Origin of the sequence: Bosea sp. (in: a-proteobacteria) (genome assembly GCA_023910605.1) — a bacterium.
GTDB lineage: Bacteria > Pseudomonadota > Alphaproteobacteria > Rhizobiales > Beijerinckiaceae > Allobosea.
Genome location: JAAVVV010000001.1, coordinates 397,501 through 508,309, shown reverse-complemented (window position 1 = coordinate 508,309; position 110,809 = coordinate 397,501). Strand labels below are relative to the sequence as shown.

The following is a 110,809-nucleotide window of genomic DNA, read 5'->3' as shown; positions in this document are numbered from 1 at the left end:
AGGTCACGGCGCTTGGGGCTGGGGAGCTGCTCGTCACCTCAATGGACCGGGACGGCACCAAGGCAGGCTATGACGTGGAGCTGACGCGCGCCATCGCGGATGCGGTGAGCGTGCCGGTGATCGCATCCGGCGGCGTCGGCGCCCTCGATCACCTGGTGGCGGGCGTGACCGGGGGCCATGCCAGCGCCGTGCTGGCCGCCTCGATCTTCCATTTCGGAACCTACACGATCGGGCAGGCCAAGTCGTACATGCGCGCGGCCGGACTCAGGATGCGGATGGACTGAGCATGGGCTTCACCCTCGCCGATCTCGCCGCCATCGTGGCGGCCCGCGCCAGTTCCGCGCCGGAGGAAAGCTGGACAGCCAAGCTGCTGGCCTCGGGGCCGGAACGCGTCGCCAGGAAGTTCGGCGAGGAAGCGGTGGAGGCGGTGATCGCGGCCGTGCAGGGCGACCGTGCGGCGCTGACGGCCGAGGCCGCCGACGTTTTGTTCCACCTCCTCGTGCTGCTCCAGTCGCGCGCGGTGCCCCTCGACGATGTGATGAGCGAACTCGAGCGCCGCACGGGTCTCTCCGGACTTGCGGAAAAGGCCGCAAGGTCTTCTAATTGACCCGATCGGCGGGCCTTGAGGCGCGTCCGGCAGCGCGTACCGGACCGCGGCGTCCTGAGAGAAAGACATGGACCAGCGCGTGACACCGGCAGCGCCCGCCTTGCCCGATCTCTCCCCCTATCGGGTCTTCACGCGGGATGAGTGGGCCCATCTGCGCGCGGACACGCCGCTGACGCTGACCGTGCAGGACATCGAGAAGCTGCAATCCATCAATGACCCCATCTCGCTCGACGAGGTGGTGTCGATCTACCTGCCGCTGTCGCGCCTGCTGTCGGTCTATGTCGCGGCCGCGCAAGGGCTGTTCCGGGCCACGCAGCGCTTCCTGCAGGCCGAGGATGAGGTGAAGGTGCCCTATGTCATCGGACTGGCCGGCTCGGTCGCGGCCGGCAAGTCCACCACGGCGCGCGTGCTCACGGCGCTGCTGTCGCGCTGGCCCAACACGCCCAAGGTCAAGCTCATCACCACGGATGGTTTCCTGCTGCCCAATGCCGAGCTTGCGGCGCGCGGCCTGATGGAGCGCAAGGGCTTTCCCGAAAGCTATGACAGCGCACGGCTGCTGCAGTTCCTCAGCCAGGTGAAGGCGGGCCATCCGGTGGTGAAGGCGCCGGTCTATTCGCATCTCGTCTATGACGTGGTGCCGGGCGAGGAGATCGCCGTCGAACGACCCGACATCCTCATCGTCGAGGGGCTGAACGTGCTGCAGCCGGCGCGCCTGCCCAAGGATGGCTCCGCGATCCCGTTCGTGTCGGATTTCTTCGACGTGTCGATCTATCTCGACGCGGACGAGGACGATCTGCGCCGCTGGTACATCAACCGCTTCCTCCTGCTGCGGCAGACCGCCTTCCGCGATCCGCGCTCGTTCTTCCGCAAATATGCCGACCTGTCCGAAGCCGAGGCGCTGGAAATCGCCGAGGGGCTGTGGGACCGCATCAACCTGCCCAATCTGCGCGAGAACATCCTCCCGACACGCCAGCGCGCCAGCCTCATCCTGACCAAAGGGGCGAGCCATCGCATCCAGGATGTCGCGCTGAGGCGGCTGTGACGCCGAACGTCGCCTGTCGTGCTTGAAAACCTCGTTTCGCTGGCCACCATGGCCGCATCGGCCTTCCTCGCGGCCACCATCCTGCCCTTTCCGTCGGAGGCCACCTTCGCAGGGCTGCTGCACCGCGGACAGGTCAACGCGCCGGCGCTGTTCGTGGTCGCGACCGTTTTCAACACGCTCGGCTCGATGGTCAACTGGTGGGTGGGCAGGGCGGTGGCCGGGGGCGGCATGGAGCGGCTGCCCGCGCGGCTGAGGCCAGAGCCGGCGACGCTTGCCAGAGGCGAGCGGCTTTTCGCGCGCTTCGGCTGGGTGGCGCTCCTGTTGTCCTGGGTGCCGGGCATCGGCGATCTCGGCACGGTGGCGGCGGGCGCGCTGCGCTATCCGCTGGGACGTTTCGCGCTGATCGTGGGCCTCGGCAAGGGCCTGCGCTATGGCGCGATCTGGGCCGGCTGGATGGCCGTGGCCGGCTGAGGGGTTTGCCCCGTGCCGCAGCTTGCGATAGGACAAAGCCGGAACTTCACTTCAATCAAGGATACCCTTCATGAGCATCGAGCGTTTCGGCGTCGGCCCCCGCATGAGCATGGCTGTCGCCCATGGCTCCACCGTCTATCTCGCCGGGCATGTTGCCAGCGAGCCCAGGGGCAAGTCGGTGGCCGAGCAGACCGCCGACATCCTGGCCCAGATCGAGGCCAGGCTGGTCGAGGCCGGCAGCGACAAGAGCAAGATCCTCAGCGCCAACATCTGGCTGACCGACATGGCCACTTTCGGCGAGATGAACGCGGTCTGGGACAAGTGGGTCGTGCAGGGCCACACGCCGGCGCGCGCCACGGTGAAGGCCGATCTGGCGACGCCGGACTACAAGGTCGAGATCATGGTGACTGCCGCCCGCTGAGGCAGCCAAGGCTCGGCCCAGGGCGAGGCTCAGCCCAACAGAAAGCCTATCCCAGGTGGAACACCCGCCTGGGATGCAGCTCGCCCCGCGCAACCTCACCGATGGCGACAAGCGCGCCGCTCGAGAACACCGCGACCGCCGCCTCATCGATCGGCGCTCCGGCCCCGCGCAGCAGGCAGGACTGGCCGCGCATCAGCCGATTGGCATCGTTGCGGTTGACATGGACCGCCGGGATCTCGCTGAGCGCCCGGTCGACCGGCGTGATGAAGCCCATGACGTCGCCGCCCTCGCGCCGGGCCTGATCCAGCGCGGCCAGCGGCGTTGCGTCCGCCTCGGTGAAGGGGCCGACACGCGTGCGGCGCAGCGCGGTGACATGGCCGAAGCAGCCCAGAAGACGCCCGAAATCGCGGGCCAGCGCCCGCACATAGGTGCCCTTGCCGCATTCCGCCTCGAAGGTGGAGCGGCCATCCTCGTGCCCCACCAGACGCAGCGCGTCGATCTCGACCGGGCGCGGCTGGAGCGTCACCTCCTCGCCCTCGCGCGCCAGATCATAGGCGCGCTCGCCCGCGATCTTGATGGCGGAGTATTTCGGCGGCACCTGCAGGATCGTGCCGGTGAATCGCGGCAGGATCGCCAGGATCGCCGCTTCGTCCGGCCTGTCGGCGCTGCTGTGCGTGACCTCACCCTCGGCATCGTCCGTCGCGGTCTCGGCGCCCCAGGTCACGGTGAAGCGGTAGGCCTTGCGCCCGTCCATGACGAAGGGCACGGTCTTTGTGGCTTCACCCATCGCAACGGGCAGCAGGCCGGAGGCGAGCGGATCGAGCGTGCCGGCATGGCCGGCCTTCTTGGCCTGGAAGGCGCGCTTCACCACCGCAACGGCATGGGTCGATGTCTCGCCCACCGGCTTGTCGAGGATGAGCCAGCCGTGGATGTCACGCTTCTTGGGTCGGGGGGCCGACGGGGCATCGGCCGCGGCGGCGGGCTCCTGGATCAGGCTTGCCATGTCAGGCCTCGTCCGCATCGTCAGCGGTCGTTTCGGAAGGCTTGCGCAGGTCGCGCTGCACCTTGTCGGAATGGAGCAGGCGGTCGATGCGCAGCGCCTCGTCGAAGGCCTCATCGCGGCGGAAGCGCAGATCGGGCGCAAATTTGAGATTCACGCGGTGCGCGATCTCGCCGCGCAGGAAGCGCTTGTGCTGGTCGAGCGCGGCGATGACCGGCTTCTCGTCCTGTCCGCCAAGGGGCATGATGTAGCAGGTGGCGAGCTTGAGATCGGGCGACAGGCGCACCTGCGTCACCGAGATCACGTATTTCGCCAGAACCGGATCATGGATCCCGCCGCGCGAGAGGATGGCCGCCAGCTCGTGGCGGATCAGTTCGCCCACGCGCAACTGCCGCTGCGTGGGGCCCTTGGGCGTCTTGGAGCTGGGTTTGGCCATGGTTCGCTTTCCGGGCTCGGACCGGCAGGACCGTCAGCCCGGAATGCATGATCCCGGGCCCGTCTGGTTAGGGTAACGGCCCGGCCCCCTCAAGGGGCCGGGTTCTGCAGAGGCTGGGCCAGGCGCAGCGATCAGAGCGTGCGCTTGATCTCCTCGATGCGGTAGCATTCCACCACGTCGCCGGCGCGGATGTCCTGATAGTTCTCGAAGGACATGCCGCATTCCTGGCCGACCTGAACCTCCTTGACGTCATCCTTGAAGCGCTTGAGCGTGGAGAGCTTGCCTTCGTGGATGACGGTGTTGTCGCGGATCAGGCGGACATGCTGGCCGCGCTCGATGGTGCCTTCAGTGACACGGCAGCCGGCGATCTTGCCGACCTTCGTGATGTTGAAGATCTCGAGCATGGTGGCCGTGCCGAGCATGGTTTCGCGCAGGGTGGGCGCAAGCAGGCCCGACATCGCCGCCTTAACGTCATCCACGAGATCGTAGATGATGTTGTAGTAGCGGATCTCGACGCCGGCCCTCTCGGCCGCCTCGCGTGCTTCCTTGTTGGCGCGGACGTTGAAGCCGATCAGCACCGCGCCCGAAGCCTGGGCGAGCGTGACATCGGATTCATTGATGCCGCCGACGCCCGAGAGCAGCACGCGGGCGCGCACCTCATCGGTGCCAAGCTTGTCGAGCGCGCCGACGATGGCCTCGACCGAGCCCTGCACGTCGCCCTTGACCAGAAGCGGGAACTCCTTGCGGCCCGCGCTGGCCTTCAGGTCGCGCATCATGTCGACGAGGCTGCGGCCAGCGCCCGACGTGCCGCGCGCGGCGGCGATGTCGCGCTTCTGGCGCATGCGGTAGTCGGTGATCTCGCGGGCGCGGGCCTCGGACTCGACGACGGCGACGCGGTCGCCTGCCTCCGGGGTGCCGTTGAAGCCGAGGACCTCGACCGGCATGGAGGGCGGAGCCTCCTTCATGGTCGCGCCGGTATCGCCGATCAGGGCGCGCACGCGGCCCCATTCGGAGCCCGCGACGATGATGTCGCCGGTGCGCAACGTGCCGCGCTGGACGAGAACCGTGGCCACGGGGCCGCGGCCGCGATCGAGCTTGGCCTCGATCACCGTGCCTTCGGCAGGGCGGTCCGGGTTCGCCGTCAGGCTCAGCAACTCGGCCTGCAGCGCAATGGCCTCAAGCAGCTTGTCGAGATTGAGGCGCGTCTTGGCCGACAGCTCGATCTCGAGCACGTCTCCGCCCAGGCTCTCCACCTGGACGCCGTGCTGGATCAGGTCGGTCTTGACCCGCTCCGGCCTTGCGTCGGGCAGATCGACCTTGTTGATCGCCACGATCAGCGGCACCCTGGCGGCCTTGGCGTGGTTGATGGCCTCGACGGTCTGGGGCATCACCGAGTCATTCGCCGCCACGACCAGCACGACGATGTCCGTGACCTTGGCCCCGCGCGCGCGCATCTGTGTGAAGGCGGCGTGGCCGGGCGTGTCGATGAAGGTGACGCGGGCGCCCGAAGGCGTCGACACCTGATAGGCGCCGATATGCTGGGTGATCCCGCCCGCCTCGCCCGAAACCACATTGGTCTTGCGGATTGCGTCGAGCAGCGAGGTCTTGCCGTGGTCGACATGGCCCATGATGGTCACGACGGCCGGGCGCGGAGCCAGCATGTCGTCCTCGTCGACGAGGTTGAACAGGCCTTCTTCCACGTCGGCTTCCGAGACGCGCTTGACCGTGTGGCCCATGTCCTCGGCGATGAGCTGGGCGGAGTCCGCATCCAGCACGTCCGTGATCTTGAGCATCTGGCCCTGCTTCATCAGGAAGCGGATGACATCGACCGCGCGTTCCGACATGCGGTTCGCGAGTTCCTGGATGGTGATCGTCTCGGGGATGATCACCTCGCGCGAGAGCTTCTCCTTGGGCTCGCTGGCAGCGCCGCGCCCGCTCATCCGCTGCACGCGGCGGCGGAAGGCCGCCACCGAGCGCATGCGCTCGGCGTCGGCATCAAGCGCGTTGGTCAGCGTCAGGCGGCCGCGGCTCTTGTCCCCGACCTTGGGGACGCGGACTTCGGTGCTGCCCGGCTTGGGCGCGCCGCCGGGACCCCGGCGCACGCCGGCGCGGTCATCATCATCGGAGCGCGGGCGACCGGCGCCAGGAGGCGCGCGGCGCGGCAAGGACAGATCGACAGGCGGCGCCTCGCCCGTGCTGGTGCGCAGCATGCGGGCGCCCGCGCCGGAGCCAAAGCCGAAGCCGCCGGACGGACGGGGACCGCGGGGTCCATCGCCTTCGGTGCGGGGGCGGAAGCCGCCTTCAGGCCGCGGACCTGCGCCTTCAGGCCGCGGGCCACGATAACCGCCCTCGGGGCGGGGACCGGAACCCTCGGTACGGGGGCGGAAGCCGCCTTCGGGACGGGGAGCGCCACCCTCGCGCGGGCGGAAGCCGCCCTCGGGGCGAGGGCCGCCAAAACCGCCTTCGGGACGGGGAGCGCGGGGTCCATCGCCCTCGCGCGCACGCAAGCCGCCCTCGGGGCGGGGACGATCGCTGCGCATGGCGGGACGTTCGCCCTCGGGGCGGGCAGGCCTGTCATCGCGCGGCGGGCGGGGAATGTCGATGCGCGGGGGACGGCCATCCATGCGGAAGGGGCGGCCATCGGTGCGTGCAGAGCCGGGGCCGGCCGCAGGCTGCGAAGAGCGCACCGGGGCAGCGTCCTCGCCCAGACGGCGCGAAGCCTCATCGCGGCCACGACGGCGGAAATCTTCCTCTGCGCGGCGACGTTCCTCGTCCTCGCGCACACGGGCGGCAGCGGCCTCGCGCTCGGCGCGTTCGCGCTCCTCGCGGGCGGCGCGGGCGCGGGCCTCTTCCTCGGCGCGGCGGCGCTCCTCGCTCTCGCGGCCACGGGAATCGGCCAAGGCGCGGGTGCGGGCATCGTGCTCATCGGCGGACAGCGTGCGCAGCACCATGCCGGCTGCCAGCTTCTGCGCGGCAGGTGGCGGAGCAGCCGCCTTCGGCGCGGCGGGGGGCGGAACAGCCGGCTGGGGAGCCGGGGCCGGTGCGGGCGGGCGGGGAGCCGGCGCAGCCTGGTGGGCACCCTCATGCGGGCCCGCGATGCGGCGCTTGACCTCGACCACGACGGATTTCGACCGTCCGTGGGAGAAGCTCTGCTTGACCGTGTTCTGTTCGACCGGACGCTTCAGCGTCAGGGTCTTGGGCGGCGACACGGTCAAGGTCTTGTCGCCGGGGTTCTTTGGATCGGTCATTCCGATGTCGGTCCTGCGGTTACATCTTTTTGAAACTCATCTGCGCCTGCGGGCATGGCTGCTTGGGGCAAGGGCCGTGTCCGGAAATGCACGAGCCGACGCCAGCGATCGAGGAATGCCCCCGACGCCGCGCCGTCTTTGAGCGCAGCGTGTATCACAAGCTCACGCCCCAAGGCTAACCCCAAATCGTGGCTGTCGAAACAATCGGCGATCGGAACTGCGGACGAATGGTCGCCATGACGCCGGCGCATGGCCTGCATCAGCTTGCGGCGACCATCCTCGGCGCCATCGGCCGCCTCAATCCAGATGGCGGGCGCGCGGGCGCCGGAGAGCGCCGCCTCGACCTTGCCGAAGCCGGTGACGAGCAGCCCGGCCTTGTTGGCGAATGACAGCGACTGGAGCGCGTCCCTGACCAGCAGCGCGTCCACCTCGTCGGCAAGGCCATCGGGCACCTCCACCGCGCTCTTGAGCGAACGCGGGAAGGCCCGTGTGCGGACCGCACGCTCCACCGCCTCGCGCGAGAGGGCCGTCCAGACGCCGCGGCCCGGCAGCTTGCGCCGGATGTCCGGCGTCAGCCGGCCATCGGGGCCCGCCACGAAGCGCAGCAGCTCCTCCACCGGGAGCGCCAGCCGCGTGGCCACGCAGCGGCGCTCGCTGTCCGGCTCGTCACGGCGCGCGCCCATCGGGGGCCCCGGCCCGGTCCGCTCAGGCTTCCGCGTTCTCGGACACGCCGTCGTCATGCGCCGGCGCCTCGATCCAGCCGGCCTTGACACGGGCCGCCATGATGACGGCCTCGGCCTCGTCGCGCGACAGGCCGAAGCTGTCGAGGAAGCCCGGGTAACGCATGGTCTCGCCCTGCTTGCGCTCGGTGTAGCCCACAAGGTCATCGGTGGCGCAGCCGGCCAGGTCCTCGACCGACCTCACCTCGTTCTCGCCCAGCGCCACCATCATGGCGGTGGTGACGCCATCGATCTCGCGCAGTTCGTCAAGCACGCCAAGCTCGCGGCGGCGGGCGTCGAACTCGGCCTCGCGCTCGGCGAGGTAGCTCAGCGCGCGGTTCTGGATCTCGGAGGCGGTGTCCTCGTCGAAGCCCTGGATGCCGGCAAGCTCGGACAGGTCGACATAGGCGACTTCCTCCACCGTGCGGAAGCCTTCCGAAGCGAGGAGCTGGCCGACCACCTCGTCCACGTTCATGGCCGACATGAACAGCTCGGTGCGCGTGACGAACTCCTTCTGGCGGCGCTCCGATTCCTCGGCTTCCGTCAGGATGTCGATGTTCCAGCCCGTGAGCTGCGAGGCGAGGCGCACATTCTGGCCGCGGCGGCCGATGGCGAGCGAGAGCTGCTCGTCGGGAACCACAACCTCGATCTTGTCGGCTTCCTCGTCGAGCACGACCTTGGCGACCTCGGCCGGCTGCAGGGCGTTGACGATGAAGGTTGCGATGTCCTGGCTCCAGGGAATGATGTCGACCTTCTCGCCCTGAAGCTCGCCGACCACCGCCTGGACGCGGCTGCCGCGCATGCCGACGCAGGCGCCGACCGGATCGATGGACGAATCCCGGCTGATGACGGCGATCTTGGCGCGGGAGCCCGGATCACGCGCGACGGCCTTGATCTCCACGATGCCGTCGTAGATTTCCGGCACTTCCTGGCCGAACAGCTTGGCCATGAACTGCGGATGGGTGCGTGACAGGAAGATCTGCGGTCCGCGCTGCTCGCGGCGCACGTCATAGACATAGGCGCGGATGCGGTCGCCGACCTTGAAGGTCTCGCGCGGGATCAGCTCGTCGCGGCGGACGATGCCTTCGCCGCGGCCCAGATCGACGAAGACGTTGCCATATTCGACGCGCTTGACCACGCCGTTGATGATGTCGCCGATGCGGTCCTTGTATTCGTCATACTGATGGTCGCGCTCGGCCTCGCGCACCTTCTGGACGATGACCTGCTTGGCGGATTGCGCGGCGATGCGGCCGAAATCGAAGGGCGGCAGCGGATCGGAGATCACGTCGCCCGGCTCGGCGGCGGGGTTCTTGCGGCGCGCCTCGGTCAGCGAGATCTGCGTGGCGTCGTTCTCCACCTGCTCGACCACCTGAAGGTGGCGCGACAGGCGCAGCTCGCCCGTCTTGGGGTGGATCTCGGCATGGACGTCGGTTTCAGCGCCGTAGCGCGAGCGGGCGGCCTTGGCGATGGCATCCTCCATCGCGCCGACCACGATCTGGCGGTCGATGGACTTCTCGCGGGCGACCGCGTCGGCGATCTGCAACAGCTCAAGGCGATTGGCGCTGACGACCATGGCTCAGTTCTCCTCGGAAGATGATGTGTCTTGAGTGGCGGACGCCGCCTGGCGACGCGCCTTCGTATCGGGTTTGCCGCCCTTGAGGCGGTTGGCCTTGAGCCGGACATCGGCCTTGCGGCGCTCCACGGCTTCGGGCTCGGGCATCGCGGGCTCGAGCCCGCTTTTGCCGCGCTTGAGCGATTCGGCGATCAGCGCGTCGCTCAGGATCAGCCGCGCCTCCGCCATGTCGGCGATGGGCAGCGACACACTGGGATCGACCCCGACCGGCGCGTCGGGCAATTCCAGCAGGGCCTGGACCCCGTTCACGCCGCGCAGGATGCCGCGATAGCGCTTGCGGCCATGGGCCGGGACCTCCATCTCGACCTTGGTGTCGAAGCCGGCCCAACGCGCGAAATCCGACGGGCGGACCAGCGGCCTGTCGATGCCCGGCGACGAAAGCTCGAGATGGTACGCAGCGGTGATCGGCTCCTCGACATCGAGGGCTGGCGACACGGCGCGGCTCACGGCCTCGCAATCGTCAACGCCCATGGAGCCGTCGGGACGCTCGGCCATGATCTGGACCGTGCAGCCGTTCTGGCCAGTGACGCGCACGCGCACCAGCCTGTAGCCGAGCTGCTCGATGACGGGCTCGACGACACCGGCGACGCGCGCGGCGACGCCGCTTTCCACAATGAGGCGCTTGTCCTGTTCGTCCATGGCCGGCAACAGTGTTTCCTGCGATTGCGTCCAGGTAAGCCCCGCACGCCGAGGCCGAAGCCTCGGGCCCGCGGCCTGCTCGCGGCAACAAAAAAGAGCGGGTCGTTTCGGACCCGCTCTTGATCGTGGCCATGAGCCTGAACCAGAGCTTTGAGGCTCTATAGGCCAAGTCGCGCAGCTTTTCAAGCAAGCTCGCTGCGCTCCTGCCGGCCAGGCCGGCGCTGGCGCGGAATTCCGGCCAAGGCTTCATAACAGGGGCTCGCCGCTAACCGATCGGTGACGGATGGCCGTTAGAATGACGACAACTCCAGAAGGGTTCGCCGTCTCCCCATGACCACCGTCAGCGCCATACTGGCTCATCTCGACAGCGCTCTTGCGTCACGCTCGGAAGAACAGAAGAATCTGACCATCGCTCGCGTGACGGATATGCTGGCCACGCGGCTGGAGGAGTATTCCGACGATCAGATCAGCGTCTTCGACGTGGTGATCGGCCGTCTGGCCGCCGGAACGTCCCTGCAGAGCCGCGTGGCGCTGGCGGACAGGCTGGCGGACCTCGCGAGGGCGCCGCACGGCGTGGTGCGACAGCTGGCGCTCGACGAGATCGTGGTGGCGCGCCCGGTGCTGACGCGCTCGCCGATTCTGACCGAGCATGATCTGGTTGCCGTGGCATCCACCAAGGGCCGGGACCACATGCTCGCGATCACAGAACGGCCGCACCTCACCGAGAACGTGACGGACTATCTCGTGGTCAAGGGCGACCGCGTGATCTCCCATGCGCTTGTCAACAACGAGACGGCGCGCTTCTCGGGCCGCGGCATGGGCCTGCTGGTGACGCGGGCCTATTCGGACGATGCGCTGCAGGTGGCGCTTGGCGCGCGCTACGACATTCCGACGGACCTGATGGTCAACCTCTCCAACGCCGCCCGCGAAAGCGCGCGCCGCAAGCTGATGAACAAGACGGCGCCGGCCGCGCTGATGAGCCGCAAGCCGCCTGCGCCCGAGACGGCGCCCGGGCTGACGCATGATCCGGCCGCCCGGGCTGCAGCGATGGAGACAATTCGGGCGCTGTCGGACAGCAAGCGCCTCGACGAGGCCGCTCTGGTGGCCTTCGCCGGCAAGGGCCAGTCCGAGGAAGCGCTGTGCGCCATCGCGACGCTGGCCGGCATTTCGGTGACGGCGGCAGAGCAGGCCCTTTGCGGCTCAGATCGCGACGCCTGCCTGGTGATCGGCAAAGCGATGGGCTGGTCCTGGCCCACCGTGCAGGCGCTCATCGGGCTTCGCCCCGCTTCCGAGCAGATGCCGCATCTGATTGGCCGCGCGCACAGCAATTTCGAGAATCTGGCCATCTCCACCGCCCAGCGCGTGTTGCAGTTCCTGCGCGTCAAGGATCAGAACGCGGCCAGGATCGCGGCGCAGGGCTGAGATGGCCGGGGGCTGGAACGCCCCCTCGGCCTCCGGCCCGGACGAAATGCAGGTAGGACGGCTGGCGGCCGGCCGCCAGCGCCTTCGCCTCATAGCGCGTGCGCACCCATCCCTCGAAGGGCGTGAGCCAGTCGCTGGCGGCACGGGCCGTCCAGCGCAGCTGCGGCTCACGCGAGAGATGAGCCAGCGTCCAGCCGGCGTAATCGTCGATGTCGGTGGCGAAGCGGAACTGGCCGCCGGGGCGCAAGGCGCGCGCCAGATGAGCCAGCGTGGTCGCTGACACGAAGCGACGCTTGCGTTGCCTGCGTTTGGGCCAGGGATCGGGATAGAACAGATCGATGCAGGCGAGCGAGGCCGCCGGCAGCCGCTCCAGAAGCGGCGCGGCATCGTCTGGCCAGAGCCTGACATTGCCGATGCCCTCGCGCGCGATCGCGGCCAGGATCTTGGCCATGCCGTTGATGAACGGCTCGCAGCCGATGAAGCCGACCTCCGGCTGGGCCCGCGCCGCAGCGAGAAGATGCTCGCCGCCGCCGAAGCCGATCTCGAGGCGCACCTCGCGCACCGGCTGCGCAAACAAAGCCTCAAGCCTTTCGGGCAGAGGCGTCGGCAAGGTCAGCTGCGGCAGCAAGGTGGCGAACAGGTCAGCCTGTCCGCCGCGCAGCTTCTTGGCCTTGCGCCGTCCGAAAAAGGCGCCCGACGCCGCATCGGCGCCGTCGGGACCATCCCGGCGCCGGGCGCGCGGGCTTTCGGGGCCGGGCTCGCGCTTCGCCGTCATCCGGCGATGGCGGCCTTCAGGGTCCTGGCGAGATCGGTGCGCTCCCACGAGAAGCCCCCGTCGCGCGTCGCCTTGCGGCCGAAATGGCCATAGGCGGCGGTGCGCGCATAGATCGGCTTGTTGAGGCCGAGATGATTGCGGATGCCGCGGGGCGACAGATCCATGATCTCGGGCAGCACCTTCTCGAGCATGGCCTCGGTGACCTTGCCCCTGGCGGTGCCGTGCAGGTCCACATAGACAGAGAGCGGCCTGGACACGCCGATCGCGTAGGAGACCTGGATGGTGCAGCGGTCGGCGAGGCCGGCGGCCACGACGTTCTTGGCGAGATAGCGCGCGGCATAGGCGGCGGAGCGGTCCACCTTCGTGGGATCCTTGCCCGAGAAGGCGCCGCCGCCATGGGGGGCCGCGCCGCCATAGGTGTCGACGATGATCTTGCGGCCCGTGAGGCCGGCGTCGCCATCCGGTCCGCCGATCACGAAGGCGCCGGTGGGATTGACGTGCCAGATGGTGTCCTTGGTGATCCAGCCCTCGGGCAGGGTCTCGCGGATGATCGGCTCGACGATCTTCTGCACATCCTTCGAGCTGAGCCTGGCGTCGAGATGCTGGGTCGACAGCACGATCTGCGTCACGCCCACGGCCTTGCCGTCCTCGTAGCGCACGGTCACCTGGCTCTTGGCATCGGGGCCGAGCTTTTCACAGCCGCGCTCGCCCTTGTGTCGGAGGGCCGACAGAACCTCGAGAATCTTGTGGGCGTAAAAGATCGGGGCGGGCATGAGCTCCGGCGTCTCGCGACAGGCATAGCCGAACATGATGCCCTGGTCGCCGGCGCCCTCATCCTTGTTGCCCGAGGCATCGACGCCCTGCGCGATGTGCGCGGACTGCGGATGCAGCAACACGTCGATCTTCGCCTTCTTCCAGTGGAAGCCATCCTGCTCGTAGCCAATGGCGCGGATCGCCTTGCGGGCGGCGCTCTTGACCTTCGACTTCATCGCCTTCTCGTCGAGCGAGGTGCGGACTTCGCCGGCGATCACGACGCGGTTGGTGGTGGCGAGCGTCTCGCAGGCCACGCGCACCTGGCTGGCATCCATGCCGGCCTTGGCAGCCTCGCGGAAGAACAGGTCCACGACCTCGTCGGAGATCCGGTCGCACACCTTGTCCGGGTGGCCTTCGGAGACCGACTCACTGGTGAAAAGATAGCTCGAGCGGGCCACGGCGCGTCCTCTGGGCTGATGGTGGGAAAGGGTGATGGGCGGGGGTCAACTTGTTGCGCACAGGGCACAACGGCGCGCGCTTCTGCCAGCAAGAGGGCGTTTCGTCAAGCGCGTCGGCTGAAAAAACGGACGTTCGTTCGTCATGGCGAACATGGCCTTGGCCATCGGGTCCTGCTGGACAACTGGCCAGGACCGCGATCAAGGTCTGGCCGGCTGGCTGGAGGCCAGGGTTTCGACCAGATCGATCAGACGCCTTCGCACCTGGGGATCGGCGATCTTGACGAAGGCGCGGGTCAGCTGGACGCCTTCGGATGTGGCCATGAAATCGGAGACGAAGCTCGGCTGCGGCATGTCGCCGAATCCGGCCGCCGCGCCGATCTCGCCTGAGGGGGAGCCGTCGAAGAAGAACTCGACCGGAACGCCAAGGATCTTGGCGATCTGCTGCAGGCGGCTGGCGCCGATGCGGTTGGCGCCCTTCTCGTATTTCTGGATCTGCTGGAAGGTGATGCCGAGCGCCTCGCCAAGCCGTTCCTGGCTCATGGACACCAGAAGACGCCGCATCCTGACGCGGGCGCCGACATGCTTGTCGATCGGGTTCGGTATTTTCTTCGGCGGCACGGACATGATCAGCGCAAAACCTCTTCCCCGGCCGCGGGCTCCTTCGCCCCAGCGACCTTCCTCATTCAATGCTCATGAGCCCGGCGTCGCACCCTGGCAGCCGCCGCGACTGCCAGGCAAAATCCGATCATCAGGCCGGCAATCAGGTTGCCAACTCGCGAAAAGGTTGTAGGGCCGATTGCCACCGGAAGTCCAGTGTCCAGAACCCCGTCAATACCAAGGGGGAGGCTGCCGATTACGCGGCCGTAGGCATCGACAACGCTGGATATTCCATTGTTGGCGGCGCGGATCATCGGCAGACCTTCCTCGATGGTCCGCAGCCTCGCCTGCTGGGCGTGCTGGTAGGGACCCGGAGTCACGCCGAACCAGGCATCGTTGGTGACATTGAGCATGAGCCGGGGTGCGGCCAGAGCGTCACCACCGGCCTCGGGCATCACCGCGCCGGGAAAGATGGCCTCGTAGCAGATGCTGGCCACAACGGGGGGCAGGCCCGGTATCTCAAGCGTCGCGCGCGCCGGGGCAGCGGTGAAGCCGCCGGGAATCGCCACGAAGGCGGTGAGCCCCAGCCCATGCAGCAGGCTCTGGAACGGGGCGGGGAGATACTCGCCGAACGGCACCAGATGGCGCTTGTCATAAGCGGCCACGATGCCGCCCGTGCGGGTGATCACCTGGATGGAATTGTAGATCGGCGGCTGGGCTTCGCCCGGCAGGACCGCACCAGCCCGCGCCGCGCCGGTGACGAGCGTGACGTTCGGTGGCAGCGCGGCGGTGATCATCGCCAGCGCCTGGGGAGACTGCCCCAACAGGAAGGGAAAGGCCGATTCGGGCCAGATCAGATGGGTGACATCCTGAAGCCCGAGCGTGCGCGGCGTGGTCGCACGATCGGAGAGCGCCAGATAGCCCTCGAGGATCTCGCGCCCCTTCTCGGGCCGGAACTTGTCATCCTGCGGCAGGTTCGGCTGCATGATCCGCAGCTTGACCCCGGTCACGAGCGGGCTCTGCGCGGCCGGGATGCGCTGCCAGCCGAAAAGCCCCATGCCCGCGAGCAGCGCGACGGCACAGGCGCCGGCCAGCCAGCGGCGCGCGCCCGGCCCTGCCGTCACGAGCACCGCCGGGGTCGCCGCCAGCGCCACCGCGAGCACGGTCAGCCCGTGCAGGCCGATCATCGAGGCGGTCTGCGCCAGATAGAGGTTCTCGGCCAGCGCCTGGCCATAGGCATTCCAGGGAAAGCCGGTGAACAGCGCCCCCCGCGCGAATTCGCTGAGCCCGAGCGCGCCCGCCAGCGCGCCGATGCGGCCAAGGCCAGGGCGCCACAGCAGCTGCGCCAGCACAAAGCCGAAAGCCGGGAACATGGCGAGGACCATGGGCAGACCCAGCACGCCCATCGGCATCGCCCACAAAAAGCGGTCGGCCTCGACGAGGAAGGCCGAGCCGAGCCACCACAGCCCGGAGAGGAAATAGCCCAGGCCCCAGAACCAGCCATCAAGCATGGCATGGCCGAGCCTTCGCAGCCGCGAGGGCGAAGCGACGCCATCGAGCAGCCAGACCGCCGCAGAGAAGGGGATGACCAGAAGCGGCCACAGGCCGAACGGCGCGAGCGTGAGCGCGCCGGCTGCGCCGCAGGCCAGGGCGATCAGCCTGCGCCGCCAGCCCCAGCTCAGCATCACCGCTTCGGCAAGGCGAAAGAGCATCACCCGCTCCGGTCGGGCGCATCTGGCGAGGCGCCATTGCCCGAGATGGCCACGGCGCTTGGCCGATGGATCCTGACGCGCTTGATGCGGCGCGGATCGGCATCCAGGATCTCGAATTCGAGGCCGTCAGGACCCTTGATCAGTTCGCCCCGGGCGGGAACCCGCCCTGCGATGCTGACGATCAGGCCTCCGAGCGTGTCGACATCCTCGGCCTGCCGGGCCGAAACCAGATCGACGCCCAGCGCCTCGGACATGTCCTCCAGCGGCGCACGGGCGTCGGCAGCGATACGTCCGTCGGCGAGGCGGGTGAATCCCGCGCTTTCCGCCTCGTCGTGCTCGTCCTCTATGTCGCCGACAACGATCTCGACGAGATCCTCGATCGAGACAAGACCGTCGGTGCCGCCATACTCATCGATGACCAGCGCCATGTGGGTCCGGGTCGCCTGCATGCGCACCAGAAGGTCAACGGCCGGCATCGAGGCGGGCACGTAGAGCACGGGCCTGAGGATGCGCGCGCTGGCCAGCGTGGCGGACAAATCGACAGCGCCCAGATCGAGGCTGGCGCCTTCGCCGGCTCCTGCCTTGCGGCGGCGCTTGCGGCTGGCCTCGGCCCGGGCGGCGATGAAGTCGATGAAATCGCGGATATGGACCATGCCGCGCGGATCATCGAGCGACTCGCCATAAACCGGCAGGCGCGAATGGCCTGCGGTGCGGAACTGGCCCAGAAGATCGCCCAGCGAGATGTCCGCCGGCGCGGCCACGATGTCGGCGCGGGGGATCATCACGTCCTCGACACGCTTGGTGCGCAGGCTCAGCACATTGGAGAGCATCGCGCGTTCCTGGGGCGACAGCTCCGAGTCGCGCCCGTTCTGCGCGAGGGCTCCCTCGATCTCGTCGCGAAGGGTGGGGCCGCCCCTGAGCTTGAGGGCTCCAAGGAGGCGGGCGATCACGCCGGCCTGTGAGGGCGATGGGCGGTCGCTGGTTCGACTGTCGTCGGTCATGGCGGGGTGTGGAATGGCCCGATCTGGCCCGCCTCGTCAAGATTTATCGGCATAAGGATCAGGAATCGCAAGCAAGGCGAGGATGCGCCGCTCCAGATCCTCCATCGCCTCGGCGTCGGCGTCGGTGTCATGGTCGTGGCCGAGCAGGTGCAGGAAACCGTGCACCACCAGGTGGGTGAGGTGATGCGGCAGCGGCTTGTCTTCTTCGGCGGCCTCGGCGTTCACGGTCTCGAAGGCGATCACGATGTCGCCCAGCATGGGGGCGGAGGCAATCCTGTCCCGAGCCGCCGCAGGAAAGGACAGGACGTTGGTCGGCTTGTCCTTCTTGCGCCACAGGCGGTTGAGTTCGCGCACCTGGGCATCGTCTGTGAGCAGCACGCTGACCTCCGCGCCCGTGCGCAGCGCGATCCCCGCCTGGGCGGCGCTGGCCTCGATGGCAGCGAGGACCAGCGCCTCCGCATCCGGAACAGCCGCCCAGCCAGCGCTCTCGATGGCGATGTCTGCCGCAGGGCCCTCGCTCAACGCGGCGCTCCCCTGTCGGGAGACGGCGCCACCACGGCCTCGCGCGCGGCGTCCTCATAGGCCTTGACGATCTTGCGCACGAGATCGTGGCGCACCACGTCGCCCTCGCGGAAGGTGACATGGCCGATGCCCTCGACGCCGGAGAGCAGGCGCACGGCCTCGACCAGGCCGGATTTCTGCTGGGGCGGCAGGTCAATCTGCGTCGGGTCGCCCGTGACGATCATGCGCGAGCCTTCGCCGAGGCGGGTGAGGAACATCTTCATCTGCATGGTCGTGGTGTTCTGCGCCTCGTCGAGCAGCACCACGGCGTTGGTGAGCGTGCGCCCGCGCATGAATGCCAGCGGCGCTATCTCGATCATGCCGGTCTGCAGGGCCCGCTCGACATTGCGCGCCTCCATGAAATCATAGAGCGCGTCGTAGATCGGCCGCAGATAGGGGTCGACCTTCTCGCGCATGTCGCCGGGCAGGAAGCCGATGCGCTCGCCGGCCTCGACTGCGGGGCGCGACAGGATCATGCGCTCCACCACGCCCTGCTCGATCAGGGACACGGCATGGCCCACGGCAAGCCAGGTCTTGCCCGTGCCGGCAGGACCTTCGGCGAAGACCAGTTCGTTGCGCTTCATGGCGCGCAGATAAGCGTCCTGCGCCACGGAGCGTGCCCGGACCGGGCCGCGCTTGCGCGTGACGACCGCATCGAAGGACAGGCCATTGGCCGTGTTCGGCGCCGGAAAGAGCGAGCGCTGCTGGGCGCTCTCCTCGATCGCGCCATCGACATCGCCGGGGCTGATCGCCGCGCCATGCCGGGCGCGCGCATAGAGCGCCTGGAGCACGCGGCGCCCCTGTTCGGCGGTGTCGGGAGGTCCCTTCAGCAGGACATGGTTGCCATTGGCGTGGGCGACGAGCTGGAGGCGCCGTTCGAGATGGGCCAGGTTCTGGTCGTATTGACCGAAGACGACGCCGGCGAGGCGATTATCCTCGAAGGTCAGCGAAACCTCGGCAGTTTCCCGCACCGGAGCGGGAGAGGGGGAAACCGAGGGGCGGATCAAGCCCTTGTTGGGCGACAGATCAGACCGTGCCAAGCGTGCTGTTCTCCTGAGCCAAGCATCGAAAGCGTTGCAACCGTTCCTGGATAGCTTTGTTCCTCAGCCGCGCGCGGGGCGAATCACGCCGGCACTGCGTCAGCTTCGCACGGCTGTCCGGCGGGCGAAACGGGCTGGCCGAACAGCGAATTTGTGGACCTGGCCACAATCTCCACCGCCACCATGTCGCCCGGATGACAGCCTTCGCCGTCAATCTGCACGGTCTGGAGCCAGGGGGTCTTTCCTGTGAGCTGACCCGGCTGGCGGCCCTTGCGCTCGAGCAGGATCTCGGTCTGGCGGCCGATCATCGCGGCGTTGAATTCCTGCCTGTGCTCCTCGACGCGCGCCTGCAGGCGGGCGAGCCGCTCGGTCTTGACCGCCTCGGGCACCTGGTCGCCGGATTCGGCCGCCGGCGTGCCGGGCCTGACCGAGTACTTGAAGGAAAAGCTCGAGGCGAAGCGCACATCGTCGATCAACCGCATCGTGTCCTCGAAGTCGGCGTCCGTCTCGCCGGGGAAGCCCACGATGAAATCGGATGACAGCGCGATGTCGCCGCGTGCCTGCTTCACCTTGTCGATCACGCGGCGGTAGGCGTCGGCGGTGTGCTTGCGGTTCATCGCCGCGAGCACGCGGTCGGAGCCCGACTGCACGGGAAGATGCAGATACGGCATCAAGGCCGGCAGGTCGCGATGCGCCGCGACCAGGCCCTCGTCCATGTCGTTGGGATGGCTTGTGGTGTAACGCAGCCTGGCGACGCCCGGGATCCCGGCCAGCCGCTCGAGGAGCCGCCAGAGCGGCCACACGCGCCCGTCGGGGCCTTCGCCATGATAGGCATTGACGTTCTGCCCGATGACGGTGAGTTCACGCACGCCGGCCGCCGCGAGGGCAGACGCCTCGTCAAGAATGCGCGCGACCGGCCGCGAGACCTCCGCGCCGCGCGTATAGGGCACGACGCAGAAGGCGCAGAACTTGTCGCAGCCTTCCTGCACCGTGAGGAAGGCGGTGACCCCTCGCGAGCGGGTGCGGGCCAAGTCCGGCGCCGGCAGCACGGAGAACTTGTCCTCGACCGGAAACTCGGTGTCGACCACGCGCCGGGATGCGGCTTCGGCGAGCAGGGCCGGCAGGCGATGATAGCTCTGCGGGCCCACCACGAGATCCACCGCCGTCTGGCGCCGCTGGATCTCCGCGCCTTCCGCCTGCGCCACGCAGCCGGCGACGACGATGCGCGTGCCAAGGCCAAGCTCGGCGCGAGCGTCCTTGACCTCGCGCACGCGGCCAAGCTCGGAATAGACCTTGTCGACGGCCTTCTCGCGGATGTGGCAGGTGTTGAGGATGACGAGATCCGCATCCTCCTGCCGGGCGGTCTCGACGAAGCCTTCGGGCGCCAGCACATCGGCCATGCGCTGCCCGTCATAGACGTTCATCTGGCAGCCATAGGATTTGATGAACAGCTTCCGGGACATCGCCTTGGGGCATCCTTTCTGAGCGGGCTCAAGGCCCCGTGATAGGCGCGAAGACGCCGCGGTTCAATCGGCGGACCTTGAATCGCGGCTGCGTCCGGTGAAATGGGTTACGGCGGCCCGCTTGATCGCCTGCTCGGCGAGGCGCGCGACCTCCTTGCGGGAATGCCCGCGGCCCATGCGGATGGGCTCGCCCCAGATCAGGCGCACATCGATCGGGCCTCCCGACAGAACGTCGCGCACATGCGGGCCCAGCGCCATGTCGCCATACCAGGCGAGGCGCGCGCGGCCGGCGCGGCCGCCGGGGATGCCATGCTGGCCCATGTAGAGCACGGCGAGCGGCTGCACCGTGATCTCGCCCTCGCCATCGGGGCCAAGGGCTTCCTTGACCGCGCCAAGCAATGACGAGCGGAAGGGCTTGATGCGCGAGCCATCGCTCGTGGTGCCCTCGGCAAAGAGCACCATGCTGTCGCCGTTCATCAGGCGCGCGCCCATCTGGGAGGCCGTGGCGGCCGTGGCGGCGCGGCGGGAGCGGTCGACGAAGATGGTGTCCTGCAGGCGGGCCAGCATGCCCACCCCCGGCCAGCCCGCGATCTCGGACTTGGCGATGAAGGACAGGGGCTGCTGCGAGCCGATCACGGAAATGTCGAGCCATGAGATGTGGTTCGCGACGACCAATGTACGCGAGAGCCTGGCCGGCGGCATGCCATCGACCACAAAGCGCACACCCATGATGCGGCAGACCATGCGGTGGAAAAGGCGCGGGATGACATGGCTGCGGCGCGGCATGGCCTTCGCCACCAGCATCTGCGCCGGGACCAGCGGCATGGCCGCAAGGCCGATGAGGCCGAGGCGCGCCACGGCCTTGGCGGTCCAGCGGCTGCCCGGCAGCACGGCCGGAGCGGGTCGCGCCTCGGCGGACAGATCGGAATGCGTCATGACCTCAACCCAGATCGCGGCGCATGATCAGCGCCAGCGCCCGTGACCCATCCGGGCGCGCATAATAGCCAGGCCTTTCACCCACCTGCACAAAGCCGAAGCGGCGGTAAAGCGCGAGGGCCGGCTTGTTGCCGGATTCGACTTCCAGGAACAGCCGCGCAATGCCGCGACGCTCGAGATTATGCAAGTGGCGGTCGAGAAGCATGCGCCCAAGGCCACGGCCGCGCTCGCTTGCATCGACGCAGATGGTGAGGACCTCGGCCTCGTCCGCCGCCAGGCGGGACAACACGAAGGCGCTGGGCTGGCGCGCATCGCCGGAGAACAAGCCGTCCCCCAGCGTCGCAGGATCGGTGAGCATGCGCGACAGTTCCGGCATGTCCCAACCATGCGCGAAGCTCTCGCCATGCAGGCGCGCCATGCCGGGCGCGTGCGCCGGTCCCAGCGCCTCGATGTTCAGCCGGGCTCGTCCGAACAGGCGTTCCAGCAGCTTCATCGGGTCACTGCCGCGCCAACCTGCCATTGTCCTGGGGCTGGGCGTCGGCGGCCCGCAGGTAAAGCGGGCGCGGCGCGGCCGTCGCTGGATCGGCCACCAGGCCCAGCCGGGCGACCCAGAGAATGCCCGGCCCTGGCGAGTTGTCCACCACAACGGCATCGAGCCCGATCGACCAGGCCGCCTGCGCCACCTGCGTGGCGCCCGAGCCGGCCAGGCTGACCGGGCCTGCGCCGATCAGCCGGACGGCGTCCCTGCAGCTGCACTGGCAGGCCGGGCCGAGCGCCACGCCGCCGGGCGCGATGGCCTGAAAATAGACAGTGCCGTGACGGGCGTCGATGGCGGCCGCAGCAATGCGCCCGGCCTCGCGCCCCATCATGGCCGCGCAATAGGCTGCCAGCGTGCTGACCCCCACCACCGGCAATGCGGCGGACAGGCCGATGGCCCGCGCCGCTGACAGGCCCACGCGCAATCCCGTGAAGCTGCCGGGACCGACCGTGACCGCCACGCGCGAGAGCGAGGAAAAGCCGCCATCGACGCGTTCCATCACCCGCGCCAGCATCGGCATCAGCGCTTCGGCATGGCCGCGCTCGAGAAGAAGCTGCTCGGCGGCGAGCGGCTCCGACGCGCCCGATTCCAGGACGCAGGCGGCGCAGGAGCCAAGCGCGGTGTCGATCGCCAGGATGCGCATCGGCCCGGGCCGCGGCTCAGATCTGCTGCACTTCGCGCACGTCCGGCAGGAAATGCTTCAGAAGGTTCTGGATGCCGTGCTTGAGCGTCGCCGTCGAGGAGGGACAACCCGCGCACGAGCCCTTCATCGCCAGAAAGACGATGCCATCCCTGAAGCCGCGGAAGGTGATGTCGCCGCCATCGCCCGCCACGGCAGGGCGGATGCGCGTCTCCAGCAGGTCCTTGATGGTTTCGACCGTCCTGGCGTCCTTCTCCTCGAAGAATTCGCCATCCTCCTCGGAGGTTTCCGGTGCGGCCCCGACCACGATGGGCTGGCCGGACATGAAATGCTCCATGATGGCGCCCAGAATGGCCGGCTTGAGATGCTGCCATTCGCCGGCCGCCTTGGTCACGGTCACGAAATCGGAGCCGAAGAAGACGCCGCTGACGCCGGGCACGCCGAAAAGGCGGATGGCCAGAGGGGAGCGCGCCGCGCTGCCCTCGTCGCGCATGTCGAGCGTGCCTTCGGCCATCACGGTGCGGCCTGGAATGAATTTGAGGGTCGCCGGATTCGGCGTGGCTTCCGTCTGGATGAACATGGTCTGATCTCCGTAGCGTCCAGCCGGTTCAAGGCCGGCGAAGCCCTCTGCGCCTGATATAAGCGCGCGCGCGCAGGCTTTCCAGCCAAAAGCGAACCGGGCCGGCCCGCATCGGCGATCGTCAGCGCTTCAGCGCGGCCAGCCGTTCGAGCGCGGCATCCAGTGTCTCGTCGCGCTTGGCAAAGCAGAAGCGCACGACGTTCGTGACGGCGCGCTCGGCGTAGAAGGCGCTGACCGGAATGGCGGCGACGCCATGGCGGGCCACAAGCCGCTCGCAGAAGGCCGTGTCGTCGCTCTCGCCCAGCGCATTGATGTCGATGTTGAGGAAATAGGTTCCCGCGCTGGGCAGCACATCGAAGCCAAGGCCCGCGAGACCAGCGGCGAAGCGGTCGCGCGAGCGCTGGAGGCCGGCGCGCATGTCTTCGAAATAGGTGTCGCCCTTGGCAAGCCCATAAGCCACCGCAGCCTGCAGGTTGGGCGGCGTCGTGAACGTGAGGAACTGGTGCGCCTTGGACAAAACGCGCATCAGCTCGGGCGCGGCCATGACAAAGCCGACCTTCCAGCCGGTGAGCGAAAAGATCTTGCCCGCCGAGGAGATCTTGATCGTGCGCTCGCGCATGCCCGGCCGCGCCATAACGGAGCGGTGGCGCGCGCCGTCAAAGACGACATGTTCCCAGACCTCGTCGCAGACGGCGATGGCGTCGCAGCGCTGGCACCAGGCGGCCAGAAGGTCGAGGTCCTCGTCGGGAAAGATCGTCGCTGTCGGATTGAGCGGGTTGTTGAACAGGCACAGGCGCGTTCGTGGGGAGAAGGCGGCAGCCAGGGCCTCCTCCGTCAGTCGAAAATGCGGCGGCTTGAGCGTGACGAAGCGCGGGATTCCTCCCGCGCGGCGCACCAGCGGCACGTAGGCGTCGTACATGGGCTCGAACAGCACCACCTCGTCGCCCGGCTCGATGAGCGCCATCAGCGCGCCTGCCAGAGCCTCGGTGGCGCCCGATGTCACCATCACCTCGCGCTCCGGGTCGAGATCGAGGCCCTGCCAGCGACGATAATGCGCGGCGATGGCCGCGCGCAGTTCGGGCAGGCCCATCATCGGTGGATACTGGTTCCAGCCCGACATCACGGCCTCGGCCGCCTTCGCTCGGACATCCTCGGGGCCCGGATCGTCGGGAAAGCCCTGGCCGAGGTTGACCGCGGCGTGCTCGCGGGCGAGGCGCGACATCACCTCGAAGACGGTGGTCGGCAGGTTCGCGAAGATCTGGTTCATCGGCCTCGTCCTCCTCTTGCCGGTCCAGCCGTCAGATCAGGCCGTTCTGGGCCGCGAGCTGGCGCAGGTTCTGCTCCGGCCGCGCCCCGATATGGGAGATGATCTCGGAAGCCGCGAGCGCGCCGAGGCGCAGGCAATCGCGCAGGTCGCGCCCGCCGGCATGGCCGAACAGGAAGCCGGCGGCGAACAGATCGCCGGCGCCGGTGGTGTCCACCAGCCGCTCCACCGGATAGGCCGGCACGGCGATGGTCTCGCCGCGCGTCACCGCCATGGCCCCGTCGGCGGAGCGGGTGACCACGCCAAGGATGTTCTCCGCGCGCAGCGCCGTGATCGCCGTGTCCATGTCGGCCGTCTGGTAAAGGCTGTGAAGCTCGTGCTCGTTCGCGAAGACGATGTCGACAACGCCGGTGCGGATCAGGCCGAGGAATTCGTCGCGCCAGCGATCGACGCAGAAGGCGTCGGACAGGGTGAGCGCCACCTTGCTTCCGGCCGAATGGGCGATCTGGGAGGCCTTGCGGAAAGCCTCCTTCGCGGCCGGCGGGTCCCACAGGTAGCCCTCGAGATAGACGATGGCGGAAGCGCGCACGAGATCGGCTTCGACATCCAATGTGCCGAGGCCCTGGCACGCGCCCAGATAGGTGCTCATCGAACGCTGCCCATCGGGCGTCACGGCGATGAGGCAGCGCGCCGTGGTCGGGCCCCCGGTTGCGTCCGGCGTATGGAAGGCGACGCCCGCAGCGGTGAGGTCATGGCGATAGAGCCGGCCAAGCTCGTCATTGCGCACCTTGCCGATGAAGGCGGCCGAACCGCCCAGCGAGGCGACGCCGGCGCTGGTGTTGGCGGCCGAGCCGCCCGAGACCACGCGGCCAGGTCCCATTGCGGCATAGAGCGCCTCGGCGCGGTCCTGGTCGATGAGCGTCATGCCGCCCTTGTGGATGGAATGGGCGACCAGGAAATCATCCTCGGCGGTGGCGATCACGTCGACAATGGCGTTGCCGAGCGCAAGGACGTCGTAGCGGTGGGAGTTCATGAGCGGCTCGCGGCAAGGGTGGCAGCTGGGATCGGCGCAAGGATGGGCGTTTGCCTGACCCGCCCTGTCGCATTCGCAGGCTTTGCGGTCAACAAGCGTGAATCAACCGCCCCGGTCGAGGGCGCGGAGCAGGCGGTCGATGGCGGCGGCGTCCAGGTCGCGGATTTCGCGCGCCAGCCGGTTGGCAAGCAAGGTGGCGGCAGGGTCAAGCCCGGCCGTGTCGATGACGATGCGCGGGTCAGACAGATCGGCCAGCCTGACGAGCTCATCCGCCTCGTCCCAGATCACGCCGAGCGCGTGGATCACGCCCTGGACCAGCGCAAAGCCGGGGCGTCCGCGCTTGCCATGCTCCAGTGCCGAGATGTAGGCGCTGGAGACGCCGAGGCGCGCGGCGAAATCCTGAAGGGAAAGGCCCTGCCGCTCGCGGATCTGGCGCACGCGCGCACCAAAAGGCGTCACGGGGCGTCATCCCTAAGCCGGCGCAGGCGCACATAGAGCGCACCCGATCCGCCATGGCCCAAAGCCGCATCCTCGAAGCCGAGCACCATGGGGCGCATGTCGGCCATCCGCAGCCAGTGAGGCACCATGCGCTTGAGCACACCCCGTTCCTCTCCGCCCGGCGTCGAGCCTGCCGCGCCCTTGCCGGTGATGACGAGCACCAGCCGAACGCCGCGGCGCTGCTCGCGCAGGAGAAAGCCGCGCAGGCGGTCATGTGCCTCGGCCTGCCGCAGGCCATGGAGATCCAGCACCGCCTCGAGCGGCTGGCGTCCGCGCCGCAGCGCGGTCAGCGTGCGCCGTTCGAGCGGGACCAGCGGGGCCAGAGCCGGTCTGGCGGGCGCCGGAGCCGCAGCGAGCCCGGGCGCTGGGGCAGCAGGCTGGGCAGCCTCGGGCGCAACTGACCTGGCGGGCGCCTCGGGCTGGGGCAGCGTGCGCCCGGACAGGGGCCTCACCGAGCGGGCCACATGGCTCCACAGGGCGATTTCCTCACCGGAGAGCGAACGATCCCGCCGCCTGCGCATCATGGCGCGTCCGTGCGTGGCCACAGCACATGGGCGGTCACGGCATGGCGCGTGAGCCCTGCGATGAAGCCGGCTTCATCGCCTGACCCATAGAACAGGTCGAAGCGGGCGGGGCCGAGAATGGCCGAGCCGGTGTCCTGGATGATGACGAGGCGGCGCAACGCCTCGCTTTCGCCGCGGCGCGGCGTGGGCGCCTCCCCATCCAGCCATGCCGGCAGCCCGTAAGGCCAAAGGCTGCGGTCGGCCGCGATGCTGCGATGGGGCGTCAGGGGAACGCCTGCCCCGCCGATGGGGCCCTCGGCCGGGTCAAGCTCATCGGCAAGGCGGAAGAAGACGAAGGACGGGTTGTTCCAGATCAGCGCGCGGCCCCAGCCGGCATCGGCCTTGAGGCGGGCAACGAGCCGGTCCATCGTCATCTGAGCCGGCGGAATGGCCTCGCGCTGCGACAGAAGGCGGCCGAGCGAGACGTAAGGGTGGCCGTTGCGGCCGGCATAGGCGATGCGCGCCACCTGCCCGTCAGGCAGGCTCAGCCGGGCAGAGCCCTGCACCTGCATGACGAAGCGGTCCACCGGATCGCGCAGCCAGGCGATGACGGGCCAGGCGGCGGAGACGGTGGTCTCGTCGATGTCCTGCCGGGTGGGCGCGGGCGAAAGCGTGCCGTCGCGCAGTCTCATAGCCGCCTGGAGCCCTTCGAGGGCGGGCGGGCGCGGCGCTCCCGGCTCGAGCGTCACCAGATCGGGCGGACGACCGTAGAGAGGGACGGGATAGCCAGGGGCGGGTTGCAGCGAGCCGGGAAACACGGGCTCGAAATAACCTGTGAGGAAGCCTTCCCCCTGGTTTGGGCGGATGAGCCAGGGCCTGAACCAGCGCTCGAAGAAGGCGCGCGCCTCGGCTGGCCCCGGGCGGGCCAGGGCGAGCGCGGCGTCGCAGATTCTTGACAGGGAGGGGGGCGGCGCAAGCGCGGTCCGCAAGGATGGCCGGGCGGCGCAACCCTTGCGGAAAGCGTCGAAGGCCAGATCATGGCGATCATCGGCCCAGCCGGGGAGGGCTTCGAAGGAGGCCTGAGCCAGGAGTGCGCCGGCAATCGCGGGCGGGGCTGCGTCAGCACTGGCAGCGCCGATCATGGCTGTCACGACCGCGCCTGCCAGCCACCGTCCGGTCACGCGCCGGATTCGGTCGCGACCAGCAGCCAGTTCGGATCGCGAGAGCCCAGCTGGCGCGAGAAGGTCCAGGTTTCGGTGACGTCGACCACGTTGTCCGAGCCCTCGACGATCTGGCCCGAGGCATCCTTCACCGAGCTGATCAGCTTGGGCGAGAAACGCATGGTGACGAAGGCCATCCTGCCCTTCAGCTCGGCTCCGATCATCTCGGCCTCGTCCATGGAGACGAAGGTGGTGTGCGCCACCTCGTTGCGCTTCTCGCGCTCGGCGATCGCCTGATCGAAGTCCTCGAAGACTTCCCTGGAAAGCAGGCCCTTCAGCGTCGTGCGGTCGCCCTTGGCGAAGCTCATGACGATCATCTCGTAGGCGGCCTTGGAGCCTTCGAGGAAGCCCTTCGCGTCGAAGCCGCGCTCCTCGCGCGTGAAGGCGTCGAGCCCGGCGGCCACGGCCGATCCGGGCGCCGCGACGCCGGCCCAGCGAAAAGCCGCCTCGGCGGCGGCGTCATTGGCGGCGGCGCCGGGCAGGCGGATGACATTGCCTTCGCTGGTGACTGGAGGCGTCTTCTTCTGGAAGACATCGGCCGGGGGCTGCTCATGGCCCGTCTTCTGGCCAAGCACGGACCGCAGCTTCCACGCGACGAAGACCGCCAGAGCCAGGAAGATCAGGGTGAAGACGTCGATGGAGCCTTGCATGTCGTTTTGATCCCGCCATCAGGTCGAACCGACATCGCCATCGGTCCCGGGCTTGTTGAAAGCCTCATATGGTGCGCCTGCCTCGTAACATCCACCGCCGATGGTCACAAGCCGAAGGGTGCGCGCGAGGGCTGCGTCACCTTGCATCCTGCTCGGGATTTCTTGTGGCGCTGGCCGTATCGTGCTAGCCGCGCTCGGCGACGGGTTGCGACGGGCGAGTCCCCACCGATCCGGATGCGATCAACCCCTTTCGTGACGGCGACACCCATGGCCAATGATGCAACCAACGGCGCGGCCCAGCAGGCTGGACCCACGCTTTCCGCGCTCGTGCAGTATGTAAAGGATCTGTCGTTCGAGAACCCCAACGCGCCGCGCGTGTTCGGCCAGCAGCAGCAGAGTCCGCAGATCCAGCTTCAGGTGAATGTGGGCGCCTCCCAGCTCAGCGACACCGACATCGAGTCGGTTCTGACGCTCGAAGGCAAGGCGGAGATCGCCGGCGAGACGCTGTTCATGTTCGAGCTGTCCTATGCCGGCGTGTTCCGCATCCTCGGCATACCGCCCGAGCACATGGGCGCGGTGGTCATGATCGAATGCCCGCGCCTTCTGTTCCCCTTCGCGCGCCAGATCGTGGCGGACGCCGTGCGCAATGGCGGCTTCCCGCCCCTCTACATCGATCCGGTCGATTTCGCGGCGCTCTATCAGCAGCGCATGGCCGAGATGCCGGCTCCGGGCGCTTCCGCCCATACGTCCTGAGGCCGAAACCTATCGGGCCTCCGCCTGGGGCGCGGGCTCCGCATAGTCGTTCCACAGCGCGGCCGGGCCGAGCGTCGCCACGAAGGCGGCATGGGCCGCGGCTTCCTGTTCGGTCAGGCGCGGCGCAAGCGGCGCAGCCCGCACGGGGCGCGCCTCCTGGGCGATCGCACCTTGCTCGTCGCCCTGTCGGCGCTGCGGCGCCGCAGCCAGCCCGAATGTGGCCTGCCGGCCGCCCATGAGCTCGATGTAGACATCGGACAGGATCTCGGCGTCGAGCAAGGCGCCGTGCTTGACGCGCCGGCTCGTGTCGATGCCATAGCGCGCGCACAGCGCATCGAGGCTGTTCGACGCGCCGGGATGGCGCCGACGCGCCATCACCAGCGTGTCGATGATGCGCTGCCCGTCGAGGCGCGGCAACCCGACACGGCCGAACTCCATGTCCAGGAAGCCCACATCGAAGGGCGCGTTGTGAATGACGAGCCGCGAATCCCCCAGAAAGGCCACGAGTTCGTGCGCCATGTCGGCGAAGACCGGCTTGTCGGCCAGGAAGGCATCCGACAGCCCATGCACGGCGAAGGCGCCCTCCGACATGGGCCGCTGCGGGTTGAGGTAGCAGTGGAAGCTGCGCCCCGTGATGCAGTGATTGACCAGCTCGACGCAGCCGATCTCGACGATGCGGTCGCCGTTGCGGGCATCGACCCCGGTCGTTTCCGTATCCAGCACCACTTCGCGGCTCATGGCCCGTCTCCCCGGCGCCGCGCGCCCTTCAGCTGATCGACGATAGCCTGAACCTGCCCGCGCGCGACATCCGGGCCCCTGCCCGCGTCCACAACGAAGTCCGCCCGGGCGCGCTTCTCGGCGTCGGGGATCTGCCGGGCCAGGATGCCGTCGAGCTTCGCCTCGGTCATGCCGGGCCGCGCCAGCACGCGGGCACGCTGCACCGTTTCAGGGGCGCTGACCACGACGACGCCGTCGCAGCGGCACTGGCCACCGGTCTCGTAAAGCAGCGGGATGTCGAGGATCACCAGCGGCTCGCCACGGGCGCGGGCTGCGGCAAGAAAAGCCTCCTCGCGCTTGCGCACCAGCGGATGGATGATGGCCTCCAGCGCCGCCAGCCGCGCCGGTTGGCCGATGACCTGACCTGCCAGGACGGCGCGGTCGATGCGTCCGTCCACCACAGCGTCGGGGTGCAGGGCCGCCACAGGCCCCACCGCCTCGCCTTCGTAAAGGTCATGGACTACGGCGTCGGCATCATGGACCGGGCAGCCCAGCTCCCGGAACATCGCGGCCGTCGTGGATTTGCCCATGCCGATAGAGCCGGTGAGGCCGAGCACATAGGTCTGCGGCGTCGTCACGGGCGCGCCGCCGCCTTCGGGGCGAGATCCGCCTCGATCAGCGCACGCAGGGCCGGGCTGACGGCCGGCACCGCGCCAAACCAGCGGCCAAAGGCCAGCGCCGCCTGATGCAACAGCATGCCAAGGCCATCGACGCCGAGGGCGCCGCGGGCGCGGGCTCCCGCCAGCAGCTCCGTCTCGAGGGGGGCGTAGACGATGTCGTTGACCACGACGCCATCGAGCCGCGCGGGCCAGTCCAGCGTCAGCGGCGGCTGGCCCTTCATGCCCAGAGAGGTGGTGTTGATGACGAGGCCGCAACGGGCGACGAGGGCGGCATCGGGCAGGCCGGCGATGGCGTCGGCAGGCGGCAGGCCCGGCCCGGCCAGCGACCGGATCAGCGCCTGCGCGCGCTCGAGCGAACGGTTGGCGATGATGATGCGCGAAACCTTGCGGCGCAGCAGGCCATAGACGATGGCGCGGGCCGCGCCGCCAGCGCCCAGCACCAGAACCTCCGGCGCCGCGCGATCCCAGCCGGGTGCGCTTTCATCGAGATGGGCGAAGAAGCCGGGCACATCGGTGTTGGCGCCGCAGAGCCGGCCGTCCTCCATCCAGATGGTGTTCACCGCGCCCATGGCGCCAGCCTCGGGCGTGATCTGGTCGAGCAGCGGCACCGCAGCCTGCTTGAGCGGTATGGTCAGGTTGCCGCCCACAAACTCGCCTTCACGGACGCGCTGGAGCAGCGCGGGCAATTGCTCAGGTTTCACCTCGATCGCCGAATAGCGGGCATCGAGGCCCTGTTCGGCGATCCAGAAGCCATGGATGGCCGGCGAGCGGGAGTGCGAAATGGGGAAACCGGCGACGAAGCACTGGCGGGTCATGTCTCAGCTCGTGTCATTGTTCAGCTCTCCAGCGCGCCGAGCGCCCGCAGCGCATCGAGCACCGCGAGCAGAGGCAGGCCCAGAATGGTGAAGTGGTCTCCTTCGACGCTTCTGAAGAGATGGGCGCCCAGCCGCTCGAGCTGATAGCCGCCGACGCTGGCGAGCGGCGCATCGCCCGCAGCGGCAAGACAAGCGTCGAGATAGGCGTCGAGAAAACCCGGCTTCAGGGGCCGCATCGTCAAATGGGCGATGGCGTGTCCGCTGGCGAGGAGATGGCCGTCGCGCACGAGCGCGTAGGCGGAGGCGAGGCTGTGCCGGCGTCCGGCCAGGGCTTCGAGCTGCGCGCGCGCTTCGGCGCCATTGGCGGGCTTGTGGAAGCGGCGACCTTCGCAGGACAGCGTCTGGTCAGCGCCGAGCACGATCCGGCCGGGCATCATCGCGGCGACGGCGCGCGCCTTGCCGGCGGCGAGCGCGGCAGCGACAGCTTCGGGCGCCGCGTCATGCCCGAGCGCGGCCTCAAGGGCGCGCTCATCTAAATCAGCCGGGCGCACATCGAGCGGCAAGCCGGCACTGTGCAGCATGTCGCGGCGGGTCGCGCTCCCGGAGGCGAGGACCATCGCGGCAGGCTCGCGCCAGAGGCCGGGGGATCGATTCGGAAGCGTCATGATCGGCAGACCCGTCACATCGCGATGAATTTGAGGCGGTGATCACGCAGCAGATCGAGGATCGCCGCCGCGGTCTCCTCGATCGACCGGCGGGTCACGTCGATGACAGGCCAGCCACGCCGGGCGAAGAGCTTGCGGGAGGTGGCGATTTCGGCGGCCACCGCGTCGTGATCGACATAGGAGCTGTCATCGCTGGCGTTGAGCGAGAGCAGCCGGTTCTGCCGGATCTGCACGATGCGCTCCGGCGCGGCGACGAGGCCGACGACCAGCGGCTTGCGCAAGGCCTCGAGCTGAGGCGGGGGCGGCACGCCCGGCACCAGGGGGATATTGGCGGTGCGCACGCCGCGATTGGCGAGATAGATGCTGGTTGGGGTCTTCGACGTGCGGCTGACCCCCAGCAGGACGATGTCGGCGCTCTCGAGATCATCGGTCATCTGCCCGTCATCGTGCAGCATGGTGAAGTTCATGGCGTCGATTCGTTTGAAGTATTCGGCGTTCAGCATGTGCTGTGCGCCGGGTCGGGCTGATGACGCCGCGCCAAGATAGGACTGGAACAGGTTCAGGATCGGGTTCAGGATCGACATGGACGGTGAGCCGACCTGCGCGCAGAAGATCTCGAGCCGCTCGGACAGGGCGGAATCAACCAGCGTGTAAAGCACGATGCCAGGCGCGGTCTCTATCTCGCTCAACACGCGCTCGAGCTGCGTGGTGGAGCGCACCAGCGGGTAGACATGTTCGATGGCGGATACGCCCTCATACTGGGCAGCAGCCGCGCGGCTGATGGCGATGAGGGTTTCGCCTGTCGCGTCAGAAACGAGGTGGAGGTGGAAATAGCTTCTCATGCCCGGCTCCCGCTGCCCCTCTGCCACCTGCGCATAAAGGGGCTCGGCTTTGTGGACAAGTGTGCAGTTCGGACCGGGGGGCGTCATGGCCTGTGCGTGAAGGTCCGGTTTCAGGCACAGGCGCGCTGTTGGGGATGAATCCATGGGCATTGCTGGGGTCAATCGCCAGATCGCCGGGGCGGCGAACCGACCCCGAGGGATTCACGCGGGGATTCACGCGGGTTAAGCGGCGATCGCCGTATCCGAAGAGTGGGTCCGGAACTGCCCTCGCTTGCCAGACAGGCTGTGGATGTGATGTGGACAGAGGCGGAGGAGCGATTGGAGCCCCTCCAGAAGAAACAACAGAAGAGTCCTAAAGAAGATTCCTTTTTAGGAAGGGCTCCGGGGATGACCGAATGACGACGACATTGATGCGCCTGTTCGCGGGCGAAACGCTCGCCACCCCGCCGATCTGGCTGATGCGCCAGGCTGGCCGGTATCTGCCCGAATATCGCGAGGTGCGCCGTCAGGCGGGGTCCTTCCTCGATCTGTGCTACAATACGGATCTGGCGACCGAGGTGACCCTGCAGCCGATCCGCCGCTTTGGCTTCGATGCATCGATCCTGTTCTCGGACATCCTGGTGGTGCCGCACGCCATGGGCCAGAAGGTCTGGTTCGAGGAGGGTGAAGGGCCGAGGCTCGAGCAGATCACCAGCGCGGCGGAGCTGGCGGCGCGACCGCTGCAGTTCGACCTCAACCGGCTTGCTCCGGTGATCCGCACTGTTGAACGATTGCGCCGGGAGTTGCCGGCGCAGACCACGCTGATCGGGTTTTGCGGGGCGCCATGGACCGTTGCGAGCTACATGATAGCCGGCAAGGGCACACCCGATCAGGCGCCGGCGCGGCTCGTCGCCTATCAGGATCCGTCTTTCCTTCAGGCGGTGATCGATCAGCTCGTCGAGGCCTCGATAACCTATCTCAGGGCGCAGCTCGCAGCCGGCGCGGAAGTCGTTCAGATCTTCGAGAGCTTTGCGAGCGCCTTGCCGCCGGCAGGGCTCGAGCGCTGGTCCATGGAGCCTGTCGGCCGGATCATCAGGGGCGTGAAGCAGGCTCATCCACACTGCAAGGTCATCGTCTTCGCACGTGGGGCGGCGCCGTTGCTGGGGCGTTACGCCGAGACGACAGGCGCCGACGGTTTCGGCATCGACTGGGGCAGCGATCTGGAGGACGCTGCGGCCCGTGTGCCCCAGGGGTTGGTCACCCAGGGCAACCTTGATCCGTTGGCGCTGGTCGCGGGCGGAGAAGCTCTGGATGAGGGGGTGGAGCGGATGATGAAGGTGGCGCGTCGCGGACGGCACATCGTCAATCTCGGCCACGGCATCGTGCAGCAGACACCTGTCGCGCATGTCGAGCGGTTGATGCAGTTGGTGCGCGGCAGGGGGTGATCGGATGTATGAGTGGCTGAAGGCGTTGCATGTGGTCGCGATCATCTCGTGGATGGCGGCGCTGCTCTATCTGCCGCGGCTGTTCATCTATCACTGCGCTGCCGAGGCGGGCTCGGTCCAGTCCGAGACGTTCAAGGTGATGGAGCGGAGGCTTCTCAAGGCCATCATGACGCCAGCCATGTTCGTGAGCTGGGCTACGGGGCTGTATCTGGCATGGAGCGGGGGCTGGCTCGTCGCCGGCTGGTTCCATGTCAAGCTGGCTGCCGTGGCGGCGATGTCGGCGGCGCACGGTTTTCTGGCTGTCGAGGTCCGCAATTTCGCCGCAGACTCAAATCATCGTTCCGCTCGTTTCTTCCGTGTCGTCAACGAGGTCCCGACCCTTCTGATGCTGGTCATCGTGACGATGGTCATCGTGAAGCCGTTCTGAGAGGGTCCGCAAGCTGGCGCGGCTGCGGGGGTTGAGACTCAGCGGCAAACCGGATAGACGGTTTTTGCCTCACTGTTGCTGAACGATGCTGTCCGATGGTCGCACCGCGACGTCGATATCGCTCGGCCCCATCACGTTTCGTTAACCATATCAATTCCCATCTCCCTCCGATGGCCGCGTCCTCTTCCTGGATGTCGTCCGCCATGGACAACCGCCCGAACATCATCATGCGCGAAATCAAGCTCCAGGACCTCAAGTCCAAGTCGCCGACGGAACTCATGTCCTTCGCCGAGGAGGTCGAGGTGGAGAACGCGGGAACCCTGCGCAAGCAGGAGCTGATGTTCGCCATCCTCAAGCAGCTTGCGGCACGCGAGGTCGAGATCATCGGCGAGGGCGTTGTCGAGGTGCTGCTCGACGGCTTCGGTTTCCTGCGCTCTCCCGATTCGAATTATCTCGCCGGACCTGACGACATCTACATCTCGCCCTCGCAGATCCGCCGCTTTGGCCTCAGGACAGGCGACACGGTCGAAGGGCCGATCCGGAGCCCCAAGGACAGCGAGCGCTATTTCGCGCTGCTCAAGGTCAATCTGATCAACTTCGAGGATCCGGAGAAGACCAAGCACAAGGTCAATTTCGACAATCTGACGCCGCTCTATCCCGATGCGCGGCTCAAGATGGAGATCGGCGACCCGACACGGAAAGATTTCTCGGCGCGGGTGATCGACATCGTGTCACCCATCGGCAAGGGCCAGCGCGCGCTCATCGTGGCGCCTCCGCGGACAGGCAAGACGGTGCTGCTGCAGAACATCGCCCAGTCGATCGCGACCAACCACCCTGAATGCTACCTGATTGTGCTGCTGATCGACGAGCGGCCGGAGGAAGTCACCGACATGCAGCGCTCTGTGCGGGGCGAGGTTATCTCCTCGACCTTCGACGAGCCTGCCTCGCGCCATGTGCAGGTCGCCGAAATGGTGATCGAGAAAGCCAAGCGACTGGTGGAGCATAACCGTGACGTGGTGATCCTGCTCGACTCGATCACGCGCCTGGGCCGCGCCTACAACACCGTGGTGCCCTCGTCGGGAAAGGTGTTGACCGGCGGCGTGGACGCCAATGCGCTCCAGCGACCAAAGCGCTTCTTCGGCGCCGCGCGCAATATCGAGGAAGGCGGCTCGCTGACGATCATCGCCACGGCCCTGATCGACACCGGCAGCCGCATGGACGAAGTGATCTTCGAGGAGTTCAAGGGCACCGGCAACTCGGAAATCGTGCTGGACCGGAAGGTCGCGGACAAGCGCGTGTTCCCGGCCATCGACATCCTCAAATCCGGCACGCGCAAGGAAGAACTCATCACGCCGCGCGACCAGTTGCAGAAGACTTATGTGCTGCGCCGCATTCTCAACCCGATGGGCCCACAGGACGCCATCGAATTCCTGATCGACAAGCTGCGCCAGACAAAGCAGAACAGCGAGTTCTTTGAATCCATGAATACCTGATGGCTGCTGCGGCCGTCCAGGCCGCATAGCCGCACTCGATTCGGCAGCGTAGCAATGATCCACGCGCCTCCCGGCCCTTCTGAAACCATCGTGGCGCTATCGACAGGGCAGGGCCGCGCCGCGCTTGCCATCGTCAGGCTTTCGGGTCCGCATGTTCGATTCGTGATCGAAACGATGCTGGACCGCGCGCCAAAGCCTCGCATGGCGACGCTTGTCGCGCTGCGTGATCCTCCGACTGGTGATCTGATCGACCGCTGCGTGGCGCTGCTCTTCGAGGAGCCTGCGAGCGCCACTGGCGAGGATGTCCTGGAATTTCACCTCCATGGCTCACGGGCGGTGGTCGAGACTGCGCTGAGGGCCATCATGGCCGTAGATGATGGCATTCGTCTCGCCGAGCCAGGGGAGTTCACGCGCCGGGCTCTCGAGCACGGCAAAATTGGGCTCCTTGAGGTGGAGGCTCTCGGAGAATTGCTGGAAGCCGAGACGCCTTTGCAGCTCGCGCAGGCCCAGCGACAGCTGCACGGAGCATTGCAGCAGAAAGTCACGGCGTGGAATGACGCGATTACCGAGTTGAGAGCCCTGATCGAGGCTGAACTGGATTTTTCCGACGAGGGCGATGTCGGCGGTGATCTCGTGGCGAAGGTGCGTAGCGGCGCCCTGCTGTTGTCCGGCTCGGTTGCTGCGGTCCTCGGACAAGCCAGGCGCGGCGCCCGCGTCAAGGACGGCGCCACTGTCGTGATCACCGGCGGGCCCAATGCGGGGAAATCGGTCCTGATCAACGCGTTGAGTGGCCGGGAGGTCGCCATCGTTTCCGACCGCGCAGGCACCACGCGGGATGTTCTGGAGTGTGCCGGAGTGATCGACGGCTGGCCGGTGATCTTCATCGATACCGCAGGTCTCCGCGAGAGCAGCGATCCGGTCGAGCAGGAGGGCATCCGTCGAGCACGGGCCCGCATACAGGATGCTGACATCATTCTCTCCGTCTTCAGCCACGATGTCGAGCCTGTTGCAGTCGAGCACGAAGCCGCCGTCGTCATCCCGGTCATGACCAAATCCGATCGGCATAGCTGCACTCCGGCCGGAACATGCGTGGTCTCCGGCCTGACAGGCGCGGGCCTCGGCTCATTGAAAGAGGCTATCGCGGATACGCTCCGACGGAGCTTGGGTGGCGAACCTGCGCTCGTGTCTCGTGAGCGGCAGAGGGTGGCACTGGCGGCTTGCGTGGCAGCCCTTGACAGGGCAGGCTCCGTGCGTGATCCCGAACTCATGGCCGAGGATTTGCGCATCGCCCAAACAGCGCTGGCCCGGTTGGTTGGCCGTGTCGATGTCGAAACGGTGCTGGACCGCTTGTTCGCAGGCTTTTGCATCGGTAAGTGAGCCCATGTTTCACGTGAAACATTCTGGCAGGTGGCTTCATGACGAACTTTGACGTGTTGGTTGTGGGCGGTGGTCATGCTGGCGTGGAAGCCGCCACGGCGGCGGCCCGGGCGGGGGCGCGGGTCGCGCTGGTGACGCATGATCAAAGCCAGATCGGGGTCATGTCATGCAACCCGGCCATTGGGGGTTTGGGGAAAGGCCATCTTGTCCGTGAGATCGACGCTCTGGACGGGGTGATGCCGCGCGCAGCTGATCTTGGTGGCATCCAGTTCCGCCTCCTCAATCGGCGCAAGGGGCCTGCCGTCCGCGGTCCAAGAGCCCAGGCTGATCGCAGGGCTTACCGCGAAGCCGTTCAGTCGACCATTCGCAATACCAAGATCATGGTGATCGAGGGCGACGTGTATCGGCTCGATCTCCATGATGGCCGCGTAACGGGCGCGGCGCTCGCGGACGGACGTCGATTCGGATGCGGAACACTTGTGCTGACGACCGGAACTTTTCTGCGTGGGATGATTCACATCGGCGATCAGCGGATGCCGGCAGGGCGGCTGGGGCAAGCCCCCAGCCTTGGTCTGTCCGACCAGTTCACTGCGCTCAACCTGCCGCTGGGCCGCCTCAAGACTGGCACGCCAGCACGCCTGAGCAGTAAATCCATCCGGTGGCATGAGCTGGAGCTCCAGCATGGTGACGAATCGCCCGAGCCGTTCTCCCTGATGACGGATGCGCTTCCGCTGCGACAGCTGGCGTGTGGAATCACGCGGACGACCAACAGAACCCACCAGATCATCCGAGACAACATTGCGCTTTCTGCCGTCTATGGCGGCGCCATCGAAGGGCGAGGCCCGCGGTATTGTCCTTCGATCGAAGACAAGGTGGTCCGGTTTGGCGATCGCGATGGTCACCAGATCTTCCTCGAACCTGAAGGGCTTGATGACGATACGGTCTATCCGAACGGCATCTCGACAAGCCTGCCCGAGGAGGTGCAGCGCGCATTCATCCACACGATCCCCGGGCTGGAAGAGGCTGTCCTGCTGAAGCCGGGCTATGCGATCGAATATGACTATATCGATCCGCGTGCGCTGGCGCAGACGTTGGAACTGCGGGCCGTCAAAGGACTTTTTCTGGCCGGACAGATCAATGGCACCACAGGTTATGAAGAGGCGGCCGCCCAGGGCGTGGTCGCGGGGTTGAATGCGGCGTTGGTCAGCGGAGGAGGTGACGGCGTGATCTTCGACCGCACCGAGTCTTACATCGGCGTCATGATCGACGATCTCACGAGCCGCGGCGTCACAGAGCCATACCGGATGTTCACGTCGCGGTCGGAATTCAGGCTGTCCTTGCGGATTGACAATGCAGACGATCGCCTCGGAAGTCTCGCGGACCGCACCGGTTTGATAGGCGCGGCGCGGAGCCTCAGGCGCAATGAGCGGCAGGCAGCCATTGCGGCGTACCGGAAGCAGCTGGAGGCCTGCTCCCTGACGCCTGACCAGGCATTGAAACATGGCCTTCTCCTGAAACGCGATGGCGTGCGCCGCACCGCTTTCGATCTTCTCTCCCATCCGGATATCACGATGGCAGACATCCAGCGCATATGGCCCGAGTTTTGCGATGTCTCCCCGCAGATCGCCGAGAGGGTCAACAGTGATGCTGTCTATGCTGTCTATCTCGAACGACAGCTCAGCGACATTGAAGCCTATCGCCGGGATCAGTCCATCATGCTGCCGACCGATCTGGATCTTGACGCCATCGCAGGTTTGTCGAACGAGCTCAAAGCCCGGCTGGGTCAGGCCCGGCCAGAGACACTGGCACAGGCGGCGCGGATGGAAGGCATGACGCCAGCGGCTCTGACGCTTCTGGCAGTGCAGGTCAAGCGGCATCGGCGAGCTCATGCATAGTCAAAGTGGTTGCCGGCGATGAGGGCGTTCGACCGCGAAGCGACGTTACGCGCGTTCGATGTTTCACGTGAAGCATCCGAAAAGCTCGATGTTCTTGTAGCCGAGCTCAAGCGTTGGCAACCTGCGCAAAATCTGGTCAGTGCTGCGACCTTACCGGCTGTGTGGCATCGGCACATCGCTGATTCGGCACAGCTCCTGGATTTGGCCCCTCAGACCGGACATTGGCTCGATATCGGCTCTGGCGGCGGTTTTCCTGGTCTCGTCATTGCGATCCTGAGAAGTGAAGCCGGGCTCGGCGTCACCAGTCTGATGGAGAGCAATGGCCGAAAGTGTGCTTTCCTGCGCCATGTCATCCGATTGACCGGGACCTCTGGCGAGGTCCATCAAGACCGCATCGAGCGTGTTGCTCGACAGCTGCCGTTCAATGTCTCCGTTGTCAGCGCCCGCGCCGTGGCCTCGCTGGAGACGCTGCTTGCCTGGACAAACCCCTTGTTGAGAAAAGGGGCCGTGGGTATCTTTCCGAAAGGACAAGATGTAGAGATGGAACTGGATGCAGCCGCAAGATCTTGGATCTTCACCGCTGACATCCATAAAAGTCTGACAGATCGCGACGGTCGAATCCTCGCGATCCGCATGCCACGCGAGGAGAGCGCTTCTCATGACTTCCGGCGCGATTGATCCAACCCGGCCGATGATCGCCGCCCATGAGCCGCGCGTTCTGGCGCTTGCCAATCAGAAGGGCGGTGTGGGCAAGACCACGACGGCCATCAATCTGGGCACCGCACTGGCGGCGATCGGCGAGCGGGTGCTCATCCTCGACCTCGATCCTCAGGGCAACGCCTCCACAGGCCTGGGCATCGATCGCAAGAGCCGGCGTGCCTCCACCTATGACGTGATGGCCGGAGACAAGGCGCTTGTGGATGTGATCCAGCCAACGGCTGTGCCCAATCTGTGGGTGGCTCCGTCAACGCTCGACCTGCTCGGGGTGGAGCTTGAGATCGCAAGTGCCACGGATCGTGTGACGCGGCTGCGTGATGCCATCAATATCCTTTCGGCTGGGGAAGATCGATTCGGCTACGTGCTGATCGATTGCCCCCCATCGCTCAACCTGCTGACCATCAATGCGCTGACTGCGTCCAACGCCGTGCTGGTGCCGCTTCAGTGTGAATTCTTCGCTCTTGAGGGCCTCAGCCAGCTTCTGGCCACAGTCGATCAGGTCCGGCAGTCGCTCAACCCGAAGCTGACCATTCAGGGTGTGGTCATGACGATGTACGACCCGCGCAACAATCTGTCGGGCCAGGTCATGGCTGATGTCCGCCGTTTCATGGGCAAGAAGGTCTACGACACCGTGATTCCGCGTAATGTTCGCGTGTCTGAAGCGCCATCCTACGGCAAGCCGGTGTTGCTCTATGATCTCAAGTGCACCGGCTCGCAGGCGTATCTCAAGCTCGCGTCCGAGGTGATCCAGCGCGAGCAGCGCCTCAGGGCGCATTGATCGATCATCGCGGCGCATGCGCAAGCAGGAGAAAGCATGATGGCAGACGAAGCGGGGCGTTCGCGTCTGGGCCGGGGTCTAGCGGCCTTGATTGGCGATGTCGGGGACGAGGTTGGCGCCATCGACCGGGCGCGTGGCCAGCGTTTGGTGCCGGTAGAGTTTCTGCGCCCCAATAGCCGCAATCCACGCAAGAGTTTCGATGAGGCCGAACTCGAGGAGCTTGCCCAATCGATCCGCGAGCGGGGCATCATTCAGCCCATTCTCGTGCGCACGCTGCCGGGCCTCGTGGATGTGTACGAAATCATCGCCGGCGAGCGGCGCTGGCGCGCCGCGCAGCGGGCGGGACTGCATGAAGTGCCGGTCATCCTCGTCGAGGCCACCGACAAGGACGCGCTGGAAATCGCGATCGTCGAGAACGTTCAGCGCGCCGACCTGAACGCCATAGAGGAAGCGGGCGGTTACGAGCAGCTCATGACCGAGTTCGGCTACACGCAGCTCGATCTGTCGAAGATCATCGGCAAGAGCCGCAGCCATGTGGCAAACACCCTGCGGCTGATGAAGTTGCCCGAATCGGTGCGGCGGAGCCTTTCGGATGGGTCCCTTTCAGCCGGCCATGGCCGCGCGCTCCTGGCGTTTGAAGATCCCGAGGCGGTGGCGCGCAAGGTCGTCTCCGCAGGCCTGACAGTTCGCGATGTGGAACGCATGGCCCAGCAGGCGAATGCTGACGGCGCGGCGCCCGAGTCGAAGATGCAGCCGCAGAAAGACCCCGATACCCGCGCACTCGAACAGGCGCTCGAGGATGTTCTGGGCCTCAAGGTGGATATCCGCCACAAGAGCCATGGCGGCGGGCAGCTCCTGATCAGCTATGCCACGCTTGAACAGCTTGACGGGCTGTGCCGCCGGCTCAAGAGCTGATGCCTGCCGAGAGCGCATGCATCGGTTGAAACGCAGGCCCCTCGTCTCCTGCAAGACGGGCAAGTGCAAGATGGGCAAGCTCAAGACAGCAAAGTGTGCGGCGCCTCAGGCTCGTCCCGGGGACAAAGCCAGGTTCCAGAGCACCCGGGCGGCCAGCTCAGGCGCCAGCGGCGCATTGCGACGGGCCTGCACCATCGCCTGGTGCAGCGTCAGGATGCAGTGGTTCAGCGCCGGGCCGCTCCAGCGTGACAATGCGGCCTCAATCAGGCGGCGGCGAGGATAAGGGACGCCGCGCATTGCCTTGACCGCGTCGGCAATCGATTCGCTCCCGTAATCAACGGCATTGCGCGCCTGAAGCAGCGCCTGGGCATGACGCGACACGAAGCCGAGGAGAACAACAGGGTCCTCGCCGCTGGATACGAGGCGCGTGAAGGCGAGATCGACCTTGCCCAGTGTGCCGCTGAAGACGCCGTCCACGATGTCGTCAATCTCACGGGCCGCCGCGTCGCCGACAATGGCGTCGACATGGTCCATCTCGATGCGCTGGCCCTGCCCCGCATAGAGTGCGAGCTTCTCGACCTCGCGGCGAGACATGGCGCGGTCTGCGCCGAGGCGGGTGGCCAGCACTGCGCGCGCGTCACGATCGATCTGGTTCCCGAAATCACGCAACACGGCGTCGATCACCGCATCGAGGCTGCGCGCCTCGTCGGCATAGCATGGCACAGCCAGCCCATGACGGGCGCGCTCCACGGCGAGGCGCACAGGGTTGGTGCGCTGCATGTCGCCGCCTTCGATGATCACGATGGAATCGATCGGCGGCGTCGCCAGGAGCGGCTCTATGGCCGCCAGCGGCAGTCGCGCCGCGCCGGTCACGCGGATGGCGCGCTGGCCGCCGAACATGCCGATGGTGTTGGCCTCGTCCGTCAGGCGTGCCGGGTCGGAGGTGAGGTCGGCGCCATCGATGCGGACCATCTGAAACGGATCGGTGGCGTCGGTGACGCCTGCCGCAGCCAGCTGTGCGCCGCGCTCGGTGATCAGCCCTTGATCCGGGCCATACAGCAGCACGAGCCGAATGGCGCGATCGAGCGAGGCGAGCGCGCGATCGGCCTCGTGGGCCTTGACCGCGACCATGACGGATTACCCGCCCGCAGCGGTGAGCTTGGACGCAAGCTGGAGATGGATCTGCTCGGCGAGAGTCCGGGCCACGCGCTGCTGGGCATCGCGCGCCGCCCTCAGATTGGCGAAGCGCTGCGGCGTGCGCTCATAGGTGGCAAAGCCTGTGATCGAGCCAGCAGCGACCTCGCGCGAGTCGTCGATCTTGATCAGACGGTAATTGGCGCTGGCCTGTACGCTTGCGCTATCGGCGCGCTGGAACTGGCTGTTGACGATGGTGGTCTGCACCGTTTCGTTGGTCGAGACCAGCAAGCGGTAGCGCTTGGGCGTGCCGCTGTCGCGCGCGTCCAGCAAGAACACGAGCTCGTTGCGCAGCGTATGGCCGAGGCGGTCGGGAATCTCGGGAACATCGATCGCCGCAAGCGTGTTCCGAACGCTGTCGCCCTGCGACGAGAAGGTGGTGGGCGCGTAAAGCGGTCTGATGCAGCCGCCGAGACCCAGCGCCACAGTCATCGCCACGACGGCCACCCCGGTGCGCCGCCGCGCCGTGCCAGTGTTGGTTTCAACCGACGACATTCACGATCCTCCGGGGCACGATGATCACCTTCCTGATCGCACGCCCGTCCATGGCACGATCGACAAAATCGAGCGAGCGCACAGTGGCCTCGATCTGCGCGGCATCGGCGTCGGTGGGCACGCTCACGTCGCCGCGCTTCCTGCCGTTGACCTGGACAGGCAGGGTCAGTGTATCTTCCACCAGCAGTTCAGGATCGGCAACTGGCCAGGGGGCTGCCGCCACCATGCCGTGGCAGTGCAACGCCATCCAGCATTCCTCGCCCAGATGCGGCATCATCGGCGCCAGAAGCTGGACCATGACCTGCGCCGCCTCACGCAAGGCGAAGCGCATGTCTGCTGGAGGCTGGTCGGTGGGAAGGGCATCGATCGACTTCGAGATCTGGTTGGCGAGGGTGTAGATGTGCGCCACGCAGCGGTTGAAGGCCAGGCGCTCGAGGTCCTGGCCGACCGCATGCAAGGTGCGATGCGCCACACGGCGCAAGGCAAGCGCATCGTCCGACACGGATGCCGGCTTGTCCACGGGCGGGCCGGCCAGGGCCGCGATCTCGTTCACCAGGCGCCAGGCTCGCTGGACGAAGCGTGACGCCCCCTGCACCCCGTCCTCGGTCCAGATCACGTCGCGATCGGGGGGCGAATCGGACAGCACGAACCAGCGGGCGGTGTCGGCACCATAGGACGCGATGATCTCGTCTGGATCGACCACGTTCTTCTTCGACTTCGACATCTTCTCGATCGAGCCGATCGCGATGGGCGCGCCAGTCTCGACATGAACCGCGCGGCGCTCGCCGCCCTCGCTCTCGATCCGCACATCCGACGGCAGGACAAAGGCGCCGGACGCGTCCTGGTAGGTCTCGTGGACCACCATGCCTTGCGTGAACAACCCCTCGAAGGGCTCCTCGACCGTCGAGAGATGCCCCGTCGCCTTCATCGCGCGCGCGAAGAAGCGCGAATAGAGCAGGTGCAGGATCGCGTGCTCCACACCACCGATATACTGCTGCACAGGAAGCCAGCCGGCGGGGCCATCGACAGAGCCGGGCGTCGTCGGGCTTCCGGTGTTCGCCGGATCCGTGAAGCGGGCGAAATACCAGGACGAGTCCACGAAGGTGTCCATGGTGTCGGTCTCGCGACGGGCAGGCTTGCCGCAGGCGGGACAGGCGCAATGCTTCCAGCCGGGGTGATGATCAAGCGGGTTGCCGGGCCGCTCGAAGGAGACATCATCGGGCAGGCGCACGGGAAGCGAGGCCCTGGGCACGGGCACCGCGCCGCAATCATCGCAATGGATGACGGGAATCGGGCAGCCCCAGTAGCGCTGGCGCGAGATCAGCCAGTCGCGCAGGCGGAAATTGACCTTGCGCCTGGCGACAGGATGCCCGGCGAGGGTCAAACCGGCGAGATGGCCGGCCACCGCCTCGAAGGCCGCCGTGGTGGACAGCCCGTCGAGAAAGCGCGAATTGATCATCACGCCATCCTCGAGATAGGGGCCTTTCCCGAGCGAAAAGCCGGCTGCGTCACCCTCCGGAGGCTGCACCACCGGCGTGATCGGCAGGCCATACTTGCTGGCGAAGTCAAAGTCGCGCTGGTCATGGGCCGGGCATCCGAAGATGGCGCCCGTGCCGTAATCCATCAGGATGAAGTTCGCAACGTAGACCGGCACGCTCAGGTTCGGATCGAGCGGGTGGATGGCGCGGATGCCGGTGTCGAAGCCCAGCTTCTCGGCCGTCTCGATCTCCGCCGCCGAAGTGCCCATGCGCCGGCATGTCTCGCAGAAGGCGGCCAGATCGGTGTTGGTCTCGGCTGCGGCGCGGGCGAGCGGGTGATCGGGCGCCAGCGCCATGAAGGAGGCGCCGAAGAGCGTGTCTGGCCTCGTGGTGTAGATTTCCAGCTCGGACATGCCGGCTGGCATGGCGTCTTCGTCGAGCGCCCAGCGCACCAACAGGCCCTCGGAGCGGCCGATCCAGTTGCGCTGCATCAGCTTGACCTTGTCAGGCCAGCGCTCCAGCCGGTCGAGGCCGTCCAGCAACTCCTGTGAGTAACGCGTGATCTTGAAGAACCACTGTGTCAGGTCGCGCTGCTCGACAGGCGCGCCCGAGCGCCAGCCCTTGCCGTCGATGACCTGCTCATTGGCCAGCACGGTCATGTCGACCGGGTCCCAGTTGACCTTCGCCGAGCGGCGCTCGACCAGGCCAGCCTTCCAGAAATCGAGGAACATGGCCTGCTGATGACGATAATAATCGGCGTCGCAGGTGGCGATCTCGCGCGACCAGTCGAGCGAAAGGCCCATGCTCCTGAGCTGGCCCCGCATGGTCGCGATGTTGGCATAGGTCCACTCTCGCGGGTTCACCCTGTTGTCGCGCGCGGCATTCTCCGCAGGAAGGCCGAATGCGTCCCAGCCCATCGGATGCAGCACATTGAAGCCGCGGGCGCGCTTGTAGCGGGCCACCACGTCGCCCATCGTGTAGTTGCGGACATGGCCGATATGGATGCGCCCGGACGGATACGGAAACATTTCAAGGACATAGTACTTCGGGCGCGGATCATCGTTCCGGGTACGGTACAGATCCTGCTCGTCCCATGCCTTGCGCCAGCGCGGTTCGACATCCTTGGGGTTATAGCGTTCGATGGTCATTCGCCTGATCAGTGCCCAAACCTGGCCGCCAGAGGCAGCCAAACAAAACATGCCTCGCAAACGCCAGTTGCGTGCACGGTGAAGATCCGACTAGGACACGATCAGGCGCGCGCGGTCAACGTGGTTGGCCGTCCGCCATGCGCGGTTTTGCGGTGAGGAAGGCCAGAGGCATGGACGTGACGACCCGTTTCAGGGAGGTCGAGGCGCTTGTCGCAAGGGCGGCGCGCGATGCCGGGCGAAAGCCGCAGGATGTCGCGCTGGTGGCCGTCTCCAAGCTCTTCGACGCCGCCGCCATCACGCCGGTTCTCGAGGCCGGCCATCGCCGTTTCGGCGAGAACTACGTCCAGGAGGCGAGAGCCAAGTGGCCGGCGCTGCGCGAGGCCTTCGCCGGCGTGACCTTGCACCTGATCGGACCGCTGCAGTCCAACAAGGCGCGCGACGCGGTGGCGCTGTTCGACGTGATCGAGACGCTGGACCGCGAGAGCCTCGCGAAGGAACTCGCGCGCGAGATCGCGCGGCAGGGGCGCAGCCCGCGCCTTCTGGTGCAGGTCAACACCGGCGACGAGCCGCAGAAGGGCGGGGTAGGCCCCGCCGATGTCGATGATTTCATCGCACGCTGCAGGACCGGACACGGCCTCGCCATTGACGGGCTGATGTGCATTCCCCCGGCCGACCAGCCGCCTTCGCCGCATTTCGCGCTGCTCGCGGCCATCGCTGGCCGCCACCACCTGACGACGCTCTCCATGGGCATGAGCGCGGACTATGCCGCCGCGATCCAGCTAGGCGCGACGCATGTGCGGCTTGGCAGCGCGATCTTTGGCGCGCGCGCCTGATGGGGCCGGGCGCGCGCCCGCGACGATGAGCCTCGTGCCGCGGCCGAGGCGTGGCAACACCTTGAGGAAGACGGCGCGCGGCGTCGCCATGCATCCGGCGGTCGCGGTCAGGCCAGGACGCGGCAGGTGCCAGAAGATCGCGCTGCCATGGCCGCGGCGGATGGGGGCGTCGTTCCAGCCCAGTTCCACGATGAGGTCGTAAAGATGATCCTCGCGCCACAGGCGTTCCTCGGCCGGGCCGGGGGGACGTTGGATGAGGCGATTGTAGCGCCGGTCGCGGATGTCGTCGCACCAGGCGTCCTGCCGCGTCAGCCAACGGGCGGGCAAGGCGGAGGGCAGGCGCGGGCCCTTGTCCGGGCGCAGGAACAGGCGCCTGAGCGGCAGGATGGCGCGCGGGGTGCCGCCGTCACCCTCCCGCTTGCGGACGATGATGCCGCCCCGGCCGATCGCGCAGTCGAAGACCGAGGCGCCGGCGATGAGAAAGCCGCGTGTGCGGTTGCGCACAGACGGCACTAGCCGCAGCGACGCAATCGGATAACCGTTCATGTCCGCGCGGCGTTTCCGCCGCCCTCCTGCCGCTGCTCATGTGCTCGCCACAACGCTGCGCCAGCATGGACAGCCCAAGGCGGCGCCGCAACGCGGGCTTCGCCTTTCGGGCGAAAGGCGCTATCCTCACGATGCTTCGCTGTCCTTGTATAATGGTTTTCCGAACATGTCCCAGACCTACCGGCTCCTGCTTGTCGACGACGAAGACGTGCTGCGCGAGACGCTTGCCGAGCAACTGGGGCAGTATGCGGAGTTCGAGACGGTGCAGGCGGCCAATGCGCAGGGCGCGATCCAGACCGCCAAGAGCGAACGCATCGACCTTGCGGTGATGGATGTCGGCCTGCCCGACATGGACGGCCGCGACGCGGTGAAGCAGATGCGGCGCGGCGGCTTCAAGGCGCCGATCATCATGCTGACCGCCCAGGGCTCTGATGCCGATACGGTGCTGGGGCTGGAGGCGGGGGCGAATGATTATGTGGTCAAGCCGTTTCGCTTCGCGGTGCTGCTCGCGCGTATCCGCGCGCATCTCAGGCAGCATGAGGCGAGCGAGGATGCTGTCTTTCAGATCGGACCCTACACCTTCCATCCCGGCTCCAAGCTGCTTGTCTCGGGCAAGGGCTCGAAGCTCAAGCTCACCGAGAAGGAAACCGCAATCCTGCGCTTTCTCTACCGGGCGGGGCGCAAGCCCGTGCCGCGCGACGTGCTGCTGCAGGAGGTCTGGGGCTACAACGCCACCGTCACGACCCATACGCTCGAAACCCACATCTACCGCCTGCGCCAGAAGATCGAGCCCGATGTCGGCCGCGCCACGATCCTGATGACCGATCCTGGCGGATACCGGCTCGAACCCTGAGACCGAGGCGAGGGTAGAGCCATGGCACTGGACAAGGACATCGCCATCATGCAGTCGCAGCCATTGCTGGCCGTGCTGCCGCGGGAGGCCCTGCGCCTTCTCGCCTTCTCGGCGGAGACGCGCGTGATGCGGGTCGGAGACATCCTGTTCCGCAAGGGCGACCGCGCCGATGGCGGCTATATCGTCGTGACGGGGCTGCTGGCGCTGGATTCTCGGGCTGACGGATCGCCGGCAGTCGAGCTGGCGCGGCCTGGCTATCTCCTGGGCGAGACAGCGCTGTTCACAGAGGTCACCCGCCCTGCGACCGCGATCGCGCGAGAGCTGTCCACGGTGATGAAGCTGCCGCACAAGGTGATGATGCGCGTGCTCCTCGAGTTTCCCGAGGCGGCCGCCACGATTCGCGATCTCATGGCAGAGCGCGTGCGCGGGCTGACGGCCGAACTCTCAAACGTCAGGCGTGACCTGAGCGCGAGCGACCGCTGATCCTGCCTCGAGGTCCAGCCGGATCGTGACCGGCACATGGTCCGAGGGCCTGTCCCAGCCGCGCGCATCCTTCTCGATGGTCGCAGAGGCGAGGCGCGGGGCGAGGTCCGGCGACACCCAGACATGGTCGAGCCGGCGTCCACGGTCGGCGGCGCGCCAGTCCTGCGCGCGGTAGCTCCACCAGGTGTAGACCTTCTCCGGCTCCGGCCAGTGCTGGCGGATCGCATCCACCCAGCCATGTTCGCGCCGGAAGCGCTCGAGCGTCTCGGTCTCGATCGGGGTGTGGCTGACCACGTCGAGCAGCTGCCGGTGGCTCCAGACATCCGATTCGTAAGGCGCGATGTTGAGGTCGCCGACAAGGATGGCGGAGCGCCCGGTGGGCTTCGCGGCCCCGGCCCAGCGATTCATCTCGTCAAGGAAGGCAAGCTTGTGGGCAAACTTCTCGTTGATGGCGGGATCGGGCTCGTCGCCGCCGGCCGGCACATAGAAGTTGTGGATATCGACGTCGGCGACGAGGCCAGCCTCGGCGCCCAGCGTCACCGAGACATGCCGGGCATCGTTGCGACCGCACATCGCCATGGTGGCGCGGGCGGCGAAGGGCAGTCGGGACAGCACGGCCACGCCATTGTAGCCCTTGTTGCCGATGAAGGCCTGGTGGACGTAGCCGAGCGCTGCGAAATCAGCCGCGGGGAAACGATCATCCGGCGTCTTCGTCTCCTGAAGGCACAGAACGTCAGGCCGCGTCGTCTCCAGAAGCCCCTTCACGATCGGAAAGCGCAGGCGAACGGAATTGATGTTCCAGGTGGTGACGGAGAGCTTCATGGACGGGGCGTCGGAGACAAGGATGAGGGAGCGAAGGCTGTGCCGCTCATGCCCCCGTTGACACGGTTGTGCAAGCGCAAGGACGCCCGGGGCGAAAGCGGGCCCCGAAGCGGAGGCGCCCAACCCCGGGGGGAGGTTGGGCGCTTGCGCTGTGGGGCGCTGCCGGCAGGAGGGATGCCTCCCGGCGTGGGGCAGGGCCGTCTCCGAACGGGGGGGTCAAAAACGGCATTGTGGATCCCCGGAAGGGAAACTGGCGCGCTCATCAAACGATTCAAGCGCCCGGTTTCAGCATTTCAAGGCGCCGGCGGACAATGCGACCGTCAGACCCCGGCTCAGTTGTTGCTGGTCCGGTCATTGTTGATGGTGATCCGGAAGAGCGACGGGTCGGGCCGGCGATCCGTGTCCAGATTCGCCACCTGCACGCTGGTCTCGTATCCCTGCGGATCGATGATCACCCATTGCCTGAGCCGGTCGGCGCGCGGGTCGTAATGCAGGGTGATCCGTGAGGTGCCGCCAAGCGTCGCCCTGTCCTCCATGGTCACGCGGATGAGGTCAGGCCTTGAGGAGACGCCAAGGATCTTGACGTCGCGGCGCAGGTCGATGCGCTCCTTGAGCAGGAATTTGAGCGGCGTCTGGCCGATCAGGTAATTGTCCTGGGTTGCCAGACGCTTGTCGCGCACGGCCACGGTAGTGCCGTCCGAAATCACCTCGATGGTGGCTGGCGGGCGATATTCGAAGCGCATCCGGCCGGGACGGTGGATATAGAGCCGGCCTTCATATCTCCGCCCATCCCCGCCGAACTGCACGAAATCGGCGATGAGCGTGCGGAAGGAGTTCATGTAGTCGTTGACGCGGTCCAGCGCCGCATCCTCGCTCAGCGGACCCGTGGGGGCGGGCCTGACAGGCGTGGTCGCGGCGTCGGGCGTCAGGCGCATCGGTGCGGCGGCCGGGGTCAGCGGCTGGGACGGTGAGGCGGGCGTTGCGGCCGCAGGCGCGGGCGCTGGAGAACGCGCCGAACGCCCAAGTTCGGCCGGGCGGCGAGGCGGGAACGGCACCTGCTGCGCCATCGCGACCTCGGCCACGGGCACAAGCAGCAGGGCGGCCAGCGCGAGGGCTCGCGCGATCATGCTCAATCCTTCCCCTCGGGGTTCGAGGCCGGGCGGCGGTCAAGGATCACGGGACCAGAATGGCCAATATGGCCAAGTCTCGCAGATGCGTCACGCCTCTTCTTCACATGGCGATCCACGCGGCGAAATTCAATCGGATTCCGCCAGGCGCGCCAGGCGGGCGCCTCGAGCAGTCATTCACAAGCCTGTCACGGCGGCGCGGGCTGGCAGCCCCAGGGCCATCAATCCTCGTCACGGCGGCCTTGCGTCTCGACCAGGATCTCGCGCTTGCCGGCATGGTTGGCGGGACCGACGATGCCCTCGGTCTCCATGCGCTCCATGATCGAGGCCGCGCGGTTGTAGCCAATCTGCAGCCGCCGCTGGATGTAGGAGGTGGAGGCCTTGTTGTCGCGCAGGACAACCGCGACAGCCTGCTCATAAGGGTCTTCTGAGGCCGCCCCCATGTCCGACTTGTCGAACACCGCGCCGTCATCATCGGCAGCCGCGCCGGATTCAGTCTCGTCGGCGGTCACCGCGTCGAGATAGTCGGGCCGGCCCTGCGTCTTGAGGTGGGCGACGACCTTCTCGACCTCGCTGTCGGACACGAAGGGGCCGTGGACGCGCGTGATGCGTCCGCCGCCCGCCATGAAGAGCATGTCGCCCTGGCCCAGCAGCTGCTCCGCCCCCTGCTCGCCAAGGATGGTGCGTGAATCGATCTTCGAGGTGACCTGGAAGGAGATGCGGGTGGGGAAGTTGGCCTTGATGGTGCCGGTGATGACATCGACCGAGGGGCGCTGTGTGGCGAGCACGACATGGATGCCGGCGGCGCGCGCCATCTGGGCAAGCCGCTGGATGGTGCCCTCGATGTCCTTGCCTGCCACCATCATGAGGTCTGCCATCTCGTCGACGATCACGACGATGTAGGGCAGCGCCTCGAGATCCATGTCCTCCTGTTCGTAGATCGCTTCGCCGCTGTGGCGGTCGAAGCCGGTCTGGACCGTGCGGGTGATGATCTCGCCCTTGTCGCGCGCCTCGATGACGCGCTGGTTGAAGCCGTCGATGTTGCGCACGCCCAGCTTCGACATCTTCTTGTAGCGCTCCTCCATCTCACGCACCGCCCATTTGAGGGCCACCACAGCCTTCTTGGGGTCTGTCACGACGGGCGTGAGCAGATGCGGGATGCCGTCATAGACCGACAGCTCCAGCATCTTCGGGTCCACCATGATCAGCCGGCATTCCTCGGGCTTGAGCCGGTAGAGAATCGACAGGATCATGGTGTTGATGGCGACGGACTTGCCCGAGCCGGTGGTGCCAGCCACCAGAAGATGCGGCATCTTGGCAAGATCAGCGATCACCGGCTCGCCGCCGATGGTCTTGCCGAGGCACAGGGCCAGCCTGTGCTTGCTCTGCTCGAAATCGGCGGAGGCGAGCAGTTCGCGCAGATAGACTGTCTCGCGCTTGGCGTTGGGAAGCTCGACGCCGATGACATTGCGGCCCTGAACCACCGCCACGCGCGCCGAGACCGCGCTCATCGAGCGGGCGATGTCATCAGCAAGGCTGATGACGCGAGACGATTTGGTGCCGGGCGCAGGCTCGAGCTCGTAGAGCGTGACCACTGGGCCGGGACGGACCTGCACGATCTCGCCGCGCACGCCGAAATCCTCGAGCACGCCTTCGAGCAAGGTGGCGTTCTGCTCAAGCGCATCGGTGGAGATCTGGGGCGCGGCTGATGTCTTGGGTTCGGTGAGAAAGGTGAGGGCGGGCAGGGCGAAGCGGTCTGTGTCGAGCAGCGAGGGCTGGGCTTCGCGCTGCATGCGCTTGCCGGGCCTGGGCGGCGGTGGCGGCGCGGCGACGCGGTGGCTCACGGTCTCGTCATCCGCCTCGTCCTCGTCATCGAGGAAGGGCGCGGGGCTGGTCGGCATGGGTGCGACAGGTCGCGCGACGGAACGCGAGCCGGGCTTCAGGCCGCGCGCCTCGTCAGCGCCGCGCGGGAGCCTGTCCGCAGCCGGTTCATCATGATCGAGGTCTGGGGCGCGGCTGCGTTCAGGCCGCGCGGTGTGCGGAGAATCGCCGAAGCCGGGCTCGAGCCGTGCGCGCTGCGTGCGGCGGCTGCCGCCGTCGTCGGCATGGGCAAGGCCGGTCTGGCCTGCATAGGCCATGCGCTGGCCGCCCGTCCAGCGACGCAGGGCGCCGCGCACGGTCATCAGCATATGCGCGACGGCGCCGACCAGAATGACGCCAAGGCCGGGCTCGGAATCGGCCCGGATGCGGTCCTCATCCTCATCTTCCCCGGCCCAATCCTCCTCGTCGTCAGCATCGCGGGCGAAGGCGTAGCCGGCGGCGGCGGTCAACGAGAGCACGGCGATGGCGAGATAGACGAAGCCGACAAGACTGCCGAAGGCAGAGCCTGACAGGCCGAGCAGATTGCGCGCGCCCAGATGCAGCGTGTCGCCCACCACGCCGCCAAGGCCCGAAGGCAGCGGCCAGCGGCTGGATGGGGGCAGGGCGCTGGCCACGGCCGCGGCCGCCACGGCGCCCAGCAGCCAGAGCACGACCCTCAGGGCGAAACGCCCGAGAGAGCGGGTGCGCAGCAGCTTGAGCGCCCAGGCAAAGGGCGGAAGCAGAAGGCCGACGACGCCGAGCCCGAGCAACTGCATCAGCAGGTCGGCGAAGATGGCGCCCGGCATGCCCATGAGATTGCGGACAGCGCCGTCGGTGGCGTTGTTGAGGCTCGGATCGTCGACGGACCAGCTCGCCAGCGCCACCAGAAGCGCGATCACGGTCGCCAGAATCGCCAGGCCCGCCATCTCTGCGGCGCGGCGGTGGATGAAGTCCCGCAGCGCCGGCGGGAGATGGTCGCTCCAGGAGTGGCGTCTGATCATGCGCATGGTGTCGTCAAGCCCGTCCTCGAGCCATCGATCGTGGCCGATGAGCTGGCGGCGCCCGCCTCGGACGCGCCATCATCGCAAAGATTAGCCAGCGCCCGGTTAAGGCGCGCTTAACCTTGTGCGTCTTGCCAGCCGCGAAGTGCGAAAGCCGCCAGGCCAGAAGGCCGCAGCCAGCCGGACAGCCCCGGGCTCGACGAAAAACCCCGGCGCTGGAGGCGCCGGGGTGAAGGCCGATCAATCGGGACGGCGCTGGATCAGTAGTTGTAGGCGCGCTCGCCATGTTCGGCGATGTCGAGACCCTCGCGCTCCTGATCGGAGGTGACGCGCAGGCCGATGATGACATCGACGATCTTGAACAGGATGAGCGAGCCCATGCCGGTCCAGACGATCGTGAACAGCACAGCCTTGAGCTGGGCCCAGACCGCGATGCCGAGGGCATAGGCCCCGACGGCGAGCTCGCCAGGCTTGCTCTCGTAGTCTGGGATGCCGGCGCCGCCGAGGGCGGTGTTGACCAGAATGCCGGTGGCGATGGCGCCGATCATGCCGCCGACGGCATGAATGCCGAACACGTCGAGCGAGTCGTCGTAACCAAAGGCGTTCTTCACGGTCGAGCAGAAGACGAAGCAGACTGCGCCGGCCATGAGGCCCAGCATGATGCAGCCCATCGGGCCGGCGAAGCCGGCGGCCGGGGTGACCGCGACGAGGCCCGCCACAGCGCCCGACACCATGCCGAGCAGCGAGGGTTTGCCCTTGGCTGCCCACTCCGCGAACAGCCAGGCGACGGCCGCAGCGGCGGTAGCCACGAAGGTGTTGATCATGGCCAGGGCGGCGGTGCCGTTGGCCTCGAGGTTGGAGCCGGCGTTGAAGCCGAACCAGCCCACCCAGAGCAGGGCGGCGCCGATCATGGTCATGGTCAGCGAGTGCGGCGCCATCAGCTCCTTGCCGTAGCCGACGCGCTTGCCGATGAGCAGGCAGCCCACCAGGCCGGCAACGCCGGCATTGATGTGGACCACCGTGCCGCCGGCGAAGTCGAGCGCGCCCCACTGGAAGAGCAAGCCCGCATCGGCCTTGACGGCGTTCAGGGCAGCTTCGGCGGCGGCCTTCCTGGCGGCGTCAGAGCCAGCCTCGACCACGGCCCTGGCGGCGGCGGCGACGGCGTCCGGGCCGGCCCAGTACCAGACCATGTGGGCCATGGGCAGGTAAATGAAGGTGACCCAGAGGACCGAGAACAGCACAAGCGCCGAGAACTTCATGCGCTCGGCAAAGGCGCCGACGATGAGGGCGGGCGTGATGCAGGCGAAGGTCATCTGGAAGCAGACATAGACCAGCTCGGGGATGACGACTCCGTTGGAGAAGGTGGCGACTGTCGTGGTGGCGTCGACGCCGGAGAGGAAGGCCTTGGAGAAGCCGCCCACGAAGTCATTGAGGCCGCCGCCATTGGTGAAGGCGAGGGAGTAGCCGTAGACCACCCAGATCAGCATGGTGATGCAGACCACGGCGAAGACCTGGGTCAGCACCGAAAGCATGTTCTTGCTGCGCACGAGGCCGCCATAGAACAGGGCGAGGCCCGGAATGGTCATCAGAAGGACCAGCACCGTGGCTATCATCATGAAGGCGGTGTCGCCCTTGTTGGGCACGGGCGCGGCGGGCGCCTGGGCGAGCGCAGGCCCAGCCATCAGCGCCGCGATGAGGAGGGAGGCGCCGACGAGGCCCGCTCCCGAACGAAGTGACTTCAACATGGGGTTGGTCTCCGAAAAATGGGCAGCTGCGCTCAGAGCGCGTCCTGATCGGTTTCGCCGGTGCGGATGCGGACGGCACGCTCGATGGATGAGACAAAGATCTTGCCGTCGCCGATCTGTCCGGTGCGGGCTGCGCCGGTGATCGCGTCGATCACCTTGCCGACCAGATCATTGGCCACGGCCACCTCGATCTTGATCTTCGGCAGGAAGCTCACCGCATATTCGGCGCCGCGATAGATCTCGGTGTGACCCTTCTGGCGGCCGTAGCCCTTGACCTCGGTCACGGTCAGGCCGTGCACGCCCAGCGAGGTCAGCGCGTCGCGGACCTCCTCGAGCTTGAATGGCTTGATGATGGCCATCACGATTTTCATGTTGCTTCGCACCCCGTCTGTTTGCCGCTGCCGCGTTGTCGTCACGAGCTGCGGTCGATTGCTGGCCAGCGCGCGATCCACGCGCCTCGTGAGCAACGCTATCAAGGAGCGTGCCAATGGCGCGGGGACGGGGACAAGCCGCTTTCAGGCAGCAGAAAGGACGCGCAGGCGGGGCACGCAGCACTTCGTCCGCAGTTGTGCGTGGCGACAAAGAACCGGGTGCCCAAGAATGCTGCCGTTGCCCGGAAATTGTGCAGACAGCCGCGCTCAGTCGCGGTCGGGGCGCGGCCGGATGAGTCCTTCTTGGGCAACCGAGGCCACGAGACGGCCTTTCTGGTCGTAGATCAGCCCGCGCGCGAAACCGCGCGCGCCGGAGGTCGACGGGCTGTCCTGGGCGTAGAGCAGCCATTCATCGGCGCGGAAAGGACGATGGAACCACAGCGCATGGTCAAGGCTGGCGGCCTGGATGCCACGCTCGAAGACGCTGCGACCATGGGGAATGAGGGATGCGTCCAGCAGCGTCATGTCGGAGGCGTAGGCGAGCACGCACTGGTGCAGCACGGGATCATCGGGAAGGCGACGGGTCGCCCTGATCCAGGCCTGGAAGCGGGGCTCCATCGGCGTGCGGGTGGCGTAGCGCGAAAACTCGACAGGCCTCAGCTCGATGGGCCGCTCGCGCTCGAAATAGGCCCGCACCGGCGCGGGCATCCGGGGCAGGATGGTGGCCCGGACCTCGGCATCGTCGGGCAGATCCTCCGGCATGGGCACATCCGGCATCGGCATCTGGTGGTCCAGGCCGGGCTCCTCGGCATGAAAGGAGGCCGACATCGAGAAGATGGCCTCGCCATGCTGGATCGCGACCACGCGGCGCGTGGCGAAGGAGCGGCCATCACGGATACGGTCCACCTCGTAGATGATCGGGACCCTGGGGTCGCCCGGCAGCAGGAAGTAGGCGTGCAGCGAATGGGGCTTGCGGTCCTCGACCGTCCGGCAGGCGGCGACCAGGGCCTGGCCGATGACCTGGCCGCCGAAGACGCGCTGCCAGCCCACCTGCGGGCTGCGGCCTCGGAAAAGGTTGTGCTCCAGCGGCTCGAGATCGAGGGTATCGAGCAGGGCGTCGACGGCGCGGGCCATGGGGGTCTCCTTGAGGGGACAATCGGCCGCCGGGCCGCCGGCTTGTCAAGGCCATCGGCGCGGTTCACACAGAAGCGATCAGGCTTGCGGACCCGGGATGGGCCAACAGCCGGGGCGGAGGAATGAAACCGTGTCCATGCGAATCATCATCGCCGGCGCCGGGCTCGCGGGCCTCAGCCTTGCGCTCGCGCTGAAGCAGGGTCTGGGTCGCTCCCATGAGGTGCTGGTGGCCGACCCGATCCTCGCCGACCCGATCCTGGCCGACCCGATCCTGGCCGACCCGATCCTGGCCGACCCGCCGCGCACCGACGGCAGGGCCTATGCGATCTCGGCCGCCGGGCGACGCATGTTCGGGGCGCTGGGCGTGTGGGAGGCGATGGCGGCCGGGGCGGAGCCGATCACCGAGATGATCATCACCGACAGCCGCACGCGCGATGTGGTGCGGCCGGTCTACCTGACCTTCGCCGCGCGCGAGGCCGCCGACGGCCACGAGCCCTTCGCCCACATGGTGTGGGCGCGCACCATCGACCGCGTGCTGGCGGAAGCCTGCATCGCGGCGGGCGTGGTGATGCGGCCCGAGGCCGTGCGCACGGTCGATGCCGATCTTCACCGCGCCAGCGTGCGCTTCGCCGGCGGGGAGGAGATCGGCGCCGCGCTCGCGGTGGCGGCCGACGGCGCCCGCTCGCGCCTGCGCGAGGCGGCCGGAATCGGCTGGGTGGGCTGGGATTATCATCAGTCCGGCATTGTCGCGACGATCGGGCATGAACGCGATCATCAAGGCCGGGCGGTGGAGCATTTCCTGCCGGCGGGGCCGTTCGCGATGCTGCCTCTGCCTGACGCCGCCGATGGCGGCTTCCAGTCCTCGATCGTCTGGACCGAGGCCACGGCCGATGTGGCGGCGCTGCTCGCGCTCGCGCCGGAGGATCTGATGGAGGAGCTGGAAAGTCGCTTCGGCCTGCAGCTGGGCCCGATCCGCATGGCCTCGCCGCCAAAGGCCTATCCGCTGGCCTATGGCATGGCCCGCCGCTTCGTGGCGCGGCGGCTCGCGCTGGCGGGGGATGCGGCCCATCTCATCCATCCGATCGCCGGCCAGGGGCTCAATCTGGGTCTCAAGGATGTCGCAGCGCTCGCGGAGGCCGTGGTCGAGGCCGCGCGCCTCGGTCTCGACATCGGCTCGGCCGAGGCGCTGAAGCCCTACGAGACGGCGCGGCGGCACGACACGCTTGCCATGGGCGTGGTCACAGATGGGCTGAACCGCCTGTTCTCCAATGACGTCACGCCGATCCGCCTGGCGCGCGACCTCGGCATGGGGCTGGTCGACCGCATGCCCGGGCTCAAGAGCGCCTTCATCCGGCAGGCGGCAGGCTCCGGGGCGTCGCAGCCGCGGCTTCTGCGCGGCGAAGCGCTGTGAAGGCGGCGTCCTTCAATCGATGACGCGGGCTTCTTCGGGCAGCATGATCGGGATGCCGTCGCGGATCGGGTAGGCCAGCTTCGCGGCGTCGGAAATGAGCTCCTGCCGCGCCGCGTCGTAGCGCAGCGTGCTCTTGGTCACGGGGCAGACCAGCAGTTCGAGAAGCTTGGGGTCCACCTTCATCACGGGGCTGGGGGCCGCATCGTTGGTCTCGCTCGCCATGGCGCTTGTCCCTCGCATGTGTGACGCGTCGCGCGGCGCGGGCCGCGGGCTGTCCGGATAGACTGTTTGTCTATCCCAGCAGGCAGGGGCGGCGCCAGCGCCATTGCCAAGCGGGCCGTGGCTTCACAGCGGCTGGCTCGCCCGCGCCATGTCGTCCATCAGGCTGGCGCCTACGGCGAGCTTGGATGCGGTCATGCCGGTGTCGATGAGTTCGTCGAGCATGGCCCGAAGCTTCGCCGCCTCGCGCGGACGGCTCGCCGTCCAGGCGCGGAGGGCCTCGCCGCCGCCGCCATGGCTGCGGATGACCGCGACCGAAATCGCCCGCAGCGCCAGATCGCAGCGCTCCAGCGCGCGGTCGATCGCCAGACGCTCGAAGCGATCGGTCGCCTTGAGGGCCGCGCCCGCCTGCCGCAGCCGGTCCGCCCCCAATGCATCCGCCGCAGCGAAGAGCGTGGCGACGCCATCGGCGACGCTCGCGCCGCTGAGCTCGGCGATCAGCACGCCATCGGGCGCGGCCTGGAGGGCAGGCAGGTCCACGATGCGGCCGGCCAGCTCTGCCGGGACGCCGAGCGCCGCCAGCGCGTCGACCCGCCCCTGACGCTCCTGCGCCGAGCCGACGAGCGTGGCGCCGGCTGCGGAGATCGCCGCGACGCCGGCGCCGAAGCGGGCGATCTGCTCGTCGAGCGGGCGCGAGACATCGGCGTTCCGCAGGAACCAGACCATGCGGGCGACAAGCGTCTCCTGAACGGCGCCATAAAGCGCAAGCTGGCTTGCGCCGGGCAGACGGGAGTCGAGCGAGTCGATGGCGAGGTTGAGGTCGAGCAGGCCGAAGGCGTCGCGCGCCAGCACATAGGCGCGGGCGATCGCTGCCGCGTCGGCGCCCGTCTCTTCGGCCAGGCGTGCGGCCACGCCGGCGCCGCCGCGGTTGATCACCGCATTGGCAAGCTGGGTTGAGATGATCTCGCGGCGCAGTCGATGGTTCTGCAGCGCGTCGGGGAAGCGCTCGCGCAGCGCAGTCGGGAAATAGCGGGTGAGTTCTGCCGCCAGATAGGGCTCTTCCGGCAGCGAGCTCGCCAGAAGGTCGTCATACAGGGTGAGCTTGGCGTAGGCGAGCAGCACGGCAAGCTCGGGGCGGGTCATGCCCTCGCCGCGCGTGTCCCGCGCAGCCAGCACGGCATCGCTCGGCAGATGCTCGACAGCCCGGTCGAGGCGGCCCTCACGCTCGAGCCGGCGCATCTGGGTGCGGGCCAGGGACAGTTCGGCTGCGCCCCGTCGCTCAGCCAGCGAAACGGCGAGCGACTGAAGGTAGTTGTTGCGCAGCACGAGCGCGGCGACCTCGCCGGTCATGTCGGCGAGCAGCGCGTTGCGGGCGGCCTCAGCCAGGCGGCCATCGCGCTCGGGGGCCGTGAGCGCGATCTTGATGTTGACCTCGACGTCGGAGGTGTTGACGCCGGCCGAGTTGTCGATGGCGTCGGTGTTGAGCCTGACCCCAGCGCGGGCCGCCTCGATGCGCCCGCGCTGGGTCGCGCCAAGGTTCGCGCCTTCGCCAATCACCTTGGCGCGGAGGTCGAGGCCCGTGATGCGGATGGCGTCATTGGCGCGGTCGCCCACCTCGGCGTCGGTCTCGGTGGAGGCGCGGACATAGGTGCCGATGCCGCCGAACCAGAGCATGTCCACCCGCGCCTTCAGGATCGCCTGCATCACCTCCTGCGGGGTCGCCTCAGCCTTGTCGAGGTCAAGCAGCGCGCGCACCCGCGCCGTGAGGGGAATCGACTTGGCGGTGCGAGGGAAGACGCCGCCTCCGTCCGAGATCAGGCTCTTGTCATAATCCTGCCAGCTCGAGCGGGGCAGGGCGAAAAGCCGTTCGCGCTCCCGGAAGCTGGCGGCCAGGTCTGGCGCCGGATCGAGGAAGATGTCGCGGTGGTCAAAGGCGGCGACCAGCTCGATGACCGGCGACAGGAGCATGCCGTTGCCGAACACGTCCCCGGACATGTCGCCGACGCCCGCCACGGTGAAGGGCGCGGTCTGGATGTCGTGGTCCATTTCGCGGAAATGGCGCTTGACGGCTTCCCAGGCGCCGCGGGCGGTGATGCCCATCTTCTTGTGGTCGTAGCCCTGGCTGCCGCCGGAGGCGAAAGCGTCGCCCAGCCAGTGGCCCTTCTCGGCGGAAAGGGCGTTGGCGGTGTCGGAGAAGGTGGCCGTGCCCTTGTCGGCCGCCACGACGAGATAGGGGTCGTCGCCATCATGCCTGACGGTATTGGCCGGGGGCACGATGCGCTCGCCATCGAGATTGTCGGTCAGCTCCAGAAGCGTGCGCACAAAGATGCGGTAGCTCTCGGTGCCTTCCGCGAACCAGGCGGCGCGATCGGAGGCGGGCGGCAACTGCTTGGGCACGAAGCCGCCCTTGGCGCCGACCGGCACGATCACGGCATTCTTGACCTGCTGCGCCTTCACAAGGCCCAGCACCTCGGTGCGGAAATCCTGCGGCCGGTCCGACCAGCGCAGGCCGCCGCGCGCCACCTTGCCGAAGCGCAGGTGAACGCCCTCGACGCGGGGCGAATAGACGAAGATCTCGTAAAGCGGGCGCGGCGCGGGCAGGCCCTCGAGCCGTCCGCTGTCGAACTTGAACGCGATGACGGGGCGGCTGAAGCCATCAGGGCCGATCTGGAAGAAGTTGGTCCTGACGGCCGCAGCGATCAGATTGGCGAAGCGGCGCAAGATCCGGTCATCATCGAGGCTGGTGACGGAGGCAAGCTGCGCCTCGAGCCGGGCGTCGAGTTCGCCAGCCGCCGCTTCGCGCGCTGCGGCCCCGATCCGTGGGTCGAAGCGGTTGTGGAAGCTCTGCGCCAGCGTCGCGGCGATCTGCTTGTGCCGCGCCAGCGTGTTGGCGAGGTAATCCTGCCCGTATGGCACGCCGGCCTGCTGCAGGTAGCGCGCCAGCGCCCGCATCAGCGACGCTTCGCGCCAGGCCAACCCGGCCTCGAGCACCAGCGCGTCGAAGCGGTCCGATTCGGTGAGGCCCCTGAACTGGGCCATCAGCGCCGCCTCGATGGCGGGCTCGGCCGTCTCGATGTCGATGTCGCCGCCAGCGGAGCGCTCAAGCGCCATGTCATGGAGCCAGATGCGCTCATTGGCGCCGACGCCTGCCGGCACGATGCGGTAGGTGCGTTCGTTGACGACGGTGAAGCCCATGTTCTCCAGCATCGGCACGCGCTGCGAGAGCGGCATGGGCGCCGCGCGGGTGAAGACCTTGAGGTTCACGCGCGAGCCCGGATCGCCCTCGCGCCGGTAGAAGTCGACAGCCCTCGGCTTGTCGTCGGACAGCGTGTCGAGAATGGCGATGTCCTCGATCGCCTGCGCGGCCGAAAAGGCCTCGCGATAGGCCGCGCCGAAGGCATCGGCATAGCGCTCGGCGGAATGGCGCGCCCTGAGGCTGCCCCTGGCCATGGCGAGCGCATCCTTGAGCCCATCGGCCCAGGTGCGGACAATGGCGTTGATGCCGGTCTCGAGCGTGGCGCGGTCGACGCGCGGCGTCTCGCCGCCATCGCGGCCGATGATGAAGTGGGTGCGGGCGAGCGGTCCCTCGGGATAGGTCGGATAGGCCGCAGAGACACGGCCGGCGAAGACGCGGGCGAGGAATTCCCCGACCCGGCGGCGCACGGCGGTGTCGTAGCGATCCTTCGGGATGTAGACGAGCACGGAGACGAAGCGGTCGAATTCGTCGATGCGGGCAAGCGCCCTGATGCGCGGACGCTCGGTGAGCAGCAGGATCTCGAGCGCGAAGCGGTGAAGCGTCTCCACGCTGATCTGGAACAGCTCGTCGCGCGGATAGGAATCGAGCACGTTCATCAAGGAACGTCCCGAATAGCTGGCCTGATCGAAGCCGGCGAGCCTGGCCACCTGGGCGACCTTGAGCCTGAGGTAGGGAACGGAGGCCGCGGTGCCGGTATAGGCCGAGGAGGTCAGCAGACCCACGATGCGCAACTCGCCGGCGAGGCGGCCATCCGGCGTGAAGAGCTTGACCCCGACATAATCGAGGTGGACGCGCCGGTGCACCCTGCTCTTCACATTGGCCTTGGTGATGATGAGCGCCTGGGGCCGGTTGAGGAAGGCGCGAATCTCCGGCGTTGTCGACACGAGATCCCGGCCCCGGCGCAGCACCATGACCTTGGGATCGCGGAGGATGCCGAGGCCCGTGCCGCCGACCTCGTCGGGTGAGGCGTCGGCCTCGGCGAAGCTGTATTCGCGCATGCCGAGGAAGGTGAAGTTGTCAGCGCTGATCCAGTCGAGAAAGCGCATCGCCTCCGCAAGCTCGTCATCGGGCAAGGGCGGAGGGTTGTTGCGGTAGGCCTGCATGGCCGAGCCAAGGCGCATGCGCATCAACGACCAGTCATCGACCGCCACGCGCACATCGGCATAGACCCGTTCCAGCCCGGCGCACAACCGCTCGCGCGTCGCGGTGTCCGGAAGCCAGTCGATGTGGATATGAATCAGGCTCTCGCGCAAAGTGCCCTCGGGCGCCCGCGCCGAGGCGTCCCCCGCCATGCGGCCGAGCGCGCCATCGGCCGAGCGGGCGACGGCGACGATCGGATGAGCGACAAGATTGGGCTCGATGCCCTGGTCGGTCAGCTCCGCCAGGGTCGAATCGAGCAGGAACGGCATGTTGTCGTTCACCACCTCGATGATGGTCAGCTCGCGCCTGACGCCCGCCCGCTCCACGGCGTCGTCGCGTAGGCGCACCCGGGTCGCGCGCGGCAGGCGCGGGACCGCGAGATGTTCATAGGCGCCGCGGGCGAAGCGTGTCAGGTCCGCCATGTCATAGGAGGCGATGTCTTCCGCAGCGACATGGGCGAAGAGCAGATTGGTGAAGGTCGTGAGTGCGTCGGGGGGCAGTTCAGGAGCGGTTGCGGCGGCTTCCGGCGGCTTGCGTGCCATGGTCAACGTCTCCCCCACGGCGTCTTTGGGCCGAATCGTAGCATGAGCGATGGCACAAGCGCCCGCAGCGTGCAACTTTGGTAGCAGATGCCCGCCGCCTCGCAACCCACGGGGCCGGGCGTTGCAAGGCAGCGTGAAGCGGAGGCAACAGCCATGACAGATGACAGCAAGCCAGGGCCGTCAAGGCCGACATCCGGCGAAAAGCCGCTGCCGCAGGGGATAGACGGGCCGGCAATGGCGCTCGACCTGCCGCCGGCCGCCTTGTCCCCCGCCATGCAGGCCTATTTTGCCAAGTGCGAGGAGAAGATCGGCTTCGTGCCCAATGTGCTGAAGGCCCACGCCTTCGACAATGCCAAGCTCGAAGCCTTCGTGGCCTTTTACAATGAGCTGATGATGGCCCCTTCGGGCCTGTCGAAGCTGGAGCGTGAGATGATCGCGGTGGCGGTCTCGTCGGCCAATCGCTGCTACTACTGTCTTGCAGCCCACGGCGCGGCCGTGCGCCAGCTCTCGGGCGATCCGGCGCTGGGCGAACTCCTGGTGATGAACTGGCGCACGGCCGCGCTTTCGCCGCGGCACCAGACCATGCTGGACTTCGCGGACATGCTCACCGTCACGCCGCACCGCGTCGGTGAGGCGGAACGCGAGGCGCTGCGGAAGGCGGGCTTCTCGGAGCGGGACATCTGGGACATCGGCTCCGTGGCGGCCTTCTACAACATGTCGAACCGCCTCGCCTCCGCCACCGACATGCGCCCCAACAACGCCTATCACGCCATGGCGCGCTGAGCGCCGCCTGAAAAAGAAATGGCCGACCACCGAAGTGGCCGGCCAAGATCCCGGACGTTGGTGCCTGACCCGCTTACGCCCTGGGGGGCTGGGGGGCTGACGTGTCCAGACCGCATTCGGTGCAGGCCGTCGAGGGACGTGGATCATCATACGCCCCAACATGTCTTTGGATGGGCGTGAACCCGGCCAAAATGGGGCGCGTCAAAAACATGTGGTCAGGTGCAGGACGGCCAGGCAGCGGTGCCTGGCGTCGCGAATCGGGCAGCCTGGCAAAGAGCCGGGACGCGGCGATCTCCAGCGCTGCTTGCATGCGCGCCGCGCCGGCACCATCATCAGACAAGACGGCTGAGGCGGAGACGGCGGCATGAGCGATGCAGATGCGGAGGAGATTGCCGCCGTGATTCCCCTGCGCGGCGCGAGCGGGACAGCCGGCCCTACGCCGTCAGCCGCTGCCGGGTCCGTCGCAGGGGCAAAGGTCTCCTTCGACCGCCACGAGCTGCGCGCCATCCTCAATCTCTATGGACGCAAGGTCGCCGAGGGCGAGTGGCGCGACTATGCGATCGATTTCCTGAAGGACATGGCGGTGTTTTCCGTCTTCCGGCGCTCGTCCGAGATGCCGCTTTACCGGATCGTCAAGAACCCGTCGCTGGCCCGCCGGCAGGGCGCGTACAGCGTGACGACGGCCGGCGGCCTGACCATGAAGCGCGGGCATGAGCTCGAGCGCGTCCTGCAGGTGCTCGACAAGCCGCTGAAGCTGGTGCGCTGATCGCCCGCGTTGGGGTTCCACGCCTCAGGCGAAGGGTAAAGCCGGCCCCGATGATGGCGCGGCGGCGACGGCCATCTCGTCAAGGCCAGGCGGCTCGAACTCCCATGAGGCCGCATCATTGCACACGGAAACGGGCATAGATGCCCAGGATTGCGGGCAGTTCGGTCTCTGCGCAGGGGCGCGTGAGGATCTGCGGTGGGTCGACAAGGACGGTCATGGCGGCAAGGAGCAAGCGCGCGGGCCGGGGTGGAGTGTCAGGCCGGGAACACGCCCGTCATCGCGTTCGGACATTGCCTCTGTGCCGTCAACGGCAACGCGCCCGGGGAGACAGCCACAGACCGCTGCAAACAAAAACCCCGGCCTCACGGCCGGGGTTCGTTGTCTTCACGCCGGGTATGCGATCACTCGCGGTTGCCGAACAGCGACAGCAGCATCTGGAACATGTTGATGAAGTTCAGATACAGCGACAGCGCCCCGTTGATCGACAGGCGGGCCAGATCGTCGGCCGAGCCTTCGCCATGGATGTAGATTTCCTTCAGGCGCTGGGTGTCCCAGGCGGTGAGGCCGGCGAACACCAGCACGCCGATCGCCGAAATGGCGAACTGGATGGCGCTCGACTGAAGGAACAGGTTCACCAGCGAGGCGATGACCAGACCGATCAGGCCCATGATGAGGAACGAGCCCATGCCCGACAGCGACTTCTTGGTGGTGTAGCCGAACAGGCTCAGCCCGCCAAAGGCCGCAGCGGTCACGAAGAACATCTGCACGATCGACGCGCCGGTGAAGACCATCAGGATGGACGACATCGACAGGCCCATCACCGCCGCAAACGCATAGAACATGCCGCGGGCGGCCGATGGCGACATCTTGTCGGCGCGGAATGAGAACAGCAGGATGAACGCCAGCGGAGCCAGCATCACCACCCACTTGAGCGGGCTCAGATACAGCAGCTGGCCGAAAGGCGTCAGCGTGCGCAGGCTGCCGCCGGCGAGCATGTTGGCACCCATCGCGACAACGCCCGAGATGCCCAGGCCCGTGATCATGTGGTTGTAAACGCCGAGCATGAAGGACCGAAGGCCCTGATCGACCTCGGCGGCGCTCCGCGTCTGGACACGCGTGGTGCCCCAGGCGGAAGCGTTAGGATCGAAATTGCTCATGGAAAGCTCCAACTCCCTTTGGAAATCCCTGAAGGACGGCCAGTTTCCGCGGGATTGTTCAAAGCCCCGCAGCGTCGGCATCCGACGTCGGTGTAAAGTATGGGGATAACCAGGCAGTCTTGCAAGTGGTCGCTTGCCGCCGGCCGCGACTTGCGTCGCCGCGACCTTGGCGGTCCGGCGCTTCGCCGGCAAAATTACAGAACAAAAATGTTAAAAGACGCGCTCGCCAACTATAGCGAGCGCAAGTAACTCGCCGGTTTCTTCGCCAGTATTCGCATGGTTCCAATCAATCCAAAGCCAACGGCGATGCAAATCGTGACGCTGGCAAGAATAATGGCGCTTCCGGGTGCGAAGACAAAGTCGATGTTCATCGCCCGTGTCGTGACCGCCCAGCCCGCGCCCGCCCCTGCGACAAGGCCGAACAGCGCGGCGACACCCCCGGTCAACGCATATTCGAGCCCGTAGGACGCCATGATGCGCCTGCGCGTCGCGCCCAGCGTCTTGAGAATCATTGCGTCATAGAGCCGCGCGCGCTGGCCCGCCGCCAGCGCGCCGGCCAGCACCAGCAGCGAGGCCGCGACGGCGATGCCGCTCGCGACGCGGATGGCGAGGGTCAGCTTGCCCACCAGATCATTCGCGGCCTCGAGCGCATCCTTCACCCGCACTGCGGTGACGGCGGGGAAGCTGCGGCCAAGCTCGCGCAGCAGGGCTGCATCCTGCGTGGCGGCCTCCTGCGCCGAGAGGGGCCTGGTCTCAGCGGGGACGGTGAGCGTGGCCAGATGCGAGTGCGGCGCGCCGGCGAAGGCGTTGGGCGAGAACAGCATGACGAAGTTGATGCCGAGATTGCGCCATTCGACCTTGCGCGTGTTGGCCAGCCGCGCGGTGATGTTGCGGCCGAGCACATTGACGGTCACACGATCTCCCAGTCTCAGCCCGAGCCCGGTGGCGAGGTCATGGTCGAAGGACACAAGCGGCTCGCCGGAATGGTCGGGAGCCCACCACTCGCCGGTGACGAGGCGCGAATCGCGTGGCAGCGTGGCGGCGTAGCTCAGGCCGCGGTCGCCTTCGAGCACCCAGCCGAAGCGGTCCGCAGCCTTGACCTGCTCTGCGGGGGTATCGTTGAGCGCGACAAGCCGGCCGCGCATCAACGGCACCCGCTCGATCTCCGCGCCGGGAGCCTGACGCCTGATGAAGGCGTCGAACTCGGCCGTGCGCGTGTTCGGAATGTCGAGGAAGAAGAAGCTTGGCGCGCGGGCCGGCAGGTTCTGTGTCAGGGCGCGGTTGAGACTGACGTCGATGAAGGCGAGCGCGGAGAGCAGCGCAACGCCCAGCCCCAGCGACAGCACCAGGGCCGGCGTGAGCGCGCCGGGCCTGTGCATGTTGGCGATGGCCATGCGCAGCGACGGCGCCGCCGCGCGCGGCATGGCGGCCGCGACGCGCATGATGATGAAGCCGACCAAGCGCAGCAGCACGAAAGTCGCCGCGATCACGCCGATGTAGATCGTCGCGATGCGCGCATCATAGGCGAAAAGGATGGTGATGCCGATCATGGCGGCGAGGGCCGCGGCGAAGGCGACGAGATAGAGCGCGCGCGGGCGACGGTCCTGCGAATCGACGACATCGCGGAAGAGCGCCGAGACGGGGGTGTCATGCGCCTGGCCGAGCGGCAGCAGCGCGAAGACAAGGGCAGTCACGAGGCCATAGAGAGCGGCGACCCCAAGCTCTGTCCAGGCGATGGTCGGCGCCAGCGGCAAGGGCAGCACGTCAGCGAGCAGCCCTGCCAGGATGAAGGGCAGGCTGGCGCCGACGGCCACGCCGATGCTGACGCCGATGATCGCCACCAGCATGACCTCGACGAGATGGATGGCCACCACTTGCGAACCGGGCGCGCCCAGCGCCTTCAGCGTCGCGAAATCCAGCCGCTTGGCGTCGACGAAGCGGCGCACGGCGTTGGCCACGCCGACGCCGCCGACCAGAAGGGCCGTCAGCCCCACAAGCGTCAGAAACTGGCTGAAGCGATCGATGTTGCGCGAGAAGCGCGGATCGGCATTGGCGCGCGTCCGCACCTCCCAGCCCGCATCGGGCAGGGCGCGCCTGGCCTCGGCCTCCAGCGCGGCGAGCGGCGCGGCTGAAGCCGCCTCGTCGCCCGGCAGGTTCACGCGGTAGGTCCAGCGGATCAGGCTGCCGGGCTGCACCAGCCCGGTCTGGCGCAACGCGGCCTCGGTCATCAGCAGGCGCGGTCCAAGCCCGATCCCCGCCGCCACCTTGTCGGGCTCCGAGAGGATGGTGCCGGCGATGCGCACCTCTGCCTCGCCGACGCGGACCACATCGCCCGTGGCGAGGCCGAGCCGGCCGGGAATCAGAGGATCGACGAGCACGCCATGCAGCCCGTCGCGCGGGGCCAGAAGCGCGGAAAGAGCCGCTTGCGGCTCGCTGCGGATGTCGCCGATGGTGGGATAGGCTGAGTCGACGGCCTTGATCTCGACCAGCGCCGTGCCCTTGTCGCCGGCGTTCACCATCGCGCGCATGGTGGCCATCACCGAGACAGCGCCACGCGCGGCGAGGAAGGCGCGCTCGCTTTCGGTCGCCTCGCGGTGCACGAGGGCGAAGGCGGCGTCACCCCCGAGAATGCGTTTGCCCTCACGGCCAAGCCCTTCGCCGACGCCGCGCGCGACGGAGGTTACGGCAGCGATTGCGGCGACGCCCAGCGCGAGACAGGCGATGAACACCCCAAAGCCGCGCAGGCCGCCGCGCAGATCGCGCCAGGCGAGGCTCAGGGCGAGGCGCGACAGTGCGATCATGCCCTGAGGCCGGCGGATCGGGGGAATCTGTCCGTGCATGGGCTCAGGCCATCGCGTTGCTGACGGAGGCCAGATGCGAGATCTGGCCGGACCGCAGACGGATAGTGCGGTCGCACCTGGCTGCGAGCGAGGCATCATGCGTGACAAGGACGAGGGTCGAGCCGCGCTCGCGCTTGAGCGCAAAGAGCAGGTCGACGATTGAGGCGCCCGTCGCCTCGTCGAGATTGCCGGTGGGTTCGTCCGCGACGAGGATGGCCGGGTCGGGGGCGATGGCGCGGGCGATGGCCACGCGCTGCTGCTCGCCGCCCGAAAGCTGCGCGGGATAATGATGCAGGCGCTCGCCAAGGCCGACGGCGGCGAGCTCGCGCTCCGCCCTCTCGAAGGCGTCCTTGCGTCCCGCCAGCTCGAGCGGCAGCGCCACATTCTCGCGCGCCGTCATGGTCGGCACGAGATGGAAGGACTGGAAGACAATGCCGATGCGCCGGCCGCGGAAAATGGCGAGCTCATCCTCGCCGAGGGTCGAGAGGTCCGCGCCCTCGATGACGACAGAGCCCTTGTCGGCCCGCTCGAGGCCGGCCATGACCATGAGCAGGCTGGACTTGCCCGAGCCCGACGGGCCGACAAGGCCCACGGCCTCGCCAGTCTCGATGGACAGCGAAATGCCCTTCAGGATGTGGACGCGGGCAACCTCGCGCCCCAGACTGAGTTCGACATTCTTGAGTTCGATCTGGGCGTTCTGTCTGGCGGACATCGGCTGAACAACATCTTTCCAAGGAGCGCGAGGCGTGAGGCAGGGCGTTACGGCAATGGCGGCGTGGCGAAGAAGGCGTCTGGCTTACGCGCGCCAGTGGTTCCCAGATGGCATCCGGGGCCTGCTTTCGGTAGGGGCGATCATCACAATGCTTGCAGCCTGCCTGCCTGCCGGCGCCGCGCAGGCGCAGAACAGGCCGATGCGGATCGCCGCCTTCGGCGACAGCCTCACCGCTGGCTATGGTCTTCCGGCCTCCGCCGCCTTTCCGGCGCAACTCCAGAGGGCGCTGGCCGCGCGCGGTCGCACGATCGTGATCGAGAATGCCGGCGTCTCGGGCGACACCACGCAGGCGGGGCTGGACCGGCTGGACTGGTCCATCGGGGATAGCATCGACGGGGTCATCCTGGAGCTTGGCGCCAATGACGCGCTGCGCGGGCTCGACCCGGCGCAGACACGCTCGGCGCTGGACGCCATCATCACCCGCCTCAAGGCGCGCAACATCCCCGTGCTGCTCACCGGCATGCTCGCCCCGCCCAATATGGGGCCAGCCTATCGCGAGCGCTTCGACGCCATCTTTCCCGAACTGGCCGCCAAGCATGGGCTGATGCTGTATCCATTCTTCCTCGATGGGGTTGCGGGCCGGCGCGAACTCAATCTAAACGATGGCATCCATCCCACTGCGGACGGCGTGAAAACGATCGTCGACCGCATCCTTCCCACCGTTGAAGGCTTCCTCGACACGCTGAGGCGACCGGGGTAGCCGCGCCTTCGCCGCACCGGAGCCTCCCATGCAATATCGCCCGCTCGGCCGCACCGATCTCAAGGTGTCGGAAATCTGCCTCGGCACCATGACCTGGGGGCAGCAGAACACCGAGGCCGAAGGCCATGCGCAGATGGATTATGCCCTCGACCAGGGCATCAGCTTCTTCGACACGGCGGAGCTCTACTCGATCCCGCCCAAGGCCGAGACGCAAGGCTCGACCGAGCGCATCATCGGCAGCTGGTTCAAGTCGCGGGGCAAGCGCGACAAGGTGATCCTCGCGAGCAAGGTCATCGGCCGCTCGCAGATGACCTGGTTCCGCGACCCCCCGCAGGAGGGCCGGCTCGACAAGGCGCAGATGACCTATGCGCTCGACCAGTCGCTCAAGCGGCTGCAGACGGACTACATCGATCTTTACCAGCTCCACTGGCCGGAGAGGCCTGCGTCCTGGGGCTCCAACCCGATCCGCTTCAGCATGGCCGGGTTCAAGCCGGCGGCCGACGAAACCAGCATCGAGGAGCAGCTCGAGGTGCTGGCGGGCTTCATCAAGGCCGGGAAGATCCGGCATGTGGGCCTCTCCAACGAGAGCGCCTGGGGCACGATGCGCTTCCTCTTCGCGGCGGAGACGAAGGGCCTGCCCCGCGTGGTCACGGTGCAGAACGCCTACAACCTGCTCAACCGCACCTATGACGTGGCGATGGCCGAGATCTTCGTGCGGGATCAGGTGGGGCTGATGGCCTATTCGCCGCTGGCGCAGGGCTTTCTCTCCGGCAAGTATCTCAATGGCGCGCGGCCGCCGGGCGCCCGCACCACGCTGTTCGACCGGGGCCAGCGCTACCAGACCCCGGGCGCGGAGGACGCCATCGCCGATTATCTGGCCGTGGCCCGCAAGCACGGCCTCGATCCCTCGGCCATGGCGGTGGCCTTCGTCACCAGCCGGCCCTTCACCACAGCCAACATCATCGGCGCGACCTCGATGGAGCAGCTCAAGGTCTGCGTGGAAGGCTCGCGGGCGGTGAAGATGACGCCTGAGCTGGAGGCTGACATCGATGCCGTCCACCAGCGCCGCGGCAATCCCTGTCCCTGAGCAGCCTGATCAATCCCTTGTGAACAGAGGCGCGCGGGCGCCGCGCGCCATCTCGCCATCGACCCCGGTTTGGGCCAGTCTTGGCCCATGCCAAGGCTATTCACCGGACTGGAAATCCCGCCCGACATCGCCCTGCAGCTCTCCTTGCACCGGGGTGGGCTGGCCGGAGCGCGCTGGCTCGAGCCTGCCGATTATCACATCACCTTGCGCTTTCTCGGCGATGTCGACCGCCATGTCGCGCTGGAGGCGGCCGAGGGCCTCGCCGAGACGGTACGCGCGCCCTTCACGGTGACGCTTGACGGCCTCGGCAGCTTCGGCGGGGACAAGCCGCATTCGGTCCATGCGCATGTTGCGGCGGAGCCGGGCCTCATGGAGCTTCAGGCCGAGCATGAGCGCATCATGCGCCGCATCGGCCTGCCGCCCGAGACGCGGCGCTTTCGGCCCCATGTCACGCTGGGGCGGATCAAGGGCGCCTCCACCCTCGCCGTGGCCGACTATCTGTCGGGCCGGGCCATCCTGCGTCCCATCAGCTTCACCGCCCGGCGCTTCGTGCTCTACTCGTCGCGCGCCTCGACCGGAGGCGGCCCCTATGTGGTCGAGGCCGTGTATCCGCTGGACGCGCGCGCGCTGCGCGCCATCTGAGGACAACAAACCCGCCCCAACACCCGCCCTTGCGCAAGCGGCCGCCAGACCAGAACGCCACCCCCTGAGAGACACCATCATGGCCGAACGCCTCGATCCAGCCGCCCGCGCCGCCGCGCTTGCAACCTTGCCCCGATGGGCAGAGGTGGAGGCGCGCGACGCGATCGCGCGGCGCTTCACCTTCGGCGATTTCAACGAGGCCTTCGGCTGGATGACCCGTGTCGCGCTGCTGGCCGAGAAGATGGACCATCATCCGGAATGGTCGAATGTCCACCGCACCGTGGACGTGACCTTGTCCACCCATGATGCAGGCGGGCTTTCGGAGCTCGACATAGCCATGGCGAGGGCCATGGATGCGATGGCGGCCTGAGGGCCGGGCGCCGGCCTCAGCCCTCGCGCCAGCCGCAGGCCGACAACCGCTCGCGCATGCGCTCAGGGGCGGGGGCTTCGACATGCACGGGCGGCTTCTTCGGGTGAAGGGGCACGGTGATGGACCGGGCGTGCAGATGCAGTCCCGGGCCGCCGAAGCGCGGAGCCGCGCCATAGATCGGATCGCCCAGAATGGGCCAGCCCATGGCCTGGCAATGGACCCGGAGCTGATGGGTGCGCCCGGTGAGCGGCTCTAGCGACAGCCAGGCCAGGTCGCGGGCGGCGCTGCGGCCAAGCACCCGCCAGAGCGTCGCCGAAGGCAGGCCGTCCCCGGCCACCTTCATCCACCAGCCGCGCCCGGGGTCCAGCCTGGCGAGCGGCAGGTCGATGCGGCCCTCATCGGCGGGGTCGCCCTCGACCACCGCCCAGTAGGTCTTGGCGATGCTGCCCGCCTTGAACAGCTCCCCCAGCCGGGCCAGCGCCTGCCGGTGGCGGCCCAGCACGAGGCAGCCCGATGTGTCGCGGTCGAGCCGGTGAGCCAGCTCCGGAGGCCGTGGCAACCCGAAGCGCAGCGCCGGGAAATAGCTGTCGAGAGGCCTGTCGGCCTGCGGCGCGTTGCGGCTGTGGGCATTCTGCGGCCCGCGATGGACCGGCATGCCGGCGGGCTTGTCGATGACCAGCATCAGCGCGTCGCGGTGCAGCACGCGCGCCAGCATCGCCTCCGGCGTCGGCGCGGCGTCGGCGCGGGCTTGCGGGGCGCGCGCCGCAGCGCCATCTGCGATCCACTCTTCCGATGTCATGGCGAACCGGGTAACGAAGCGGGACGCAGGCCGCAAGCACGGCGGGGCCCGGGGCCGAAGGATCATCCGCGACGATGAGCGACGACAGCAAGAAGCCGGGCCTGCTGGCGCGCCTGTTCGGGCGTGGCGGCAAGGCTGCGTCTGAGCCGGAACCGGCGCCCCAGCCCCCCGTCGGCAGGGTGGACCAGCCCGAGGCCGTCGTGCTGCCGACCGGGCTCGCGCCGCTGCCCTCGACCGATCCTGCCGCGCTGGCGCTCGCCGAGCCGGCGCCGCCCGTGGCGATGCCGCCCGCGCCGCGCAGCTGGTGGAGCCGGCTGAGCGGGGGGCTGTCGCGCACCTCGTCGGCCCTCACCACGGGCATCACGGACCTGTTCACCAAGCGCAAGCTGGATGCAGGCACGCTTGAAGACCTCGAGGACATCCTGATCCAGGCCGATCTGGGCCTCGACACCGCCAGCCGCGTGGCGAAGGCCGTGGGCGCGGCGCGCTACGAGAAAGGCATCTCCGGCGAGGCGGTCCGGACCATCCTGGCGAGCGAGGTCGGCGACATCCTCGCTCCCGTGGCGAAGCCTCTGGTGATCGCGGAGGCGCGCAAGCCCTTCGTCCTGCTGATGGTCGGCGTCAACGGCTCGGGCAAGACCACCACCATCGGCAAGCTGGCCTCGAAGTTCAAGGCCGAGGGGCGCTCGGTGATGCTGGCGGCAGGCGACACCTTCCGCGCCGCCGCCATCGAGCAGCTCAAGGTCTGGGGCGAGCGCACCGGAGCGAGCGTGATCGCCCGCGAACAGGGCTCGGACGCGGCGGGCCTCGCCTTCGATGCGCTGACGCAGGCGAAGGCGGCGGGCACCGACGTGCTGCTCATCGACACGGCCGGCCGGCTGCAGAACAAGGCCGAGCTGATGGCCGAACTCGCCAAGGTGGTGCGCGTGATCCGGAAGGTGGACGCAGAGGCGCCCCATGCGGTGCTGCTGGTGCTCGACGCCACGGTGGGCCAGAACGCGGTGGCGCAGGTCGAGGCCTTCCGTGACATCGCCGGCGTGACCGGCCTCGTCATGACAAAGCTCGACGGCACGGCGCGCGGCGGAATCCTCGTGGCGCTCGCGGCGAAGTTCGGCCTGCCCGTGCATTTCATCGGCGTGGGCGAGGGGGTCGACGATCTCGAGCCCTTTGATGCAACGGATTTCGCCCGCGCCGTGGCCGGGCTGGAGAGGGCCACATGAGCACTGTTCAGATCAAGACGGCCGCGAAGCCGGTCAATCCCCTGCTCAAGCTGGCGCTGGAGTTCGGGCCGCTCGCCATCTTCTTCTTCGTCAATTCCTATGGCGAACGCTGGTTCGGCGTCGCCTCCGGCCAGCGCATCTTTCTTGCGACAGGCGTCTTCATCGCCGCGTCGCTGATCTCGCTGACGCTGTCCAGGCTGCTGCTCCGCCATCTGCCGCGCATGGCCATCATCAATGCGGCGGTCGTGACGGTGTTCGGCGGGCTGACGCTCGCGCTTCAGGACGAGCTTTTCATCAAGCTCAAGCCGACAATCGTCAACACCATGTTCGGCGCCATCCTGCTCGGCGGGCTGGCGATGGGGCGGCCCCTGCTGCCCTTCGTGCTCGACAGCGTCATGAGCCTGACCACGGAAGGCTGGCGCAAGCTCACCTTCCGCTGGGGCCTGTTCTTCTTCGTGCTCGCCATCCTCAATGAGGTGGTTTGGCGCAATTTCTCGACCGATTTCTGGGTCGGGTTCAAGGTCTGGGGCGTCATGCCCATCACCCTCGCCTTCGCGCTGGCGCAGACGCCGCTGATCCTGAAGCACGAGTTCAAGGATGAGGCGCCCGCTGGCGAGGCCCCCGCGCAAGGTCTGCCGAAGTAAGTGAGCAGGGCGGCCTGGCTGCCCCGGCGCGTGTTCAGGGCCTGCTTGCCGCCACGGCCTCGGCCAGAAGCGCCCTGGCGCTGTCCTGGGTGAGCTGGCCGATATGCTTCTTCAGGATCGTGCCGTCACGGCCGACGAGGAAGGTCTCGGGCACGCCATAGACGCCCCACTCTATGGCGGAGCGGCCGCTGCGATCCGTGCCGACCGCGCTGTAGGGGTTTCCCAGCGCACCGAGAAAGCGGCGGGCGTTCTCGGGCTCGTCCTTGTAGTTGAGCCCCAGCACCTGCACCTTGCCCGCGCGCACGGCCTCATGGCCCGCCATCTCGACCAGGAAGGGGTGCTCCAGGCGGCATGGGGCGCACCATGACGCAAAGACGTTGAGGATGGTGACACGGCCGTCGCGCAGGTCGGCCGGAACGATGCCGGGCACGGGCCGGAAATCACGCTGCAGCCCTTCCAGCGAGGGCAGGGCCATCTGCGGCGCGGGCTTGCCGATCAGGGCCGAGGGCACGCGCGAGGCGTCGCCCGCGAACAGGCGGAACAGGAAGAGCAGCGCCAGCAACGCGAAGAAGCCGAGCGGGGCGAGAAAAAGCCAGTTCCGGCGGGGCCGGGGCGCGGCGGGCGCGTCGCTCATGATCTGTCCTTGCCCGCGCCGCCCGGATCGAGGGCGGCCAGCTCGCGCCGGCGGGCGCGGTTGTCCGCCCATGTGTAGGCGGTCAGCCCGCCCAGGACGGCGATCGCCGCCACATAGGAGAAGATGATGAAGGCTGCATGGGGACCCAGAGCGCTCATTGGGCAGGGCTCCCCAGCGCCGCGGCGGACCGATCGGCCCGGTCAGCGGCCAGAATTGTCAGGGTCCTGATGCGCCGGCGCATGATTTCGGTGCGCATCGCCAGAAGATGCAGCCAGATCGAGAACAGCGAGAAGGCGAGCGCGCAGACCAGAAGCGGCCAGAGCATCGAGGGGTGGATGGTGGGGCCGTCCATGCGGAACACCGAGGCCGGCTGATGGAGCGTGTTCCACCAGTCGACCGAGAATTTGATGATGGGAATGTTGACGAAGCCAACCAGGGTGAGGATCGAGACGGCCCGACCCGCCTGTCCGGGCTCGTCGATGGTGCGCCACAGCGCGATGATCGCCAGATAGATCAGCAGCAGCACCAGCATCGAGGTGAGCCGGGCATCCCAGACCCAGTAGGTTCCCCACATCGGCCGGCCCCAGAGCGCGCCCGTCACCAGGCAGACCAGCGCAAAGGCGGCGCCGATGGGCGCGGCGGCCTTCTGCGCCACCTCCGCGAGCGGGTGGCGCCAGACCAGCGCCCCGATCGCGGAGATGCTCATCAACGTGTAGAAGAACATGGCCAGCCAGGCGGACGGGACATGGATGTACATGATGCGGATGGTCTGGCCCTGCTGGTAATCGGGCGGTGCGGTGAAGAATGCGCCGTAGAAGCCGATGATGAAGAGCAGCACTGCCAGCCCGAGCGTCCAGGGCAGCAGCAGGCCGGAGAGCGACATGAAGCGTGTCGGATTGGCGAGCTGGTTGATGAGCGTCATGGCCGGTCGTGATGTGTCCCTGCCCGTGATTTACGCGCCGCGGGGCGCGGGCGCAATCCGCGGGGTTTTCCCAAGCGCGCTTTTGCAGCAGCAGCAGCAGCGGCGGCGTGCGTGCCCTTCAATCGCTCTGGCGCAGCCCGGCCGCCGCGCCCACGATGCCGATGACGGCGAAGACGAGCGTGAGCGCCGCCAGGATGGCGAGCGGCGTGAGGAATGGCACGGTGCCGCCCACCGCCGCATTGCAGGCCGCCACGCCGAAGATCAGCGTGGGGATCATGAGCGGCAGCGCCATGATGGCGATGAGCACGCCGCCGCGCCGGATGCCGGCCGTCAGCGCCGCGCCCACCGCTCCGATGAAGGTCAGCGCCGGCGTGCCGATGAGCAGGCTCAGCGAGGCCGCGGCCATGCCGGCCGGTTCCATGGCCAGCAGCAGTCCGAAGAACGGAGCAGCCAGGGCCAGAGGCAGGCCGGTGGTCAGCCAGTGCGCGATGCATTTGGCGAGGACCACGCCCTCAAGCGGCAGCGCGCCGGCCTTCAGCAGATCCAGCGTGCCATCCTCCGCATCGGCCTGAAAGAGACGGTCGAGCCCTATCAGCGTCGCCAGCACCGCGCCGAGCCAGAGGATGGCGGGCGCTATCCGGGACAGGAGGTTGAGATCGGGGCCGATGGCGAAGGGCGTCAGCGTCACGATCATCAGAAAGAAGACCAGCGCAAAGGAGGCGCCGCCGCCAATGCGCAGCGCCAGCGCGAGATCGCGCCGGATCAGGGCGAGGAACGCGTTCACCCCGCCGCTCCGGCCTGGGCTCTCCCAGCGCGGTGCAGCCCGAGATCCAGCGTGGCCAGATCCGGCCATTCGAGCGGATCGTGGGTGGCGGCGATGACGAGGCCGCCTTGCGCCCTGTGGCGCGCCACCACCGCCGCCAGACGACGGCGTGCGGCGGCGTCGAGGGCGTTGGTCGGCTCATCGAGCAGCCAGAGCGGGCGACGCCCCGCATCATCGAGCAGCAGCCGCGCCAGCGAGACGCGGCGCCGCTGGCCGGATGACAGATAGGCGCAGGGCACATGGGCGAGCCCGGCGAGATCGAAGGCGTCAAGCGCTGCCTCGACCGCGCCCTGAGGCGAGGCTGCGAAGACCATGGCCCGCCACCCGGACAGCAGTTCGCGCACCGTGAGCGAGCCCTTGAGCGGATCGCGGCTCGATATGAAGATGGATCGGGAGGCGAGCTCCGCATCGGGCACGGCAGGCTTCAGCGACACCGCGCCCTCATCGATGCGCAGGAGCCCGGCCAGCATCCGCAGCAGCGAGGTCTTGCCGACCCCGTTCGGCCCCACCAGGGCCAGGGCCTCGCCGGAGGCGACCGGGAATGACAGGGCCGAGAACAGGATGCGTTCATTGCGGCGGCAGCTCAGTCGCTCGACGAGGAGCTGGGCGCGGAAGGAGGAGTCAATCATGCGGCAAGCATCTGAAAGCCGGTGCGCGCTGCGCGTCAAGCGCGGCTTTGCGTCTTTCGACTGTGTAGCGCATCGTTTCAAAATCGTCTAAGGAGCGCTCGGCTGTGCCGCGCGCTTTTATCCGGCGCGGGCGCCTGGGCACCCCCGGGGCGGCGCGCATTCATATGCCCGATCATCGGCGCCGTGAGGCACGATGGCCGGGGCCTTCAGCACCGGTCCGGCATGCGCCCGGATCGTCAGTTCGAACCTTGCTGTGAACGCCTGCCCCAAAAGGATTTTGCCCGATGGCTTCTGTCGACTCCTTCACCTGCGCCACCGAACTCAAGGTCGGCGACAAGTCCTATCGCGTGTATTCGCTCGCCGCAGCCGAGAAGAACGGGCTGGAAGGCATCTCCGCGCTGCCCTACTCCATGAAGGTGATGCTGGAGAACCTGCTTCGCTTCGAGGATGGCAGGACCGTCACCAAGGCCGACATCCTCGCCTTCCGGGACTGGCTGGAAGCCCGCGGCAAGGTGGACAAGGAAATCGGCTTTCGTCCCGCCCGGGTGCTGATGCAGGACTTCACGGGCGTTCCGGCCGTGGTCGACCTCGCGGCCATGCGCGATGGCATGACGCAGCTCGGCGGCGACCCTGCGAAGATCAACCCTCTGGTGCCCGTCGATCTCGTCATCGACCACTCGGTGGTGGTCGATTACTTCGGCACTCCCCGGTCGCTCGAACAGAACGTCAAGCGCGAGTACGAGCAGAATGGCGAGCGCTACAACTTCCTGAAATGGGGCCAGGGCGCCTTCGACAATTTCCGCGTCGTGCCGCCCGGCACCGGCATCTGCCATCAGGTCAACCTGGAGTATCTCGCGCAGACCGTGTGGACCGGCACCGAGACCATCGACGGCAAGAGCGTCGAGGTCGCCTATCCCGACACGCTGGTCGGCACCGATTCGCACACTACCATGGTCAACGGGCTTGGCGTGCTGGGCTGGGGCGTCGGCGGCATCGAGGCGGAGGCGGCCATGCTCGGCCAGCCGCAGTCCATGCTGCTGCCCGAAGTGATCGGCTTCAAGCTGGTGGGCCGCATGATGGAGGGCGTCACCGCCACCGACCTCGTGCTCACCGTGACCCAGATGCTGCGCAAGAAGGGCGTGGTCGGCAAGTTCGTCGAGTTCTATGGTCCGGGCCTCGGCAACCTGACCCTCGCCGACCGGGCCACCATCGCCAACATGGGCCCCGAATACGGCGCGACCTGCGGGTTCTTCCCCGTGGACAGCGAAACGCTCGCCTATCTCGACATGACCGGCCGCAGCGCCGATCGCGTCGCGCTGGTCGAGGCCTATTGCCGCCATCAGGGCCTGTTCCGCACCGAAGCCTCGCCTGATCCAGTGTTCACCGACACGATCGAGCTGGACCTGTCCACGGTCGTGCCCTCTCTCGCAGGCCCCAAGCGTCCCGAAGGCCGCGTGTCGCTCAGCGACGCCAAGGCCGGCTTCATCGCGGCCATGGACAGCGAATACAGGAAGGCCGCCGACATCGGCTCGCGCTACAAGGTCGAGGGCCGCAACTTCGACATCGGCCATGGCGACGTGGTCATCGCGGCGATCACCTCCTGCACCAACACCTCGAACCCGTCGGTGCTGATGGCGGCGGGGCTGCTGGCCAAGAAGGCGAACGAGAAGGGCCTCAAGGTCAAGCCCTGGGTGAAGCCCTCGCTCGCGCCCGGGTCGCAGGTGGTGTCGGAATATCTCAACGCCTCGGGCCTGCAGGCCGAGCTCGACAAGCTGGGCTTCTATCTCGTCGGCTATGGCTGCACGACCTGCATCGGCAATTCCGGTCCGCTGCCGGCCGAAATCTCACAGGCCATCAACGACAATGGCGTGATCGCCTCCGCGGTGCTCTCGGGCAACCGCAACTTCGAGGGCCGCGTCTCGCCCGACGTGCAGGCCAATTATCTCGCCTCGCCGCCGCTGGTCGTCGCCTACGCCATCGCCGGCTCGACGATGATCGACCTGTCCACCGAGCCGCTCGGCGCCGGATCGGACGGCAAGCCCGTCTATCTGCGCGACATCTGGCCCTCCAACAAGGAGATCCAGAGCTTCATCGAGAAGAACGTGACCAAGACCATGTTCCGCTCGAAATATGCGGACGTGTTCAAGGGTGACGTGAACTGGCAGAAGGTCGAGGTCGCCGGCGGCAAGACCTATCAGTGGAACATGAGCTCCACCTATGTGCAGAACCCGCCCTATTTCGATGGCATGACCAGGACGCCCAAGCCGATCACCGATCTCGTCGGCGCGCGCATCCTCGGCCTTCTCGGCGACAAGATCACGACCGACCACATCTCGCCGGCCGGCTCGATCAAGGTCAATTCGCCGGCAGGGCGCTATCTCACCGAGCGCCAGGTCGCGGTGCCGGACTTCAACCAGTACGGCACGCGCCGCGGCAACCACGAGATCATGATGCGCGGCACCTTCGCCAACATCCGGATCCGCAACTACATGGTGCGCGAGGCGGACGGCTCGACCAAGGAAGGCAGCTACGCCATCCATTACCCGTCGGGCGAGAAGATGTTCATCTACGACGCCGCGATGCGCTACCAGGAGGAGGGCGTGCCGCTGGTGATCTTCGCCGGCATCGAATACGGCAACGGCTCGTCGCGCGACTGGGCGGCCAAGGGCACCAAGCTGCTCGGCGTGCGCGCCGTGATCGCGCAGTCCTATGAGCGCATCCACCGCTCGAACCTCGTGGGCATGGGCGTCGTGCCTTTCGTCTTTGCCGAAGAGGGCATGAGCTGGCAGAAGCTGGGCCTCAAGGGCGACGAGCTGGTGTCGATCACCGGCCTGGCCGAGGTCACGCCCAAGCAGCGCATGGAGGTCAGCATCACCGCAGCCGATGGCTCCGTGCGCCATGTGCCGGTGATCTGCCGCATCGATACCCTCGACGAGATCGACTACGTCAAGCATGGCGGCATCCTGCACTACGTGCTGCGCCAGCTCGCGGCCTGAGCCTCTCCCATCATCAGAAAAGCCGGGCAGCGATGCCCGGCTTTCTTCACGTCTGCTGCACGGCTTGCAGGGGATGGACCGTTCAGCCCCTGCGCGGCATCCGGCCCGGTCCGGGCTGGTCGGGAATGCCGTCGCCATCCGGGTCCGGCAGGCGGCCTTCGGGCGTGTAGCGGTCAACAGCGTCAGCCAGCTCCCGCGAAAGCCGAGCGATCAGTTCCTCGCGCGGCAAGCCGGTCCGGGCAGAGAGTTCCGCCAGCGTGTCCTCGCCGATGGCCTGCTGGAGCTGCCGGGGGTCGATTGGCAGGTTGGGACCGGCGCCGACCCAGGAATCAGCGGTTTCGCGGTGGCCGGTCTGCTGGAAGCGTTCCATCAACTCGCCAAGGCCGCGACTGAGAAGGCCGCCTGCCCCGGCGCCGCCGAGCGAGCCCAGCAGCCCGCCAAGCCCGCCTGTCTGAGCACCTGGCCTGTCCGGCTCATGGCCGCCAGAGGGTTCGCCGGAGCCGGAGCCCTGCGCCGAACCCTGGTTGCCGCGCAGCATCCCGCTGATCCTGTCGCGGTTCTGGTAGCCGGCGACGGCGAGAAGCCCCAGAAGGACCGTCATGGAGGGGAATCCGCGTGACGCCATGGCAGTCACTCCTGGAAGATGGCGATGTGGGATGGAAGACGCCGTCACAGACGGGTGGGGCCGCTTCGCCGCGACAACGCGCTCCAGATCACGAGCACGATGATCGCCCCGACCGTGGCGCCGATAAGACCAGCGCCTTCTCCAGCCCGATACCAGCCGATCTGCTGGCCAAGGAAGGTCGCCACGAAGGCCCCGATGACGCCGAGGACCGTGGTCAGGATGAAGCCGGAGGGCTCGTTGCCGCCAGGGGTGATGAGCTTGGCGATGACGCCCGCCACGAAGCCGATGATGACGGTCCAGATGATGCCCATGTAACCTCTCCGCCGCGTCCGAGCCGGGCGTCCGATCCGCCTGCACAACACGAGAGCCGAACAAGAGGTTCCCGCCGGCCCCCCAGGCTGCGAGGCCCCTGGCCTGTCCTGTGAAGCCGGTTGCCGCCGACCCCCCTCATCGTGTAGGGAAGCCTCCAGTTTGGAGGCGGGAGCCCGGACTGTGCCGGCATGCCCCGATCCCGCGCCCTGCGGGACCATGACGACGGAACCGGGCTGAACCGCTGAAACCCGCATTGACGAAAGAATCGCCCATGTCCTCCACCTTCGAGACCGTCGCCGGCATCATTTCCGAAACCTGCGACATCCCTCGCGACAAGATCACGCCGTCATCACATGCGATCGACGATCTGGGCATCGATTCGCTGGCCTTCCTCGACATCGCCTTCGCTGTGGACAAGGCCTTCGGCATCAAGCTGCCGCTCGAGCAGTGGACGCAGGAGGTGAACGAGGGCAAGGCGCCGGCCGAGCAGTATTTCGTGCTCGATAACCTGTGCTCGCGAATCGACGGGCTCGTCGCCGCCAAGAGCGCGTGATCGCCTGGGGCCAGCTGCCGCCCTGGCTGCTGCGCTGCGCATCGGCCGGGCTTGCCCGGCCTTTTTCTTGGGCGAACGCTTCGGGCGGCCGCGGCGTGAGCCGCCCCATGCCGGTGTTTGCCAGCGGTGTTTGCCAGCGGTGTTTGCCACTTGGGCAAGGTTTGCGCTAAACGGGGCGTCCGCACCGGCGCGGGCCCCTTCAACGGACTTCTGGTTTCACGCATGCGGCTCGAATATTTCGAGATGATCGACAAGGTGGCGCTGTTCGACGCCGCCGCGAAACGGATCGTGGCCGAGGCCAGGGTGCCGTCCGCCTCGCCGGTGTTCGAGGGGCATTTTCCAGGCCATCCGCTGGTTCCCGGCGTGCTGCTGACCGAGACCATGGCCCAGGCCTCGGGTTATCTCGTGCTGGGCCTCAACGGGCTGAGCCAGATGCCGTTCCTCATGGCCGTTGACAAGGCCCGCTTCCGCAGCTTTGTCGAGCCCGATGCTGACCTGGTCATCGAGGCCGAGATCACGGTCGAGGGCTCGGGCTATGCCGCGACACGCGCAAGGATCGCGGCGAATGGCAAGCCGGTCTGCGACGCCGAGCTGCGCTTCAGGCTGATGCCCTTCCCGGCCGCGCTGGGCGAGCTCATGCGCCAGCGCACTGCCGCCATCGGCCTCGTGCCCGAGCAGGCCGGGGCTGCCGCTTCATGAAGCAGGATGTCGTCATCACGGGGATCGGGCTTCTCTCCAGCCTTGGCGAAGGGCTCGGGGCGCATTGCGATGCGGCGCGCGGCAAGCTTGCGCCCCGGATCGACCGCGAGGCCTTCGCGCCTTATCCGGTTCACCTGCTTGGCGCGGTCGAGCTCGACCGGCAGATACCCAAGAAGTCCGACCAGCGCCAGATGGAGCCCTGGCAGCGCATCGGCGTCTATGCTGCTGGGCTCGCGCTCGACAGCGCCGGCGTCAAGGATGACAGCGCTGCCAAGGACCGGCTTCAGGTCATCGTGGCCGCAGGCGGCGGCGAGCGTGACCATGCGGTGGACGGGCAGATCCTGAGCGGGCTCAAGAGCGCGGCGGACCCTGGCGTCTTCCTCAATGAGCGGCTGATGGGCGATCTCAGGCCCACGCTGTTCCTGGCCCAGCTGTCGAACCTGCTGGCCGGCAACATCTCGATCGTGCACGGCGTCACCGGCCCGTCGCGAACCTTCATGGGCGAGGAGCAGGCGGGCGTCGACGCCATCCGCATCGCTCATGCGCGCATTGCGGCCGGCCAGGCCGACATGATCCTGGTCGGCGGCTCCTACAACGCCGAGCGGCGCGACATGCTGCTGCTGCTGGAGCTTGGCGGCATGGCCTTCAAGGGCGAGCCAACGCCAACCTTCGGACGCAGCACGGAGCGTGACGGACTTCTGACGGGAAGCCTGGGCGCCTTTATCGTGCTTGAATCCGCCGCCAGCGCCGCGGCACGGGGCGCTGTGGTCCATGCGCGCCTGAATCATGTCAGCGCCGGCCATGCCAGGCGCGAACCCGGCGCGGTCACCGCCTCGCTTCTGGCGCAGGCCGCGCATCTGGGCCCCATCGGGCCAAACGATCTTGTGGTCTCCGCAGCCTCCGGCGCCTGCGCGCCCACCGCAGAGGAGCGGATCGCCCTTGCCCAGATCGCGCCTGGCGCCGCGCCCATCGCGGTGGCGGATCTGGCCGGACACGGGCTTGAAGCCGCCTTTCCTGCCGCGCTCGCCCTGGCGGCCGCGCTGGTGTCGGCGGGCGATGGCCCGGCCGCGCTGGTCAGCGGGGTCGGCCATCACCGTGGCGAGGGCCTCGCGCGCCTCGTGGCGGCCTGAAGGGAGGAGCCGATGACGATTCCCTATCACGACGCCCATGGGCGTCCTCTCGTGGCCGTGACAGGCATGGGCCTCGTCACCTCGCTCGGGCGCGGCAAGGCCGACAACTGGGCTCGCCTGACGGCCGGGCAGTCGGGCATTCACAGGATCACGCGCTTTCCGGTGGCGGGGCTGCGCACCACGATCGCCGGCACGGTGGATGACCTGTTCGAGGGCAGCTTCGCCGCGCCGGAGCTGTCCGAGCGCCTGGCCGTGCTGGCGGCTGAAGAGGCGATCGCCCAGTCCGGGCTCGGCCAGCCGGGCGACTTCCCCGGAGCGCTGTTCATGGCTGTGCCGCCGGTCGAGCTTGAATGGCCCCACAAGCAGATCCTGGCGGCGGCCTGCGGCGAGGCCGTGACCTATGACGGGCTCCTCGCTGAAGCCGCGCGGGGCCGGCATCCCGATTATCACGCCCTGTTCCTGTTCGGATCGGTGGCGGACAAGGTGGCCGACAGGTTCGGGACAAAGGGCTCGCCGATCTCGCTCTCCACCGCCTGCTCATCGGGCGCGACCGCGATACAGATGGGGGTGGAGGCGATCCGCCGCGGCGAGACCAGCGCCGCGCTGTGCATCGGCACGGATGGCTCTGTTCATGCCGAGGCGCTGATCCGCTTCTCGCTGCTGTCGGCGCTCTCCACGCAGAATGATCCGCCCGAAGCGGCCTCAAAGCCATTCTCGAAGAACCGCGACGGCTTCGTGATGGGCGAGGGCGGAGCGGCGCTGGTGCTCGAGGATTATGCCAGCGCGAAGGCGCGGGGCGCCACGATCCTCGGCTTCGTGCTCGGCTGCGGCGAGAAGGGCGACGGGTTCCACCGCACGCGCTCATCGCCGGATGGCCGGCCCGCGATCATCGCCATGCAGGACGCGCTGGCGGATGCAGGGTTGCAGCCGGACCAGATCGACTATGTCAACGCACACGGCACCTCCACGCCGGAGAACGACAAGATGGAAGCGATGAGCTGCGCCGCCGTGTTCGGCCCGCGCATGGCCAGCCTGCCGATCTCCTCCAACAAGTCGATGGTCGGCCACACGCTCACCGCCGCCGGCGCGGTGGAGGCTGTGTTCTCGATGCTGACGATCGCCAACGGGCGCATCCCGCCCACCATCAACTATCGCGAGCCGGATCCCAACATTCCGCTCGACGTGGTGCCCAACACGGCCCGCGATGCGGCGGTGAGGCGCGTGATCTCGAACTCGTTCGGGTTCGGCGGCCAGAACACCTGCCTCGTCTTCGCCGACGAGCCGGCCTGAGCCATGAGCCGCGTTCTCGTGACAGGCGGAGCCAAGGGCATCGGCGCGGGCGTGGTGCGCGCGCTGGTGCTGGCTGGCCATGACGTGGTCTTCACCTATCGCTCATCGGGCGAGCAGGCTGCGGCGCTGGCGGGCGAGCTTTCCGCTGCGGGGGGGCGCACGGTCGAGGCGGTGCCGCTCGATCTCGCCGACAAGGCGGCCGTGGCCGCGTTCTGCGCCGGGGCGGACTCGCTCGGCGAGATGTCCGGCCTCGTGCACAATGCCGGCCAGTCCTACGACACGCTGTCGATGATGTTGGCGCAGGACAAGGCCGAGGCCGCGATGCAGGTGAATTTCTGGTCGTTCACCCAGGTCGTCAACGCCGTCCTGCGTCCGATGATGGCGCGCCGCTCCGGCCGCGTCATCGCGATCGGCTCGGTGACCGCGGCCCGGGCCAACCAGGGCAATGCCGCCTATGCCGCCTCGAAGGCCGCGCTGGAGGCCTACATGCGCACGCTCTCGCTGGAGACCGCGAAGCGCGGCATCACCGCCAACACCATCGCGCCGGGATTCGTCGACACCGACATGATGGGCAAGTATGCCGCCTACCGTGCGGGCATGGAGAAGCAGATTCCCGCAGGGCGCTTCGCGCGGCCCGAGGAAATCGGCGCGCTCGCGGCCTTCCTGATGAGCCCGTCGGCCGCCTACATCACTGGCGCCACCATTCCCGTCGATGGCGGGCTGATGGCGTCCATGGGCCTGCAGCGCTGAGCGCGGAAGAGGGACAAAGCTGCCATGCGCGCATTGATGCTCCACGGGGACCGCGACCTGAGGCTCGAGGACATCGCTCCGCCGCCGCCCCCCGCCCCGGGCGAGGTGCAGGTGCGCATCCGCGCCCTGGGCCTCAACTTCCTCGATGTCTGGGGTTTCCGCGGCATGGCCTTCGCCAAGCGCAAGATGCCCCAGGCTGCGGGCGTCGAGGCGTCGGGCGAGGTGGTGGCGCTGGGCGAGGGCGTGTCGCGCTTCAGGCTGGGGCAGAAGGTGACCATGTATGGCGCCGACACCTGCGGCCACTGCAAGCCCTGCCGGGAGGGCCGGGACAATCTGTGCGAGAACGTCGCGGGAATCATGGGCTTCCACATCGACGGATTCGGGCGCGAGCTCCTCAACCGCAGCGAGCGGCTTTGCGTTGCGGTGCCTGATCCCGTTTCATTCGAACACGCGGCCTGCGCGCCGATCGGGTTCGGCACCGTGCAGCACATGCTGTTCGACAATGCCAGGCTCGAGCCGGGCGAGAGCATACTGGTCCACGCGGCCGGCTCAGGCATCGGCACCGCCGCGATCAAGATGGCGAAGGCAATCGGCTGCACCGTCTACACCACCGTCGGCGACGATGCGAAGGCCAGGAAGGCGCTGGAGCTCGGCGCCGACCACGTCATCAACTACAAGACAGAGCGCTTCGAGGGCGAGGTCAGACGGCTGACGAAGCGCAAGGGCGTGGACGTCGTGTTCGAGCATGTCGGGGCCGACACCTGGAACGGCTCGCTGCTCTGCCTCAAGCGCGGGGGACGGCTGGTGACCTGCGGCGCCACCTCGGGCGCGAGCGCGACCATCAATCTGATGCAGCTCTTCCAGCAGCAATACCGCATCTTCGGCTCGTTTGGCTGCGCCATGCGCAATATCGCCGACTCGCTCGACAAGATGGCGGGCGGACTGACTCCGGTGATCGATTCGGTGTTCGAGCTGGCCGATTTCGAGCAAGGACTGGCGCGCCTCGAAGGGCGGCAGGTCTTTGGCAAGGTGATCATCACGCTCTAGCAGACCCGTTGCACACGCCTTTCCTTGTGGAAAAGGGTTGACCTTGCCACACGTGGCCGCCATGAGCGCGGCGGGCCAGCGGGCTGCTGGGACGCTTATCAAGGCTGGCGATCGTGCTCAGACTGCGCAAGATGATGTCGAAGGCGGCCGCGTTCGCAATGGTCCGGGCCGTGCGGGCCGTGTTCGCGCTGTCGCGCTCGCTCGGGGCCTCGCGCGCCAGCGCCACCGGCGGCTGGCTCCTGCGCAAGCTTGGCCCGCTCACCCCGCAACAGCGCATAGCCCGCGCCAACCTGGCTGCCGCCTTTCCCGAACGCGGCGAGGCCGAGCGCGCCGCCATCCTGAGCGAGGCCTGGGACAACCTTGGCCGCACGGCGGGGGAATATGCGCACCTCGCCACGATCTTCGACTATGATGAGGCCAACCCTGACCCCAGCGGGCGGATCGAGGTCTCGGGCATCGAGCATTTCATCGCGCTGCGCGATGATGGCAGGCCCGGCATCATCTTCTCTGCCCATCTGGCGAACTGGGAACTGCCGGCGATCTGCGCCGAGCGATTTGGCCTCGACGCCACGGCCGTTTTCCGTCCGCCGAATGATCCGGCCGTGGCGGCGGTGATCCACGAGATCCGTTCTGGCACCATGGGCGGGCTGGCCGCCTCGATGCGAGGCGCTGCCTTCTCGATGCACGGCGTGCTGGAGAACGGCGGACATTTGGGCATGCTCATCGACCAGCACTTCACGCGGGGCGTCGTGGTGGAGTTCTTCGGCCAGCCCGTGCTGGCCAATCCGGTGCTGGCGAAGTTCGCCCGGCATTTCGATTGCCCGGTCCATGGCGTGAGGGTGATCCGCCTGCCCCATCACAGGTTCCGGCTCGAGCTCACCCCTCCGCTGGACCTGCCGCGTGACGCTGAAGGCGCGATCGATGTCGAAGGCGCGGTGCAGGCGATGACGCGGGTCGTCGAGGGCTGGGTGCGCGAGAATCCGGGCCAGTGGCTGTGGATGCACCGGCGCTGGCGCCCCGCCCTGGTCAAGCAGGCGCTTGCGCTCAAGCGGCGGATGGCTACGTGATTCAAACGATTTTCAAGCTAACGTGATTTTCCGCGAGGATCGAAATCGGTTTCAGTGCGGCATGATTTCAAGGCGTATGACAAGCGGGTTTCTGGGCGTCGGCATCGGGCTGTTGTGGACCGTTGCCGCCCTCGCGCAAAGCGCGGCCGTGGCGGAGCCCAAACCGGAAGCTGCTGGCGTGAAACCCCGCGCCGTGCTGGAGCTTTTCACCAGCCAGGGCTGTTCGTCCTGCCCTGCGGCGGATGCGCTCTTCGTGGAGCTGGCACGCGATCCCAGCCTGCTCGTGCTGACCTTGCCCGTCGATTACTGGGACTATCTGGGCTGGAAGGACACGCTGGCGCATGCGGCCTTTTCGCAACGGCAACGGCTTTACGCCAAGACGCGCGGCGACGGGCAGATCTACACGCCGCAGGCCGTGATCGACGGCGCGGCGCATACGGTCGGCTCGGACCGCCATGCCATGGAGCAGATCCTCATTGCCCATCGAGCCACGCCGCTGCCGCTCGACGTGGCCGTCACCGAACATGGCGACCAGATGCGCGTGACGATCTCCGGGACTGCGCGGGCTGGCTCCATATGGGTGCTGCCGGTGGCGCGCTCGCGCACTGTGTCCATCCCGCGCGGCGAGAATCGCGGGCGGGAGGTCGCTTACGCCAATGTCGTGCGCGGCAAGATGCGGGTGGGCGACTGGCGCGGCGAGGCTATGGTGCTGGATCTGCCGCGCAGCTTGCTCCAGCAGGCCGACGCCGACACCTTCGCCGTGCTGGTCCACGGCGACAATGGCAAGATCGGCCGCATCCTCGGGGCCGCGAAGGCGCCGCGCTTCTGAGGCGGCCCCGTCGCGGCGCTGCGCTGGGCGGCCTCAGATCACGATCACCTTGTTGGGGATCTCGTCCCTGTCCCCGGAGCGCGGCGGAAACAGCGGCGCGAGGATGTCTGCTGCGCCATCGGCCGTGCGCACGAGGCCGCCTGCCAGATCATCCTGCCTGATCGCCCCGATCAGCGCCTCGATGAGCCCGCGCCAGGCCTTGTCGTCGATGCGGGCCGTCAGGGCGGTGTCGGTGACGATCTCGGCATAGCGCTCCGCCAGCGCCACATAGATCAGCAGGCCCGTGCGCCCTTCGGTCACGCTCAGGCCGCGGGCCGTGAACTCTCGCAGCGCCGCCTCATGGCCCTTGCGCCGCATCAGGAGGCGCGGCACCAGCTTCAAGCGCATGGACTGGGGCTGGAAGGCAAGGATGAGCCCAAGCGCCAGCGCCACCTGGACCATGAAGATGGTGCGGGTGCTCAGCTGCGTCAGCTCGATCAGGGGCCAGGGCAGCAAGAGCGCCAGCAGCAGCGCGACCGCGATGGACCAGCTGCGCCAGCTGCCCGCGATCCGGTCCACCACCACCACGATCTCTGCGGCGGTGCGCGTCTCGGCCCGCCTGATGGCCTCAACGACCCTCTCCCTGTCATCGCCCGGCAGTCCGCTTCCAAGCCCGATCATCGCACTCTCCTCTTGCGCATCCGCCTCACCAGTCGCCCGAGGCGCCGCCGCCGCCGGACGAGCCCCCGCCGCCAGAAAATCCGCCGCCAGAAAATCCGCCGCCGGAGCTCCAGCCGCCCGATGAGCCTGAACCCCATGAGCCTGAACCTGAGGAACCTGAACCTGAGGAGCCTGATGATCCGCCAGTGGGCGGCAGCACGATCCATCGCCCGTTGCGCGTGCGGTGGGCCCGCGCCGGCCCCTTGCGCATCGCGCTTCGCGCCTGCAGCAGGAGGATGACCGCAAGCAGCAGCACGAACAGGAAGATGGCGAGGCCCGCCATCCCGGCTTCGCCGTCGCTCCGGATTTCAGGCTTGCGCTGCCATTGTTCCGCATCGCCCTTGAGGATGTCGAGGATGGCGTTGACGCCGGCCTCGATGCCTCCGGCGAAATCGCCGCTGCGGAACCGGGGCGCGATCGCCGTGGTGATGATGGTCTTCGACAGGGCATCGGTGAGGGCGCCCTCGAGCCCGTATCCCACCTCGATCCTGACCCTGCGCTCGGCCGGCGCAACCAAGAGCAGCGCCCCGTTGTTCCGGGCCCTGGTTCCGAGGCCCCAGCTGCGATGGAGCCGGTTGGCGTAATCCTCGATGGCGAGCCCGCCAAGGCCGGGCACGGTCGCGACCACGACCTGATCGCTGCTCGCCGCTTCATGGGCGGCGAGCTTCGCTTCGATCCGGGCGACGGCCGCCGCGTCGAGCAGCCTGGCCGCATCGACGACTCGGCCGGTCAGGGCGGGGAAAGGGGGGTCTGCGGCGCGTGCGGTAAGCCCGACGATCAGACCGAGCCAAAGCGTCAGGATGGCGGCGGGCCAGAGCAGAGCGCCCGCTCCGCGGCAAGCTCGCGCAACGCAATGGCGTGTCATCGCGCAAGCCTCCTGCGGGCGCTCAGAACTTCACCGCGGGCGGCCGCTCGGCTCCCGCCGTTGCCGTGAAGGTCTCCATCGGCCTGGCGCCCCAGAACAGGCGGGCCCAGATCACCCCCGGAAAGGTGCGGACCTCCGTGTTGTAGGCGCGGACCGCCTCTATGTAGTCGCGCCGCGCCACGGTGATGCGGTTCTCGGTGCCTTCGAGCTGTGATTGCAGCGCGAGGAAGTTCTGGTTCGACTTGAGCTCAGGATAGCGTTCAGCGACCACCAGCAGCCGCCCGAGCGCGCCGGACAGGCCGGCCTGCGCCTCCTGGAACTCCCTGAAGCGGGCCGGATCGCTGATGGTCGAGGCGTCGACCCGCATCTGGGTCGCCCTGGCGCGGGCCTCGACGACCTGGGTCAGCACCTCGCGTTCCTGCTAGGCGAAGCCCTTCACGGTCTCGACGAGGTTGGGGATGAGATCGGCGCGCCGCTGATACTGGTTCTGCACCTCGCTGAAGGCGCCCCTGGCCCGTTCCTCGAGCGTCGGCACGTTGTTGTAGCCGCAGCCCGCGAGCGCAGCGGCTGCGAAGGTCAGGATCAAGGCCAGCGCGATGGAGCGGATCCGGCCGCGGCCAGTGCCGGGCAAGGCGAAGTGGTCGGGGGCCATGCGAGACATTCCTTGTTTCGGAGGGCCCAGATGACCCTGCAGGCGGCTTCAGTCACGGATCAGGGCGCACAATATCCGCAGCTTGGGGCAGACGGAAGGCGCAACTGCCTTGCCTTCGCCTTGCCGGTTGCGCCGCATCGGGCGAAAGTCCAGAGTGGGGGTCATCCGCTAGTCGCCTTACTGGAGCGCCCACCATGATCCGCCTTGCCACCGTGTTCGCCGCGTCGTTGATCAGTCTTTGCGCGCACCCGTCGTTCAGGGGCCCCGTCTTGGCGCAAGGCGCGCCGCCTGCGCCGCCCGCCGCGCTCGCGCCCGAGGGCGCCACCGGGCGCATGCAGAAGGCCATGGGCTATGCGCAGCGCCACATGGTGGCGGCCGCAAACCCTCTCGCAGCCGAGGCCGGCCGGCAGATCCTGCGCGATGGCGGCAGCGCTGTCGACGCCGCCATCACCGTGCAGCTCGTGCTCAACCTCGTCGAGCCGCAAAGCTCGGGCATCGGCGGCGGCGCTTTCCTGGTCCACTGGAGCCAGTCGGCCCGGAAGGTGACGACGCTCGACGGCCGCGAGACAGCCCCCGCCGCCGCCAAGCCAGAGCGATTCATCGGAGCGGACGGCAAGCCTCTGGGCTTCATGGCCGCGGTCGTGGGCGGCCGGTCGGTCGGCGTGCCCGGAACGCTGAAGCTGCTCGAGGATGCGCACAAGCGCTGGGGCAAGCTGCCCTGGGCCAGGGTGATCGCGCCCGCCGTGAAGCTGGCCGAGGACGGCTTCGCCGTGTCGCCCCGCCTCAACGGGCTGCTCTCGCGCGAGACGGCGCTGAAGGCAGACCCCGTCGCGCGCGCCTATTTCTATGACGAGGCGGGCGCGGCGCGGGCTGTCGGCCATACGCTGAAGAACCCTGCCTTTGCGGAGACGCTGAAGCGGGTGGCGGCGGAAGGCGCGGCGGCCTTCTATGCGGGGCCGGTCGCTGCCGACATCGTGGCGACCGTGACCGGCCATCCGACCAATCCCGGTGACATCACACTGGCTGACCTCGCCGGCTACCGCGTGGTCGAGCGCGAGGCGCAGTGCGGCCGCTACCGGGTCTACACGATCTGCGGCATGGGCCCGCCCAGCTCCGGCGCGCTGGCCGTGCAGCAGATCCTCGGGATCGTCGAGCGATTCGATCTCTCCCGGATGGGCCCCGGCCCGCAGGCCGCCCACTGGATCGCGGAAGCGGGGCGCCTCGCCTTCGCCGACCGCAACCTGTTCGTGGGCGACCCCGCCTTCGTCGATGTGCCTGCAAGCGGCATGATCGACCCGGCCTATCTTGGCAGCCGGGCGAACCTGATGAGCGAGGAGCGCTCGCTGGGAACGGCCCGCGCAGGCGAGCCGCCGCGGCGCAGGGCGCAGCTTCTGGCGCCAGCCGATGACCAGATCGAATATGGAACCAGCCATATCTCGATCATCGACGGTCAGGGCGATGCGATCTCGATGACCACGACCATCGAGGACGGCTTCGGCGCACGGATCATGACCAAGGGCGGCTTCCTGCTCAACAACGAGCTGACCGACTTCAACTTCGTGCCGAGCGTTAACGGCGTGCCTGTGGCGAATCGCGTCGAGCCCGGCAAGCGGCCGCGCTCGTCCATGGCCCCCACGCTGGTCTTCGACGCGTTCGGGCGGCTGCACGCGGTGGTGGGCTCGCCCGGCGGCAGCCAGATCATCGGCTATGTGGCCAAGACGCTGATCGGCATCCTCGACTGGCGGCTTGATCCGCAGCAGGCGGTGGACTTTCCCAATTTCGGCAGCCGCAACGGCCCCACCGAGATCGAGCGCGGCACCGAAGCCGAAGGCTGGACCGCGGCGCTCCAGGCCAAGGGCCACGAGGTGCGTCCCATCGAGATGACGTCGGGCATCCAGGCCATCGTCGTGTCGCCCATCGGTTATCTGGGCGGCGCTGATTCGCGACGCGAAGGCGTCGCGATCGGCGATTGAGCGGGATCGCACCGCGTCATGACCTTCCTGCCGGACGGGCAGATCCTGATCGCCTACACCTTGGCCTGTCTCGTCCTGTTCATCACGCCGGGCCCCGACATGAGCCTGTTCCTGTCGAAGACCCTCAGCGGGGGACGCAGCCACGGCATGGCGGCGATGGCGGGGGCCATGGCCGGCTCGGTGCTGCACTCCGCGCTCGCCGCGCTCGGCCTCTCGGCGCTGCTTAATGCTTCCGAGACGGCCTTCATCATCCTCAAGATGATCGGCGCGATCTATCTGGGCTGGATGGCGTTTGACGCGATCCGCAATGGCTCGTCCCTCAGCGTCAAGGCCGGGGCCGATCCGGCCCTGCAGCGGCGCGGAGTGTGGCGCACCTTCCTGATGGGGATCGGCATCAACCTCTCCAACCCGAAGGTGGTGCTCTTCTACGTGACCTTCCTGCCGCAGTTCGTGAGCGCGGGAGATCCGCACGCGCCGGCCAAGATGCTGTTTATGGGCCTCTACCTCGTGGCAATCTCCATCCCGCTCGCGATTCTGATGATTCTCGGGGCAGAACGCCTGATCGGATACCTCACGGCGCGACCGAAGGCGCTGCGGGCCATCGATTACGTCTTTGGCGGAATCTTCGGCCTGTTCGCGGTCAAGATCCTGCTGACGCAGGCGGGGCGCTGACCTCGCGCGAGATCGGGGCCCGCGCCCCGCGCCCGGCGATCAGCCAGTAGACCGCGCCGGTGACGACGCCGGTCAGGAACAGAGCCGCCAGCACCTGGCTTTCGGCGCTGCTGGGAAGGCGGTTCAGCCCGATCACGGCGGCGGGCAGGGCGGCGGCCAGCAAGCCGCACAGGCTCATCTGCACGAGGCCGCCTCCGATGCGAAAGATCTCGCTGGCGAGCGCCGTGATCAGAACAGGCGCGACGAGGGTGGCGGCAGCCAGCTTCAAGAGCAGCAGGCTGGCGGAGCCAGCCAGCGCCGTCGGGTCCTGGCCTTCCATGGCCAGCCCGAACACCACCTCGGCGAAGGCGTTGAGCATGCCGAAGACCAGTTCTGCCAGCGGGGCCGAAACCACGGTGGCCAACATCAGGAACAAACTGCCCGCGCCGAAGGCGATCAGAAGGCCCAGCGGGATGATCAGCAGGATCCGGGCAACGCCGTGCATGGCCGGGCTCAGGCGGCTGCGCCGGGCGCCGCCTGGGGGGTGGCGGACAGATCATCGTGCTGCATCAGGCGCGCCCGGGCCGAGAGCTTCTCGGTTTCGCTCTTGAGCTGGCCGCAGGCGGCGAGGATGTCACGGCCGCGCGGGGTGCGGACGGGCGAGGCATAGCCCGCACGGAACACGATGTCGGAAAAGCGCTCGATGCGGTCCCAATCCGAGCAGGCGTATCTCGTGCCCGGCCAGGGATTGAACGGGATGAGGTTGATCTTGGCCGGGATGCCCTTGAGCAGGCGCACAAGCTCGCGCGCCTCGGCGTCCGAATCATTCACGCCCTTGAGCATGACATATTCGAAGGTGATGCGCCGCGCGTTTGACAGGCCGGGGTAGGCCCGGCAGGCATCGAGCAGCTCCGCGATCGGGTATTTGCGATTGAGCGGCACAAGCTCGTTGCGCAGATCATCGCGCACGGCATGCAGCGAGATCGCCAGCATCGCATTGGTGCGCGCTCCAAGCGGGCCGATCTCCGGCGCCACGCCGGAGGTCGAGACAGTGATCCGGCGCCGGCCGAGCGAAAGCCCATCCCCGTCGGAGATCGTGTCGATGGCGTCGGACACGGCGTCGAGATTGTAGAGCGGCTCGCCCATCCCCATGAAGACGATGTTGGTGATGAAGCGGCCGCCATCATCCGGCACGAAGCCGTCGGTGGGCCGGGGCCGGCCGGGAAAATCGCCGATCTGGTCGCGCGCCACCAGCAGCTGCGCGACGATTTCCCCTGCGCTCAGATTGCGCACCAGCCGCTGGGTGCCCGTGTGGCAGAAGGTGCAGGTCAGCGTGCAACCGACCTGGCTCGACACGCACAGGGTCCCGCGGTCGTTCTCGGGAATGTAGACGCACTCGATTTCCACGCCGGCGCCGCCCCTGATGCCATCCCGCGCCCCTGTCGAAGGCATGCGCAGCAGCCATTTGCGGGTGCCGTCGCGCGAGACCTGCGCTGCGGTCACCTCGGGGCGGGCCAGGGTGAAGCTTGCCTCGAGGGCGGACTTCAGGTCCTTGCCGACATTCCGGATCTCGGAGAAATCCCGCACGCCGTGATGGTAGATCCAGTTCCAGATCTGCCCGGTGCGCATGCGCTGCTCCTTGAGCGGCACGCCGATCTCCGCCAGCGCCTGCGTGATGCCGGCGCGGGTGCGGCCCGCCAGGCTCGGGCGGGTCGCGGAAGCCGCTTCGGATGCAGGCGACGGGACAGTCGCAGGCGAGGCTTCGGCCAGTCCGCCTTGAAGCTCGGTCGTCTCAGATGTGGCGATGGACATCGGGTCTGGCCTTCGGGTTCCTGCACGGCTCTGGCCTGCAAAGCGCCAATGCTGCGACGCCGCGCCGCGCTTGGCTCCGGCGATCTGCCGTGTTGCACGCGGCCCTAGCATATTGCGCCCGGAAAGCCGAATCGGAAGCCCGGGGGACTCCAGCTTCGCTCGATGCCGGCGGCAGATTCCGGATCAGGCTGAACCGATCACGGGCACTCGCGGCGCATCCGCTCCAGCGCCTGGGTCAGCCCCGCCAGCGAAAAGCGGTCGGTGCTGAGGTTGCCGCGGCCGGAGGTGACCTTGACGCTGAGCGTCTGGCCGCGCCGTGCCGCCTCGATGAAGGCGGTCTCCTCGGCTGCATTGGCGATCCAGGCGTTGCGGCCCTTGGGCGCCAGCGCGAAATTGGCGGTGCCGATCGTCGCTTCGCCCGGCGTCGTCTCGCGCGCGGCGAAGCCGAGCACGAAGCTGACCTCGTTGCGCACCTGCTCGGCCGGGCGGCTGGTGATGAACAGATAGCCCGGATCGCGGGTCAGCGTCCGGGGCAGGCGCTCCTTCGGCCTGGTCAGGATGTAGCAGACCTTGTTGCGGCCGCTCTGCGAGGCATAGGCCGCCCATTCGCCGAAGGTGCCGAGCTCGAGGGCCTGCCCCTGTCCCGCCGGCGCGGCGGCCGGCCGGGCCGGCTGCTGGGCCCGCTGCTGCGCCGAGGCGGGAGCAGCCATGGTCAGGGCCGGGATCAGGAGCATGGTCGCAAAGGCGAGGATCTTCGTCATGTCGGCATTTCTTGAGGTCAGGTCGAGGGGACGGGTCTGGCGAGGGGAAAAGGTCCGGACAGCGCGGCGCGATGCAGCGGGCCGCAGCGCCGCGTTCTCAATGCCACGAAGCAGGCAAAATTGCGAGACCGGTTATGTGGGTTCCGTTCCCGGGGGAAACGTGTCAATGTTGATCGGTGCATGATGGCCACGGGGGTCGTAGGCCGCATGCGCTGATCGGGGATGTCGAGAGCGGACGCCGTCAAGGGCCGTTTCAGGTCCACGATCCGACGAGGGATCAACGGTGTCGAACCCGGCAGAGTTTGCGGCATGGGTTGCGGACGTGGCTGAGCGCCGCGACCGTGCCGCGTTCACGCGGCTGTTCGATCATTTCGCGCCGCGCCTCAACGCGTATCTGATGCGCCTGGGGACCGATTCCGCGCTTGCCGAGGAGATCGTGCAGGATGCGATGTCGACGCTCTGGCGCAAGGCGTCGTTGTTCGACCCCGCCAAGTCGTCGCTCTCCACCTGGCTTTACCGCATCGCGCGCAACCGGCGCATCGATCTGGCGCGCCGCGAACGGGGCGAGTTCGATCCGGACGAGCCGATGCTCCAGCCCGCCGCAAGCCCTGATCTCGACAAGCTGCTCGACATCCAGCAGCGCGAGGAAGTGGTGCGCGGGGCCCTGGTCACGCTGCCGCCCGAGCAGCTCGAGCTCGTGAAGCTGGCTTTCTTCGAAGGGCTATCCCACAGCCAGATCGCAGAAACGACAGGGTTGCCGCTGGGCACCGTGAAATCGCGCATCCGCCTTGCCTTCACCCGCCTCAGGCGCATGCTTGAAGCCGAAGGGGTGGTCGAGGCCACCTGAGGCCCGGACCTGTGAGGCCCGGACCTGTAGGGCCCGACCTGCCCGGAGCCGGTCGTTCACAAACCGGCGAGGGTCTCGCGCGCCTTGTCGCGATGCTCGGGCCGCAGATGCGTCGCCACTGCCGCCAGCGCAGCTGCGATCACGGCCGCATCGTCGGTGAAGCCGAGGAAGGGCAGCAGGTCCGGCACGGCATCGATCGGCAGGACGAAATAGGCCACCGCCGACATCAGAATCATCCGCACGCGCGAGGGCGTCGCAGGATCGCGCGCGCAATACCAGGCGGCCAGCGCATCCTCGGCAAAGGGCACGGACCGCGCGGCGCGGCGGATGAGGTCGAGGAGGCGGCTGCCGAGGCCGTCTTCGTCGGCGGCGAGCTTGCGCATGGCCTTGATCTCCTGCGGGCTGAAGCGCGTGTTGAACGAGCTGGACAATCGACCCCCCAATCTGGCGTAGCGAACGCGGCCCCCCCGCGAAACGATGGAAAGATGGCCCGGCCGCCGACCCTGCGCAAGAGCCGGTGCGCCGGATGAGCATCTGCGCACGCAGGCCGCAGCTCCCGCGCCCCCGCTTTTGTGGTAGCGCTGCCAATGCATGATGGGAGGACTTCATGAAGCTTGTCGAAGGCATGGCCGCCGTGGTGACTGGCGCGGCCTCGGGGCTGGGCGAGGCGACCGCCCGGATGCTGGCGGGGCAAGGCGTCAAGGTCGCGGCGCTCGACCTCAATGCGGAACGGGGAGCGGCGATCGCGGCCGAGATCGGCGGCGTGTTCTGCGCCTGCGACGTGACCTCCGACGCTTCGGTCGATGCGGCGCTCCTCGCTGCCCGGGCGGCGCATGGACCCGAGCGCATCCTTGTCAATTGCGCGGGCGTGGCGCCGGGCAAGCGCGTCGTCTCGCGCAAGCGCGACACGGGCGAACTCATGGCCCATGACATGGCCAGTTTCGAGAAGACCGTGGCGATCAACCTCGTCGGCACCTTCCGCATGATCGCGCGCTGCGCGGTTTCGATGGCGGCGCTCGCGCCGGTCACCGAGGATGGCTCGCGTGGCGTCATCATCAACACGGCCTCGGTGGCGGCCGAGGACGGCCAGATCGGGCAGGCGGCCTATGCGGCGTCCAAGGGGGGCGTCGCGTCGTTGACGCTGCCGGTGGCGCGCGACCTCGCCTCTTCGGGGATCAGGGTCGTCACCATCCTGCCAGGCCTGTTCGAGACGCCCATGTTCGCGTCCATTGCCGATGATTACCGCAAGGCGCTCGAGCAATCCGTGCCGCACCCATCGCGGCTGGGCAAGCCGGCTGAATACGCAGCTCTCGCGCGCTCGATCATCGAGAACGACATGCTCAACGGCGCGACGATCCGGCTCGACGGCGCCATCCGGCTGGCGCCGAAGTGATCAGGCGGCCCGACGGCCCATGAGGCTGTCGAACAGGCCGCGGCCATCGGTGCCGCCCACAAGCGTCTCGATCAGGTTCTCGGGGTGGGGCATCATTCCCAGCACGTTGAGCTTGTCGGAATAGATGCCGGCGATGCCGTTGAGCGAGCCGTTTGGGTTGGCCGCCGCCGTGACCTCGGCCTCGGCGTTGCAATAGCGGAAGGCCACCAGACCGTCGCCCTCGATCCTCGCCAGCGTGTCCGCATCGCAGATGTAGTTGCCTTCGCCATGGGCGATGCAGACATCGATGGCCTGACCGGCGCTGTAGGCGCGGGTGAAGGCGGTGTCGGCGCGCTCGACGCGCAGATGCTGGCGCCTGCACACGAAACGGAGGTTGGCGTTGCGCACCAGAACGCCCGGCAGCAGGCCTGACTCGCAAGCGATCTGGAAGCCGTTGCAGATCGCCAGAACGTAGCCGCCGCCGGCGGCATGGGCGCGCACCGCATCCATGATCGCCGCGCGGGCGGCGATGGCGCCTGTCCTGAGATAGTCGCCATAGGAAAAGCCGCCCGGCAGCACGACGAGATCGGTGGCGTCGGGCAGGGCGCTGTCGGCGTGCCAGGCATGGCTGACGGTCGCGCCAGCCGAGGCCAGCGCCCGCGCCACGTCGCCCTCGCGATTGGAGCCCGGAAAGGTGATGACCGCCGCACGCATGCCGTTCTCCGATCAGCCCAGGATTTCGATGCGGTAGTTCTCGATGACCGTGTTGGCGAGGAGCCTCTCACAGGCGGCCGACAGCGCCGCCTCGGCTGATTCACGCCCCGATGCGTTCAGCTCGATGTCGAAGACCTTGCCCTGACGCACCGATTCGACCCCGGCGATGCCGAGCGAGCCGAGCGCACCCTCGATGGCCTTGCCTTGCGGGTCGAGCACCCCGGTCTTCAAGGTCACGATGACGCGCGCTTTCATGGCAGGACTCCCTGGGGCGCGGCGTGGGTCAGGACCGGCCGCAGACTCTGGCGCCGTCAAACCTCATCGGGCGGCGCGGTGCAAGGGCGGACCCGTCCCGGGCGCGGATTTTTCGCGCGCGCCGTCATGGCCGCGCCTTCACCACACCGCCTGGCCCGCAAGGCGCCGCGCGGCATCCGCGCTTGGCGCGACCGTGACCATCAGCTCCGCGCCGATGGCGAGGCGACGGCCGAGTATGACGAGATGGGCGGCGCGCGCGCCCGGCGCGGTCGATCCGATCTCGACCGATGCGCCGCGCCAGGCGCCCACGGCTAGGGGAACGATCTGAAGCGCGCGGCGCTGCGGCCTGAGCGGCGGGTGGCTGGGCCTTGCACGCGAGAGCAGATGGGCGGGGTCGGCGGCAAGCTGGTCCACGAACCCGGCCTCGTGCGCCGAAAGCGCGATGCGCGTCACCAGCGCAGGGTCGCCGCACATCTCGGGCCGGCACAGGAAGGTGTCCGTCGGTTCGATGCCGGCTTCCGCGAGCATGCTTGCGGTGGGCAGCTGCGCCCAGCCCTCCGCAGCGGAGAAGGGAAGCGTGCCGGCGCTGTAGTGGTTGCGCGGCGGGAACTGGCAGCCCGTCATCGTCAGCGCAAGCGCGCCAAGGGCGACGAGCGCGATAAATCGGCGGCTCTGCGGCAGCCTTCAAGGTCACGATGACGCGCGCTTTCATGGCAGGACTCCCTGGGGCGCGGCGTGGGTCAGGACCGGCCGCAGACTCTGGCGCCGTCAAACCTCATCGGGCGGCGCGGTGCAAGGGCGGACCCGTCCCGGGCGCGGATTTTTCGCGCGCGCCGTCATGGCCGCGCCTTCACCACACCGCCTGGCCCGCAAGGCGCCGCGCGGCATCCGCGCTTGGCGCGACCGTGACCATCAGCTCCGCGCCGATGGCGAGGCGACGGCCGAGTATGACGAGATGGGCGGCGCGCGCGCCCGGCGCGGTCGATCCGATCTCGACCGATGCGCCGCGCCAGGCGCCCACGGCTAGGGGAACGATCTGAAGCGCGCGGCGCTGCGGCCTGAGCGGCGGGTGGCTGGGCCTTGCACGCGAGAGCAGATGGGCGGGGTCGGCGGCAAGCTGGTCCACGAACCCGGCCTCGTGCGCCGAAAGCGCGATGCGCGTCACCAGCGCAGGGTCGCCGCACATCTCGGGCCGGCACAGGAAGGTGTCCGTCGGTTCGATGCCGGCTTCCGCGAGCATGCTTGCGGTGGGCAGCTGCGCCCAGCCCTCCGCAGCGGGGAAGGGAAGCGTGCCGGCGCTGTAGTGGTTGCGCGGCGGGAACTGGCAGCCCGTCATCGTCAGCGCAAGCGCGCCAAGGGCGACGAGCGCGATAAATCGGCGGCTCTGCGGCAGCCCATGGCGCGTCGCGGCCCCCTGCGTCAGGCGCATCGGGCAGGCCATGGCGCCACCGCCAGGGGCCGGGGGCTCACTGCACCAGACGCGGGCCGTTGCTGACCGGGCGCTCGCCCTCGACGATGATTCCGAGCCGGCGCGCAACTTCCGTGTAGGCCTCGATCAAACCGCCCAGATCCTTCCGGAAGCGGTCCTTGTCCATCTTGTCCTTGGTCTTGATGTCCCAAAGGCGGCATGAATCGGGGCTGATCTCGTCGGCGATGACAATGCGCATCAATTCGCCCTCCCAGAGGCGGCCGCACTCGATCTTGAAGTCGACGAGACGGATGCCGGCGCCCAGGAACAGGCCCGAGAGGAAATCATTGACGCGGATTGCCAGCGCCATGATGTCGTCGATCTCCTGCGGGGTCGCCCAGCCGAAGGCGGTGATGTGCTCTTCGGAGACCATCGGATCGCCGAGCGCGTCATTCTTGTAGTAGAATTCGATGATCGAGCGGGGCAGCTGCGTGCCTTCCTCGATGCCGAGCTTCTTGGCGAGCGAGCCGGCGGCGATGTTGCGCACCACAACCTCAAGCGGGATGATCTCGACCTCGCGGATCAGCTGCTCGCGCATGTTGAGCCGGCGGATGAAATGGGTCGGAACGCCCATGTCATTGAGGTTCTGAAACAGAAACTCGCTGATGCGGTTGTTGAGCACGCCCTTGCCGTCGATGACCTCGTGCTTCTGGGCATTGAAGGCGGTGGCGTCGTCCTTGAAGTGCTGGATCAGCGTGCCGGGCTCCGGACCTTCATAAAGGACCTTGGCCTTGCCCTCGTAGATGCGACGGCGACGGGTCATAGGAAACATCCGCAGTTTGAGGAAATCCATGGAAGGCGCGACCTTTGGTTTGGGGGTCTGCCTGTCATGCGTGAGAGTTGTCCAGAGCGCCATATGGCGGTTTCGCCGCCCAAGCGCAAGTTTTCGCGGCGCACGCCACGTCCGGGCCGAATGGCCGCTGGCGAAATGGCCGGCCTGCCATTATATCGCCGAAGATGTCCGGAGCGCTTGTCTCCGCACGCGATTTGACCCCCGAGGAGTTTTGCCATGGCCGGCATGGATGACCGCAAGGACGCATTTGAGAAGAAGTTCGCCCATGACGAGGAACTCCTGTTCAAGGCAACGGCCCGGCGCAACAAGATGCTCGGCCTGTGGGTCGCAGAAAAGCTCGGCAAGACCGATGCCGAGGCCGAGGCCTATGCACGAAGCGTGGTGGCCGCCGACTTCGAGGAAGCAGGCGATGACGACGTGATGCGCAAGGTCAAGGCCGACCTCGCCGCCGGCGGCGTCGAGCAGAGCGACCATCAGATCCGCCGCACCATGGACGAGATGATGGCGCAGGCGATCGAATCGATTCGCGCCAGGGGCTGAGCGAGCGCGCAACGCGCTGGCCCCTTTCGCCGCGCCCTGCCAAAGCTGCATGACGCCCGGCCCCTGGCCGGGCGTTTCCTTTTGCGCGCGCGGCTGCTTTGATGGCGCGACAAGCACCGCTTTTGGGGAAACCGCCATGTCCAACGTCTTTACCAGCTTCGCCGCCTCGCTGCGTGGCGGCACACCGGCTTTCGCGGCCTTCATCGGGCTCGCCGAGCCGCTGGTGACGGAAAGCATGATGCGCGACGGCTTCGACACGGCGATCATCGACATGCAGCACGGGCTGCACACGACGCAGTCGGCGATCCTGGCCATCGGGGCAGCCGCCGTGGCCGGAAAGGCCGTGTTCGTGCGCCCGCCTGTGGGGGATTTCCCGGCCGCATCGCGCATGCTGGATGCCGGCGCGGTCGGCATCGTCGCCCCGATGATCAACACCATCGAGGACGCCCGCAAGCTGGCGGCCTACACCAAGTATCCGCCCCTCGGCGAGCGCAGCTGGGGACCCTACCGGGCGACGGGCCTGACGGGGCTCGATGGCGTGGCCTACCTCAAGGCGGCGAACGACATCACGCTCACCATCGCGATGATCGAGACGCGCGAGGCGCTCGGCATCCTCGACGACATCCTCGCCGTGCCGGGCATCGATGGCGTGTTCGTCGGACCGTCCGATCTCTCGATCGCGCTGACGCGCGGTGAGACGGTGGACCAGTTCCATCCGGAGGTGGACGCCGCGCTCACCCATGTCGCGGCCCGGGCCCGGGCCCATGGCAAGATTGCAAGCTGCTTTGCCATGACGGGCGCCAGGGCTGCGGAAATGATCGCGCGCGGCTTCCACATGAGCTCGATCGCGACCGATCAGGTGATGCTCAAGACCATCGTCAAGGCCGAGCTTGCCGTCGCCAGGGCGGGGGGCGCTGCCTCAGGCGGCGCGAGGACCTACTGACCACCGCGCGCCTGTCTGCGCATCAACGTGCGACGCCCTCGCGCTGCCTGAGCCGCGCGTAGTAGGCCCAGAGCAGGCGTGCGGCCACCGCGCGCCAGGGCGACCAGCGCTCCGCAAGCGCGGCTATGGCCCGGGCATCGGGCCGCGCCGGCAGTGCAAGTCCGATTCGCGCGGCCTCCTGCAAGGCCAGATCGCCGGGCGCGAACACATCAGGGCGGCCGAGATGGATGATGAGGTAGATGTCAGCCGTCCAGGGGCCGATGCCGCTCACCGCCGTAAGCATGGCGCGGACGTCCTGATCGGGCGCGCCGATCGCGGCCTCGAGGTCGAGCCGGCCTGCCAGCGCCGCCAGAGCGGCGGCGCGCAGGGCCCTGATCTTGGGACCGGAGAGCCCGCAGGCGCGCATCTCGACCTCGCTGGCCGAGCAGACCGCCTGCGCGTCAAGCTCGGGGAAGCGCTCTGTCACCCGCCGCCAGATGGCCTGGGCCGAGGCGACCGAGACCTGCTGGCCGATGATGACCTGCGCAAGCCCGGCCCAGCCGCCGGCAGCGCGCCGCAGCGGCACGGGCCCCGCGGCGGCGATGATCGGGCCAAGGGCCGGGTCGAGCCGGGCGAGGGCGGCAAGTCCCTCGCCAATGTCGGCTTCATTCATGATGATCCGGACAGGATCGGCTCGCATCGGTGACCCCGGGGCTTTACAGGCGGCCAAACCCCAACCACAGCTTTGTCCATGACGCCACCCGTTCTGCGCTTCGCGCCCAGCCCCAATGGCGCGCTCCACCTTGGTCATGCCCTGTCCGCGCTCCAGAACGAAGCGGAGGCGAGACGGCTGGGAGGGCGGCTTTTGCTGCGGCTGGAGGATATCGACCCCGTGCGCTGCACGCCAGCGCTGGCGGAAGCGGTCATGCACGATCTGAGGTGGCTGGGCATCGCCTTCGAGCCGGAGGTGAGGCGTCAGTCGGCCCGGATGCCGGCCTATGCGGACGCGCTGGCGCGGCTGCGGGGGGAGGGCCTGATCTATGCCTGCGACTGCTCGCGCAGCCGGATCAGGGTCGATGCCGAGGCGCTTGCGCGGCGACAGGGCACGCCTCCGCTCCGCGATCCTGATGGCGCGCTGGTCTATGCCGGCGCCTGCCGGGGACAGGCCACGGCTTCGGGCCTGCCGGCGCCGCGCGCCCAGCGCCTCGACATGCCCAAGGCCATCGCCGCCGCGCCGCGCGATCTCGGCTTCTGGCATTTCGGCCCCAAGGGCGCGGAAACCTGGGTCCAGGTCAACCCTGCGCGCTGGGGCGATGTCGTGCTGGCGCGCAAGGAGACGCCCACGAGCTATCATCTGGCCGTTGTGATGGATGATGCCGACCAGGGCGTGACGCATGTGGTGCGCGGTCAGGATCTGGAGGCGCAGACGGATATCCATGTGCTGCTGCAGGCCTTGCTGAGCCTTCCCACGCCGCGCTACCAGTTTCATCCGCTGCTGCGCGACGCAGAAGGCCAGAAACTGTCCAAGAGCCGAAGCTCCCCATCGCTGGCGATGTTGCGGGCGGAGGGCATCAGCGCGGGCGATGTGCGCCGCCGGCTCGGGTTCGGCAGTTGAGCTGCCGGGGCTGTCGGCTCAGGGACTGACGCCCAGGATGGCGAGCCAGGCGATCATGGTCACGACCGAGAGCAGCGTCGAGAGAGCGATTGCGGTCGAGGCTTCCGCCATGCCGTCCTTGTAGCGTTCGGCGAACAGATAGGCGTTGATGCCGCAGGGGCAGGCCGCGAACATCACCGCGACGCCAGCCCAGGCGGGAGGCATGCTGAAAACCTGCGTCGCCAGCACGAAGACGATGAGCGGATGCAGGCCCAGCTTCAGCGCGCTCAGGATGAGCGGCAGCTTCAGCCCGCTCTCGAGCCCGTAGCGATACAACGCGATGCCGAGGCAGATCAGCGCGCAGGGCACGGCAGCCCCCGCCAGCATGTCGACCACGGTCCACAACGGCTGGGGCGTGAGCCCGACGAAAGGCCGGACGGCTGAGCCGAGCACGATGCCGATGATGATGGGGTGGGTAGCGAGCTTGAGGCCGATCTGCCGCAAGGAGGCATTGCGGCCTTCCGCCAGCAGCGTCGCCGCCGTCATGGTCACAGGCAGATGCACCGCCAGCAGCAGGGCCAGAGGCACGGCGCCGGCATCGCCGAAGGCCTTGAGGATGATGGGAATGCCGACCAGCACGGTGTTGGATTGCGCTGCTGAAAAGCCGCAGGCCACGGCGGCGGGGCCGGAGCGGCCGAAGAACCGTGTCGCGACCAGCATGGCTATGGTCCAGCACACGAGCACGCCGACGAAATAGGAGATCCAGTAGCCCCAGGGCTGCACTGCCGGAACCTCGGCCGTGGCCAGCGTGCGGAAGAGCAGGCAGGGGACGGCGAGGGTGAAGACGAAATCGGTGAGGCCATCGCCGGTGCGGTCCGAGACGATGGCGTAGCGGCGCGTGACATAGCCGATCGCGATCAGCACGAAGACTGGCAGCACGATGAGCAGCAGAGAAGTCATGACGTGATGGACATGGCGCGAGCCGCCTCGCGCTTCAGTTCTGACGCGCGGATGCAACGATGCGGGCACCGCCGCCGCGCTCGATCAACTCGTCGATCGCCTGGCGCTGGCGCTCGAACTCCGCAAGGATGCGGCCCTCGAGTTCGCGCCCGCGGGGCAGACGGATCTTCATCGGGTTGACGAAGCTGCCGTTGACGATGACCTCGTAATGCAGATGCGGGCCGGTCGACAGCCCGGTGTTGCCGATGGTGCCGATGACCTGGCCCTGACGGACGCGCGCGCCCTCCTCGATGCCGCGGGCGAAGCTCGCCATGTGCGAGTAGGTTGTAACGTAGCCATTGGCATGCTGGATCTCGACACGCCGGCCATAACCGGTGTCCCAGCCGGCCTTGATGACCGTTCCGTGTCCTGCCGAGATGATCGGTGTGCCGACCCGGCCATTGGCCCAGTCCACGCCCGTGTGCATCTTCGAATAGCGCAGGATCGGGTGCGAGCGCATTCCGAAACCCGAACGCATCTCGACATCGCCCGCAACGGGCTTGCGCAGCAGGAACTTCTTGAGCGAGCGGCCCTCTTCGTCGAAGAAGTCGATGATGCCGTCGTCGGGCGCGTGGAAGCGATAGACGCGGCGCGTGTCGCCGCCGACCGACAGGCTGGCGAACAGGAGCTCTGTGCGGCTGCCCTCGCCATCATCCTCATCGGTGAAGATCACCTCGAGGCTGTCGCCGCCGCTGACCCGCCGCTGGAAGTCCATGTCATGGGCGAAGATGCGCACCATCTCGTCGATGAGCGGGCGAGGCATCTCGTAGCGCAGCGCCGTTTCGTAGAGGCTGTCATAGAGCCGTGCGCCCGTGCCTTCGTCCTCGGCGTCATCATCGCTCGCAGCGGCGCGGCCGCGCACCGTGCGCCGGGCGCGCGGCTCTTCCTCCTCGCGCGCCAGCGCCACGGGCACGAAGGCGCCGGCATCGTTCTGCGCCACCATCGAATCGATGCGGCCCTCGCTGACCAGCGCAACCCTGACGATCTGGCGCGGCTCGCCGGGGCGGGCGGGCGCGAGCGTGGTGAGCTGCAGCACCTGGCCCTCGGGCAGGGCCGCGACGCGGACGCGGCCGCCCAGCGCCGTAACCATGGTGCGCGCCTGTTCCGCAGTGGCGCCGGCGCTGCGCATGGCGGCGTCGAAGGTCTCGCCGCGCCGTATCAGAACAAGGCGCTCCTCGACCGGGGCCTCGCGCGTCGCCTCGGGCCGCTGCTTGGCGAGCTCGGTCAGGTTCTCGGGCACGACGCGCACATCGATGTTCGAAAAGCTCGTGTCGGTGGCGGGCGCATAGGCCAGAGGGCCGAGCGCCTCGCCCGGGGTGCGCAGCGTGCGGCTGAGCATGAGCTGCGGCGGAATGGGCAGAACCGCACGACGACCGGCCGCGGCGAGGTTGGCGCGCTCCTCATCCAGCTGCGCGATCACCTCGGCATCGGAGAGGCCCGGGCCCGCCGCGTTGAAGGGAATCGCGCCGAGATCGCGCTTGACCAGCGCGACATCCGCATCGGGCACATCAGCCGGCTGGTCGGCGATGCGCTCGGTTCCCGGCCCGCCTTCCGAGAACAGGCGCAGCGGGTTGAAGGCAGGGATGCCGGCCGACAAGGTCCCGGCCGTGAGGGACAGGCCGGCGGACAGGCGCACGAAGGGGCGGTTCTTGATGACCTCGCGGTCGCCAACGCGCTGGGAGAAGGGCGCGCGGATCACCTGGCGGGCGGTCGGCAGGGCAGCCTGATGCACAAGCTTGTCGCCCTTGCGCGCCGAGGGAAGGCCGGCGGGGATCGTGCCGGCCGCGCTTGGCACGGGCTCCGGGGCCTCGGCGAAGATCGTGTCGCCCTGCACGGCTATGTACACCGCTCCGCCGAGCAGCGCCGACCCGCACAGACCGACCAGCAGGCTCGCCACCAGCCAGCGATAGGAGAAACCATGCCGCTCCGTGGAAGGATGAGCCTCGGCCCCCAGGCTGATCGCGGGTTCGTCGCCCATATAGGGATGACTGCCCTGCCCTGCCGGGGCCGGGCGCCGGGGGGCGACCCCGCCAGCGGCGTCCAAGCCGCCGCCCGACGCGCCCACTAACGCCAGGCCTGCCTTGGGCAGAGCTGTCTGGGTCAGAGCTGCGTGGACCGGGAAGGCGGTGTGGCTGTTCATGCGAGGCCGAAAACTCCATGCCCTGGCGTGGCGCGACACACAGACCGGCGTTCCGGGCTCCGACGCGCAGGCGCGGGAGACGAGCGCGGCGGCCAACGCTGCGAGGCGCAGACCATGCCTGCATGCGCGGACATAATCAATCAGCCAGCGTATGGGGCTTGAAAATGCGAATTCCGGCCAAATCAGGGCCGCACGCAGGATTTGGCGACAGGCCGATGACGGAGAGACAAACAAAAATCCAGAAAATCGAAAAAAGTTCCAGATCGGTGTTGACACCCGGACCCGGCGCCGACTATATCCGCTCCACACCGACGGCAACGCCACACGGCGACGCCGCGACCGCGCTTCTCTTGAGAAACGGTTGCCCAAGGCTCCGAATCACTTTCGGGCCTCAGGCAAAAGTTGTCCCTGAAGCGCCGCTCTTTGACAAGTGCAGACAGAAAGAGAAACGTGGACGGCGATGTTCTTGCGGACTGGCCTTCGGGCCGGTCGTTAGATGAGACATGGCGGTCTTGCGTTTTTCGAGCTCACTATTTGGTTGCGAAAGCAATCAAGTGTGAACTCCGTCAATACGCAGTGACCAGCCACATCAAATCTCTCCAACTTGAGAGTTTGATCCTGGCTCAGAGCGAACGCTGGCGGCAGGCTTAACACATGCAAGTCGAACGGGCATCTTCGGATGTCAGTGGCAGACGGGTGAGGAACACGTGGGAACATGCCCTTCGGTTCGGAATAACTCAGGGAAACTTGAGCTAATACCGGATACGCCCCCAGGGGGAAAGATTTATCGCCGAAGGATTGGCCCGCGTCTGATTAGCTAGTTGGTGAGGTAATGGCTCACCAAGGCGACGATCAGTAGCTGGTCTGAGAGGATGATCAGCCACATTGGGACTGAGACACGGCCCAAACTCCTACGGGAGGCAGCAGTGGGGAATATTGGACAATGGGCGAAAGCCTGATCCAGCCATGCCGCGTGAGTGATGAAGGCCTTAGGGTTGTAAAGCTCTTTTATCCGGGAAGATAATGACTGTACCGGAAGAATAAGCCCCGGCTAACTTCGTGCCAGCAGCCGCGGTAATACGAAGGGGGCTAGCGTTGCTCGGAATCACTGGGCGTAAAGGGCGCGTAGGCGGATGATTAAGTCGGAGGTGAAAGCCCAGGGCTCAACCCTGGAATTGCCTTCGATACTGATCGTCTTGAGAATGGAAGAGGTAAGTGGAATACCGAGTGTAGAGGTGAAATTCGTAGATATTCGGTGGAACACCAGTGGCGAAGGCGACTTACTGGTCCATTTCTGACGCTGAGGCGCGAAAGCGTGGGGATCAAACAGGATTAGATACCCTGGTAGTCCACGCCGTAAACGATGAATGCCAGCCGTTGGGCAGCTTGCTGCTCAGTGGCGCAGCTAACGCTTTAAGCATTCCGCCTGGGGAGTACGGTCGCAAGATTAAAACTCAAAGGAATTGACGGGGGCCCGCACAAGCGGTGGAGCATGTGGTTTAATTCGAAGCAACGCGCAGAACCTTACCAGCTTTTGACATGTCACGTTTGGTCGTCAGAGATGACTTCCTTCAGTTCGGCTGGCGTGAACACAGGTGCTGCATGGCTGTCGTCAGCTCGTGTCGTGAGATGTTGGGTTAAGTCCCGCAACGAGCGCAACCCTCGCCTCTAGTTGCCATCATTCAGTTGGGAACTCTAGAGGGACTGCCGGTGATAAGCCGGAGGAAGGTGGGGATGACGTCAAGTCCTCATGGCCCTTACAGGCTGGGCTACACACGTGCTACAATGGTGGTGACAATGGGCAGCGAAGGGGCGACCCCGAGCTAATCTCCAAAAGCCATCTCAGTTCAGATTGCACTCTGCAACTCGAGTGCATGAAGGTGGAATCGCTAGTAATCGTGGATCAGCATGCCACGGTGAATACGTTCCCGGGCCTTGTACACACCGCCCGTCACACCATGGGAGTTGGGTTTACCCGAAGGCAGTGCGCCAACCGCAAGGAGGCAGCTGACCACGGTAGGCTCAGCGACTGGGGTGAAGTCGTAACAAGGTAGCCGTAGGGGAACCTGCGGCTGGATCACCTCCTTTCTAAGGTAGTTCCCTCAGGGTTTCGGCTCTATCGGAACTCTTCAGAACAAAGAAGCTTCGGCTTCGAATTGCGGAATGTCGCCGTCTTCGTTTCTCTTTCTTTCCGGGTCGTCATCATGGCGCCGGGCGTAAGCCCAGGCCTGCCGCATGACGGCGTGATCTCGGGCTTGTAGCTCAGTTGGTTAGAGCGCGCGCTTGATAAGCGTGAGGTCGGAGGTTCAAGTCCTCCCAGGCCCACCAAAGTTCGCGTGTTGACCTGTTGGGGGCCTTAGCTCAGCTGGGAGAGCGCGTGCTTTGCAAGCATGAGGTCATCGGTTCGATCCCGATAGGCTCCACCAGTCACATTCCGGAAATAAAGTCGCAAGTTTCGATGCATTGCAGCCTCCAGCGAGGTGTGCGGTCATCGTTGAGCTGTTTGTCATCGTGAAGAGAGAATGTAGCCGCAAGACGGTCCCCCAGGGCCGCTGCTTCGGAAAGCCATGCAAATGGTTGTTCGGGTGAGAGGGGTTATATTCGACATGCAAACTGGTCTTTCTAATCATGAAAGCCGTCTTCGGATGGC

At 67.5% G+C, this 110,809-nt stretch carries 107 protein-coding genes, 2 tRNA genes, 1 rRNA gene and 3 pseudogenes (1 of these 113 cut by a window edge); 46 read left to right on the top strand and 67 right to left on the bottom strand.

The annotated features are described in order from the left end of the window. The 5 genes from hisF to HEQ16_02600 all read left to right on the top strand — a co-directional run. Positions 1–284, top strand: partial view of an imidazole glycerol phosphate synthase subunit HisF gene (hisF, locus tag HEQ16_02620; GenBank protein ID MCO4052949.1) — the end only. It extends 490 nt beyond the left edge of the window; the window shows 284 of its 774 coding nt (coding positions 491–774); its start codon lies beyond the left edge, outside the window; the stop codon is at positions 282–284. 2 nt (positions 285–286) lie between these two features. Further along, complete coding sequence (locus HEQ16_02615; protein MCO4052948.1) at positions 287–607, top strand: phosphoribosyl-ATP diphosphatase; 321 nt, start codon at positions 287–289, stop codon at positions 605–607. 67 nt (positions 608–674) lie between these two features. Beyond that, positions 675–1,649 carry a type I pantothenate kinase gene (locus HEQ16_02610; protein MCO4052947.1) on the top strand — a complete coding sequence of 325 codons (975 nt, stop codon included), beginning with the start codon at positions 675–677 and terminating at the stop codon, positions 1,647–1,649. Positions 1,650–1,697: 48 nt separating this feature from the next. Continuing rightward, on the top strand, positions 1,698–2,120 hold the full coding sequence (locus HEQ16_02605) for a DedA family protein (GenBank protein ID MCO4052946.1): 423 nt from the start codon (positions 1,698–1,700) through the stop codon (positions 2,118–2,120). Positions 2,121–2,190: 70 nt separating this feature from the next. Then, complete coding sequence (locus HEQ16_02600) at positions 2,191–2,541, top strand: RidA family protein (GenBank protein ID MCO4052945.1); 351 nt, start codon at positions 2,191–2,193, stop codon at positions 2,539–2,541. Positions 2,542–2,587: 46 nt separating this feature from the next. Here the strand turns inward: HEQ16_02600 and truB are convergent, their stop codons facing one another. The 6 genes and pseudogenes from truB to rimP all read right to left on the bottom strand — a co-directional run bounded on the left by truB (position 2,588) and on the right by rimP (position 10,216). After that, entirely contained in the window at positions 2,588–3,562 is a 975-nt protein-coding gene (gene truB, locus HEQ16_02595; GenBank protein MCO4052944.1) for a tRNA pseudouridine(55) synthase TruB, read from the bottom strand. Further along, a complete protein-coding gene (rbfA, locus tag HEQ16_02590) occupies positions 3,546–3,977 on the bottom strand; it encodes a 30S ribosome-binding factor RbfA (protein MCO4052943.1) in 432 nt (143 codons plus the stop codon). The genes truB and rbfA overlap by 17 nt, the downstream gene beginning before the upstream one ends. A 131-nt stretch (positions 3,978–4,108) precedes the next feature. Beyond that, positions 4,109–7,225 (bottom strand): annotated as a pseudogene (gene infB, locus HEQ16_02585) (translation initiation factor IF-2). Next, complete coding sequence (locus HEQ16_02580) at positions 7,222–7,908, bottom strand: RNA-binding protein (GenBank protein ID MCO4052942.1); 687 nt, start codon at positions 7,906–7,908, stop codon at positions 7,222–7,224. Before HEQ16_02580 ends, infB begins: the two are co-directional and overlap by 4 nt. A 22-nt stretch (positions 7,909–7,930) precedes the next feature. Next, positions 7,931–9,517, bottom strand: a complete 1,587-nt coding sequence (gene nusA, locus HEQ16_02575; protein MCO4052941.1) for a transcription termination/antitermination protein NusA — start codon at positions 9,515–9,517, stop codon at positions 7,931–7,933. Between the two features lie 3 nt (positions 9,518–9,520). Further along, entirely contained in the window at positions 9,521–10,216 is a 696-nt protein-coding gene (gene rimP, locus HEQ16_02570; protein MCO4052940.1) for a ribosome maturation factor RimP, read from the bottom strand. Between the two features lie 330 nt (positions 10,217–10,546). Between rimP and HEQ16_02565 the strand changes: the two genes are divergently transcribed. Then, positions 10,547–11,638, top strand: coding sequence for a DUF2336 domain-containing protein (locus tag HEQ16_02565; GenBank protein ID MCO4052939.1), 1,092 nt, complete (start codon positions 10,547–10,549; stop codon positions 11,636–11,638). Here HEQ16_02565 and trmB read toward each other — a convergent pair. The 18 genes from trmB to HEQ16_02475 all read right to left on the bottom strand — a co-directional run bounded on the left by trmB (position 11,598) and on the right by HEQ16_02475 (position 27,860). Then, entirely contained in the window at positions 11,598–12,413 is an 816-nt protein-coding gene (gene trmB / locus HEQ16_02560) for a tRNA (guanosine(46)-N7)-methyltransferase TrmB (protein ID MCO4052938.1), read from the bottom strand. The genes HEQ16_02565 and trmB overlap by 41 nt on opposite strands. Further along, on the bottom strand, positions 12,410–13,624 hold the full coding sequence (locus HEQ16_02555; GenBank protein MCO4052937.1) for a methionine adenosyltransferase: 1,215 nt from the start codon (positions 13,622–13,624) through the stop codon (positions 12,410–12,412). Before HEQ16_02555 ends, trmB begins: the two co-directional genes overlap by 4 nt. Positions 13,625–13,822: 198 nt before the next feature. Continuing rightward, positions 13,823–14,248: a helix-turn-helix transcriptional regulator gene (locus tag HEQ16_02550; protein MCO4052936.1), complete on the bottom strand. Its 426-nt coding sequence runs from the start codon at positions 14,246–14,248 to the stop codon at positions 13,823–13,825. 59 nt (positions 14,249–14,307) lie between these two features. Next, complete coding sequence (gene lnt / locus HEQ16_02545; protein ID MCO4052935.1) at positions 14,308–15,933, bottom strand: apolipoprotein N-acyltransferase; 1,626 nt, start codon at positions 15,931–15,933, stop codon at positions 14,308–14,310. Next, complete coding sequence (locus tag HEQ16_02540; protein MCO4052934.1) at positions 15,933–16,934, bottom strand: HlyC/CorC family transporter; 1,002 nt, start codon at positions 16,932–16,934, stop codon at positions 15,933–15,935. Before HEQ16_02540 ends, lnt begins: the two co-directional genes overlap by 1 nt. A 36-nt stretch (positions 16,935–16,970) precedes the next feature. Continuing rightward, complete coding sequence (ybeY, locus tag HEQ16_02535) at positions 16,971–17,456, bottom strand: rRNA maturation RNase YbeY (protein MCO4052933.1); 486 nt, start codon at positions 17,454–17,456, stop codon at positions 16,971–16,973. Then, positions 17,453–18,535 carry a PhoH family protein gene (locus HEQ16_02530; GenBank protein ID MCO4052932.1) on the bottom strand — a complete coding sequence of 361 codons (1,083 nt, stop codon included), beginning with the start codon at positions 18,533–18,535 and terminating at the stop codon, positions 17,453–17,455. The genes ybeY and HEQ16_02530 overlap by 4 nt, the downstream gene beginning before the upstream one ends. An 83-nt stretch (positions 18,536–18,618) precedes the next feature. Next, positions 18,619–19,998: a tRNA (N6-isopentenyl adenosine(37)-C2)-methylthiotransferase MiaB gene (gene miaB / locus HEQ16_02525; GenBank protein MCO4052931.1), complete on the bottom strand. Its 1,380-nt coding sequence runs from the start codon at positions 19,996–19,998 to the stop codon at positions 18,619–18,621. A gap of 63 nt (positions 19,999–20,061) precedes the next feature. Next, positions 20,062–20,934 (bottom strand): 1-acyl-sn-glycerol-3-phosphate acyltransferase, encoded by an 873-nt coding sequence (locus HEQ16_02520; protein MCO4052930.1) that lies wholly within the window; start codon positions 20,932–20,934, stop codon positions 20,062–20,064. A gap of 4 nt (positions 20,935–20,938) precedes the next feature. After that, complete coding sequence (locus tag HEQ16_02515) at positions 20,939–21,427, bottom strand: GNAT family N-acetyltransferase (GenBank protein MCO4052929.1); 489 nt, start codon at positions 21,425–21,427, stop codon at positions 20,939–20,941. Between the two features lie 4 nt (positions 21,428–21,431). Then, positions 21,432–22,115 (bottom strand): tRNA (adenosine(37)-N6)-threonylcarbamoyltransferase complex dimerization subunit type 1 TsaB, encoded by a 684-nt coding sequence (gene tsaB, locus HEQ16_02510; GenBank protein MCO4052928.1) that lies wholly within the window; start codon positions 22,113–22,115, stop codon positions 21,432–21,434. Positions 22,116–22,131: 16 nt separating this feature from the next. Continuing rightward, on the bottom strand, positions 22,132–22,692 hold the full coding sequence (locus HEQ16_02505; protein ID MCO4052927.1) for a NifU family protein: 561 nt from the start codon (positions 22,690–22,692) through the stop codon (positions 22,132–22,134). Positions 22,693–22,813: 121 nt separating this feature from the next. Then, on the bottom strand, positions 22,814–23,959 hold the full coding sequence (locus HEQ16_02500; GenBank protein ID MCO4052926.1) for an aminotransferase: 1,146 nt from the start codon (positions 23,957–23,959) through the stop codon (positions 22,814–22,816). A 31-nt stretch (positions 23,960–23,990) separates the two neighbouring features. Continuing rightward, positions 23,991–24,989 (bottom strand): adenosine kinase, encoded by a 999-nt coding sequence (locus HEQ16_02495; protein ID MCO4052925.1) that lies wholly within the window; start codon positions 24,987–24,989, stop codon positions 23,991–23,993. A 102-nt stretch (positions 24,990–25,091) separates the two neighbouring features. Beyond that, a complete protein-coding gene (locus tag HEQ16_02490; GenBank protein MCO4052924.1) occupies positions 25,092–25,448 on the bottom strand; it encodes a helix-turn-helix transcriptional regulator in 357 nt (118 codons plus the stop codon). Next, complete coding sequence (locus HEQ16_02485) at positions 25,445–26,011, bottom strand: DNA mismatch repair protein MutS (protein ID MCO4052923.1); 567 nt, start codon at positions 26,009–26,011, stop codon at positions 25,445–25,447. The genes HEQ16_02490 and HEQ16_02485 overlap by 4 nt, the downstream gene beginning before the upstream one ends. After that, a complete protein-coding gene (locus tag HEQ16_02480; protein MCO4052922.1) occupies positions 26,008–27,141 on the bottom strand; it encodes a lytic murein transglycosylase in 1,134 nt (377 codons plus the stop codon). Before HEQ16_02480 ends, HEQ16_02485 begins: the two co-directional genes overlap by 4 nt. 26 nt (positions 27,142–27,167) lie before the next feature. Continuing rightward, positions 27,168–27,860 (bottom strand): Tim44 domain-containing protein, encoded by a 693-nt coding sequence (locus HEQ16_02475; GenBank protein MCO4052921.1) that lies wholly within the window; start codon positions 27,858–27,860, stop codon positions 27,168–27,170. Positions 27,861–28,127: 267 nt separating this feature from the next. Here HEQ16_02475 and secB point away from each other — a divergent pair, with 267 nt between their 5' ends. Further along, entirely contained in the window at positions 28,128–28,613 is a 486-nt protein-coding gene (gene secB / locus HEQ16_02470) for a protein-export chaperone SecB (GenBank protein ID MCO4052920.1), read from the top strand. A gap of 9 nt (positions 28,614–28,622) precedes the next feature. Here the strand turns inward: secB and dnaQ are convergent, their stop codons facing one another. Genes dnaQ through HEQ16_02445 form a run of 5 tightly spaced genes read right to left on the bottom strand, consistent with a single transcriptional unit; the run spans position 28,623 to position 32,332 of the window. After that, on the bottom strand, positions 28,623–29,351 hold the full coding sequence (gene dnaQ, locus HEQ16_02465; GenBank protein MCO4052919.1) for a DNA polymerase III subunit epsilon: 729 nt from the start codon (positions 29,349–29,351) through the stop codon (positions 28,623–28,625). Beyond that, positions 29,348–29,968 (bottom strand): dephospho-CoA kinase, encoded by a 621-nt coding sequence (locus tag HEQ16_02460; protein MCO4052918.1) that lies wholly within the window; start codon positions 29,966–29,968, stop codon positions 29,348–29,350. Before HEQ16_02460 ends, dnaQ begins: the two co-directional genes overlap by 4 nt. Then, positions 29,965–30,825 carry a shikimate dehydrogenase gene (locus HEQ16_02455; protein ID MCO4052917.1) on the bottom strand — a complete coding sequence of 287 codons (861 nt, stop codon included), beginning with the start codon at positions 30,823–30,825 and terminating at the stop codon, positions 29,965–29,967. The genes HEQ16_02460 and HEQ16_02455 overlap by 4 nt, the downstream gene beginning before the upstream one ends. Positions 30,826–30,845: 20 nt before the next feature. Continuing rightward, positions 30,846–31,490 carry a septum formation inhibitor Maf gene (locus tag HEQ16_02450; protein ID MCO4052916.1) on the bottom strand — a complete coding sequence of 215 codons (645 nt, stop codon included), beginning with the start codon at positions 31,488–31,490 and terminating at the stop codon, positions 30,846–30,848. A 14-nt stretch (positions 31,491–31,504) separates the two neighbouring features. Continuing rightward, positions 31,505–32,332 carry a kinase/pyrophosphorylase gene (locus HEQ16_02445; protein MCO4052915.1) on the bottom strand — a complete coding sequence of 276 codons (828 nt, stop codon included), beginning with the start codon at positions 32,330–32,332 and terminating at the stop codon, positions 31,505–31,507. A gap of 395 nt (positions 32,333–32,727) precedes the next feature. Between HEQ16_02445 and HEQ16_02440 the strand changes: the two genes are divergently transcribed. The 8 genes from HEQ16_02440 to HEQ16_02405 all read left to right on the top strand — a co-directional run bounded on the left by HEQ16_02440 (position 32,728) and on the right by HEQ16_02405 (position 41,358). Then, positions 32,728–33,756: a uroporphyrinogen decarboxylase gene (locus HEQ16_02440; protein ID MCO4052914.1), complete on the top strand. Its 1,029-nt coding sequence runs from the start codon at positions 32,728–32,730 to the stop codon at positions 33,754–33,756. Positions 33,757–33,760: 4 nt separating this feature from the next. After that, positions 33,761–34,183 carry a protoporphyrinogen oxidase HemJ gene (gene hemJ / locus HEQ16_02435; protein ID MCO4052913.1) on the top strand — a complete coding sequence of 141 codons (423 nt, stop codon included), beginning with the start codon at positions 33,761–33,763 and terminating at the stop codon, positions 34,181–34,183. 227 nt (positions 34,184–34,410) lie between these two features. Then, on the top strand, positions 34,411–35,676 hold the full coding sequence (gene rho, locus HEQ16_02430; GenBank protein MCO4052912.1) for a transcription termination factor Rho: 1,266 nt from the start codon (positions 34,411–34,413) through the stop codon (positions 35,674–35,676). A 54-nt stretch (positions 35,677–35,730) separates the two neighbouring features. Continuing rightward, positions 35,731–37,053 carry a tRNA uridine-5-carboxymethylaminomethyl(34) synthesis GTPase MnmE gene (gene mnmE / locus HEQ16_02425; GenBank protein ID MCO4052911.1) on the top strand — a complete coding sequence of 441 codons (1,323 nt, stop codon included), beginning with the start codon at positions 35,731–35,733 and terminating at the stop codon, positions 37,051–37,053. A gap of 38 nt (positions 37,054–37,091) precedes the next feature. Further along, complete coding sequence (gene mnmG, locus HEQ16_02420; protein MCO4052910.1) at positions 37,092–38,948, top strand: tRNA uridine-5-carboxymethylaminomethyl(34) synthesis enzyme MnmG; 1,857 nt, start codon at positions 37,092–37,094, stop codon at positions 38,946–38,948. An 18-nt stretch (positions 38,949–38,966) separates the two neighbouring features. Continuing rightward, positions 38,967–39,626, top strand: coding sequence for a 16S rRNA (guanine(527)-N(7))-methyltransferase RsmG (gene rsmG / locus HEQ16_02415; GenBank protein MCO4052909.1), 660 nt, complete (start codon positions 38,967–38,969; stop codon positions 39,624–39,626). Positions 39,627–39,639: 13 nt separating this feature from the next. Further along, entirely contained in the window at positions 39,640–40,443 is an 804-nt protein-coding gene (locus HEQ16_02410; protein ID MCO4052908.1) for a ParA family protein, read from the top strand. A gap of 39 nt (positions 40,444–40,482) precedes the next feature. Beyond that, on the top strand, positions 40,483–41,358 hold the full coding sequence (locus HEQ16_02405; protein MCO4052907.1) for a ParB/RepB/Spo0J family partition protein: 876 nt from the start codon (positions 40,483–40,485) through the stop codon (positions 41,356–41,358). A 105-nt stretch (positions 41,359–41,463) separates the two neighbouring features. On the opposite strand, the gene HEQ16_02400 is transcribed toward HEQ16_02405, so the two are convergent. Genes HEQ16_02400 through HEQ16_02390 form a run of 3 tightly spaced genes read right to left on the bottom strand, consistent with a single transcriptional unit; the run spans position 41,464 to position 45,673 of the window. After that, positions 41,464–42,489 (bottom strand): DNA polymerase III subunit delta, encoded by a 1,026-nt coding sequence (locus tag HEQ16_02400; protein ID MCO4052906.1) that lies wholly within the window; start codon positions 42,487–42,489, stop codon positions 41,464–41,466. 6 nt (positions 42,490–42,495) lie between these two features. Then, positions 42,496–43,047: a hypothetical protein gene (locus HEQ16_02395; GenBank protein ID MCO4052905.1), complete on the bottom strand. Its 552-nt coding sequence runs from the start codon at positions 43,045–43,047 to the stop codon at positions 42,496–42,498. Then, on the bottom strand, positions 43,034–45,673 hold the full coding sequence (locus tag HEQ16_02390) for a leucine--tRNA ligase (GenBank protein MCO4052904.1): 2,640 nt from the start codon (positions 45,671–45,673) through the stop codon (positions 43,034–43,036). Before HEQ16_02390 ends, HEQ16_02395 begins: the two co-directional genes overlap by 14 nt. Before the next feature lie 170 nt (positions 45,674–45,843). Here HEQ16_02390 and HEQ16_02385 point away from each other — a divergent pair, with 170 nt between their 5' ends. After that, positions 45,844–46,506: a YggS family pyridoxal phosphate-dependent enzyme gene (locus tag HEQ16_02385; GenBank protein ID MCO4052903.1), complete on the top strand. Its 663-nt coding sequence runs from the start codon at positions 45,844–45,846 to the stop codon at positions 46,504–46,506. A 21-nt stretch (positions 46,507–46,527) separates the two neighbouring features. Here HEQ16_02385 and HEQ16_02380 read toward each other — a convergent pair. Then, a pseudogene (locus tag HEQ16_02380) lies at positions 46,528–47,052 on the bottom strand (L,D-transpeptidase catalytic domain protein). Between the two features lie 166 nt (positions 47,053–47,218). Between HEQ16_02380 and HEQ16_02375 the strand changes: the two are divergent. Both HEQ16_02375 and HEQ16_02370 read left to right on the top strand, forming a co-directional pair. Further along, a complete protein-coding gene (locus HEQ16_02375; protein ID MCO4052902.1) occupies positions 47,219–47,905 on the top strand; it encodes a response regulator transcription factor in 687 nt (228 codons plus the stop codon). A gap of 21 nt (positions 47,906–47,926) precedes the next feature. Then, positions 47,927–48,388, top strand: coding sequence for a Crp/Fnr family transcriptional regulator (locus tag HEQ16_02370; protein ID MCO4052901.1), 462 nt, complete (start codon positions 47,927–47,929; stop codon positions 48,386–48,388). On the opposite strand, the gene xth is transcribed toward HEQ16_02370, so the two are convergent. The 6 genes from xth to tesB all read right to left on the bottom strand — a co-directional run bounded on the left by xth (position 48,350) and on the right by tesB (position 56,448). Continuing rightward, a complete protein-coding gene (gene xth / locus HEQ16_02365; GenBank protein MCO4052900.1) occupies positions 48,350–49,210 on the bottom strand; it encodes an exodeoxyribonuclease III in 861 nt (286 codons plus the stop codon). The genes HEQ16_02370 and xth overlap by 39 nt on opposite strands. Positions 49,211–49,542: 332 nt before the next feature. Further along, positions 49,543–50,337 (bottom strand): cell envelope biogenesis protein LolA, encoded by a 795-nt coding sequence (locus tag HEQ16_02360; protein MCO4052899.1) that lies wholly within the window; start codon positions 50,335–50,337, stop codon positions 49,543–49,545. Between the two features lie 221 nt (positions 50,338–50,558). Then, the gene (locus tag HEQ16_02355) at positions 50,559–53,204 is read right to left on the bottom strand and encodes a cell division protein FtsK (protein ID MCO4052898.1); all 2,646 of its coding nucleotides are present in this window, start codon (positions 53,202–53,204) and stop codon (positions 50,559–50,561) included. Between the two features lie 254 nt (positions 53,205–53,458). Further along, positions 53,459–54,943, bottom strand: a complete 1,485-nt coding sequence (locus HEQ16_02350) for an ammonium transporter (GenBank protein ID MCO4052897.1) — start codon at positions 54,941–54,943, stop codon at positions 53,459–53,461. Positions 54,944–54,975: 32 nt separating this feature from the next. Then, positions 54,976–55,314, bottom strand: coding sequence for a P-II family nitrogen regulator (locus HEQ16_02345; protein ID MCO4052896.1), 339 nt, complete (start codon positions 55,312–55,314; stop codon positions 54,976–54,978). Between the two features lie 267 nt (positions 55,315–55,581). Then, positions 55,582–56,448 (bottom strand): acyl-CoA thioesterase II, encoded by an 867-nt coding sequence (gene tesB, locus HEQ16_02340; protein MCO4052895.1) that lies wholly within the window; start codon positions 56,446–56,448, stop codon positions 55,582–55,584. Positions 56,449–56,584: 136 nt separating this feature from the next. Here tesB and HEQ16_02335 point away from each other — a divergent pair, with 136 nt between their 5' ends. After that, positions 56,585–57,859 carry a 2-octaprenyl-6-methoxyphenyl hydroxylase gene (locus HEQ16_02335; protein MCO4052894.1) on the top strand — a complete coding sequence of 425 codons (1,275 nt, stop codon included), beginning with the start codon at positions 56,585–56,587 and terminating at the stop codon, positions 57,857–57,859. Between the two features lie 12 nt (positions 57,860–57,871). Here HEQ16_02335 and HEQ16_02330 read toward each other — a convergent pair whose 3' ends face one another. Together HEQ16_02330 and HEQ16_02325 are read right to left on the bottom strand one after the other, a co-directional pair. Next, on the bottom strand, positions 57,872–58,081 hold the full coding sequence (locus HEQ16_02330) for a Trm112 family protein (protein ID MCO4052893.1): 210 nt from the start codon (positions 58,079–58,081) through the stop codon (positions 57,872–57,874). Between the two features lie 123 nt (positions 58,082–58,204). Beyond that, positions 58,205–63,016: an NAD-glutamate dehydrogenase gene (locus HEQ16_02325; protein MCO4052892.1), complete on the bottom strand. Its 4,812-nt coding sequence runs from the start codon at positions 63,014–63,016 to the stop codon at positions 58,205–58,207. A 234-nt stretch (positions 63,017–63,250) separates the two neighbouring features. Between HEQ16_02325 and HEQ16_02320 the strand changes: the two genes are divergently transcribed. Then, positions 63,251–63,799, top strand: a complete 549-nt coding sequence (locus HEQ16_02320; GenBank protein ID MCO4052891.1) for a peroxidase-related enzyme — start codon at positions 63,251–63,253, stop codon at positions 63,797–63,799. 364 nt (positions 63,800–64,163) lie between these two features. Continuing rightward, positions 64,164–64,565, top strand: coding sequence for a DUF2794 domain-containing protein (locus HEQ16_02315; protein ID MCO4052890.1), 402 nt, complete (start codon positions 64,164–64,166; stop codon positions 64,563–64,565). 401 nt (positions 64,566–64,966) lie between these two features. On the opposite strand, the gene HEQ16_02310 is transcribed toward HEQ16_02315, so the two are convergent. The 3 genes from HEQ16_02310 to HEQ16_02300 all read right to left on the bottom strand — a co-directional run bounded on the left by HEQ16_02310 (position 64,967) and on the right by HEQ16_02300 (position 69,274). After that, complete coding sequence (locus HEQ16_02310; GenBank protein ID MCO4052889.1) at positions 64,967–65,722, bottom strand: Bax inhibitor-1/YccA family protein; 756 nt, start codon at positions 65,720–65,722, stop codon at positions 64,967–64,969. Between the two features lie 230 nt (positions 65,723–65,952). Then, on the bottom strand, positions 65,953–68,562 hold the full coding sequence (locus tag HEQ16_02305; GenBank protein MCO4052888.1) for an FtsX-like permease family protein: 2,610 nt from the start codon (positions 68,560–68,562) through the stop codon (positions 65,953–65,955). A 4-nt stretch (positions 68,563–68,566) separates the two neighbouring features. Next, positions 68,567–69,274 (bottom strand): ABC transporter ATP-binding protein, encoded by a 708-nt coding sequence (locus HEQ16_02300; GenBank protein MCO4052887.1) that lies wholly within the window; start codon positions 69,272–69,274, stop codon positions 68,567–68,569. Positions 69,275–69,422: 148 nt separating this feature from the next. On the opposite strand from HEQ16_02300, the gene HEQ16_02295 reads away from it, so the two are divergent. The 4 genes from HEQ16_02295 (at position 69,423) to HEQ16_02280 (ending at position 72,133) form a co-directional block, all read left to right on the top strand. After that, positions 69,423–70,034 (top strand): arylesterase, encoded by a 612-nt coding sequence (locus tag HEQ16_02295; GenBank protein MCO4052886.1) that lies wholly within the window; start codon positions 69,423–69,425, stop codon positions 70,032–70,034. 28 nt (positions 70,035–70,062) lie between these two features. Next, positions 70,063–71,121, top strand: a complete 1,059-nt coding sequence (locus HEQ16_02290) for an aldo/keto reductase (protein ID MCO4052885.1) — start codon at positions 70,063–70,065, stop codon at positions 71,119–71,121. Between the two features lie 87 nt (positions 71,122–71,208). Further along, on the top strand, positions 71,209–71,763 hold the full coding sequence (gene thpR, locus HEQ16_02285; protein ID MCO4052884.1) for an RNA 2',3'-cyclic phosphodiesterase: 555 nt from the start codon (positions 71,209–71,211) through the stop codon (positions 71,761–71,763). Between the two features lie 79 nt (positions 71,764–71,842). Further along, positions 71,843–72,133, top strand: a complete 291-nt coding sequence (locus tag HEQ16_02280; GenBank protein ID MCO4052883.1) for a 4a-hydroxytetrahydrobiopterin dehydratase — start codon at positions 71,843–71,845, stop codon at positions 72,131–72,133. Between the two features lie 16 nt (positions 72,134–72,149). Here HEQ16_02280 and HEQ16_02275 read toward each other — a convergent pair whose 3' ends face one another. Continuing rightward, positions 72,150–72,932 (bottom strand): RNA pseudouridine synthase, encoded by a 783-nt coding sequence (locus tag HEQ16_02275; GenBank protein ID MCO4052882.1) that lies wholly within the window; start codon positions 72,930–72,932, stop codon positions 72,150–72,152. A 74-nt stretch (positions 72,933–73,006) separates the two neighbouring features. Here HEQ16_02275 and ftsY point away from each other — a divergent pair, with 74 nt between their 5' ends. Both ftsY and HEQ16_02265 read left to right on the top strand, forming a co-directional pair. Then, positions 73,007–74,152: a signal recognition particle-docking protein FtsY gene (gene ftsY / locus HEQ16_02270; GenBank protein ID MCO4052881.1), complete on the top strand. Its 1,146-nt coding sequence runs from the start codon at positions 73,007–73,009 to the stop codon at positions 74,150–74,152. Continuing rightward, entirely contained in the window at positions 74,149–74,796 is a 648-nt protein-coding gene (locus HEQ16_02265) for a septation protein A (GenBank protein ID MCO4052880.1), read from the top strand. The genes ftsY and HEQ16_02265 overlap by 4 nt, the downstream gene beginning before the upstream one ends. Before the next feature lie 34 nt (positions 74,797–74,830). On the opposite strand, the gene HEQ16_02260 is transcribed toward HEQ16_02265, so the two are convergent. The 5 genes from HEQ16_02260 to ccmA form a co-directional block, all read right to left on the bottom strand. Beyond that, positions 74,831–75,430: a DsbE family thiol:disulfide interchange protein gene (locus HEQ16_02260; protein MCO4052879.1), complete on the bottom strand. Its 600-nt coding sequence runs from the start codon at positions 75,428–75,430 to the stop codon at positions 74,831–74,833. Next, positions 75,427–75,588, bottom strand: coding sequence for a heme exporter protein CcmD (gene ccmD, locus HEQ16_02255; GenBank protein ID MCO4052878.1), 162 nt, complete (start codon positions 75,586–75,588; stop codon positions 75,427–75,429). The genes HEQ16_02260 and ccmD overlap by 4 nt, the downstream gene beginning before the upstream one ends. After that, positions 75,585–76,352 (bottom strand): heme ABC transporter permease, encoded by a 768-nt coding sequence (locus HEQ16_02250; protein ID MCO4052877.1) that lies wholly within the window; start codon positions 76,350–76,352, stop codon positions 75,585–75,587. The genes ccmD and HEQ16_02250 overlap by 4 nt, the downstream gene beginning before the upstream one ends. Before the next feature lie 118 nt (positions 76,353–76,470). Continuing rightward, entirely contained in the window at positions 76,471–77,205 is a 735-nt protein-coding gene (ccmB, locus tag HEQ16_02245) for a heme exporter protein CcmB (protein MCO4052876.1), read from the bottom strand. Further along, positions 77,133–77,804, bottom strand: a complete 672-nt coding sequence (gene ccmA, locus HEQ16_02240; GenBank protein MCO4052875.1) for a heme ABC exporter ATP-binding protein CcmA — start codon at positions 77,802–77,804, stop codon at positions 77,133–77,135. Before ccmA ends, ccmB begins: the two co-directional genes overlap by 73 nt. Before the next feature lie 284 nt (positions 77,805–78,088). Between ccmA and acnA the strand changes: the two genes are divergently transcribed. Continuing rightward, positions 78,089–80,800 carry an aconitate hydratase AcnA gene (acnA, locus tag HEQ16_02235; GenBank protein ID MCO4052874.1) on the top strand — a complete coding sequence of 904 codons (2,712 nt, stop codon included), beginning with the start codon at positions 78,089–78,091 and terminating at the stop codon, positions 80,798–80,800. Between the two features lie 82 nt (positions 80,801–80,882). On the opposite strand, the gene HEQ16_02230 is transcribed toward acnA, so the two are convergent. Both HEQ16_02230 and HEQ16_02225 read right to left on the bottom strand, forming a co-directional pair. Further along, entirely contained in the window at positions 80,883–81,401 is a 519-nt protein-coding gene (locus HEQ16_02230) for a DUF937 domain-containing protein (protein ID MCO4052873.1), read from the bottom strand. 68 nt (positions 81,402–81,469) lie between these two features. Continuing rightward, the gene (locus HEQ16_02225) at positions 81,470–81,736 is read right to left on the bottom strand and encodes a GlsB/YeaQ/YmgE family stress response membrane protein (protein ID MCO4052872.1); all 267 of its coding nucleotides are present in this window, start codon (positions 81,734–81,736) and stop codon (positions 81,470–81,472) included. A gap of 272 nt (positions 81,737–82,008) precedes the next feature. Here HEQ16_02225 and HEQ16_02220 point away from each other — a divergent pair, with 272 nt between their 5' ends. From HEQ16_02220 to HEQ16_02185, 8 genes are all read left to right on the top strand, one after another. After that, complete coding sequence (locus tag HEQ16_02220) at positions 82,009–82,290, top strand: acyl carrier protein (protein MCO4052871.1); 282 nt, start codon at positions 82,009–82,011, stop codon at positions 82,288–82,290. Positions 82,291–82,512: 222 nt separating this feature from the next. After that, positions 82,513–82,989: a beta-hydroxyacyl-ACP dehydratase gene (locus HEQ16_02215; GenBank protein MCO4052870.1), complete on the top strand. Its 477-nt coding sequence runs from the start codon at positions 82,513–82,515 to the stop codon at positions 82,987–82,989. Next, entirely contained in the window at positions 82,986–84,119 is a 1,134-nt protein-coding gene (locus HEQ16_02210; GenBank protein ID MCO4052869.1) for a beta-ketoacyl-ACP synthase, read from the top strand. Before HEQ16_02215 ends, HEQ16_02210 begins: the two co-directional genes overlap by 4 nt. Before the next feature lie 12 nt (positions 84,120–84,131). Beyond that, positions 84,132–85,409, top strand: coding sequence for a beta-ketoacyl-ACP synthase (locus tag HEQ16_02205; protein ID MCO4052868.1), 1,278 nt, complete (start codon positions 84,132–84,134; stop codon positions 85,407–85,409). Positions 85,410–85,412: 3 nt separating this feature from the next. Further along, positions 85,413–86,159: an SDR family oxidoreductase gene (locus HEQ16_02200; protein MCO4052867.1), complete on the top strand. Its 747-nt coding sequence runs from the start codon at positions 85,413–85,415 to the stop codon at positions 86,157–86,159. A gap of 24 nt (positions 86,160–86,183) precedes the next feature. After that, positions 86,184–87,206, top strand: coding sequence for a zinc-binding dehydrogenase (locus HEQ16_02195; GenBank protein MCO4052866.1), 1,023 nt, complete (start codon positions 86,184–86,186; stop codon positions 87,204–87,206). Between the two features lie 131 nt (positions 87,207–87,337). After that, entirely contained in the window at positions 87,338–88,273 is a 936-nt protein-coding gene (locus HEQ16_02190) for a lipid A biosynthesis lauroyl acyltransferase (protein MCO4052865.1), read from the top strand. A gap of 76 nt (positions 88,274–88,349) precedes the next feature. Beyond that, positions 88,350–89,102, top strand: coding sequence for a DUF1223 domain-containing protein (locus HEQ16_02185; protein ID MCO4052864.1), 753 nt, complete (start codon positions 88,350–88,352; stop codon positions 89,100–89,102). Between the two features lie 33 nt (positions 89,103–89,135). Here HEQ16_02185 and HEQ16_02180 read toward each other — a convergent pair whose 3' ends face one another. From HEQ16_02180 to HEQ16_02170, 3 genes and pseudogenes are all read right to left on the bottom strand, one after another. Next, positions 89,136–89,762, bottom strand: a complete 627-nt coding sequence (locus tag HEQ16_02180; protein ID MCO4052863.1) for a hypothetical protein — start codon at positions 89,760–89,762, stop codon at positions 89,136–89,138. A gap of 25 nt (positions 89,763–89,787) precedes the next feature. Beyond that, positions 89,788–90,666: a hypothetical protein gene (locus tag HEQ16_02175; protein ID MCO4052862.1), complete on the bottom strand. Its 879-nt coding sequence runs from the start codon at positions 90,664–90,666 to the stop codon at positions 89,788–89,790. A gap of 22 nt (positions 90,667–90,688) precedes the next feature. Further along, positions 90,689–91,318: pseudogene (locus tag HEQ16_02170) on the bottom strand (LemA family protein). 194 nt (positions 91,319–91,512) lie between these two features. Between HEQ16_02170 and ggt the strand changes: the two are divergent. Both ggt and HEQ16_02160 read left to right on the top strand, forming a co-directional pair. Continuing rightward, positions 91,513–93,291: a gamma-glutamyltransferase gene (ggt, locus tag HEQ16_02165; GenBank protein MCO4052861.1), complete on the top strand. Its 1,779-nt coding sequence runs from the start codon at positions 91,513–91,515 to the stop codon at positions 93,289–93,291. 18 nt (positions 93,292–93,309) lie between these two features. After that, a complete protein-coding gene (locus tag HEQ16_02160; GenBank protein ID MCO4052860.1) occupies positions 93,310–93,963 on the top strand; it encodes a LysE family translocator in 654 nt (217 codons plus the stop codon). Here the strand turns inward: HEQ16_02160 and HEQ16_02155 are convergent. The 3 genes from HEQ16_02155 to HEQ16_02145 all read right to left on the bottom strand — a co-directional run bounded on the left by HEQ16_02155 (position 93,932) and on the right by HEQ16_02145 (position 96,464). Then, positions 93,932–94,447: a hypothetical protein gene (locus HEQ16_02155; GenBank protein MCO4052859.1), complete on the bottom strand. Its 516-nt coding sequence runs from the start codon at positions 94,445–94,447 to the stop codon at positions 93,932–93,934. The genes HEQ16_02160 and HEQ16_02155 overlap by 32 nt on opposite strands. A gap of 8 nt (positions 94,448–94,455) precedes the next feature. After that, the gene (gene rlmN / locus HEQ16_02150; protein ID MCO4052858.1) at positions 94,456–95,754 is read right to left on the bottom strand and encodes a 23S rRNA (adenine(2503)-C(2))-methyltransferase RlmN; all 1,299 of its coding nucleotides are present in this window, start codon (positions 95,752–95,754) and stop codon (positions 94,456–94,458) included. 197 nt (positions 95,755–95,951) lie between these two features. Beyond that, positions 95,952–96,464, bottom strand: a complete 513-nt coding sequence (locus tag HEQ16_02145) for a hypothetical protein (GenBank protein MCO4052857.1) — start codon at positions 96,462–96,464, stop codon at positions 95,952–95,954. A 334-nt stretch (positions 96,465–96,798) separates the two neighbouring features. Between HEQ16_02145 and HEQ16_02140 the strand changes: the two genes are divergently transcribed. Then, positions 96,799–97,362 (top strand): sigma-70 family RNA polymerase sigma factor, encoded by a 564-nt coding sequence (locus tag HEQ16_02140; protein ID MCO4052856.1) that lies wholly within the window; start codon positions 96,799–96,801, stop codon positions 97,360–97,362. A gap of 56 nt (positions 97,363–97,418) precedes the next feature. Here HEQ16_02140 and HEQ16_02135 read toward each other — a convergent pair whose 3' ends face one another. Next, positions 97,419–97,745: a DUF1232 domain-containing protein gene (locus tag HEQ16_02135; protein ID MCO4052855.1), complete on the bottom strand. Its 327-nt coding sequence runs from the start codon at positions 97,743–97,745 to the stop codon at positions 97,419–97,421. Positions 97,746–97,969: 224 nt separating this feature from the next. On the opposite strand from HEQ16_02135, the gene HEQ16_02130 reads away from it, so the two are divergent. Then, positions 97,970–98,755 (top strand): SDR family NAD(P)-dependent oxidoreductase, encoded by a 786-nt coding sequence (locus HEQ16_02130; protein ID MCO4052854.1) that lies wholly within the window; start codon positions 97,970–97,972, stop codon positions 98,753–98,755. Here the strand turns inward: HEQ16_02130 and purQ are convergent, their stop codons facing one another. The 5 genes from purQ to HEQ16_02105 all read right to left on the bottom strand — a co-directional run bounded on the left by purQ (position 98,756) and on the right by HEQ16_02105 (position 101,964). Beyond that, positions 98,756–99,448 carry a phosphoribosylformylglycinamidine synthase subunit PurQ gene (gene purQ, locus HEQ16_02125; protein ID MCO4052853.1) on the bottom strand — a complete coding sequence of 231 codons (693 nt, stop codon included), beginning with the start codon at positions 99,446–99,448 and terminating at the stop codon, positions 98,756–98,758. Positions 99,449–99,460: 12 nt separating this feature from the next. Continuing rightward, entirely contained in the window at positions 99,461–99,703 is a 243-nt protein-coding gene (purS, locus tag HEQ16_02120; GenBank protein MCO4052852.1) for a phosphoribosylformylglycinamidine synthase subunit PurS, read from the bottom strand. Positions 99,704–99,841: 138 nt separating this feature from the next. After that, complete coding sequence (locus tag HEQ16_02115) at positions 99,842–100,327, bottom strand: hypothetical protein (protein MCO4052851.1); 486 nt, start codon at positions 100,325–100,327, stop codon at positions 99,842–99,844. 226 nt (positions 100,328–100,553) lie between these two features. Next, positions 100,554–101,132 (bottom strand): hypothetical protein, encoded by a 579-nt coding sequence (locus tag HEQ16_02110; GenBank protein MCO4052850.1) that lies wholly within the window; start codon positions 101,130–101,132, stop codon positions 100,554–100,556. 37 nt (positions 101,133–101,169) lie between these two features. After that, complete coding sequence (locus HEQ16_02105; protein ID MCO4052849.1) at positions 101,170–101,964, bottom strand: phosphoribosylaminoimidazolesuccinocarboxamide synthase; 795 nt, start codon at positions 101,962–101,964, stop codon at positions 101,170–101,172. A gap of 216 nt (positions 101,965–102,180) precedes the next feature. Here HEQ16_02105 and HEQ16_02100 point away from each other — a divergent pair, with 216 nt between their 5' ends. Both HEQ16_02100 and HEQ16_02095 read left to right on the top strand, forming a co-directional pair. Next, positions 102,181–102,504, top strand: a complete 324-nt coding sequence (locus tag HEQ16_02100) for a DUF1476 domain-containing protein (protein MCO4052848.1) — start codon at positions 102,181–102,183, stop codon at positions 102,502–102,504. Positions 102,505–102,640: 136 nt separating this feature from the next. Continuing rightward, positions 102,641–103,447 (top strand): hydroxyacid aldolase, encoded by an 807-nt coding sequence (locus HEQ16_02095; protein ID MCO4052847.1) that lies wholly within the window; start codon positions 102,641–102,643, stop codon positions 103,445–103,447. A 22-nt stretch (positions 103,448–103,469) separates the two neighbouring features. Here HEQ16_02095 and HEQ16_02090 read toward each other — a convergent pair whose 3' ends face one another. Further along, complete coding sequence (locus HEQ16_02090) at positions 103,470–104,126, bottom strand: DNA-3-methyladenine glycosylase 2 family protein (protein MCO4052846.1); 657 nt, start codon at positions 104,124–104,126, stop codon at positions 103,470–103,472. Between the two features lie 51 nt (positions 104,127–104,177). Between HEQ16_02090 and HEQ16_02085 the strand changes: the two genes are divergently transcribed. Next, complete coding sequence (locus HEQ16_02085; protein ID MCO4052845.1) at positions 104,178–105,041, top strand: tRNA glutamyl-Q(34) synthetase GluQRS; 864 nt, start codon at positions 104,178–104,180, stop codon at positions 105,039–105,041. An 18-nt stretch (positions 105,042–105,059) separates the two neighbouring features. Here the strand turns inward: HEQ16_02085 and HEQ16_02080 are convergent, their stop codons facing one another. Together HEQ16_02080 and HEQ16_02075 are read right to left on the bottom strand one after the other, a co-directional pair. Next, a complete protein-coding gene (locus HEQ16_02080) occupies positions 105,060–105,980 on the bottom strand; it encodes an AEC family transporter (protein MCO4052844.1) in 921 nt (306 codons plus the stop codon). A gap of 34 nt (positions 105,981–106,014) precedes the next feature. Beyond that, entirely contained in the window at positions 106,015–107,997 is a 1,983-nt protein-coding gene (locus HEQ16_02075) for a M23 family metallopeptidase (protein MCO4052843.1), read from the bottom strand. 757 nt (positions 107,998–108,754) lie between these two features. On the opposite strand from HEQ16_02075, the gene HEQ16_02070 reads away from it, so the two are divergent. The 3 genes from HEQ16_02070 (at position 108,755) to HEQ16_02060 (ending at position 110,585) form a co-directional block, all read left to right on the top strand. After that, positions 108,755–110,252, top strand: a 16S ribosomal RNA gene (locus HEQ16_02070). 158 nt (positions 110,253–110,410) lie between these two features. Next, positions 110,411–110,487, top strand: a tRNA-Ile gene (locus HEQ16_02065). A 22-nt stretch (positions 110,488–110,509) separates the two neighbouring features. Continuing rightward, positions 110,510–110,585: transfer RNA gene (locus HEQ16_02060), tRNA-Ala, on the top strand. The last annotated feature ends 224 nt before the right edge of the window (positions 110,586–110,809 follow it).

Bases quoted from the DNA above. Each gene is read 5' to 3' on its own strand.
- HEQ16_02615 (MCO4052948.1), top strand. From the start codon at position 287: ATGGGCTTCACCCTCGCCGATCTCGCCGCCATCGTGGCGGCCCGCGCC.
- HEQ16_02610 (MCO4052947.1), top strand. From the start codon at position 675: ATGGACCAGCGCGTGACACCGGCAGCGCCCGCCTTGCCCGATCTCTCC.
- HEQ16_02605 (MCO4052946.1), top strand. From the start codon at position 1,698: ATGGCCGCATCGGCCTTCCTCGCGGCCACCATCCTGCCCTTTCCGTCG.
- HEQ16_02600 (MCO4052945.1), top strand. From the start codon at position 2,191: ATGAGCATCGAGCGTTTCGGCGTCGGCCCCCGCATGAGCATGGCTGTC.
- truB (MCO4052944.1), bottom strand. From the start codon at position 3,562: ATGCGGACGAGGCCTGACATGGCAAGCCTGATCCAGGAGCCCGCCGCC.
- rbfA (MCO4052943.1), bottom strand. From the start codon at position 3,977: ATGGCCAAACCCAGCTCCAAGACGCCCAAGGGCCCCACGCAGCGGCAG.
- HEQ16_02580 (MCO4052942.1), bottom strand. From the start codon at position 7,908: ATGGGCGCGCGCCGTGACGAGCCGGACAGCGAGCGCCGCTGCGTGGCC.
- nusA (MCO4052941.1), bottom strand. From the start codon at position 9,517: ATGGTCGTCAGCGCCAATCGCCTTGAGCTGTTGCAGATCGCCGACGCG.
- rimP (MCO4052940.1), bottom strand. From the start codon at position 10,216: ATGGACGAACAGGACAAGCGCCTCATTGTGGAAAGCGGCGTCGCCGCG.
- HEQ16_02565 (MCO4052939.1), top strand. From the start codon at position 10,547: ATGACCACCGTCAGCGCCATACTGGCTCATCTCGACAGCGCTCTTGCG.
- trmB (MCO4052938.1), bottom strand. From the start codon at position 12,413: ATGACGGCGAAGCGCGAGCCCGGCCCCGAAAGCCCGCGCGCCCGGCGC.
- HEQ16_02550 (MCO4052936.1), bottom strand. From the start codon at position 14,248: ATGTCCGTGCCGCCGAAGAAAATACCGAACCCGATCGACAAGCATGTC.
- lnt (MCO4052935.1), bottom strand. From the start codon at position 15,933: ATGCTCTTTCGCCTTGCCGAAGCGGTGATGCTGAGCTGGGGCTGGCGG.
- HEQ16_02540 (MCO4052934.1), bottom strand. From the start codon at position 16,934: ATGACCGACGACAGTCGAACCAGCGACCGCCCATCGCCCTCACAGGCC.
- miaB (MCO4052931.1), bottom strand. From the start codon at position 19,998: ATGTCCCGGAAGCTGTTCATCAAATCCTATGGCTGCCAGATGAACGTC.
- HEQ16_02520 (MCO4052930.1), bottom strand. From the start codon at position 20,934: ATGACGCATTCCGATCTGTCCGCCGAGGCGCGACCCGCTCCGGCCGTG.
- HEQ16_02515 (MCO4052929.1), bottom strand. From the start codon at position 21,427: ATGAAGCTGCTGGAACGCCTGTTCGGACGAGCCCGGCTGAACATCGAG.
- tsaB (MCO4052928.1), bottom strand. From the start codon at position 22,115: ATGCGCATCCTGGCGATCGACACCGCGCTTGGCTCCTGCGCCGCCTGC.
- HEQ16_02505 (MCO4052927.1), bottom strand. From the start codon at position 22,692: ATGTTCATCCAGACGGAAGCCACGCCGAATCCGGCGACCCTCAAATTC.
- HEQ16_02500 (MCO4052926.1), bottom strand. From the start codon at position 23,959: ATGAACCAGATCTTCGCGAACCTGCCGACCACCGTCTTCGAGGTGATG.
- HEQ16_02495 (MCO4052925.1), bottom strand. From the start codon at position 24,989: ATGAACTCCCACCGCTACGACGTCCTTGCGCTCGGCAACGCCATTGTC.
- HEQ16_02485 (MCO4052923.1), bottom strand. From the start codon at position 26,011: ATGATGCGCAGGCGGCGGGATCGTTCGCTCTCCGGTGAGGAAATCGCC.
- HEQ16_02475 (MCO4052921.1), bottom strand. From the start codon at position 27,860: ATGCAAGGCTCCATCGACGTCTTCACCCTGATCTTCCTGGCTCTGGCG.
- secB (MCO4052920.1), top strand. From the start codon at position 28,128: ATGGCCAATGATGCAACCAACGGCGCGGCCCAGCAGGCTGGACCCACG.
- dnaQ (MCO4052919.1), bottom strand. From the start codon at position 29,351: ATGAGCCGCGAAGTGGTGCTGGATACGGAAACGACCGGGGTCGATGCC.
- HEQ16_02455 (MCO4052917.1), bottom strand. From the start codon at position 30,825: ATGACCCGCCAGTGCTTCGTCGCCGGTTTCCCCATTTCGCACTCCCGC.
- HEQ16_02450 (MCO4052916.1), bottom strand. From the start codon at position 31,490: ATGACGCTTCCGAATCGATCCCCCGGCCTCTGGCGCGAGCCTGCCGCG.
- HEQ16_02445 (MCO4052915.1), bottom strand. From the start codon at position 32,332: ATGAGAAGCTATTTCCACCTCCACCTCGTTTCTGACGCGACAGGCGAA.
- HEQ16_02440 (MCO4052914.1), top strand. From the start codon at position 32,728: ATGACGACGACATTGATGCGCCTGTTCGCGGGCGAAACGCTCGCCACC.
- hemJ (MCO4052913.1), top strand. From the start codon at position 33,761: ATGTATGAGTGGCTGAAGGCGTTGCATGTGGTCGCGATCATCTCGTGG.
- rho (MCO4052912.1), top strand. From the start codon at position 34,411: ATGCGCGAAATCAAGCTCCAGGACCTCAAGTCCAAGTCGCCGACGGAA.
- mnmE (MCO4052911.1), top strand. From the start codon at position 35,731: ATGATCCACGCGCCTCCCGGCCCTTCTGAAACCATCGTGGCGCTATCG.
- mnmG (MCO4052910.1), top strand. From the start codon at position 37,092: ATGACGAACTTTGACGTGTTGGTTGTGGGCGGTGGTCATGCTGGCGTG.
- rsmG (MCO4052909.1), top strand. From the start codon at position 38,967: ATGAGGGCGTTCGACCGCGAAGCGACGTTACGCGCGTTCGATGTTTCA.
- HEQ16_02410 (MCO4052908.1), top strand. From the start codon at position 39,640: ATGATCGCCGCCCATGAGCCGCGCGTTCTGGCGCTTGCCAATCAGAAG.
- HEQ16_02405 (MCO4052907.1), top strand. From the start codon at position 40,483: ATGGCAGACGAAGCGGGGCGTTCGCGTCTGGGCCGGGGTCTAGCGGCC.
- HEQ16_02400 (MCO4052906.1), bottom strand. From the start codon at position 42,489: ATGGTCGCGGTCAAGGCCCACGAGGCCGATCGCGCGCTCGCCTCGCTC.
- HEQ16_02395 (MCO4052905.1), bottom strand. From the start codon at position 43,047: ATGTCGTCGGTTGAAACCAACACTGGCACGGCGCGGCGGCGCACCGGG.
- HEQ16_02390 (MCO4052904.1), bottom strand. From the start codon at position 45,673: ATGACCATCGAACGCTATAACCCCAAGGATGTCGAACCGCGCTGGCGC.
- HEQ16_02385 (MCO4052903.1), top strand. From the start codon at position 45,844: ATGGACGTGACGACCCGTTTCAGGGAGGTCGAGGCGCTTGTCGCAAGG.
- HEQ16_02375 (MCO4052902.1), top strand. From the start codon at position 47,219: ATGTCCCAGACCTACCGGCTCCTGCTTGTCGACGACGAAGACGTGCTG.
- HEQ16_02370 (MCO4052901.1), top strand. From the start codon at position 47,927: ATGGCACTGGACAAGGACATCGCCATCATGCAGTCGCAGCCATTGCTG.
- xth (MCO4052900.1), bottom strand. From the start codon at position 49,210: ATGAAGCTCTCCGTCACCACCTGGAACATCAATTCCGTTCGCCTGCGC.
- HEQ16_02360 (MCO4052899.1), bottom strand. From the start codon at position 50,337: ATGATCGCGCGAGCCCTCGCGCTGGCCGCCCTGCTGCTTGTGCCCGTG.
- HEQ16_02355 (MCO4052898.1), bottom strand. From the start codon at position 53,204: ATGCGCATGATCAGACGCCACTCCTGGAGCGACCATCTCCCGCCGGCG.
- HEQ16_02350 (MCO4052897.1), bottom strand. From the start codon at position 54,943: ATGTTGAAGTCACTTCGTTCGGGAGCGGGCCTCGTCGGCGCCTCCCTC.
- HEQ16_02345 (MCO4052896.1), bottom strand. From the start codon at position 55,314: ATGAAAATCGTGATGGCCATCATCAAGCCATTCAAGCTCGAGGAGGTC.
- tesB (MCO4052895.1), bottom strand. From the start codon at position 56,448: ATGGCCCGCGCCGTCGACGCCCTGCTCGATACCCTCGATCTCGAGCCG.
- HEQ16_02335 (MCO4052894.1), top strand. From the start codon at position 56,585: ATGCGAATCATCATCGCCGGCGCCGGGCTCGCGGGCCTCAGCCTTGCG.
- HEQ16_02330 (MCO4052893.1), bottom strand. From the start codon at position 58,081: ATGGCGAGCGAGACCAACGATGCGGCCCCCAGCCCCGTGATGAAGGTG.
- HEQ16_02325 (MCO4052892.1), bottom strand. From the start codon at position 63,016: ATGGCACGCAAGCCGCCGGAAGCCGCCGCAACCGCTCCTGAACTGCCC.
- HEQ16_02320 (MCO4052891.1), top strand. From the start codon at position 63,251: ATGGCGCTCGACCTGCCGCCGGCCGCCTTGTCCCCCGCCATGCAGGCC.
- HEQ16_02315 (MCO4052890.1), top strand. From the start codon at position 64,164: ATGAGCGATGCAGATGCGGAGGAGATTGCCGCCGTGATTCCCCTGCGC.
- HEQ16_02310 (MCO4052889.1), bottom strand. From the start codon at position 65,722: ATGAGCAATTTCGATCCTAACGCTTCCGCCTGGGGCACCACGCGTGTC.
- HEQ16_02305 (MCO4052888.1), bottom strand. From the start codon at position 68,562: ATGCACGGACAGATTCCCCCGATCCGCCGGCCTCAGGGCATGATCGCA.
- HEQ16_02300 (MCO4052887.1), bottom strand. From the start codon at position 69,274: ATGTCCGCCAGACAGAACGCCCAGATCGAACTCAAGAATGTCGAACTC.
- HEQ16_02295 (MCO4052886.1), top strand. From the start codon at position 69,423: ATGCTTGCAGCCTGCCTGCCTGCCGGCGCCGCGCAGGCGCAGAACAGG.
- HEQ16_02290 (MCO4052885.1), top strand. From the start codon at position 70,063: ATGCAATATCGCCCGCTCGGCCGCACCGATCTCAAGGTGTCGGAAATC.
- thpR (MCO4052884.1), top strand. From the start codon at position 71,209: ATGCCAAGGCTATTCACCGGACTGGAAATCCCGCCCGACATCGCCCTG.
- HEQ16_02280 (MCO4052883.1), top strand. From the start codon at position 71,843: ATGGCCGAACGCCTCGATCCAGCCGCCCGCGCCGCCGCGCTTGCAACC.
- HEQ16_02275 (MCO4052882.1), bottom strand. From the start codon at position 72,932: ATGACATCGGAAGAGTGGATCGCAGATGGCGCTGCGGCGCGCGCCCCG.
- ftsY (MCO4052881.1), top strand. From the start codon at position 73,007: ATGAGCGACGACAGCAAGAAGCCGGGCCTGCTGGCGCGCCTGTTCGGG.
- HEQ16_02265 (MCO4052880.1), top strand. From the start codon at position 74,149: ATGAGCACTGTTCAGATCAAGACGGCCGCGAAGCCGGTCAATCCCCTG.
- HEQ16_02260 (MCO4052879.1), bottom strand. From the start codon at position 75,430: ATGAGCGACGCGCCCGCCGCGCCCCGGCCCCGCCGGAACTGGCTTTTT.
- ccmD (MCO4052878.1), bottom strand. From the start codon at position 75,588: ATGAGCGCTCTGGGTCCCCATGCAGCCTTCATCATCTTCTCCTATGTG.
- HEQ16_02250 (MCO4052877.1), bottom strand. From the start codon at position 76,352: ATGACGCTCATCAACCAGCTCGCCAATCCGACACGCTTCATGTCGCTC.
- ccmB (MCO4052876.1), bottom strand. From the start codon at position 77,205: ATGGCCGGATCTGGCCACGCTGGATCTCGGGCTGCACCGCGCTGGGAG.
- ccmA (MCO4052875.1), bottom strand. From the start codon at position 77,804: ATGATTGACTCCTCCTTCCGCGCCCAGCTCCTCGTCGAGCGACTGAGC.
- acnA (MCO4052874.1), top strand. From the start codon at position 78,089: ATGGCTTCTGTCGACTCCTTCACCTGCGCCACCGAACTCAAGGTCGGC.
- HEQ16_02230 (MCO4052873.1), bottom strand. From the start codon at position 81,401: ATGACGGTCCTTCTGGGGCTTCTCGCCGTCGCCGGCTACCAGAACCGC.
- HEQ16_02225 (MCO4052872.1), bottom strand. From the start codon at position 81,736: ATGGGCATCATCTGGACCGTCATCATCGGCTTCGTGGCGGGCGTCATC.
- HEQ16_02220 (MCO4052871.1), top strand. From the start codon at position 82,009: ATGTCCTCCACCTTCGAGACCGTCGCCGGCATCATTTCCGAAACCTGC.
- HEQ16_02215 (MCO4052870.1), top strand. From the start codon at position 82,513: ATGCGGCTCGAATATTTCGAGATGATCGACAAGGTGGCGCTGTTCGAC.
- HEQ16_02210 (MCO4052869.1), top strand. From the start codon at position 82,986: ATGAAGCAGGATGTCGTCATCACGGGGATCGGGCTTCTCTCCAGCCTT.
- HEQ16_02205 (MCO4052868.1), top strand. From the start codon at position 84,132: ATGACGATTCCCTATCACGACGCCCATGGGCGTCCTCTCGTGGCCGTG.
- HEQ16_02200 (MCO4052867.1), top strand. From the start codon at position 85,413: ATGAGCCGCGTTCTCGTGACAGGCGGAGCCAAGGGCATCGGCGCGGGC.
- HEQ16_02195 (MCO4052866.1), top strand. From the start codon at position 86,184: ATGCGCGCATTGATGCTCCACGGGGACCGCGACCTGAGGCTCGAGGAC.
- HEQ16_02190 (MCO4052865.1), top strand. From the start codon at position 87,338: ATGATGTCGAAGGCGGCCGCGTTCGCAATGGTCCGGGCCGTGCGGGCC.
- HEQ16_02185 (MCO4052864.1), top strand. From the start codon at position 88,350: ATGACAAGCGGGTTTCTGGGCGTCGGCATCGGGCTGTTGTGGACCGTT.
- HEQ16_02180 (MCO4052863.1), bottom strand. From the start codon at position 89,762: ATGATCGGGCTTGGAAGCGGACTGCCGGGCGATGACAGGGAGAGGGTC.
- HEQ16_02175 (MCO4052862.1), bottom strand. From the start codon at position 90,666: ATGACACGCCATTGCGTTGCGCGAGCTTGCCGCGGAGCGGGCGCTCTG.
- ggt (MCO4052861.1), top strand. From the start codon at position 91,513: ATGATCCGCCTTGCCACCGTGTTCGCCGCGTCGTTGATCAGTCTTTGC.
- HEQ16_02160 (MCO4052860.1), top strand. From the start codon at position 93,310: ATGACCTTCCTGCCGGACGGGCAGATCCTGATCGCCTACACCTTGGCC.
- HEQ16_02155 (MCO4052859.1), bottom strand. From the start codon at position 94,447: ATGCACGGCGTTGCCCGGATCCTGCTGATCATCCCGCTGGGCCTTCTG.
- rlmN (MCO4052858.1), bottom strand. From the start codon at position 95,754: ATGTCCATCGCCACATCTGAGACGACCGAGCTTCAAGGCGGACTGGCC.
- HEQ16_02145 (MCO4052857.1), bottom strand. From the start codon at position 96,464: ATGGCTGCTCCCGCCTCGGCGCAGCAGCGGGCCCAGCAGCCGGCCCGG.
- HEQ16_02135 (MCO4052855.1), bottom strand. From the start codon at position 97,745: ATGCGCAAGCTCGCCGCCGACGAAGACGGCCTCGGCAGCCGCCTCCTC.
- HEQ16_02130 (MCO4052854.1), top strand. From the start codon at position 97,970: ATGAAGCTTGTCGAAGGCATGGCCGCCGTGGTGACTGGCGCGGCCTCG.
- purQ (MCO4052853.1), bottom strand. From the start codon at position 99,448: ATGCGTGCGGCGGTCATCACCTTTCCGGGCTCCAATCGCGAGGGCGAC.
- purS (MCO4052852.1), bottom strand. From the start codon at position 99,703: ATGAAAGCGCGCGTCATCGTGACCTTGAAGACCGGGGTGCTCGACCCG.
- HEQ16_02115 (MCO4052851.1), bottom strand. From the start codon at position 100,327: ATGACGGGCTGCCAGTTCCCGCCGCGCAACCACTACAGCGCCGGCACG.
- HEQ16_02110 (MCO4052850.1), bottom strand. From the start codon at position 101,132: ATGCGCCTGACGCAGGGGGCCGCGACGCGCCATGGGCTGCCGCAGAGC.
- HEQ16_02105 (MCO4052849.1), bottom strand. From the start codon at position 101,964: ATGGATTTCCTCAAACTGCGGATGTTTCCTATGACCCGTCGCCGTCGC.
- HEQ16_02100 (MCO4052848.1), top strand. From the start codon at position 102,181: ATGGCCGGCATGGATGACCGCAAGGACGCATTTGAGAAGAAGTTCGCC.
- HEQ16_02095 (MCO4052847.1), top strand. From the start codon at position 102,641: ATGTCCAACGTCTTTACCAGCTTCGCCGCCTCGCTGCGTGGCGGCACA.
- HEQ16_02090 (MCO4052846.1), bottom strand. From the start codon at position 104,126: ATGCGAGCCGATCCTGTCCGGATCATCATGAATGAAGCCGACATTGGC.
- HEQ16_02085 (MCO4052845.1), top strand. From the start codon at position 104,178: ATGACGCCACCCGTTCTGCGCTTCGCGCCCAGCCCCAATGGCGCGCTC.
- HEQ16_02080 (MCO4052844.1), bottom strand. From the start codon at position 105,980: ATGACTTCTCTGCTGCTCATCGTGCTGCCAGTCTTCGTGCTGATCGCG.
- HEQ16_02075 (MCO4052843.1), bottom strand. From the start codon at position 107,997: ATGGGCGACGAACCCGCGATCAGCCTGGGGGCCGAGGCTCATCCTTCC.